The sequence below is a fragment of the Pseudomonas sp. BN414 genome (assembly GCF_029871275.1).
GTDB lineage: Bacteria > Pseudomonadota > Gammaproteobacteria > Pseudomonadales > Pseudomonadaceae > Metapseudomonas > Metapseudomonas resinovorans_C.
Genome location: NZ_SSOL01000073.1, coordinates 57,672 through 170,307, shown reverse-complemented (window position 1 = coordinate 170,307; position 112,636 = coordinate 57,672). Strand labels below are relative to the sequence as shown.

Sequence of the window (112,636 nt, the reverse complement as noted above, 5' to 3'; positions counted from 1 at the left end):
AGGTCTCGTTCCGTGAGTTTTCCAGCGTCCGGTATCTCTCTTTCAATGAGGAACTTGGGCATGGGGACCTCTGGTTTCTTGGCGTTTTGGGTGTTGCCGGCACGCCTTGGGTACAACGGGCAGCAAGGACGTGCTGGGCAAAACTATCCGCCTCAAAAGTGGCACCGTCCTATCCGAGCGTCGGCAAGGGTTGCTTGATCGTCCGTACGGAGCCATTTATCCGACGAAACGCTGCCTGTCCCCGCGACCGACCAGAATTTCAGAATTGCGCTGGAGGTTCGGGCTGATGGATGCACTGTCGGAAACCCTGCGCGTCGTCCACCTGGTCGGCGCCATCTTCATCAATGCACGCTTCAGCGCCCCCTGGTGCTACCAGTCACCCCGCGCCGATACGGTGGCGCCGCTGCTGGAACCGGGCGCCGAGCGCGTGGTGATCTTCCACCTGATCACCGAAGGCGAATGCTTCGTCGAAATCGGCCGGCAGGAGCCCGTGCGTCTGTCGGCCGGTGACGTGGTGCTGTTTCCCCAGGGTGACGCCCATCGCATGACCTCCCAGCCCGGCTTGCCGCCGGCCAAGGGAGGGCGGCTGGACCAAGTGCTGACGCGCCGACCCCGGCAACTGGCTTATGGCGGCGGTGGGGCGATCACGCGCCTGGTCTGTGGCTACCTGGCGTGCGATGCGCGATTGGCGGACATACTCCTGGCCGGCTTGCCTCCCCTGGTTCGGGTAAACGTACGGGGTTCGAGTGCCGGTCCCTGGCTGGAAGCGTCCGTGCGCTATGCCCTCACGGAAGCCAAGTCACCGCGACCGGGTGGCGAGGGGGTGCTGGCCAAGCTGGCGGAGGTGCTCTTTATCGAAGTGCTGCGCCTGTACATGAACGAGCAGGCCGATGGGCGCACTGGCTGGCTGGCGGGGCTGGGGGACCGGATCGTCGGCTCGGCGCTGACGGCTCTGCACAAATGCCCGGCCCAGGCCTGGACCCTCGAGGAGCTGGCGCGCACCGCAGGCACCTCGCGCTCGGTCCTCGCCGAACGCTTCCAGCTTCTGGTGGGCAGCTCGCCCATGCAGTACCTCACCCAGTGGCGCATGCTCCTGGCCGCCAATCTGCTCAGCCGCAGCAATGCCCCACTGGCGCGTATCGCCGAGGACGTCGGCTACCAGACCGACACGGCCTTCAGTCGTGCCTTCCGCCGCGAGTTCGGTGCGCCGCCGGCCGCCTGGCGACGAAGCCGGGCCAGGGGCGTGGCGGCCGGCTAGCTCAGTCCATCACCGCGTGGGTCTGCGGCGCGCCGGATGTTTTCGGCGGCCTGCGCAGGAGCAGCAGCAAGGGCAGCGAGGCGAGGGTGACGAACATCATCAGGCGGAAGTCCTGCAGGTACGCGAGGATGGTCGCCTGGCGCGTCACATCCAGGTTCAACGCCACCAATCCCGCCGGGCTGGACAAGTCGACTGCGCCACTTTCGGTCGCCTGGGTCAGGGCCTGGTTGAAAGGCGTCATGTAGTCGCTGAAGGCTGCGTGGTTGATCTGTGTGCGCTGGGCCAGGTAGCTGATCACCAGGGAGATGCCGATCCCGCTGCCGACGTTGCGCATCAGGCTGAACAGCGCGGTGCCCTCGTTGCGGTAGCGCGGCGCCAGGGTGGAGAAGGTCAGGGTCGACAGCGGCACGAAGATCAGCCCCAGTCCGAAGCCCTGGACCATGCCGCTGCGGACGATGGCGAAGCTGCTGACTTCATCGGTGAACTGGGTCATTTCCCACAGCGAGAAGGCGGTGAGCACCAGGCCCAGGCCGATCATTCCCCGCGGGTCGAAACGGTTGATCAAGCGGCCCACCAGCATCATCGCGGCCATGGTGCCCAGGCCGCGCGGCGCGATCAGGTTGCCCACATCCAGCACCGGGTAGCCCATCAGGTTCTGCATGAATGGCGGCAGCAGGGTCATGGTGGCGAACAGCATGATGCCGACGATGAAGATGAACATCAGGCCGATGCTGAGGTTGCGGTCGCGGAACATGGCCGGGTCGATGAAGGGTTCGCGATGGGTCAGCACGTGGACGATGAACAGATACAGACCAAGCCCCGCCAGCACCGCCTCGACGAGGATTTCAGGGCTGTGGAACCAGTCCTGGGATTCACCCCGGTCCAGCATCAGTTGCAGGGCGCCAATGGCCAGGGCGAGTAGCGCGAAGCCAAGCAGGTCGAAGCTGCGCTCCCGTTCGATGGGGGTTTCCTTGAGGAAGGCGGTCAGGCCGAACCAGGCCAGCAGGCCGAAGGGCAGGTTGATGTAGAACACCCAGCGCCAGTCGTAGTACTCGGTGAGCCAGCCACCGAGGCTGGGGCCGAGGATCGGGCCGACCATCACACCCACGCCCCAGATGGCCATGGCCGAACCGTGCTGCTCGGTCGGGTAGGTATCGAGTAGCACCGCCTGGGACAGCGGCACCAGACTGGCGCCAAACACGCCCTGGAGCAGGCGGAACAGGACGATCTGCTCCAGGCTCTGCGCCGCGCCACAGAGCATCGAAGCGATGGTGAAACCGACGATGGACCACATGAACAGCCGTTTGCGGCCAAAGCGCGCGGCGATGAATCCGGTCAGCGGCATGCAGATGGCGGCGGCGACTATATAGGACGTCAGCACCCAGCTGATCTGGTCCTGGGTGGTGCCCATGCTGCCCTGCATGTGCGGCAGGGCGACGTTGGCGATGGTGGTGTCCAGCGCTTGCATGATGGTGGCCAGCATCACCGATAAAGTGATCAGCCAGCGGTGCGAGGCGGCGTCGCGAGAGTGGGTCGCCTTCATGGTCAGGGCAGCAGGCTGGCTAGGCTGCGACGGTGCCCGGTATCGATCTCCACGACTGCACTGAGGCCGGCGCGCAGGGGCGGCAACTGGGCATCAGGCCGCAGGTGAATGCGTACCGGGACCCGCTGCGCCACCTTCACCCAGTTGCCGGTTGCGTTCTGTGCCGGCAGTACCGAGAACTCAGAGCCGGTGGCCGGGCTCAGGCTTTCCACTTCGCCGTGCCAGGTGGTGTCCGGGTAGATGTCGAAGCGTACGTCGACCGGTTGGCCGGGGCGCACGTAGGTCAGGTCCTTCTCGGGGAAATTGGCTTCCACCCAGAGCTTGTCATCCACCACCAGGGTCATGGCGGTGTTGCCGGCGCTGATGTACTGGCCGGGCTGCGGCACCTTGCTGATGCTACCGGGCAGCGACGCGCGGACTTCGGAGCGTTGCAGGTCGAGGCGGGCCTGCTCCAGTTCGGCCTGGGCGCTGAGGTAGCTCGGGTGTTGCTCCACCGGCACATCCGGGCTGCCGCCGAGGTTCTCCGCGATGCGCTTGAGGTCGTGCTCGCGGGCGTCGATTTCCTGTTCGGCGATCTGGGTGGCCTGGCGCGATTCATCGAGCGTGGCCGGGGAGAGATAGCCCCTCTGCGCGAGGTTGGCCTGGCGCTGCAGATCCTTCTCGGCATAAGCGTGACGAGTGCGGGCCAGGGCCAGCTCGGAAGACTTTTCCTGGTAGCTGGCTTTCAGGGCGGCGAGGTCGGTGCGTACCTGGGCCAATCGCGCCTCGGCCCTGGCAATGGCGATACGGAAACTCGCCGGGTCGATACGGAACAGCACCTGCCCGGCGTTCACCCGATCGTTCTCGCGAGTCAGCACCTCGGTGATGGTGCCGGATACATCGGCACTGATCGGCACTTTGTCCGCTTTGGCGTAGGCGTTGTCGGTCTCGACAAAGCGACCGCCATGGAGATAGGCGGCCAGCCCAAGGCCCACGGCAACAAGGGGAACGACGCCCATCAGCAGCAGGCGCTTGCTGCGGGGATTGCTGGCGGTCGCTGCGTCCTGTTCCGGAACGATGACCGTGTGGGTGTTCATGGCGTTGCGCTTCCTTTTTGGAATCAACGGGAAGAAAGGTTGCTGCGCATCTTGCGCAGGGCACTGGCGAGCGCGTCCGCTTCAGCCTCGCTGAAGCCTTGGAGCGCCACGGCGAGCATGGCGCCGCCAGCAGTGCGGATGTCGTCCAGCGCCTGGTCAGCTTGCGGGCGCAGGTAGAGCCGATAAGCGCGGCGGTCATCGGGATCGGGGCGGCGCTCCACCAGCTCGGCTTGCTCCAGTTGGTCCAGCAAGCGGGCGAGGGTGATGGGCTTCACCTCCAACTGGTCGGCCAGCTCGACCTGGCGGCAACCTTCGTTGCGCGCGACATGCGCCAACGCGCGGGCCTGGGCGAGCGTGAGGCTGCTGCCGGTGATGCGTTGCTCAAAGGAGCGGCGCATCAGGCGGGATGCATCGGCGAGGAGGAAGCCAATGCTCTCTTCGAGGCGGGGCATGGTATGGAGTCCATATAATAAGCGTTGCTTACTATATTGATGCAGCTGGTCACCCGTCAAAGACTTCAGGAAGCAGCTTTCTGTGGGGGCGATTTCAATCGCGAAAGGCAGCGTGCTGCCCCATTCAGGCTGCAGGGCGAACCTTCGGTCCGCATAGCGATTGAAATCGCCCCCACAGAGGTGGAGCCCGGCCCATGGTTGAAACGGTACGCGAGCTGCCGCTTTTCCTGTGGGGGCGAATTCATTCGCGAAGGGCAGCGTAGCTGCCCCATGCAGGACCGCAGGGCGAAGCTACGGTCCGCAAAGCGATTGAAATCGCCCCCACAGGATTTTGCCGCTTACCCGTGCCGGGCCCGGCTTGCCTGCACCACCCGGTGCGCGGGCACTTTCAGCTGTGTCAGCAGGTACTCGGCGAACTCCGGCGAGAAGGGCTGCAGGGCGATGGCCCGCTCCATGCAACCCAGCCAGGCGCCGCTGAGGGATTCGTCGACAGGCCACTGGGCGTGGAAGGAGGGTATGGAGATGGAGCCGTACTTCTCGCTGAACAGCTTCGGGCCGCCCAGCCAGCCGCTGAGGAAGCAGGCCAGCTTGTCGCGGGATTGCTCCAGGCTGTCCGGGTGCAGGCGACGCAGGTCGGCGGCTTCCGGCAGTTCGTCCATCAGCCGGTAGAAATCGTCCACCAGCCGTTGCAGGCCGTCTATGCCGCCAGCGGCCTGGTAGGAGGCATCGCCGGTGCCGAAGGGAAGAGTGTTGCTCATGGAAGCTGACCGTCAGGAAATCCGGGTCGACATCATACCCGCCGTGCCACCGGAAGTCCGTCCGGTTGGTCGTCTCGTTCCTCGAGGAACTCGGTGGGTTCGGCGCCATTGGCGTTGAGCTGGAAAATGCGCGCCGGGCGTCCTTCGATATCGAAGAACACCTGGCCGAGCCCGGCGGAGTTCCACAAGCGTTCACCGGCCTTGCTGTGTGCCGGCGTGCGCGGCACCACCTTCATCGGCCGCCGCTTGGTGAACCAGTTCAACGGCGAGCGCGGTGAGTAGAGCCAGCGGTTGAGGCGGTCGAACACATCCAGCAGGCGCCGTGGGAATTCGTTCTTGATGCCGCTGCTGGTGATCTGCCAGATCTTCGGGCCCTGCTGGCGATGGCGGATCAGCACTTCGTAGACGAAGGAGTAATGCACATCGCCGGAGAGGATCACGTAGGACCCCGGCGTGCGCGAGTGGCGGAAGATGTTCAGGATCACCTGGGCTGCCCCCCGGTGGGCCATCCAGTTCTCCGCGTCCACCAGCAGCGGCTGGCCGAAGGCGCTGAAGACCCGCTGGACGGTCTCGATCAGCTTGACCCCGAAGACCGGCGCCGGCGAGACAATGATCGCTGACGGATGATCCAGCAGCTCCTGTTGCAGTTCGCTCAGGGCTTCCCAATCCAGCAGGCCAGATGGCCGGGCGAGGTCGATCTCGCTACGCCAGCGGCGGGTCCGGGTATCCAGCACCACCATCGCTGGCGTGGTGGGGAGCACGTACTGCCAGTGATTGAAGGTGATCAGACGGTCGATCAACCCGTCCAGAACCGCGCTGTCGAGATGGTTGTCGTCGTCGGCGGTGGCTGCCAGCGCCTCGGCCTTGTCCAGGACTTCGCCGAACGCCGCGGGATCGTTGCCCCAGCCCTGGCAGAGCATGTAGGCGACCAGCGCATTGCCGATGATGCGCTTGGAGAACGGATGACCATAGGCGGTCAGTTCCCACTGCGCAGAGAGGTTCCAGTCGTCGGTGATGTCATGGTCGTCGAAGATCATCAGCGTCGGCAGGTGGGCGAACACCCGCGCGGCACTGGGCAGTCCGGCACGGAAGTCGGCCAGCCGGCCTTCTTCCAGGCGGTAGCGCTCGGTTTCCTTGGTGTCGAGCGCGGGCATCCGTGGTTCGATCAGCGTCCAGGGCACCGGCGACCAGACCAGCAGGTACATGGCCAGCACCTCGCCCAGGGTCACCAGATGGTTCTCCGCATTGGCGCTGGTAAAGATGGGTTTGCGGGCACCACCAAAGAAACGCTCGCGCAGGGTCTCGTTGCTTTCCAGCGCGGGGAGCAGGTCCGCCCGGTGGTAGTAGCAGGCGGCATGGCCGTACAGCGCCGCGCTGTCGCTGACGATCGCCCCCTCCAGCCGCTCGTCGAAGAGGCCGAGCCGCGAGATCAGCTGGTGAATGGCGCGCAGCATCGGGCCGGCCACATCATCGGTGTAGACCTGGTCGCCGCTGAGCATCAGCAGGGCCGGACGTTGCTCGGGCGCTGGATCGACAGCCAGTAGACGGTCGGCACAGAGCAGGCCGTCGTTGGCCGGAAAGTGTGGCTTGCGGCAGGAGCCGTGGAGTAACTGGTCGATGCGCGAGCGCAGGACGAAGCTCGGCTGCGTTGCGTGCTCATGCACCAGATGCGGCGCCCACTGGCCGATGCCCTCGCCGTCGATCAACAGGTCGTAGTCGATCTGCTGATCGAGGGGCAGGGAGGTTTCCAGTCGCAGGTCGATCAGATGCAGGAACGCGCGCCGGCCAAAAGGAATCACCCGGCAGCTGTCGTCGCCCAGCGGATACTCGACACCACCCTCCACGGACAACCGCAGCACCGGCGACAACCGGCGCGAGCCGACCAGCCAGAACACCAGGCGGCGCGCTTCGATGCGGCGCAGCATGGGGCCGGCGAGGACGGCGGGGAGATTTTCCGGGTGCGGGACTGCGGACATCGGGACGAAGGGCCTGTAAGAAAGGGCGCAACAGGATACCGCGAGAGGCGGCGGCTACCGAAACGGCTTGAAAAAAACTCAGTCGCGTAGGGCGTTTAAATCAATTGGCAGTTCCTGCCAGGACTCCTAGCATCCTCGAATCATTCCCGCTGGCGTCTCGGAGTCGCCAGCAGCCCAGCCCTGATGGAACGGCCTGCCCACGGAGGCAACCATGCTTCAGGTTCCGCTTGTTGGCCGGATGACATTCGAACCCCCAGGCACGCTACCCGAAGCCCATTCCGGCGCGCCCTGATCCATTCCTTTCCCTGCCTTTGCATCCGGGGCCGCCTTATCGCCCTGGCGAACCCTGCCACACCCGCGCAGACGGGTAACTGTCCTGATGAACACCAACGGGAGGCGATATGGCCCTCACCCTGAAGATCAATGGCACTGAGCACAGCGTCGATGTCGACCCCGACACGCCGCTGCTCTGGGTACTGCGTGACGTGCTGGGCATGACCGGTACCAAGTTCGGTTGCGGCATGGCCCTGTGCGGGGCCTGCACCGTGCACATGAACGGTGCGGCGGTGCGCTCCTGCGTGATGCCGGTCAGCAGCATGGTCGGTGCGGACATCACCACCATCGAAGGCGTCGGCGCAACCGATGTCGGCAAGCGCGTGCAAGAGGCCTGGCTGGCGAAGGAAGTGGTCCAGTGTGGCTACTGCCAGTCGGGACAGATCATGTCGGCCACGGCGCTGCTGGCGACCAATTCCAACCCCGGTGATGCGGAGATTGATGGCGCAATGTCCGGGAATATCTGTCGCTGCGGCACCTATCTGCGTATCCGCGAAGCGATCAAGGTTGCCGCCCAGGCGCAACCTGCCAAAGGGGAGGACGCAGCATGAACGACCTCTTCCTGCCCTGCCTCAGTCGCCGGGGCTTTCTCAAGGCCAGCGCTGCCGCAGGCGGCGGCCTGCTGATCAGTTTCACCTTGCCGGGATTGATGGGCACTGCCGAGGCCGCCGATGGGGACTTCAGCCCCAATGCCTACATCCGCATCGACCGCAGCGGCAAGGTGACCTTCATCATCCAGCCGGTGGAAATGGGGCAGGGCACCTACACCTCGATGCCGGCGCTGATCGCCGAGGAGCTGGAGGTGCCGCTCGAACAGGTGGTGATCGAACATGCCCCGGCCGACGACAAGCGCTACGCCAATCCCATGCTGGGCTTCCAGGTCACCGGCGGCTCCACCTCGGTGCCTGCCAACTGGACGCCCCTGCGCCAGGCCGGTGCCACCGCTCGCACCTGCTGGTGACGGCCGCGGCGCAGCAGTGGTCGGTGCCGGTGGAAAGCTGCAAGGCCGAGAACGGCGCTGTGGTGCATGCCGAAAGCGGTCGCAAGCTCGGCTACGGCGAACTGGTGGATGCCGCCGCGAAGCTGCCGGTTCCGGCTGAGGTGCCACTCAAGGACCCGGCCCAGTTCAAGTTGATCGGCACCCCGGCCAAGCGCACTGACGGCCCCGCCAAGGTCACGGGCAAGGCGATGTTCGGCATCGATGCCCGTCCCGAGGGGGTGAAGGTTGCCGCGATCACGATCTGCCCGATCATCGGCGGCACCCTGGCCGAGGTGGACGACGCCCCGGCCATGGCGGTCAAGGGCGTGCACAAGGTCGTGCGTACCGAGGATGCGGTGGCGGTGATCGCCGACCACATGGGGGCAGCACGCAAGGGCCTGGCGGCGCTTTCGATCAAGTGGAACGACGGCGACAACGGCAAGGTCTCCAGCGCCACCCTGCTGGAGAACATCGCCGAAGCATCCAAGGCAGAGGGCGTCCAGGCGCGCGCCGAAGGGGACGCGCCGGGCCCCATGGCCAAGGCGGCGAAGAAGGTCGAGGTGGTTTACCAGGTGCCGTTCCTCGCCCATGCCTGCATGGAGCCGGTCAACTGCACCGCCCATGTGCGCAAGGACGGTTGCGATCTCTGGCTCGGCATCCAGGTGCCGGCGCGGGCCAAGACACTCGCTGCCCAGCTCACCGGCCTGCCCGAAGACAAGGTGGTGGTGCACAACCAGCTGTTGGGCGGCGGCTTCGGGCGTCGGCTGGAAACAGATTTCGTCGGGCATGCCGTGGAAGTCGCCAAGCAGGTGGATTACCCGGTGAAGGTCATCTACTCCCGTGAAGAAGACACCCGCCACAGCTCGCTTCGCCCATTCCACTACAACCACCTGGCCGCCGGCTTGGACGAGCAGGGCAGGCCCATTGCCTGGACCCACAAGGTCACCGGCGGGTCCATCATCGCGCGCTGGGCGCCGGACCGATTCAAGAACGGGGTCGACGGCGATGCCGTGCGCGATGCCTGCGGACCTTACGGTTTTCCCAATCTCGCCGTGCACTACGTGCGCCACGAACCGCCCAAGGGCATTACCCCGGCGTTCTGGCGAGGCGTAGGCCATACCCAGAACGGCTTCATGGTGGAAGGCTTCCTGGATGAGCTGGCGGCGATGAGCAAGGTCGATCCGTTCACTTACCGCTACCCATTGCTGGAGAAACATCCACGTGCGGTGAAGGTGTTGGAAACCCTGCGGGAGAAATCCGCCTGGGATACACCGCTACCGGCCGGCCAGGGCCGTGGTGTCGCGCTGACCTACTGCTTCGGCACTTATGCCGCGCAGGTCGCGGAAGTGAGCGTGGATGCCGGCGGCATGGTGAAAGTGAACAAGGTCATCTGCGTGGTGGATTGCGGCATTCCCATCAACCCGGACACCGTGGTGGCGCAGATGCAGGGCGGCACCGTCTTCGGGCTGACGGCGGTGTTGTTCGGCAACATCACGTTCAAGGACGGACGCGTAGAACAGGCCAACTTCGACAGCTACCGCCTGCTGCGCCTCAACGAGGTACCGCCCATCGAGACCCACATCATCAACAGCGGCGAGTCGCCGGGCGGCCTGGGCGAGGTGTCCACCGTGGTCATCGCCCCGGCGGTGGTCAACGCCATCTTCGCCGCCACCGGCAAGCGCCTGCGTAGCCTGCCCATCGATCCAGCGGAGCTGAAACAGGCCTGAGGAAAAAGGCAAAGCGCCGGCTATTGGCCGGCGCTTTGCTGTCGGGAGGGTTCAGAGGATGGACGTTCTTCGTAGGGTGCGCCACGCGCACCACCCAGGGCGGTCATTGCTGCTGCCTCGCCGCCCGCGCGAACTCGATGAAGGCCTTGAGCACCGCCGGTACCTGGCGCCGGCTGGGGTAATAGAGGTGCAGGCCGGGGTAGTAGGGGCACCAGTCTTCCAGTACCTGCACAAGGCGCCCTTCAGCGATGTATTCGGCCACCATCTCCTCGAACACGTACGCCAGCCCAACGCCTTGCAATGCCGGGCCGACCATCAGGCCGACGTCGCCGAGGGTGAGGGGACCGTCCACTTCGATCTCCAGTTGCATGGCGCCGCGCTCGAATTCCCAGCGGTAGAAGTTGCCACTGGGGAAGCGATGGCGGATGCAGGGCAGACCGTGGAGGTCCTCGGGTTTGCGTGGCACGGGATGGTGTTCGAAGAAGTCCGGTGATGCCACCACCACCGAACGCATGTAGGGCCCGATGGGCAGGGACACCATATCGGCCTCCAGCCGCTCGCCGAAGCGCACGCCCGCGTCGTAGCCGGCAGACACTACATCCACCAGCGCATCATCGGCGGAGACCTCCAGGCTCACATCGGGGTAGGCCGCCAGAAAACGACTCGCCAGCGGCAGCAGTACCAGTTGCGCAGCAGCGCGGCCGGCACTGATGCGCAGGGTGCCGGACGGCGTGTCGCGGAACTGGTTGAGGTCTTCCAGGGCGTCGTCGATATCGCGGAAGGCCGGCTTGATGCGGGCGTACAGGCGTTCGCCGGCCTCGGTGAGGGCGACGCTGCGGGTGGTGCGGTTGAACAGGCGCACCCCCAGCCGCTCTTCCAGGGCGCGCAGGGCGTGGCTGAGGGCTGAAGGGGAAAGCCCGAGTTCGACAGCCGCGCGGCTGAAGCTGAGGTGGGCGGCAATGCTTAGAAAGATGTTCAGGTCCGCGGCGGAGACGGGTTTCATTGGTGAATCCTGCTCAATAGCTCAAGCGAGCTTATTGGGGTTTACACAGGAGTAAAGACGCCTCAGCCAATCAAACAGAAAAGCGGACCGACCCACTGTACGCAAGCCGGGCTTGGGCTAGAGTGGAACCCCACATCTCATCGGCAAGGAGGCCAGCATGCCCAGTCTTCCCCTGTATTTCCCCACGGCGTTTTCGCTGGCCCAGGCGCTGCAATGCGCCAACCTGGTGGAAGCTGCCTACGACCAGTACGAGCAATGGTTGCAGCAGGACAAACCGCGCAAGCCTTCCGATTTCAACTGGCAGGCGCCGAGCATGAATGGCTGGAGCTTTTCCGCGCCGGTCTGGAGCATCCTCAGCGAGCTGAAGTACATCAATGAGTCCGAGCCCTTCGGCTTTGCCGCCAGCGACCCCAGCGGTGCGGTGTACCTGGTGTTTCGCGGGACCGAGTCGGCCCAGGACTGGGTGGATGATCTGGAGGCCAAGCAGGTTGCGTACCCCTGGCAGTCGGGCATAGGCCAGGTCCACGCGGGCTTCCTGAAGCTCTACACCTCCCTGCGCGACCAGGCACTGCAAGCACTGGATGTCCTGCAGCCGGGTGGTGACCTCTGGGTCTGCGGCCACAGCCTGGGCAGCGCACTGTCCAGCCTGGCGGTGCTCGACCTGCATACCCAATGGCCGGACCAGCCGCTGCAGCATTACAACTTCGCCAGCCCGCGCGTGGTCGATCCGAACTTCGCCGCCTATTACAACGGCCTGAACATCCCCACCTACCGTGTCGTCAACGACAGCGACCTGGTACCCGAGGTCCCGCCGGGCGTGACCGATTCCTGGGTCTACCAGCACCTGGGCCAGGCCGTGACCTTCACCGCCAGCTACAGCAGCTTTGCCGGTGATCACAGCATGGCGGACTGTTACCTCTATGCGATCGACAATCCGAATGCGCCGATGAAGGGGTGAAACGCGGCTACAGCGATTTCACCGCTTCCTCGATCAACTCAAATATCTCCCTGGGCCGCGATGCCAGTGAGGCATGGCTGGCATCCAGGTTGATGGTCTTCCTGGCCTGGATGCGCTCGGCCATCCAGGCCTGGGTAGCAGGCGGGATCATGTGGTCACCCGATGACACCTGATACCAACTGGGCTTGCCGCGCCACGCCGGCGCTCCGGCCTTGTCCTCGAAGCAGCGCGCGGCAATGGGTTTCTGGGTGACCGCCATGACCTGGGCGTCTCGCTCGGGCAGGTCGGCGCAGAAATTGGCGTGGAAGCTGTCGCCCGCCAACCAGAGAAAGCCCTCCGGATCGGGACGGATGCCACCGGCACCTTGCGGCGGTTCGGCGCGGGCGAAGATGCCACCCAGGCTGTCCCCCTCATCTGGCGCGAAGGCGGCGACGAATACCAGGCCGACCACGTTAGCCGCGTGTCCAGCCCCTGAGATCACCGCACCGCCGTAGGAATGTCCCACCAGCAGCGTCGGTCCGCCGAGGGATTCGGCCAGCTTGCGGGTGCGCGCAACGTCGTCGGCCAGGGAGGTGAGCGGGTTCTGTACTGCCCTGACCGGATACCCGGCATCCAGCAGCAGCGGAATCAGTTCACGCCAGTGCGAGGCATCGCCCCAGGCACCGTGGACCAGCAGGATATTGGGAAGGTTGGCCATGAGCGGACTCCTCGCGTGCAGAGACGTCTGCCAAGACTAGCCAGCCATGGATCGGCTGCTTGCGTAGCCGTCACCGACCATCGGATAGCGGGCTCAGGTCAGCACGTAATCGACGGGCTCCAGCGGCGGCGGCAGGTCGCGCTGACCTAGCGCATCGAGGATTTCCCGCTCCAGGGCGCGCACCATCGAGTCCGTGGCGAGGTCGTTCTCGTCCCGTCCGAACGGGTCTTCGAGCTGGTCGCCGATGGCATCCAGGCCGAAGAAGGTATAGGCGACGATGATGGTGATGATCGGCGTCAGCCAGCCCAGGGTTCCGGCCATGGCGAAGGGCAGCAGCAGGCAGAAGATGTAGCTGGTGCGGTGGAGCAGCAGGGTATAGGGGAAGGGCAGTGGCGTGGTCTTGATCCGTTCGCAGGTCGCCTGGGCCGAGCTGAGGCCGGACAGGCGTGTTTCCAGCAGGGTGTAGCGCCACTCATTGAGCTCCCCCTGGCTGGCCAGGCGCGCGCATTGGCCGCCGATCTTCCGCAGGATGCCATCGCTGGTGTTGAGTCCATAGGCGCTTGGCTCCTCGCTGAGCCAGGGACGCGCCGCAGCCTGTTCATCTTCACCGCGCAGTCGTGCATTGAGCGCGTGGGCGAATCCGCACAACTCGCGCAGCACGGCCTCGCGCAGGGCCGTATCGCTGATCGCCACGCTTTGGCGGACGAAAGAGCGGACTTCGATGATGATCTGTCCCCAGGCCTTGCGACCTTCCCACCAGCGGTCGTAGCAGGCGTTGTTGCGAAAGCTCAGGAAGATCGATAGCGAGAGTCCGAGCAGGGTGAAGGGCATGGCATTGATGCGGGTGAACCAGCCCGGATGCAGGCGCTCGATGACCACGATGAGGCAGGCGAGCAGGGTGATCAGCAATGTGCGCAGGGCAATGTGCCGTGCGATGGAGCCCTTCAGCGCGGTGAGAATTATCAGCAGGTTGGGTTTGGGGCGGACGATCATCGGATAGGGACGCCGGGCTGTTCGAGAAGCGAAAGCTAAGGCTGCGGCGGGCGTTACGTCCAATCGCTAATGATGACCGGGCCATCGACGCCATTTATGAGACGTACGAGAAAACGCTGAATTCTGCGTGCCACGCATAGATGGCATCGATGATGAGACGCGGCACCGGAGGGGCGCCGCGTCGGTGGTGGTGAGATCAGAGACCGAGTTCGGACAGGCCCGGATGGTCGTCAGGGCGACGACCCAGGGGCCAGCGGAATTTGCGCTCGGTTTCCTTGATGGGCAGGTCGTTGATGCAGGCGTAGCGGTTGAACATCAGGCCGTTCTCGTCGAACTCCCAGTTCTCGTTGCCGTAGGAGCGGAACCAGTTGCCAGAGTCGTCATGCCATTCATAGGCATAACGCACGGCGATGCGGGTGTCGGAGTGGGCCCAGAGTTCCTTGATCAGCCGGTACTCGTGTTCCTTGGCCCATTTGCGGGTGAGGAAGGCCTTGGCTTCGGCGCGGTTGAAGGCGAACTCCGCGGGGTTGCGCCACTTGGTGTCCAGGGTATAGGCGAGCGAGACCTTCTCCGGATCGCGGCTGTTCCAGCCATCTTCGGCCAGGCGCACTTTCAGGATGGCCGAATCACGGGTGAAAGGGGGAAGCGGCGGACGAACTTCAGCGTTAGAGGACATGGATAGTCTCCAATACAAATAGAAGGTTCAAAGTTTGAAGTTGCCCGCTCGATAACTTCCTATTTGCCCAGCAGCGTTTGCGCTACTTGCCGCGCAGTATCTGCCGAGTTGTTATCACCGAGTACATGGGCAACGGTAATGGCTCCGTCGATCAGGACTAATAACTGCCTGGCCAGGGCGTCCGCATCGACGGCTCCATATTGCTGGCAAATCCCGAGAACGAAATCGAGCAGCTTTTCTTTGTGCTCCTTGGCAACCTGGCGAACGGGGTCCTGAGGGTCACCCGTTTCACCTGCGGTATTGATGAAGGCGCAGCCCCTGAAGCCATCCGACTCGAACCAGCCCTTGAGCACGCTGAACATCTGCAGCAACTGTGCTTCGGGCGTTTCGACCTTTTCGACTTCGTTTCTGAACCAGTTCATCCAGCGCTCGTCGCGCTGTCTCAATACCTCTACTACCAATTCGTCCTTGGTTCCGAAGTATTTATAGATGCTCTTGCGCGAAACCCCGGAAGTCTTCACCAGAAGGTCCATGCCTGTGGCATTGATACCGTTCCTGTAAATCAGGTCTTCGGCGGTTTCGAGAAGTTTATCTCTGACATCGGTAGTTGATTTGCTGTCCATGTGAAAGATGGTAGAACGATCGTTCTCCACGAGCAAGCCTCTTTTCTGAAAAAGGTATGAACGGTCTTCCGATGGATGAAAACCATGGGTTCACCGCGCCCATCCATCCTTGCCGAAGTGTAATCCCATGCCGCCTGGAAGCAGTGTGTGCAGCGGACCGGGCAGCCCGCCGCCAGCGACTATACTTCCCACGAAATCAGCCACTGGGGGAACAGAGGCCGAGCTTCCGGCCATACCGGGAGCCGGAAAGCGATTTGCTGCACCGATGACCGTCGCACACAGCCACCGTGCGCGAGCATCAGGAACGAGGCGACGGGCACATGGCGATAGCAATCATCCTGATCATCATCGTTGTCGCGTCCGTGCTGTTCCATCTCCTGGCGCCCTGGCACCTGACCCCGGCTGCTTCCAACTGGGGCTCCATCGACACCACGCTGCTCATCACGCTGATCATCTCCGGCGTGTTCTTCATCGCCATCGTCGGCTTCATGGCGGTGGCCATCATCCGTTTTCGTCATCGCGAGGGCCGCCGCGCCAAGTACGAGCCGGAGAGCCACAAGCTGGAGTGGTGGCTCATCATCGCCACCTCGATCGGCATCATCGGCATGCTGGCGCCGGGTCTGGTGGTCTACAGCGATTTCGTCCATGTGCCCAAGGATGCCTACCCGCTGGAGGTGGTCGCCCAGCAATGGCAGTGGGCTTATCGCTTTCCCGGAAAGGACGGCCAGCTCGGCCGTGCTGATGTGAAGTGGGTCGATGCGGCCAATCCGCTGGGCCTGGACCCGAAGGACCCCAACGGCCAGGACGATGTGCTGATCAGGAACAACGAGGTGCGCCTGCCGCTGGACCGCCCGGTGAAGGTGCTGCTGCGCTCGAAGGACGTGCTGCACAACTTCTACATCCCGCAGATACGCGGAAAGATGGACATGGTCCCGGGGATGGTGTCGCACTTCTGGTTCACCCCGACGGTACTCGGCAAGTACGAAATCCTCTGTGCGGAGTTCTGCGGCGTCGGGCATTTCAATATGCGCGGGATGCTGCTGGTCGAGCCGCCCGATATCTTCCAGCAATGGCTGGCGGGCCAGCCGACCTTTGCCGATACCCTGGCCGCTGCCAGCAAACCCAGCCAGGGAAATTTGATCGAAACCGGTCGCCAGCTGGCGGAAACCCACGGCTGCCGCGCCTGTCACAGCCAGGATGGCAGTACGAGCCTGGGGCCGGGGTGGAAGGAACTCTACGGCCGTGATGAAAAACTGGTGGACGGCAGCAGCGTGAAGGTGGACGAGGCTTATCTGAAGGAGTCCATCCTCGATCCCAAGGCCCGCCTGGTGCAGGGCTTTCCGCCTGTGATGGTGCCCTATACTTTCAGCCAGGATGAGCTGGCTGCCCTGGTGGCCTTCATCAAGTCACTGAGTGCGGCCGGACAGAAAGAGCAGGGCGGAGCCGGCGCCGCAGGCGAGGGTGGCGATGCCGCTGAACAGGGGCAGCGAGTGGCCCAGTCGCTCGGTTGCCTGGCCTGTCACAGCCTCGATGGCAGCAAGGGCATAGGCCCCACATGGCAGGGTCTGTACGGCAAGGAGCAGACGCTTGCCGACGACCGCAAGGTGAAAGCGGACGACGCTTATCTCAGGGAGTCCGTGCTCAAACCCGAAGCCTCGCTGGTCAAGGGCTACGCGCCGGTCATGCCGGTCTTCAAGCTCAGTGACCAGGAACTGAATGCAGTGATCGCCTTCATCAAGTCCAGGGCGAATCCCGACGCCGCAAGGCAGGAACAGGCGCCGTAGCTCCAGAAGGACTCCGACTCGTTACCGGAGGAGATCCGATGGCTTACGTCGAACATGCCGAAGCTGATGTGCTGCACGAGCCCAGCAGCTTTTTCTTCCGCTACATCTGGAGCCAGGACCACAAGGTCATTGCCGTCCAGTACTCCCTGACCGCGATTTTCGTTGGCGTGGTCGCGCTGGTGTTGTCCGGGCTGATGCGCCTGCAGATCGGCTTCCCCGGCAGCCTGGAATTCATGGACCCGAGCGCCTACTACCAGGCGATGACCATGCACGGAATGATCATGGTGATCTACCTGCTGACGGCGCTGTTCCTCGGTGGTTTCGGCAACTACCTGATCCCGCTGATGGTCGGCGCGCGGGACATGGTCTTCCCGTACGTCAACATGCTCAGTTTCTGGTTCTACCTGCTGGCGGTGCTGGTGCTGCTGGCCAGCTTCTTCGTCCCGGGCGGGCCCACCGGGGCGGGCTGGACGCTCTATCCACCGCAGGCGATTACCGGAGGCACGCCGGGCATGGAGTGGGGCATCGTGCTGATGCTGGTGTCCCTGGCGATCTTCATCGTCGCCGCCACCATGGGCGGCCTGAACTACGTGACCACGGTGCTGCAGGCACGTACCCACGGCATGACGCTGTTTCGCATGCCGCTCGCGGTGTGGGGCATCTTCATGGCCTCGATTCTCGCGCTGCTGGCCTTCCCGGCACTGTTCGTCAGTGCGGTGATGATGCTCTTCGACCGCTTGCTGGGTACCAGCTTCTTCATGCCAGCGGTGATTTCCATGGGCCAGCAACTGGATCACCAGGGCGGTAGCCCGATCCTCTTCCAGCACCTGTTCTGGTTCTTCGGCCACCCCGAGGTGTACATCGTCGCGCTGCCGGCCTTCGGCCTCGTTTCCGACCTGATCAGCACCCATGCGCGGAAGAACATCTTCGGCTACCGGATGATGGTCTGGGCCATCATCGCCATCGGCGTGCTGAGCTTCGTGGTCTGGGCGCACCACATGTACGTCAGTGGGATGAACCCGTATTTCGGCTTCTTCTTCGCGGTCACCACCCTGGTCATCGCCGTACCCACCGCCCTCAAGGTCTACAACTGGACGCTGACGCTCTGGCATGGCGACATCCACCTGACTGTGCCGATGCTCTTCGCCCTGGCGTTCATCGTGACCTTCCTGGTGGGCGGCCTGACCGGGCTCTTCCTCGGCAATGTGATCGTCGACATCCCGCTGTCGGACACCTACTTCGTGGTGGCGCACTTCCACATGGTGATGGGCGTGGCGCCAGTGCTGGTCGTCTTCGGCTCCATCTATCACTGGTTCCCGAAGATCACCGGCAGGATGCTGAACGACACGCTTGGCAAGCTGCACTTCTGGATCACCTTCCTCGGCACCTACGCCATTTTCTTCCCCATGCACTACCTGGGCTTCCTGGGGATGCCGCGGCGTTACTACGCCTACCCGGACTACGCCTTCATCCCTCAGTCCGCCCAGGACCTGAATGCCTTCATCACCGTGGTGGCGTTGTTCGTGGGCGTGTCGCAACTGCTGTTCCTGTTCAACCTGGGTTGGAGCACCTTCAAGGGCCGACCCGCCGGCGGAAACCCGTGGAAGGCCGCCAGCCTCGAATGGCAAACGCCGGACACGCCTCCGGTGCATGGCAACTGGCGGGAGAAACTGCCGGTGGTGCACCGCTGGGCCTATGACTACAGCGTGCCGGGTATCGAGCAGGACTTCGTGCCGCAGACCGTCTCGGAGGAAGAACTGCAGCGCATGCGCGAGGCGCAAGGCAAGCCGGCGCCCGTGGAGAAACGACCATGAGCACGCAACTCTGGAAACACGCAGGAGGTGCCGAACCCGGTGGTTGGAGTCCAGGCGATGCCCATGGACCCGACGCGTCGATCCAGGATCGCTACCGCACCGCGAAAGTCGGCCTGGCGGTGTTCCTGGGCGTGGTGACGGCGCTGTTCCTGCTGTTCCTGCTGGCCTTCATCATCCGCTCCCAGGTGTCGGACTGGCGTCCGCTGACCGATCCGCTGGCGCCGTTGGCCCACCCGTGGATGCTCTGGGTGAATACAGCGTTGCTGGCACTCGGCAGCGGCTGTTTGCAATGGGCCAAGGTGGCTGGGGAACGCAACCAGGCGAGCACGGCGGGTCTGGCGTTCCTTCTCGGTGGTGCCTTTGCCGTGGCGTTCCTGGCGGGCCAGCTCTGGGTCTGGCAGCAATTCGCCGCCTTTGGGTACTTCGTTTCGGGCAATCCGGCCAACAGTTTCTTCTATCTGTTGACCGGCCTGCATGGAGTGCACCTGGCTGGTGGCCTGGTGGCCTGGGCGATGGTCGGACTACGCATGCTGCGCCCCGGCCCGAGCGAACGGCTGCGGACCGGCATGGCGTTGTGTGCGTTCTACTGGCACTACCTGCTGGGGTTGTGGCTGGTGCTTTTCGCGCTGCTCACCAGCACCCCGGAAACCTACCAGGCCATCGCGGCCTTCTGCGGACTGAGGTGAGGCCATGGCCACTACACGGGAGAATGCGGCCCCCAGCACCTGGCGCACCGTAGCCAGCGATTGGTCCTCGGATCGCGACGCCTTCAAGCAGGTGCCTTGGGGCAAGGCGATGATGTGGATCTTCCTGCTCAGCGACACCTTCATCTTCACCTGCTTCCTCACCGGCTACATGTCGGTGCGCATCAGCACCACCGCCACCTGGCCCAATCCGAGCGAAGTCTTCGCCCTGACCATCGGCGGCGCGAGCATTCCCCTGATCCTCATCGCCATCATGACCTTCGTGCTGATCAGCAGCAGCGGCACCATGGCCATGGCGGTGAACTTCGCCTACCGCCGCGAACGGGTACGCTGCGCAGCCCTGATGCTGGCCACCGCAGCGTGTGGCGCCACCTTCGTCGGCATGCAGGCGTTCGAATGGAGCAAGCTCATTTCCGAAGGCGTGCGGCCGTGGGGCAACCCGATGGGTGCGGCGCAATTCGGCGCCTGCTTCTTCATGATCACCGGCTTCCACGGACTGCACGTGTCGGTTGGCGTCATCTATCTCTGCACCGTGGCCTTCAAGGTGCTACGTGGGGACTACGAGCAACGCGGGAACTACCAGATCGTCGAAATCGCCGGGCTCTACTGGCACTTCGTGGACCTGGTCTGGGTCTTCATCTTCGCGTTCTTCTACCTGTGGTAGAGCAGGGGAGAAATCAGATGGCGCATGCACAGGGTCAACAACATCCGATCAGCCTGTACCTGAAGATCTGGGGGCTGCTGTTCATCCTCAGCACCCTGTCCTACCTGGTGGACTATTTCCACTTCACCGGGTATTTCCGCTGGTCGATGATCATCGTCCTGATGCTGCTGAAGGCGGGGTTGATCGTCTCGATCTTCATGCACATGGCATGGGAGCGCCTGGCTCTGGTCTACGCGATCCTGGTGCCGCCGCTGTGCCTGCTGGTGCTGGTGGGGCTGATGGCCGCCGAGGCGGATTACGTGCTTTTCACCCGAGGAACGTTCCTGGGGCAGTAGGTTGCGGGTGTTTGAGTTCATTGCGTTCGGTTCGCGGCAGGACTGCGTCCTGCTTGGCGAATGAATTCGCCCCCACAGGAATGTGCCGATCCATTTGTGGGAGCGAATTCATTCGCGATTGGCCAGCGAAGCTGGCCCGTAGGGTGGATGGCGCTTTTTTCATCCACCAAGCGGCGTAACCAAACACGCGGTACCGCTATGTTGGGCCTCGTTCCTCGGACCAACCTACGGCAGGACTGCGTCCTGCTTCGCGAATGAAATCGCTCCTACAGAGGCTGCGTATGGGAATCCCTCTCCCAGAGCCTAGATGGTCCGCTTGAACTGATGCCACCGATGCAGCCAGGAAACGATCCAGTGCGGCGAGGCGGAGCCGGTGCCGGCGAGACGGAGCTGCGGGTGGTGATTGATGACCCGGTCGAGTACGGATTCCTGATCCGGGTCCACATCCACGAAGAAGATGTGCTCGCCTTCTTTGACCTTCTCCTTCAGGTTGCGGAAGTGCGCGTTGGGTACCTGGATGCCGAAGAAGCCGCCTTCCCAGATGCAGAAGCCCAGGATGACCACCGCAAGGAACACGAAAGGTACCCATCCCGCCGGTGTGTCGGTCCAGCCCGCCAGCCAGGCGCCCAGGAGCACCAGCGCGGCCAGTGGTACGCCGATCAGCGCGCCAATCTCGCCGGAGTGGACGACATCCTGCTTCATGAAGGAATTCACATCATGGAGATGGTGCTGTTCGACGTCGGCGTCCTTGTCGCTCAGCACATGGATCTGCTCGGTATTGATGCCATTGGCCTCGAGTTCGGACTCGAGGGTTTCCAGGTCATCGAGGTTGTTGCTGATGTAGTAGTGCCTATTCATGACTCACCTCCGGATACTGGTTCGAAGTGGTCGTTCGCCTCCCGCAATCGATGGCTTTATTCCCGATGGTTATCCTCGAGCCCTGGCTGAAAATCCAGGGTTCTTTCACTGGAAAATTATAGCATCCGGGATTTTTGTCGAAGGCCTGTAGCCCTTGAAGCACGCGGCCTTGGCCGATGACTTGCCCGCCCAGATGGTGGTCCTTGTCTAAACTGCTGATTGAACAGCTGGCGTGGCAACGCACGAGTCAGGAGGGTTGCTAGATGAATACATTGACCATCAAGAGCTGGTGCAAACCCCAGGGCGCGGAGAAGTCCGTTCCGATGGGGGATCTGCACTTCCACCTAAACAATGCCGATCATCTGCTACTCGAGGAAGCGGAAGAGCACCTGCAGCAAACCCATGAGCCGGACATGATGATCGATGCCGACATGGCGCACATGGAGCTGGTCACGCCCAGCGAGTGCGGTTCGCTTTCGGACCTGCAGTTCCGCGTCTTTCTCAGCAAGGACGATGACCGTGGGCTGTTCCACCTGGTGGGGCACCGCGAAAGCGACGGCAGCCTGGTGTACACCAACACGGTGATGATCGATCAGTTGGGCTGACGGCAACACGAGCAAGGGCGCGGATGAAGCCGAACGAACCACGCCCTTGTCATCCACCTCAGCAAGGCTCCAACTCGTCTGAGTCCGAGGGTGAGACACGTGGATCGACTGTCGTCCTTGCTGAGCAATTTCAGCCTGCATGCCTCGACCTTCTTCAGTGGCGGCTTCTGCGGCGTGGCTGCCTACCCCGGCGAAGTCCCTCGCGGCTATCTGCACCTGCTGCGCGCAGGACGTGTGACGCTGGCTTCGAGCCATGGCGAGGGAATTGTGGTCGATGCGCCGAGCCTGTGGCTGATGGGAAGGCCCGTGGCTCACCGCATGAGCGCCAGCGACGAGGACGGCGCTGAGCTGGTGTGCGCCACCCTCGAGTTCGACGGCGGCATCGACAACCCGTTATCGCGGGCACTTCCGGATTACCTGCTGCTGCCCCTGTCTTCCGTGCCGAGCATTGCTGGCGTCATCGATTGGCTGTTCAGCGAGGCCTTCGGCGACGATTGCGGGCGCGAAGCCGTGCTCGATCGCCTCTTCGAACTCACGGTCATCCAGCTCCTGCGCCATCTGATGGACAGCAACCAACTGTCCGGCGGCATGTTGGCAGGGTTGGCGAACCCGCGTCTGGCCAAGGCGATGACCCTGATGCACGAGGCCCCCGCGAAACCCTGGTCGGTGGCCGATCTCGCCCTGGCCGCCAACATGTCCCGCGCCAGCTTCGCCGCGCAGTTCCGCGAGATGGTGGGCATCACGCCGGCGGATTACCTGGTGAGCTGGCGCGTGAGCCTTGCGCAGAAGCGTCTGCGGGAAGGTCGGCCCATTGCGCTGATCGCCGACGAGGTGGGATACGAAAGCCCATCCGCCCTGGCCAGGGCCTTCCGCCGCAAGGTGGGCGCCAGCCCGAGGGAGTGGGTACAGCGGCTGGATTGAGCCACTTTGTATGTTCGTGTGTCCGTCCCGCTGCCATACACGTGCGCTTTCAGAAGCCGCCGAGTCCCGACACAACGTCGGCAGATGCCGTGGATAGGGTGAAGCCACCCAATCTTTCACCCGGAGGCACCTGCCATGTTGAACCTACGAACCCTCACTGTCGCTGCGGCACTGCTGGCGATCACCGGTCTTGCCCAGGCGCATGAGGAGAAGCCCCAGGCCAGCTGGCAGAACGGCATCCACCGCACGGACCTCACCCGCCATGACCTGGAAGTACCTGGATACGAAGCCATCCAGGTGCGCGTGGACTTCGAGCCGGGCGTCGCCTCACCCCGGCATTCCCACCCAGGCGCGGAAGTCGCCCACGTAATATCCGGCACCTTCGAGTACCAGCTGGAAGGGCGTCCAAACGTCATCCTCAAGGCTGGAGAGTCCCTGTTCATCCCCGCGGGCACCGCCCATGTCGCGACGAACGTCGGCAAGGACAAGGCATCGGAGCTGGCGACTTACATCGTGCAGAAAGGTAAGCCGTTGCTGAAGTTGGAGCAGTAGCCAGGACGAACTTCGGCGGCTCTTGTATTTGTAGGAGCGAGCTTGCTCGCGAAAGGTCGTGCTCGGCCTGTTCGCGAGCAAGCTCGCTCCTACACAAATGCGCCTCGGGTTCTGCAAGAATATGCGTCGAATATTTCCCTGCACCGAGATGCCATGTTGTCCTTTTCGTATTCCAATTCCTGCCACAGGGCGCAGCCATGACCGGCGCTATCGAGCTGGTCGAAACCGGCCCCGAGCACATGGAGCTGATCCGCAACCTGTATCAGTTCTACGCCTACGAGTCCTCGGACTGGGAACAGGAAGACGTCGAAGTCGACGGTCGCTTCTACATCCATGACGAGCATCTGGCGCGCTACTGGCAGGAGCCGCTCTGGAGCGCGCACCTGATCCTGGTGGACGGGTTCATCGCCGGGTTCCTGCTGATCGAGCGAAGCGAACTGCCCGGGATCGATGCCCTCGAACTGGCGGACCTGTTCATCCTCAAGAAGTACCGGCGCCAGGGTGTCGGCCGCGCCGTGGCCACGCAGGTGCTGACCAGCGGAACCAACGACTGGCTGGTGCGTTTCTACCCGCAGGACGAAATCGCCCTGGCGTTCTGGCGCACCGTGCTGGCCGAGCTTGAGCGACCGGTGCACGAGATCGCCCTGGATGATGATCCGCAATTGCTGAATTACCGGGTGACGCGCACGACTCACTGAGGGCGCGTTGCAAGTTGTACGGCCGGATCATAAGGCTGTCATTTTCGATCATTGAGCCAGGTATTTCCGGGTCGTATCGTCCTTCCAGCCCCCGACACGGGTGCGCCGATGCGCGCCTGACGGGCTTCCAGAAGAAGAACAATCGAGAGGAAGTGACGATGTCCGAACTGAACCTGCAACCCCAGGCCGCTGCCTCGCTGCAACGCTGGCACGAGATGGTCGAGCAGCAGGATCTTTCCGCGTTGCCGGAATTGCTGGCGGCGAATGTGGTGTTCCGCTCGCCCATGGCGCACACCCCTTATCCGGGGCCCATGGTGGTCTCGACCATCCTCAATACCGTGCTCAAGGTTTTCAACGACTTCACCTATCACCGCCAACTGGCGACCGCCGATGGCCTTGGCGTGGTGCTGGAGTTCAGCGCACACGTCGATGGGCGCGACCTGAAGGGCATCGACATGATCCACTTCGACGAGCAGGGCAAGATCGTCGATTTCGAGGTGATGGTTCGCCCCATGAGCGGCCTGCAGGCGCTCGGCGCAGAAATGGGACGACGCCTGGGCGCCTATCTGGCGGAAGCCAAGGCTGCCGTCTGAGGGCGTGGCACGGGCCATGAGATAGTCCATGGCCCGTGCGCGCCGTCAATTCCGCCCGGCGATCCAGCGGCGATAGCGTCGCGTCCGGGACGAGGTCGAAACCTGCTGCCCCAGCAGGGCGATCAGCGGCGAAACATTCGGTCGCGTGGCGCGCCCCTTGCTCAACCGTTGCAACTGGTACTTCACCACCGCCATGTTGGCCATGGCGCCGAGTGTCTTGTTCTTCCAGGTGATGGGGCGCAGGGCAGGGGCGCTGTCGCCACCGTTCGACCACTCCCGCGGCAGATTCGGATTGATTGAAAGCGCCGTGGCCATTCCGGCCAGGGCGATCCCGCTCTGGATGACTTTCTCCGCCACGGCCCGCCGCCGGATGCCGCCGGTGACCATCAATGGCATCCGCGCAACGGCTGCGATGCTTTCAGCGAATTCGAGGAAGTAGGCCTCGCGGGCGAGGGTGCGGCCATCGCGAGCCTGGCCTTGCATGGCCGGGGCTTCATAGCTGCCACCGGATAGCTCGACCAGGTCCACCCGATGCTCGTTGAGCATGGCGACCACGCTGCGCGCATCCTCCGGGCTGAAGCCGCCGCGTTGGAAGTCCGCCGAGTTCAGTTTCACCGACACCACGAACCCCGGCGACACCGCGTCACGAACGCCCTGGACGATGTCGATGAGCAGGCGTGCGCGATTCTCGATGGAACCGCCCCAGCGATCCTGGCGCTTGTTGCTGATCGGCGAGAGGAACTGGCTGAGCAGGTAGCCATGCGCGGCGTGAATCTGCACGCCGTTGAATCCGCTGCGTTCGGCCAGTTGCGCGGCAGTGACGAAGCGACTGCGCACTTCCTCGATATCCGCTTCGGACATTTCGCGGGGCACACGGAACTGGTTGGAGAACTTGCCCAGGTCCAGCGGCACGGCGGAGGGTGCCAGGGTCGGCTGGCCCAGGGCGGCCGGCGTCTGTCGGCCCGGATGGTTGATCTGCATCCAGACCTGGGCACCACGCGAGCGGGCGACCTCGGCCCAGCGCCGGAAGTGCTCGAGGTGGCTGTCCGTTTCCAGCACCACGCCACCGGGGCCGGTCATGGCGCGGCCATCCACCATCACATTGCCGGTGATGATCAGGCCGGCACCACCATCGGCCCAATGCTGGTAGAGGCGCAGCAGCTCTGCGGACGGCGCATGGTTGTCGTCGGCCATGTTTTCTTCCATGGCCGCCTTGGCCAGGCGGTTGGGTATCCGGGCGCCATTGGGCAATGCAAGTGGTTCGAACAGGCTCATCGGTAGCTCCTCTTCTGCGGAGCCAGAATCCTAAGTTTAAAGTTAACTTTAATGTCAATAGGTCAGGGCGAATGCTCGGGCAAGGGCTGGAATGACCCGCAACGGGTGCCGTGAAAGCCCGTAGACGCGCGGGCAGGTGCCGGACGTATCCCAATGTATCCAGGCCCCGATCTTCATCGAGTCGCTTACAAATGCTTTTTCCTCCAGATACGTCACGGATACACGGCTGAGGCGAAATGGCCACACCCGAACGAGGCCAGCCCAGGCGCCTCGCTCCAGGGTCCCAATAGCCCTTGTGGCAAGCCTCGCGCGCCTTGGTCGCGCAACGAATCCGGAGAAATGCCATGTCTCGCCCCCAGTTCTCGAACAAGACCCGTATTGGCCTGATCGCTGTCGCCCTGGCTGGCGGCATGCAGATGACTTCTGCCTTTGCCGTTGAGGCACTGCCCCAGGGCTACATGCTCGCCGCTGCCGACAAGTCCGCTGAAGGCAAGTGTGGCGAAGGCAAATGTGGTGCGGCGGAAGCCAGCGGTTCCAAGGCCGCCGAAGGCAAGTGCGGTGAAGGCAAGTGCGGTGCCGCCGAAGCAAGCAACACCAAGGCGGCCGAAGGCAAATGTGGCGAAGGCAAGTGCGGCGATGCCTCCTTCGCGCGCACCGATACCGATGACGACGGCCTGGTATCGCGCAAGGAACTCCTGACCGTGGCGCCGAAGGGCGAAGCGGAGTTCATTGCGATGGACACCAACAAGGACGGCTTCCTGTCCGAAGGCGAGGTTTACAAGTTCCGCAGCAACCAGTACCTGTCCAACGGCAAGAAAGTCCCCACCGAGCTGTTCACCAAGATGAGCCAGGCCAAGAACTGATCCTCGCGTCCTGATCCATCTCCCCGGTGTCGAGCGCCGGGGAGGTTCCTCACCTTCGGGAGAACACCCATGAACGCTGCTGCCTTCCCCCAGGGCGCAGGCCTTGGCTTGCGCCGTGCCTTGTTGCCCGAGCTACTGGCGATGGATGCCGGTGCCGTGGATTTCCTCGAGTGCGCCCCGGACAACTGGATCCATGTCGGTGGACACCACGGAGACGCCCTGGCGCGCCTGTCCGAGCGCTTCCCGCTGGCTTGCCATGGCCTCTCGCTTTCCCTCGGCGGCCCGGCACCACTGGATCGCGAGCTGCTGCGGCGCATCCGCGAGTTCCTCGACGGACACAAGGTCGCGTTCTTCAGTGAGCACCTGAGTTACTGCTCGGACGATGGCCAGCTCTACGATCTGCTGCCGCTGCCTTTTACCGACGAGTCGGTACGCCATGTCGCCGCGCGCATCCGCCAGACCCAGGACGCCCTGGAACGACGCATCGCCGTGGAGAACATTTCCTACTACGCCGCGCCCTACCAGGCCCTGCGGGAGATCGATTTCCTCCGCGCGGTGTTGGAGGAGGCCGACTGCGACTTGCTGTTGGACGTCAACAACCTCTACGTCAACTCGATCAACCACGGTTACGACGCCAGCGAGTACATGGCTGCTCTGCCGGCGGAGCGGGTCGTCTACCTGCATGTGGCGGGTCATTACGACGAAGCGCCGGACCTGAAGATCGACACCCATGGCGCCACAGTGAAGGGCGACGTCTGGTCGCTGCTGGAACAGGCCTACCAGCGCTTCGGTGCGCTGCCGACGCTGCTGGAGCGTGACTTCAATTTCCCGCCATTGGCGGAGCTGCTGCGCGAGGTCGAACAGATTCGCGTACGCCAACAGGCAGCCCTTTCGTGGCCGGAGGTGCGCCGTGCATGAAGTCCTGCATGAACAGCTGATGAGCATGGCGCGTCATGTGCGCGACCCGCAGAACAATGCCCCGCCTCCCGGTATCGAACCGCGCCGCCTGGCTGTGTACCGCCGGTTGTTCTTCGGCAATGTGGACTCGCTGCTCGCGGGCTGCTTTCCGGTCATCCGCGCCAGCCTCGGTGCGCAGCGCTGGCAGGCCCTGATCGAGGCCTTCTTTGCCGATTACCGCTGCCAGACGCCGCTGTTCACTGAAATCTCCGGTGAGTTCGTCAGCTATCTGGAGGAGGGCGGCGCCGACGCGCTCGAACTGCCGGCCTGGCTGCCGGAACTGGCCCATTACGAGTGGGTGGAAGCCGCGCTGCTCCTCAGCGACAGCAGCGAACCGGATCATGACCCCGAGGGCAGCCTGCTCGACGGTACTCCTGTGCTGTCCAGCCTGGCCTGGCCGCTGGCCTATCAGTGGCCGGTGAGCGAGATCGGTCCCGACTTCTTGCCGAACGACGTGCCTGATCAGCCGACCCTGGTGCTGGCACGGCGCGGTGTCTACAAGAACATCCACTTCTCGCGCCTGGCACCGCTTGCCCATGCGCTGCTCATGTCCCTGCAGGAGCGTGACTGCTCCGGCCATGAACATCTCCACGCCCTGGCCGAGGCCATAGGCGTGCACAGCGAGGACCTGCTGCCGCAAGGCCTGGCCCTGCTGGAAAACCTGCGCGCCCAGGGCGTGGTGCTTGGCACCCGTATCTGAGGCGCAGACAAATGCCGGCGTCCGCCGGCGCTACCTTCCCTGTACCCAGGAAACACATTGATGACCGCAATCCTGCAAAGCACCCTCTATACCGCCCAGACGCGCACCACCGGTGGCCGCGATGGTCGCGGTGAATCCTCCGACGGCGAGCTGAACGTGCTCCTGAGCCCGCCTAATTCGGGGCGACCGGGAACCAATCCGGAGCAACTGCTGGGCGTCGGCTGGTCGGCCTGCTTCATCGGTGCCCTGCGCCGCGCCGGTCAGAGCCTGCAAATCCGTCTGCCGGACGATGTGGCGGTGGTCGCTGACATCGCCCTGGGCAACACCGCCGACGGCGGCTTTGCCCTGGCGGCGAAGCTGCGGGTGGAACTGCCGGGCCTGGCGAGCGATGACAAAGCCCGCCTGGTCGAAATGGCACACCAGCTCTGCCCGTATTCCAAGGCAACCCGCGACAACATCGAGGTGACCTTCGACATTCCCTGATCGAATTCGGCCAGCCCAAAGCCCGCGTGCCGAGAGCACGCGGGCTTTTTTCATTGCGGTGGCAATGTTGGGCCTCGTTCCTCGGACCAACCTACGGCAGGACTACGTCCTGCATGGCGAATGAATTCGCCCCTACGAAGAGCCGCCGAATGGCAGGCTGTTCGCTGTAGGAGCGAATTCATTCGCGATTGGCCAGCGAAGCTGGCCCGTAGGGTGGATAGTGCTCTTCTATCCACCAATTCTTGCAGGCAGGTACCGCCTCAGTCTGCGGCACTTAGCTCCAGCCGTGCGCAGAGGCCGCCGCCGTCGCGGTTCGCCAAGGTCAGGCGTGCGCCCAGTGCCTGGCTCAGTTGCTGGGCGATGGCCAGGCCAAGGCCGGTGCCGCCGGTGGTGCGGTTGCGCGAGCTTTCCACGCGATAGAACGGCTTGAAGACCTCCTGCAGGTCCTCTTCGGCGATGCCCGGTCCATTGTCATTCACCAGCACCTGTACCTTGCCGTGCGCATCTCGTTGCACGGCCACCTGCGCGCTGCCGCCAAACTTCAGCGCGTTGTCGATCAGGTTGCTGAGCACTCTGCGGAAAGCATGGGGGCGGGTCTCCAGCAGCAGGCCGCTAAAGCCAGCGAGGGTCACTGCCTGTCCGCTGTCCTGGTAATCGCACACGAGGCTGTCGAGGAAGGCATCGAGGTCGACCCGGCACAGCGCTTCGCTGGCACCGTCCATGCTGCGGGCGTAGGCAACGCCTTCACGCACCAGATGCTGCATTTCGTTCAGGTCGCTCCACAGCTTCTCGCGCTCCGGGGAGGGGTCCATCTGCTCCACACGCAGTTTCATCCGCGTGATGGGGGTCTGCAGGTCGTGGGAGATGGCGGCCAGCAACTGCATGCGCTCTTTCAGGTACGCACCGATGCGTCCTTGCAACGCATTGAAAGCGCGGGCCGCGTAGGAGACTTCCTGAGGACCGCGCTCGTCGAGTTCGGGGCCGGGCGTGTCCGGGTCGAGATGGTCCACGGCCTCTGCGAGACGGGTAAGCGGACGGATCGCCATGCGGACTGCCAGCCAGGTGCAAAAAAGCAGTACCGCCAATTGCAGGATCAGCATCACCGGCAGCCACTGGGCCATCGGAATGGGGCCCGGAGTGACGTCCACCGTCAACGGGCGGCCGTCGCTCAATGTCAGGTGCGCCTGGAAATGCGGCCGCGGGCCGGGAATGTTTTCGAAACGCAGCGGATAACGCTGGCCGATCGCCTCTGCAATGGAACTGGCCGCCATGTGGGGCTGGGTCATGTCCATGGGCTCGCCCGGCGTACCCGCATCGAGCCGATAGCGGTAATTGCGCCGCTCCAACAGCGACAACCAGGTGGCACGCTCCTCCGCCGGCAAGCGGTCGATCAGCGCCACGGCAGTGCTCACGTCGTGTTCGAGGTTGCCGAGCATGACGTCGCGCCCGGTCTGGTAGCGCTCGTAGAACTGCGAGGCGAACGACATCCCGTAGGCCAGCACCAGCCCCGTGAGGAAAATCAGCGCCAGGCGGGCGGCCAGGGTGGTTGGCCAGCGGGGCAGGGCCATCACGTCGTGGGCTCGATCAGTTGCACGGGTAGCGAGAAGACATAGCCCTCGCTGCGCACCGTCTTGATGTAGGCGGATTCGCGCGCATCGTCCTGCAGGCGTTGACGCAGACGGCTCACCAGCAGGTCGATGGAGCGGTCGAACACGTCAGCCTCGCGGCCCTGGGTGAGGTTGAGCAATTGCTCGCGGCTGAGCACGCGCTGCGGGTGATCGAGGAATACCCGCAGCAGTCGATACTCCGCGCCGCTCAGGGCGACCAGCGTACCTTCGTCATCCAGCAGGTGGCGCGCGGTGGTGTCCAGGCGCCATTTGCCGAAGCCGATCAACCGGCTGCTTTCGCTGATCTGCAAGTTCGGCGGCAGCATGCGGGTGCGGCGGATCACGGCGTTGATCCGCGCCAGCAGTTCACGGGCCGAGAAGGGCTTGGTCAGGTAGTCGTCGGCGCCCATTTCCAGGCCGATGATGCGGTCGGTCTCTTCGTTGCGCGCTGTCAGCATCAGCACCGGGGTCGCCTTGTGCTTGCCCACGCGCAGTTCGCGGCACAGGCGCAGGCCGTCATCGCCGGGCATCATGATGTCGAGGACGATCAGGTCGACGGTATTGGCCTCGAGGAAGGCGCGCATCTGCCGGCCATCGGCCGCCAGACTGACGCGCAGGCCATTCTTCTTCAGGTAATTGCCGACGAGTTCGCGAATCTCCCGGTCGTCGTCAACGACCAGGATGTGATCGACATGGTCCATGGAAAAACCTCGTTAGTGGCTGTTCGACGCCCAGTGTATCGGGCATTCCCGCGCTTGCCCGCCACCCTTTGTATTTCACTGTATCCGCCGCGCTTGCTGATACCTGCCAGCGCAATCCCGGTCGGCACCGGACACATCGTCGATACCTCCCCGCAATGAAATGGGTACCCAGCGGATGCCCCCTTGCATCCGTCCCTTTACTCAATCGGTCGGGAGATCAGCATGAAACTCGCAACCCTGGGCACCGCCGTTTTGCTGGCAGCCACCTTCAATGCCATCAGCGTTACGGCGCAGGCCGCCGACAGCGTCAAGCCGGAGCCGTACCGTTACGGAACGCACCTGGATGTCAGCAAAGTAGTGTCGCTGCGCGAGGCACCCTCGGTTCTATGCCAGGTGGTCGATGCGCGCATGGATTACCTGGACTCCAAGGGCAAGCTGCACAGCCTGGAATACCGCAAGCATGCCAGCGTCTGCGGCAACGAAAACTGACACTCGACGCCTGACTCCGTCCCGGTGATTACCGGGCCACATCTGCCACCGAGGTGCCTATGCTGCTCGTTGCCTTTCTAGGCGGGGTGTTGACCCTGTTCAGCCCCTGCGTACTGCCTGTCCTGCCCTTGTTGTTCTCCCGTGCCGGCGGTCCCGCCTGGTTGCCACTGCTGACACTGACAGGGCTGGCCTCCGGTTTTGCCGTACTCGCCAGCCTCGCGGTGGTTTCCAGTGAATGGGTGATCAACGCCAGCCAGTGGGGGCGCTATCTCGCCCTGGTGTTGCTGGCCGCCTCGGCGGCGGCCCTGCTTTCTTCGCGAATTGGCACCTGGCTGTCGCGCCCCTGGGTGTGGTTGGGCGACCGCCTGCAAGGCGATGCCCGCAGCCTGCCGCCAGCGCTTTCGGCCTGGCTGATGGGTTTTGCCGCCGGCCTGCTCTGGGCGCCCTGTGCCGGCCCCATTCTGGGTTTGATCCTGTCCGGTGCCATGCTCAACGGCGCCAGTGCCTCCACCAGTCTGCTGCTGCTCAGCTATGGGCTCGGCGGTGCCGTGGCGATGGGAGGGCTGATCTTCCTCGGGCGTGGCGTGTTCGAGCGGGCGAAGCTGTCGTTGGGCGCGGTGGAATGGCTGCGTCGCGGCGCCGGTGCAGTGGCGTTGCTGGCGGTCGTCGGCATTGCCACGGGCACCACTGACCAGCTGTCCGGCGTGGGGTCTTCCCGGCTGGCGGCCGAACTTGAGCGCAAGGTGATCGAGGGTGTTCCTGCCGTGCTGGAGAGCGTGGTAGGCAGTGCCCGTGCGGACAGCATCGAACAACTGCCAGACCTGGGCGCCATGCCATCGCTGCAGGGAGCGACCCAGTGGCTCAACGGCCCGCCGCTCAGCAACGAACAACTGCTTGGCAAGGTGGTGCTGGTGGACTTCTGGACCTTCGACTGCATCAACTGCCGCAACAGCCTGCCGTACGTGAACCAGTGGGCCGCGCGTTACGCCGACAAGGGCCTGGTGGTGATCGGTGTGCACACGCCCGAATACCCCTTCGAACGGAAGATCGACAACGTGCGTGAGGCGATCGATCGCCTGGGCGTCAAGCACCCGGTGGCCGTCGACAATCAGTACCGCATCTGGAATGCCTTCACCAACCAGTACTGGCCGGCGCATTACTTCATCGATGCCAACGGGCGCGTCCGTCACCTGCATATCGGTGAAGGCGACTATGACGACCAGGAGGCGATCATCCAGAAGCTGCTGCAGGAACGAGCGGAAGCGGGGAAGACCGCAAGCTGATCTGATCCAGGTGCGCGGCTGCAGGAGGCGCCGCGCAATACCTGGTGGTAAAGGTGTTTTGGAGGGACTTGCCCGAGATGGTAGGTTCCTCCGCCCTTATCCATGATCGAAGGACGACCTCTATGCGCCCGACAGGAACGTGCCGCGCACAGATTTTCTTGTTGAGCCTTGCAGCATTGCTCGGCGGCCAGGCCATGGCGAAGGATGCGCCGGAAGCCATCGACGCCAGCGTCGATCAGGCCGCCCGCCAGGTGATGCAGCAGTACGGCATTCCGGGCCTGGCCATTGGCGTCATCGCCCAGGGCGAGCGACGCTTCTACAACTATGGCGTGGCATCGAAGGCCACCGGCGAGGCTGTCACCGGCGACACGCTGTTCGAAGTGGGCTCCATCAGCAAGACCCTGACCGTGACCTTGGCCACCTACGCAGCAGCCAGTGGCAAGTTGTCGCTCACCGACAGCCCGAGCAACTACCTGCCGGCGCTCAAGGGCAGCCGGATGGACCAGGTGACGCTGCTCAATCTCGCCACCCATACCGCTGGCGGCTTTCCTCTGCAATTGCCCGATGACGTCCGCAACGAACGCCAGTTGATGGACTACTTCAGCGCCTGGAAACCCCAGTTCGCTCCGGGCACCTACCGCACCTATGCCAACCCCAGCATCGGACTGCTGGGTGTGATTGCCGCCAAGAGCCTGGGCGTGCCCTATGCCCAGGCGATGGAACGCGACCTGCTGCCAAAGCTCGGCATGGGTAACACCTGGATCGACGTGCCAGCCAGTGCGATGCCGCATTACGCCCAAGGCTACGACAAGCAGGACGCGCCTGTACGGGTGAACCCGGCGATGCTGGCGGCAGAAGCTTATGGCGTGAAGACCAGCAGCAAGGACTTGCTGCATTTCGTCGAAGCCAACCTGGGCCTGGTTGTAATGGATGGCGCCTTGCAGAAGGCGATAGACGCCACGCGCACCGGCTACTACAGGCTGGGCGCCATGACCCAGGACCTGATCTGGGAGCAGTACGACTACCCGGTGGCGCTGCAAACGCTACTGGAAGGCAATGCCAGCCGGATGGCCCTTGAAAGTCATGCCGTCACGTCCCTTACGCCGCCCCTGGCGCCGCAACAGGCGGTCTGGGTCAACAAGACCGGCTCGACCAATGGCTTCGGGGCCTATGTGGCCTTCATTCCGGAGAAGAAGCTTGGCATCGTGCTGTTGGCGAACAAGAACTATCCGAACGAAGAGCGGGTGAAGCTGGCGTACCGCATTCTCGGGGAGTTGGACGCGAAGCCGTAGGTTGTAGGGGCTATTTCAATCGCCGAACGTGTAGGAGCGAGGGGGATGCCGAGTTCTTGCTCGCGAACAGTCCGGGCGCAAATCTTTCGCGAGCAAGCTCGCTCCTACAGGTCCCCATGAAAAAGGGAGGCCGAAGCCTCCCTTTTTTGCCTTCAGGCGATTACCACTTGCCGGTGCTCATGCCGCCATCCACGGCCAGGACGACGCCGGTGGTGAAGTCGGCCTTGGCCAGGTACAGCACGGCATCGGCGATCTCCTGGACGGTGCCGACGCGGCCGGACGGCGCCAGGTTGTTGAGGAAGTCGCGAGCGGCCGGGTCGTGCATCGGGGTGTCGATGATGCCGGGGGCCACCGCGTTCACCTGGATGTTGTGCGGCGACAGCTCCAGGGCCAGGGCACGGGTCAGCTGGTTGACGCCACCCTTGATCAGCACCGGCAGGGCTGCGGGTACATTGATGTTCGGCTGCAGGGCGACCGCCGCAGAGATATTGATGATGTGCCCACCGCCTTGCTGCTGCATGTGCGCCGCCGCTACCTGGGACGTGTAGACGACGCCCTTGAGGTTGGTATCCAGCAGGCCTTCCAGATCTTCCGGGGTGTAGTCGACAAAGGGTTTCGGGAGGAAGAAGCCGGCATTGTTGACCAGCACGTCCACGCTGCCGAAGGCTTCGATTGCCGCGGCGAAGGCGTTGCGGGCAGTGGCCGGATCGGCAACGTCACCGGCGACGCCAATGAAGCTGGCGGGATTGCCCAGGCTGGCGGCGGCTTCCTCGAGGCGCTCGCTGGAGCGGGCAGTACCGACGACGTTGTAGCCGTTGTCGATGAAGGCCTTGGCCAGGCCCAGGCCGATGCCGCTGGATGCGCCGGTGATGATTGCGGTTTTCTTGCTCATGGTGTGTTCCTCACAGAGATAGTCGGGGGCTTCTTCAGCGGGTCCGGTAAGTGGTTCGCTGTTGGGGAGGACTATATTCATGCGCTTGAAGTCTAAAAATCCGCTTTGCCTTGTTTTAGTTGATACGCGGTGTAACTAATCGCCTTGGCGCTGGCGAGCCGATTTGTACGCTTCTGTATCTGGGCGGCCGGGGCTTACACAGGTGTGCAAAGTAGCCACGGTGCGACACATCGAGGGCATCCGCGCCGTAGAGACTGATGCCCACGACCTCCGTGGGATGAAATCGATGAAAACCCTGAAAAGCTTCCTGACGTCCATAGCCTTTTCCCTGGCCGGTGTCGCCGTGCATACGAACGCCGCCACCGAGAATCAGCGCAATTCAAGCGGCGTGTGCTTCCAATCGACTCCGCTCGGCAGCCGGAAGGCGTTGCCAGAGGCGGGCAGGGATGGCATGGCAAGCGACTCGCTCGAAGCGCCGATCGAGCGCGCACAAGTCTGACGGCAGGCCGTGCGGGGGAGGGTAATCCTTTGAAGGGCGGGCATCGGCCGGGCGTGTTCCCCGGCCGCATCCCTTACTCGTAGGCCGAGCGGTAGGCGAAGATCCCCGGCAGGCCGCCGGTCATGACGAAGAGGAGGTTGCTGCCCGCCGGGAAATCACCCCGCCGGACCGCGGCCAGCAAGCCTGCGAATGCCTTGCCGCCGTATACCGGATCGACCAGTAATCCTTCGTGGGAGGCCAGCAGTCGGGTGGCTTCCAGCATCGCCTCGGTAGGTGCGCCATAGGCATCGCCACGCTGGCTCCCGTCGATCCGCACCAAGCTTTCATCCAGCGTGGATGACGAATCGAGGAGCTGCATGACTTGGCGGGTCTTGTCGACGGTAGCCGTCAGCGCCTGCTCCTCGGTGGCAAGTACGGTGTAGCCGGTGATACGCGTAGAAGCACCCGCCAGCGCAATGCCCGCCAAGAGCCCAGCGTGGGTTCCGCCGCTGCCGTTGGGAATGATGATCTGCGTGAACTCCAGGCCGAGGGCTGATGCCTGGCGGAGAATTTCGAGCGCACAGGCTGTATAGCCCAGGCTGCCTCTCGGGCTGGAGCCGCCCAGGGGCATGAAGAAGGGTTTTTGGCCTTGTTGCCTGAGCCTGTCCTGCAGCTCGGCCGCGTAGGCGTCGGGCGATGCGCCCTCCGGCAGGCGGTGGAGGGTCGCACCGAACAGGCCATCGAGAATCAGGTTGCCGCCATGGCGGAAATCGTCGTCGGAGCGCACGGCGGAGGGGGCCAGGATCAATTCGCAGGCCAGGCCGTGACGAGCCGCGACGGCTGCAGTGAGGCGCGCATGATTGGATTGCAGGCCGCCCCAGGTGACCAGGGTATCGGCACCTTCGGCCAGGGCTTCGCCGAGCAGGAACTCCAGCTTGCGTAGCTTGTTGCCGCCGCCACCCAGACCCGTCAGGTCATCGCGTTTCACATAAAGGTTGCAACCATTGAGGTCGGGAAGGGCGCTCAAGCGTGAAAGGCGCTGGATGGGCGTCGCGCCTTCCAGCAACGTCACCCTGGCGTAGCGTGCGAGCGACGCATCCAGGTGACCGAGATCGTTCGACATGCAGGCTGCTCCTGTGGTGTTGCGACGTCATGGATTGCCCACCCGGCGAATACCGGGTGGGGCAGGGCACGGGCGGGTCATCCGGGCTGGTTCTTGCGGTACTCCGTGGTGGTGATACCGGCGTAGCCCCAGTTATCGGTGTCCACTTCTTCGATGACGATATGGGTGAGGTCCGGGCGCTTGCCGAGCACGCGTTGCAGGGTGTCGGTGATTTCGGCGATGACCTGGGCTTTCTGCTCCCGGGTAACGCCGTCACGGGTGATACGAACGCTGACGAATGGCATGTTTTGGCTCCTACGGAGTTGCTTCAGTGAACACCGGGGCAACAGGACGACTGCGCCCACGGTACGGTTTCGCCACCAACAGAGGGTAGGCCTGGACGGCTTCGCTGAGCGGAAGCACCCGCACTATATTTGTGCCGCATGGGCGGATAAATGTAGCCTCGGATACTTCAGTTGATACTCGGTGTAATGAATCGTGAAACGGCATTTCGATGACATCCAGCTGGGCAGCATCGAGCTCTTCTGTCTCGCCGCGGAGGCGGGGAGTTTCACGGCTGCTGCGCTTTCGGCAGGGGTAACGCCGGCGGCCGTGAGCCGTTCGATTTCGCGGCTGGAGGAGCGCCTGGGTACGCGCCTGTTCGTGCGTACTACACGCAGCATCCGCCTCACGGAAGGCGGCCGTGCCTACTTCGAACAATGCCGGCAAGCCTTGACCCAGTTGGTCGAAGCCGAGCGCGAAGTGATGGGCAAGCAGCTCGAACCCGTCGGTGAATTGCGCATCAGCATTCCCACCACGTACGGGCATTACCGCATCCTGCCGTTGCTGTCCCGCTTTCGCGAACGCCACCCCGGCGTGAAGATCGACATCCACCTGAGCAACCGCAACATCGACTTCGTCGCGGAAGGCTATGACCTGGCGATCCGTGTGCGTGCCCAGCCGGACTCGACGCTGATCGCCCGGCACCTGGAAGATGCGCGACTGGTGGTGATCGCCACGCCGGACTACCTCGCCCGCGCCGGGACGCCCACCAGCCTCGGCGACCTCGAACAGCACGATTGCATCCAGTTCGAATTGCCCAGTAGCGGACGACGTATCTCCTGGCTGTTCACCGAGGACGGCAAGGAGCGGGAGATCTTCGCCAACGGCAACTACTGTTGCTCGGACGATGTGCTGGGCGGAGTGACCCTGGCCAGGCACGGCGCCGGGCTGTTCCAGACCTATCGCTTCATTGTCGAACGGGACCTGGAAGAGGGTTCACTGGTGGAGGTGCTTCCGGAATTCGGCGGTCGCTCTCGCCCTTACACCTTGCTGTATCCCCATGGACGCCACGTACCGTTACGCCTGCGCGCTTTCGTCGACTTCCTGATGGAGTGCCAGCGGGAGTGGAAGGTCTGATCGGTGGGAGGCTTTTACCGGCCCGGCGATTGAATTCGGCTATGGCTGAAAGATCGTTTCATCATCTTCCCGAACAGGCTCAGCACTCCCTGTGATAAGTCCCGGAAGCTCTTGATATCCCATGGGATATCACCGCTCCCCCAGCGCCGTAGGCCTTGCGCCGGCGGGCTGCGCCCGTATCGATTTCACATTCCTTGTCTACTATCAATGCCATTTCCAAAACCTATTGGCTGGGTCGGCGCCTGGATTCCAAGCTGAATAGACTGGTTGGCTGATGACAAAAGAGAGAGGAGATAAGCATGTCCAGTGAAGCAAAGTGCCCGTTCGCAGGGAAAAATGTGAGTGCGGGTGTTATGCCATCGAATGCGCAGTGGTGGCCCAACCAACTGAATCTCAAGATCCTTCATCAACACTCGCCTGCTTCCAATCCACAGGCGGCTGATTTCAACTATGCCGAAGCATTCAAGACCCTCGACCTCGACGCCGTCATCAAGGACCTGCATGCCCTGATGACCGACTCGCAGGAATGGTGGCCGGCTGACTATGGCCATTACGGCCCGCTGTTCATCCGCATGGCCTGGCACGCTGCCGGTACCTACCGCATCGCGGATGGCCGTGGCGGTGCGGGGACCGGTAACCAGCGTTTCGCGCCGCTCAACAGCTGGCCGGACAACGGTAACCTCGACAAGGCGCGCCGCCTGTTGTGGCCGATCAAGCAGAAGTACGGCAACAAGCTGTCCTGGGGCGACCTCCTGGTGCTGACCGGCAACGTCGCGCTGGAATCCATGGGCTTCAAGACCTTCGGCTTTGGCGGCGGCCGCGTGGATATCTGGGAACCGGAAGAAGACGTCTACTGGGGCGCCGAGAAGGAATGGCTGGCCACCAGCGACAAACCCAACAGCCGCTATAGCGGAGACCGTCAACTCGAGAACCCGCTGGCTGCCGTGCAGATGGGCCTGATCTACGTGAACCCGCAAGGCCCGGATGGCAATCCCGACCCCGTCGCTTCGGGGCGTGACGTCCGCGAGACCTTTGCCCGGATGGCCATGAACGACGAGGAAACCGTGGCCCTCACCGTCGGTGGCCATACCTTCGGCAAGTGCCATGGCGCCGGCGATGCAGCACAGGTAGGGGTTGAGCCCGAGGGCGGCGATATTGCCGACATGGGCTTCGGCTGGAAGAGCACCCACGGCAGCGGCATCGCGGGCGACGCCATCACCAGCGGTCTGGAAGGCGCGTGGACGCCGACGCCGACCAAATGGGACAACAGCTACCTGGAAACCCTCTACGGTTTCGAATGGGAACTGACCAAGAGCCCGGCTGGCGCCCATCAGTGGAAGCCCAAGGGGACGACGGGAGACGGCCTGGTGCCGGATGCCCACGACCCGTCCAAGCGCCACGCACCCATGATGACCACCGCCGACATGGCGATGCGCATGGACCCGGCCTACGAGAAGATCTCCCGTCGCTACAAGGACAACCCTGCGGAGCTGGCGGACGCCTTCGCCCGTGCCTGGTTCAAGCTGACCCACCGCGACATGGGCCCGCGCAGCCGTTATCTCGGCAAACTGGTGCCGAAGGAAGAACTGATCTGGCAAGACCCGGTTCCCGCCGTCGACCACCCGCTGGTGAATGACCAGGATGTAGCCGCCCTGAAAGCGAAGATCGCCGCGAGCGGACTGTCGGTTTCGCAACTGGTGAGTACCGCCTGGGCCGCCGCATCTTCCTTCCGTGGCAGCGACAAACGTGGCGGCGCCAACGGTGCGCGCCTGCGTCTGGCACCGCAAAACGCGTGGGAGGTGAACCAGCCGGCTGAAGTGGCCAAGGTGATTTCCGCCCTGGAAGGCATCCAGAAGGACTTCAACGCCTCCGGCAAGAAAGTCTCGCTCGCTGACCTGATCGTGCTGGCCGGCGGCGTGGGTGTCGAAACCGCAGCGAAGAAAGCCGGTGTGGATGTGGCCGTGCCGTTCGCGCCCGGCCGCACCGATGCTTCGCAAGAGCAGACCGATGTGGATTCCTTCGCACCCCTGGAGCCACTCGCCGATGGCTTCCGCAACTACGTGAAGAAGGGCTACGAGGATTCGGCGGCGGAAATGCTCGTGGACAAGGCCCAGCTGCTGAAACTGAGCGCGCCGGAAATGACGGCACTGCTGGGTGGCCTGCGTGTATTGGGCGCCAACTACGGCAAGTCCCAGCACGGCCTATTCACCACACGCCCGGAAACGCTGACTAACGACTTCTTCGTGAACCTGCTGGACATGCGGACCAAGTGGGAGCGGTCTGCGTCCGATCCGAATGTACTGGAAGGTCGCGACCGCAGCAGCGGCGCGCCTAAGTGGACCGCAACCGTAGTCGACCTGATCTTCGGTTCCAACGCCCAGCTCCGGGCCATCGCGGAGTACTACGGCAGTTCCGACTCGCCGCAGGCCTTCGTGCGCGACTTCGTAGCCGCCTGGACCAAGGTGATGAACGCGGACCGCTATGACCTGAAGTAAGGGTGAAAAGGCAGGTCCGGATGGGCCTGCCGCATTACTTGCCTGACCCACGCCGCCGACAGGACATTCCTGTCGGCGGCTTTCTTTTGGCCGAAGGGTGCTCAAGCGCTTCGGGCGGGCTCAAGCGCTTCGCGAGCAAGCTCGCTCCTACAGGTACAACTCCGCATTCTCAGTGGTTGGCGCAGAGCTCCGCCTGGTTTTGCACGGCAAGCCTGGGTTCTGCACGGACCGAATATGTAGGAGCGAGCTTGCTCGCGAAATGGGCGGGCTCAAGTGCTTCGCGAGCAAGCTCGCTCCTACAAATACAACTCCGGATGATCGGTCGTTGACACTCGATCAGTCGGGGCTAGCCTCAAGACGTGGGAAAAAATCCCACACCAAAATACAAACCGGCTTACAGGAGCATGCGAAATCTGAAATTGATTTCAAGCTTCGCATGCAAGAGTTGAGCGGGTTGGGCACTGGCTTTTCAGGATGCGGTAACCCATTTTCCAATGCTTGCGTTCGATAGGGAGATGACTACGCAACTCCGTTCGGAGGTTCATCATGCTGCTCAAGAAGTGTTTGCTGGCGCTGGCCATTGGCGGCGTTCTATCGGCTTCGACCGTTCTGGTCCCTGACTACATCGGCGGCTTCTCCAGTGTTTACGCAAAAGATGGAGGCAGCGGCGGAGGTGGCAGCGGTGGTGGTGGCGGAGGTAGCGGCGGCGGTGGCGGTAGTGGCGGCGGCAGCGGTGGCGGCGGCGGTGGGCATGGCGGTGGGCACGGCGGCGGCAGCGGAAGCGGCGGAGGACACGGCGGCGGCAGTGGTGGTGGGAGCGGTGGTGGCAGTGGAGGCGGCAGTGGAAGTGGCCACGGCGGTGATGGTGGTGGTGGCCACAGTGGGTCCGGTCACAGCGGCGACGGCGCCGCCAGTGGACACGGCGGCAATAGTGGACCGGGCAGTGCGCACAGCGGTCGCGGCAACGACGATGGTGCGGATCACGATGTCGGCGAAGCCCATGGCGTAGGCCATGGTGCCGATGACGGTGCGGACCATGACGTCGGTGAGGCACATGGCGTCGGACATGGCGCAGACGATGGTGCTGACCACGATGTCGGCGAAGCGCACGGTGTGGGACGGGGGGCGGACGACGGCCCCGATCACGATGTCGGCGAAGCACATGGCGTGGGCCAAGGCGCAGATGATGGGCCTGACCATGACGTCGGAGATGATCGGGGCGGAGTCTGAGCGGCCAGCCCGCGGCTGCACGGGACCCGGAGTGGCACCGGTGCCCGTGTGACCCGCCTGGCCATATAGGCGGTGCGATTGCCTGAAGGAACGGGGGCACAGTCAGCACCGTCGATAACAGCGGGTGACGTTCAGGGCAGGCTGCCGGGAACGTCTACCCGCGCAACATATGAGTATTGCTATCGACAGGAGCACCTTGAATGCAGTTGCCCGCTTTCCCGCCCTCGTTGTTGCCGGCGCTCCAGCACGTCATGCGGCCGCTGGTGAGGCTGATGCTGAGGAAAGGGGTCACCTACAACTGCTTCGCCGAGCTGCTCAAGGAAATCTTCGTCAACGTGGCCGAGCGTGAATTTCGGCTGGACGACAAACCGCCTACCGACAGCCGCATCAGCCTGCTCACGGGCGTCCATCGCAAGGACGTCAAGCGCTTGCGCAGTGGGGCGGCCGACGAGAAAAACCCTCTCCCGGAAAACATCTCCCTGGGCGCGCACCTGGTCAGCGTCTGGCTGAACAATGCACCGTTCTGCAAGCAACCCGGACGCCCGTTGCCTTTACCGCGCCTCGCCAGCAGCGGCAGGGAATGCTCCTTCGATGGGCTGGTGGCCACGGTCAGCAAGGACATCCGTGCCCGCGTGGTGCTGGACGAGTGGCAGCGCCTGGGCATTGTGCGGATCGACGAGCAGGATTGTGTGCACCTGGAGACCATGGCCTTCATTCCCCAGCGCGGATTCGACGAGAAGGCAGCGTATTTCCGCCACAACCTGCATGACCATGCGTGCGCGGCCGTGCACAACCTTACGGAGGAGGGCGAGCCCTTCTTCGAACGCAGCGTCCACTACGACAGCCTTTCGCCGTCTGCGGTCGAGCAGTTGCGCCAGGCGGTCAGCGCCGAAGGCATGCAGGTGCTGATCGGTTTCAACCAACTGGCCGCGGAACTGGAGGAGCGCGACGTGCCAAAACCGGAGGCGCGGCAACGCATCACTATCGGCCTTTATTTCTACACTGAAGGCAGTCCAGCCGACGCCTCCCGGCCTGAAGCAGCCCGCAAGCCATGAACATCGCCTCACGTTTCCTCTGCGCCCTGGCCCTGCTTGGCGGGACGCTGCTTTCCCTACCTGCAAGCGCCGCTCCGGTTTGCCTTGATCCGGGTGGCATGGGCGGCACCGGTGCGGTGGCTACCGGGGGCATAGGCGGTACCGGGGCGCCTGTCGCGCCTGCGGATCACGGAGGAATAGGCGGCACCGGTGCACCCGCTGACGAGGGTGGCATTGGGGGTACCGGCATCGTGGGCACCATCACCGGATTCGGCTCGATCTGCGTCAACGGCGTGGAAGTCCACTACGACAGCAAGGTGCCGCTCAGCGAAAACGGCGTGCCAGCCAGTACCGGGCAACTGGCCATCGGCCAAGTCGTGGCCGTCGAAGCCCACGCATCGGCAAGAGGACTGGTGGCACGGAACATCGCCATCCTCCATGCCTACGAAGGCCCGGTTACGGCGGTCGCCTCGGCGAACGCGCCGCTGCGAGTGATGGGGCAGCCCGTTCGCATTGCCGGCGACGCCCGCGTGACATCAGGGCTGCGCGTTGGGGATGCGGTGCGCGTCAGCGGTCTGCGCAACGCCACGGGTGAAGTCGTCGCCAGCCGGATCGACCGGGCACCGAAGCTCGCCCAGGCCAGCGCCATCGGCGCCATCGAGCGGCCAGGCGAACTCCAGGGGCTCGCCCTGACCAACAAGCGGCTGGCTCCCAACGTAGAGGTGCTGGTACGAGGCAACTGGAACGGCCGGCAACTGGATGTCGTCCAGAGCCGGGTCGATCCGGGCCTGCCGTTCGAGGGACGCGTACGCAATGTGGTCGTGGAAGGGCTGGTGCATAGGCAGCACGGCGATCGCGTCGAGTTGGGCGGATTCACCGTGCAACTGGGACATGGCACTGCATTCAGCGGTGGGCGGTCGACGGAGCTGGCGGTCGACCAACGCGTACGCGTTGCCGGGGTGATCGGGGCAGGGCGGAGCATCAAGGCCGAGCGGATCGAATTCGTCCGCGATAACCCCGCCGGCTCCATTCGGCAGGGCTCGGACCACAGTGGATCGGGTTCCGGTGAGACGGAGTCGGAGTCGGAACATCATGGAAGTGGGAATTCCGGCAGTGGCAGCCATGATTCGGTGGAGCGGGTGAGGACTGAATCCAGCGGACGCGACGACGCCGGCGAGACGCGAGAACGGATAGAGCGGGAGGTAGAGTCCGCATCCGGAGAGCTGGAACGCCGGGAACGAATAGAAACCCGAGAGTCCGCTGACCGTGTGGAAACCCGCGAACGCATCGAGATTTTCGAGAATGGCGTGCGCGTCGAGCGAATCGAACGGATCGAGAAGATCGAGCGGTCGGATCGTCCCGATAAGCCGGATCGCGTGGAAAAGATCGAGCGTGTGGAGCGCGTCGAGAAGCCGGAAAAGGTCGAGAAGCCTGAAAAGGTAGAGAAAGTAGAGCGGGTCGAGAAGGTCGAGCGTCCGGAGACGGTGGAACGCCCGGAAGAGGTGGAGCGGGTGGACCGGTCCGGCCCCCACTAGTCGCTGCGGCCGGAGCGTAATCCGGCGCGCCAGCTACTCTGGAGGAAACCCCGACCGAGCGGGGCGCCACCGTTCCTGGAGCGCAACGAGGTAAGCATGCCCGCCACGCGCGTTATTTCTCCAATCCTGTTGGCTTTCCTGGCGGCACCGGCCCTTGCGGATGAATTCACGCTGACTTCCGGGCTTGATTACTCACGAGGGAAGTACGGGACGCCGACCGTCAGCGAAACCTGGTACGTCCCGGTAGTCGGCAAATATGAAACCGGGCCGATGATCTACAAGCTGACCATTCCTTATCTGCGCATCACCAATCCTGCCGTGGGGCCGGACGGCGAACCCTTGGCGGGCGACGACTGCGGCAGCGACGAAAGCGGCCTTGGCGACACGGTGGGCAGCGCCGACTACGCACTGCTGGACGGCAGTGACGGGGGCAGCCTGCTGGTGGACCTGATAGGCAAAGTGAAGCTGCCGACAGCCGATGAGGATCACTGCCTCGGTACCGGCGAGACCGACTTTTCGGCCCAGGTGGACCTGACGCAGGGCTTCGGTGCATTCAGTGGCTTCGCCACCCTAGGTTGGAAGAAGTTCGGCGATCCGTCCGACACCGACTTCCGCGACCCGATTTTCGCCTCGCTGGGCCTGGTTACGCGCGTGGCACCGGCGACTTCCGTCGGCGCCGCGTATGACTGGCGACAGAAAGTGACCTCCGATGGCGACGAAATCCAGGAATTCACCCTGTTCCTGACACAAAGACTCGACGCCGAATGGAAGGTCCAGGTGTACGCACTGGCAGGCTTTTCCGATGCGAGTCCGGACGCCGGTGGCGGTGTGATGCTGAGCCACAGGTTCTGACGGGATGAAAATAACTGCTGAGCGTGATTCATTTTCGTATTTCTTTTGAAAGTCCTTCTCCATCCAGCCGCTGTTTGCGCCTGCACATCCCCGTCACACTCCGCGCCCATACCGTCACCGAAAACCGGAGTGCAACCATGAATCCCGCTTCCCTCGCCAGCCAGCGCTATACGACCAAGGCCTACGACCCGGCTCGGCGCATTGCCCAGCCGACTATCGACGAGCTGCTGGCGCTGCTCCGGCAGGCGCCCTCGTCGGTCAATTCCCAGCCCTGGCACTTCGTGGTCGCCGGCACTGACGAAGGCAAGGCCCGTCTCGCCAAAGGTACCCAAGGGCCTTTCGCCTACAACCAGCCCAAGGTCCTGGACGCGTCGCACGTGATCCTCATCTGCGCCCGTACGGACATGTCCGATGCCCATTTGGCGCAGGTTCTGGAGCAGGAGCAGGAAGACGGTCGCTTCCGTGACGAGGAAGCCCGTGCCGGACAACTGCGCACCCGGCAGACGTATGTGAATCTGCACCGCGAGCGTAAGGACCTGCAGCACTGGATGGAGAAACAGGCCTATCTCGCCCTGGGCACGCTGCTGCTCGGTGCCGCGGCTCTTGGCGTGGATGCCACGCCGATGGAGGGCTTCGATGCGCAATCGCTGGATGCCGAATTGGGCCTTCGCGAGCAGGGTTACACCAGCGTGGTCATGGTGGCCCTGGGGCACCGCAGCGAGACGGATTTCAACGCAGGCCTGCCCAAATCGCGCCTGCCTTCGGAACGCGTCATCACCACCCTCTGAGGCTAATGCGGGCTGTGGTAGGCCCGCTCGGAGTGGAGCCGTAGGTTGTGGCCGAGCTACGCGAAGCCCAACGATTGGCGGACCTGCGGCCCGCTTCGCGAATGAATTCGCCCCCACAGGGTTGGTGCCATGGCAGGGCGGTGCCGGCGCGAGTCACCCCTCGCCCTTGGGAGAGGGGTCGGGGGTGAGGGCTGTTGCGAGCCCGCTCGGATTTTGAAACCGTAGGTTGTGGCTGAGCTACGCGAAGCCCAACGATAGGCGGACCTGCGGCCCGCTTGGCGAATGAATNATTGGGAGAGGGGCCGGGGGTGAGGGCTGTTGCGAGCCTGCTCGGATTGTGAAACCGTAGGTTGTGGCTGAGCTATGCGAAGCCCAACGATAGGCGGACCTGCGGCCCGCTTGGCGAATGAATTCGCCCCTACAGGGTTGGTGCCATGGCAGGACATAGCTGGCGCGAGTCACCCCTCGCCCATTGGGAGAGGGGCCGGGGGTGAGGGCTGTTGCGAGCCCGCTCGGATTTTGAAACCGTAGGTTGTGGCTGAGCTATGCGAAGCCCAACGATTGGCGGACCTGCGGTTCGCTTCGCGAATGAATTCGCCCCTACAGGGTCGGTGTCATGGCAGACCGTCCATCCCGCACTTTTGCCACGAGTGAACTCAATCCACACGTACGCGGTCTGTCTGCTGTCGGCCCACTGGGTGGATTGCATGGCTTTTCGCTACCTGGGCGACTCGCTGCCTTCCGTTCCATCCTGATCGCTTACCGTTCCGGAACAATTTGCCTGGCCGGCTTTTTTCATGCCCGTTTGCCGGGTTTTGTCCCCATCGCCATGTGAAGATTGCCCATGACCCTGTCCCGTCGTTTCCACGCCCGTGTTTCCCCGCTCCAGTCCCGTGCCTTCGGCGCCCTCATGCTGGGTGGCCTGTTGATGTCCGGGGGATCGGCCCACGCCGAGGAACCCGCCGGCAACGAGCGCTGGGTGAGCGATAGTCTGACGACCTACGTTCGTAGCGGACCGACTGACGGATATCGCATCGTGGGTACGCTCTCTTCCGGGCAGAAAGTCGAGCTGCTCACGACCCAGGGCGACTACAGCCAGGTTCGCGGCCAGAACGGCAGCAGTGTGTGGATTCCCAGCCGTGACCTGCAGGAAGTGCCCGGCCAGGCCGAGCGACTGCCGCAGCTCGAGCAGAAAGTGACGGAGCTCAGTGCGCAGCTCGCCGGCATCGACGATTCGTGGAAATCCCGCGTTCAGGGCATGCAGGAGACGCTGGATGCACGCAAGAAGCTGATCGACGAGCTGCAGGCAGCGCGCTCGGCACTGGATGCCGAACTGACCCAGGCGCGCTCCGAACTGCGTGATGCGCAGGCACAGCTGGGCGACGAGAACAAGCAGGTGCTCATGCGCTACATGGTCTACGGCGGCAGCATCGCTGGCGCGGGACTGCTGGCCGGGTTGATCCTGCCGACTTTCCTGCGAGTGCGGCGCAAGCGTAACGATCAGTGGGTCTGATCGGCTGGCTCGCCGAGCAATCAGCGAGCCAGTCCCGATGAAGGGGCACTGCAGCGCGAGTGCCCCGGCTGGTGACCACTAGCCGGGGCGCTGCTTTGCCTGGGCTCAGTGCGGCCCGCGATGGCGGATGGTCTTCAGCAGGTCGTCCGGGGTGATCTGGCCCACGACATTGCTCTCCGCGCTGCCTGGTTGCGGCAGGTCGAGGATGTGGCCTTTCATCTTGCCCACCACGTGCATCTCACAGGGTTTGCAGTCGAACTTCAGGGTCAGCACTTCATCCCCGTGGACCAGTTGCATCGGCGCCACCTTGGTGCGCACGCCGGTCACGCCCTTGGCCTGTTTAGGGCACAGGTTGAACGAGAACCGCAGGCAGTGCTTGGTGATCATCACCGGGACTTCGCCAGCTTCCTCGTGCGCCTCGTAGGCTGCATCGATCAACTGCACGCCGTAGCGGTGGTAGAAGTCGCGAGCCTTCTGGTTGTAGACGTTGTAGAGGAACGACAGGTGCGCCTCCGGATACACCGGCGGGGGCACGCTGACGGCCTTGCGGCTGCCATGGGGGTGAGCAGTGACGCGGGCTGCGGTCAGCGCTTCGATCGCTTCGCGGCGCAGGGCCTTGAGCTGCGAAGCGGGGATGAAGTACGCCTGCGGCGCATCCAGCTCGATGTTCTGGGCGTGATAGCTGGTGGCTCCCAACTGGCCCAGCAGGTCATGCAACTGCTCCAGCGCCTGCTCGGGTTTGTTCGCCGCACCGAACGGACCGTCCAGCCTGACGCTGGCGGTCACGCCTTCTTCGCTGGTGGCGGTCAGCTCCAGGCCGTCTTCACGCAGGCTGGCTTTCCAGTTCACGCCAACCCGACGCTCCGCCGAAGTCTTCAGCAGCGCCTGTTGCCAGTTGTGGTCCAGGTTGCGGGACAGCGGGTGATTCGGGCGTAGCCGCGACAGGGCGGCGGGCATTTCGTTGGGCTCGACGCGGTAGCGCCAGCGCTTTTCACCTTCTTCCTCGAACTCGCCTTTCAACTCGGCGATGTTCGCGCGGAAGCCGACGACCTCGCGCTTGATCAGCACGTTGAGGCCGTCGCCGTTGGACAGCGGCTCATGGGTCACGGTAATCAGGTCGCGCTTGCCGACTTTCTCCACCTGGCCAACCAGCAGGCCGGTGAAGGTCGGCGTGTCGAAGGCGCCGATGTCGATCTTGCGCTCGGTGACGAAGTAGTCGGTGCTGCCACGGTGGAAGGTCTTGTCCGGGTCCGGCACGAAGAAGTGATCCGTGCGGCCGCTGGAGGCACGGGCGAGATCAGGGCGCTCGGCGAGGATGCCGTCCAGGCGCTGGCGGTAGTACGCGGTGATGTTCTTGACGTAGCTCGCATCCTTGTAGCGGCCTTCGATCTTGAAGGAGCGCACGCCGGCGTCCACCAGGGCGCTCAGGTTGGCGCTCTGGTTGTTGTCTTTCATCGACAGGAGGTGCTTCTCGAACGCCACTACGCGGCCCTGGTCATCCTTCAGGGTGTAGGGCAGGCGGCAAGCCTGGGAGCAGTCGCCCCGGTTGGCGCTGCGGCCGGTCTGGGCGTGGGAGATGTTGCACTGCCCGGAGAAGGCGACGCAGAGCGCGCCGTGGATGAAGAACTCGATGGCCGCATCGGTTTCATCGGCGATGGCACGGATCTGCTTGAGGTCCAGTTCGCGGGCGAGCACCAGTTGGGAGAAACCGGCCTGGTCGAGGAATTTTGCGCGCTCCAGGGTGCGGATGTCGGTCTGGGTGCTGGCGTGCAGCTCGATGGGCGGGATGTCCAGTTCGAGTACGCCCATGTCCTGCACGATCAGCGCGTCGACGCCGGCGTCGTAGAGCTCGTGGATAAGCTTGCGCGCCGGTTCCAGCTCGTCGTCGTGGAGGATGGTGTTGATGGTGACGAACACGCGCACATGGAAGTGGTGGGCGAACTCCACCAGTTTGGCGATATCCGCCACTTCGTTGCAGGCGTTGTGGCGGGCGCCGAAGCTGGGGCCGCCGATATACACGGCGTCGGCGCCATGCAGGATGGCCTCGCGGGCGATATTCACATCACGGGCGGGGCTGAGCAGTTCTAGTTGGTTTTTTGGCAAAGGCATGGCAATCACGTCCGGCACGGGGGCGGGTGGCGCATTGTAGCGGGCATGCGCCACCTGAGCATCCATGGGGTGCCGGATGGAGGTGCGGGAACTCTTGTCGCTGTCTTTCAGCGCATCGAAGCCGGCGGAATGGAGTAGGTGCCGACCACATGGGCCACCGGCTCCTCCAACCCTTCCGAAAAGAGCGAGACCTCGCCCACCGCCAGGGTCTTGCCGACCTTCATCAGGTGGCATTCGCCGATGATGCGTTTGCTCGCTTCGGGCTTGCGCAGGAAGTTGATGGTGAGGCTGGTGGTGACCGCCAGCGGAACGATGCCGATCTCACCCAGCAGGGCAACGTAGAGGGCCACGTCGGCGAGTGCCATCAGGGTGGGGCCGGAGACGGTACCGCCGGGCCGCAGGTCGGACTCATCGACCTCCTGCGACACGCGCGCGCTGCGCTCCCATACGGCGTCGACGACGACGCGGGTCTGGGGGAATTCCTCCTGGATGAATCGCGCTATCGCTTCCTTCTTGTCGCTCATGCCGAGCTCTCCTGGCTGCATTGTTGGCAGGACGCTGCCATAACCCAGACAATCCTGTCCATGTCGGAGGCGAATCGGCCCGCTGCAATACCATTCTCATGTTTGCCGGCTACGCTCCCCTCACCTTGCCGCGAAGAGTAGTCAGGATGTCATTCATCGATTCGGTAATCGCCCAGGTGCTGGGACTGGAAGTCGGACTTCACCACGCTTATGCACGACTCGCCTGCCGCACGGATGAAGAAGCGCTGCATGACCTGCGGATCAATCTGCGAAAACTGCGCAGCCTGCTGCGCCCGATGCGTCGCCTGGCGATACCGAAGGAGCTGGATGCGGCCGCTGCGGACGTCGGCCGGTTGACCACCCCGGTACGTGATCTGGAAGTGCTGGTCGTCGAGTTGCAGCGGCAAGGCTTCATGGATCAGGCCGAGCGTCGCCGGCACCTGCTGGACTCCCACTACGCGGTCATCGAGCGCAGCGCTACGTTGCAGCGCTTCATGGCGGTGCTGGACGCCTGGCCGGCACGGATGCGTGAGGCGGAGCGAAATGGCGAGCTCGACAATCTCCGCGAGCGCGTGCGGATTCGCCTGCAACGGCAACTGCAACACTTGCGTGAGTCCCTGGCCGACCCGGCATTCGATCGTCATGCCTTGCGCCTCCTGGTCAAACGCATGCGCTACGCCCACGAAACCTACCCGAGGCTATCGTCCATCGGGCAGGACGCCGTTTCGGCGCTGAAGGCCGTGCAGTCCGCACTGGGGGATTGGCACGACCATTTCCAGTGGTGCCTGCGGGCTGAACAGGATGCAGACCTGTTGGTGCTCAAGGATCGTTGGGAAATTGCCGGCGCTGCCGAGTTGAGTGCAGCCGAAGTCGAACTTTCCATCCTGGCCGAATGCCTGGAAGAAAAATCGACTTCGGTCGCGTAGGGCGCTCACCGTTTCAGATCGCTTCGACCGCCTCGGGCTTCGCAACGGCCTCGAACATGTCCACGCCGATGGCGCGAGCTGCGTCCAGGTAAGGCGCGACGTCGCTGGACTCCGACTCGAAGTACAAGGAAGAGGACAGTACCGTCGCGCCGCAGTAATCGAAGATGCCGTGGTCGATCTGCGCCTTGATGGCTTTGTCATAGCCGTGGCGTTCGAAAGTACCTGCATCGACACCCGCCACACCGATCAGATGGACCTTGAGGTGACGCAGCTTCTTCCTGAGGCCACCTTCCTGGCTGTACTCGAATGCCCAGCCGTTGGCGAAGACCCGATCGATCCAGCCCTTGAGCATCCCGGGCATCGACCACCAGTAGACGGGGAAGGTGAGCACCAGGGCATCGGCGCGGTCGATCCGTGCCTGCTCGGCGGCGACGTCGGCCGGGGGTGCCACCTGGTGGCGGTGGACGACATGGTCGGCGAAGCTGAACCTCGGATCGAAGCCCTCTGCGGCAAGGTTGGCGATTTCCGCGTCATGGCCGGAAAGCTTCAATCCTTCGGCAACCTGTGCGGCCAGGCTGTGGGTGAGCGAGCGGGGATCATGGTGGGCGACGACAATCAGGGCGTGCATGGCAGGGCTTCCTGTGACTGGATTGCGGATGGACCTGGCGCCGGATATCCTGTGCGCCAAGTTACTTTTAGTAAGTTACGGTTGGTAACTTACGTTTGGTAGGTTAGCCATGTCAACACTCGATGAAGAGGCGCGCCCGCGCCGTCGTTTATCCCGGGAAGAGCGGCAACGGCAGTTGCTGGATGTCGCTTGGCAAATGGTCCGCGAGGAGGGCACGGATGTGCTGTCGCTGGGCCGGTTGGCCGAGCAGGCGGGCGTTACCAAGCCCGTGGTCTATGACCATTTCAAGACCCGCGCGGGGTTGCTTGCAGCGCTGTACGTGGACTTCGACACCCGCCAGACGGTATTGATGGATGCCGCCCTGGAAGCCAGCGAGCCGACCCTGGAGGGCAGGGCGGGGGTGATCGCCGCTTCCTATGTCCAGTGCGTGCTGTCGCAGGGGCGGGAGATACCGGGTGTGATTGCGTCCCTGGATGCTTCGCCCGAACTGACCTCCATCAAGTGCGAGTACGAGTCCGCATTCCTGGCGAAGTGTCGGACTGCGCTGGCGCCCTTCGCGGGGAAGGACGGCGTGACCCCAGCCGGGCTGCGCGTCATGTTGGGCGCAGCGGAGGCGCTGTCCCATGCAGCAGTCACCGGAGAGATCACGCCGGAGGAGGCGCGGGACGAACTCCGTGCAACCATCGTGGCGATGGTCGAACGCAACGCCCGGCGCAATTGAGCCTGGGCGTCACCGAGCCCGAAACCAGTCCTCCTGGCGTGCCAGAACCGCGCTCGCGGGCTCGCCCACCAGTTCGGCATAGAGCGCTGGCGCGGTGGCTCCTTCAGTGCTGATCAGCAGGACGCGTGAGTGGCGGTCGAGGCCGAGTTCAGCGGCCTGGGGCGTGCCCATCAGTTGCCTGAGCCCGGCAAGCCCCGCTACTGCGGACTCGCCAGCCACCAGCGGCAGGTCCCGTCCGCTGCCCTTGGCCAGCAGACGCATCGCAACCACCGCCTCGGCGTCTTCGACTGTCATGAAATAGTCGATGCAGCCTTCCAGGAACTGCCAGGCCAAGGGTGAGGTTTCGCCGCACGCCAGGCCGGCCATGACCGAGTCCACGGTGCCGCTGGCCCGGGTCGCCTGTCCGGCCAGGGCGCTCTGGTAGAGGCAGTCGGCCTGCCTCGGTTCGACGACGATCATCGTGGGCCGCTCGGCGCCGTAACGTTCCCAGAGGTAGCTGGCAATACCAGCCGCCAGGCCGCCAACGCCGCCCTGCAGGAAGACGTGACTGAAAGGGCATTCGGCGGTTGTCGGCTCCAGTGCTTCCAGTGCCTCCGCGGCAATGATTCCGTAGCCCTGCATCACGTCACGGGGAATTTCGGTGTAGCCCTCGTAGGAGGTGTCGGACACCACAGTCCAGCCGTTTGCCACTGCGAGCCTGGCGGCTTCGTGCACCGAGTCGTCGTAGTTGCCGTCAATGCGGATGATGCGTGCGCCGTACGCCGCGATGGCCTGCTCGCGTTCGCGGCTGACGTGGGCGTGGAGGACGATCACGCACTGGCAACCGACGCTTTGCGCCGCGGCCGCGAGGGCTCGGCCATGGTTCCCGTCGGTGGCGCTGATCACCGTGAAGTCGGCCAGAGCCGCTGCATGCGTGCCTGCGAGCAAGGCGCGGGGCTCCAAGGCCAACTCGGGGAAACGCGAAAGGATGAGGCGCACCAGCGCGATGGGCGCGCCCAGCACCTTGAAGCTGCCCAGCGCCGAGCGCACGGCCTCGTCCTTGAGCAACACCTGGCCGACGCCCAGGTCATCGGCAAGGTCAGGCAATTGCCACAGCGGCGTGATTGCGCACTCGAAGCGGCTCCAACTGGACAGCCAGGCGCGGCTCTCGGCGGCCCGGGCGACGCTCATGATGGCGCGCAAGTCGTCTGGATAAGGGCGGCGAATCGCATTGGGGTTGGCGGTCAGCATCGTGAACTCCGGAAAGGAAGGCGGGGAAGGGCGGTCAGGATTGGGCGAGCCGCTGTTGCACCACATCGAGCAGCACCTGAGCGCCGGCCAGCAGCAGGTCGTCAGGGGTGTGCTCACGCGGGTTGTGGCTGATACCGCCGTGGCTGGGCACGAAGATCATCGCCGCCGGCGCGATGCGCGCGATCATCTGCGCATCATGGCCGGCGCCGGAGGTCATGCGCCTGTGGCTGAATCCAAGGCGTCCAGCCGAGGCTTCGATGGCGGCAGCCAGCGCCGGATTGAAGGTCACGGGCTCGAACCGCACCAATTGCTCGCTATGGACCTCGACACCTTCCTCGCCAGCCAGGCGCGCCAGCAAGGCGGCCAGCTTTTGTTCGGCCACTTGCAGCCGGCCTTCATCGGGGTGACGCAGATCCACGCTGAAGGTCGCCCTGCGCGGAATGACGTTGATCAGATTCGGCTCGAAGCGCATGCAGCCAGCCGTTGCCAGCGTCCCGTCGACTGCAATTTCGCGTAGCGCGCTGACAACGGAGCTGGCTACCCAACCTGCGTCCCGGCGCAGGTGCATGGGTGTCGTGCCCGCATGGTTGGCGCTGCCCTTGATGGTGACCTGCTGCCAGGAAATGCCCTGCAGGTTTTCGACCACCCCGATCTGGATGCCTTCGGCTTCCAGGATCGGCCCCTGTTCTATGTGCAGCTCCAAGTATTCGTGGGGTATCAGCGTGCCGGGTTCGAGATCACCGGCGTAGCCGATGCGGGCCAGTTCATCGCCCAGGCGGGTGCCGTCGGTGTCCAGGGTGTTCAGGGCAGCATCGATGTCCAGGCCGCCCGCGTGCACCAGCGAGCCCATCATGTCCGGCTGGTAACGCACGCCTTCTTCATTGGTGAAGGCGGCAACCGTGATCGGGCGGGCAGGTGACGTGCCGGCTTCGCGAAACGCCCGCACCACAGCGAGCCCCGCGAGCACGCCGTAGCAGCCATCCAGCGCACCGGCGTCGGCGACGCTGTCGATGTGTGAGCCGATCATCAATGGCGCCTGCTGATCGTCATCCGCACGCAGGGTGCCGAAAATGTTGCCGATACGGTCTACCCGCACGTCCAGGGCCAGTGCATCCATCCATTGGCGCAGTCGGTCACGGCCGGCCTTGTCGGCATCGGTCAGCGCGATGCGCGTGCGACCCTCCCAGCCGGGCTCCATGCCGATCTCGCCCAGGTCACGGATCTGCGTCAGCAAGGTTTCAGCGTCGAGCTGCAAGGGGCGTTGTTCGGGAAGAGGTCTCATCGGGCCGGCTCCGGGGAAGCAAATCAGTCAATGGCGTAATAATATTTCTCCGGCGCGTACTCTTTTCTCTGATTGCGCGCCTTATGCGCATTTCCATTCCGCGAATGCCACGCTTCGATCAATTTTCAATCGAGCCCTACCCATGACTCTGGATGTTTTCGATCTCAAGCTGCTCAAGGAAGTCCAGCAGGACGCCGGACGGTCGCAGGCGGAGCTGGGAGAGCGCGTCAACCTCTCGGCAGCGGCCGTCAACCGCCGGCTCAAGCGCCTCAACGAGGACGGCGTGATTCGCCGGACGGTCGCCCTGGTGGACCCGCAGCAACTGGGCCATCAGCTGACCGTGATTGCAGAGGTGGAGGTCGAGAGCGAGCGGCTGGACCTGCTGGACGCGATGAAACGCAGCTTCCTCGCCTGCCCGCAGGTGCAGCAGTGCTACTACGTGGCCGGCGAGTTCGACTTCGTGCTGGTGCTCGCGGTGAAGAGCATGGAGCAATACACCGACCTGACGCGGCAGCTCTTTTTCGAGAGCAACAACGTCAGGCGCTTCCGAACGCTGGTATCCATGAGCAATGTGAAGGTGGGACTGGAAGTTCCGCTCGACCTCGACGCGGATTCCTGAGCCTTGTAGGAGCTAGCTGGCTTGCTAGCGAAACGGGGTCATTCGCTGGCAAGCCAGCTCCTACGGGCGCTGAAGCTACACAGCCATTCCTGACGCGCCGTCGATATTGCCGTTCAGTCGTAAACGAAGGCAGCGATGTGCCTGGCGCTGGCCCTCGGGTACTGCAGGTGCGGCCCGTGGCCTGTGCTGGGCATCGTGACCAGATGCAGGGTCGGCAGGCTGCGACTCAGGGCATGCCAGTTCTCCACCGGGAACACGATGTCGTGGTCGCCGCCGAGATGGAGCACGGGCGTATGGGTGTTGCGCAGTGCATCCAGTGCAGGCTGCAGCGGGAACATCGGATTGCGCGGACCGTCCCCCAACTGCTGCCCGGCCCATTCGTGGGGAACTTCAGGGCAGCGACCTTCCTGACGCGCAGCGATGCGCTCGGCAGAACGCAGCGCGGCTTCGCGGCTGGCGGGCGAAGTCGGTTCGAAGAACAGGTGAACAAAATCTTCGAAGTCGTTCTCGCGACGCGCCAGTTCGTAGAACAGCGCTTCGCCGGTCTTCACCAGTTGACCGGGCGGCGTGGTGCCGAGCAGCACAAGGTGGCTGACCAGCTGCGGCGCTTGCAGCATGGCGATCTGTGCGGCGATGCCGCCGAGTGACCAACCGCCGAGTACGACCTTGCCCAGTCCTAATGCGGTGATCAGTTCGAGCGTGTCGCGTGCCAGCGATGCGGGGTCGTAGGTCGGTGTACCGCCAGACAGGCCCAGGCCGCTGTAGTCGAACACATGCACCTTGAAGCCCTGTGCCGCAAGTTCATCGAGAAAGGCCGGGTCCCAGGAATCCATGACCCCGCGGAAACGCAGGCACAGCACCATGGGCATGCCATCGCCTATCACTCGGTAGGCCAGGCGACGGCCACTGCATTCGATGAACTGGTTGGGTACCTGGCTGGCGGACAGAACATTCGGCATGGCGTCGCTCCCTCGCGGCGTTGGGCGGCAGGATGATGGTTGGCTGTACCGTCATCGCGGTCCGCAACTGCAGCGCGAAGGAGGAGGGGGCCTGGCCCCGTGCACGCGAAGCAATGATGGCATCCACGCAGGGTAGCTCAGGCAGGTGGATACTGCGGCCAAGGCACCGGCCGCCAATCGGTTTGGCGACCAGCGCTGTTTCAGTGCAGTCAGCTCCGCTGGGAGCGTTTCACCAGCACGCGGCCGTAGATGAGCCCGCTCACCCCGGCGACGACCGAAGCCATCAGCACGCCCAGCTTGGCGGCGCCCAGCAGGTCTGGCTGGTTGAAGGCGAGATTGGCGATGAAGATGGACATGGTGAAGCCGATGCCGGCCAGGCAGCCGATCAGCCCCATCCACGCCCAGGTCATGCCCGGTGGCAAGGTGCACCAGCCCATGCGTACCATCAGCCAGCTGCTGCACAGAACCCCCAGGGGCTTGCCCAGCACCAGCGCCAGCGCAACGCCCGAAAGCACTGCCAGCGACCCGCCCTGGTCAAGGTCAACACCCGCGAGGCTCACACCGGCGTTGGCGAGTGCGAATAGCGGCATGATCAGGAAAGCAACCCAGGGATGCAGGGCCATCTGCACGCGCGTCACCGGCGGCAGGAGTTCCCGTTGTGCCTGGCGAAGTTGCTTGATCGGTTCGATGAGCTCGGAGGCACCGTTGGCCGCCTGCTCGCGCTCGGCGTAGTCATTGATGGCGCGCGAGGCCAGCTGTAATGGCGGGTCCATGACCTTCACCGGGCGTACCGGCGTCATCAGGCCGAGCACCACACCTGCCAGCGTGGGGTGGGCGCCGGTCTTCAGCAGACCGAACCAGAGCAGTGCGCCGGGCAGCAGGTATGCGTAGGCCGAACCGATGCCGATACGTTGCAGGCCGAGCACCAGCAGGATGCCGGCAGCGGCGATGGCGAAGCCCAGCGGATCGAGGCCACCGGAATAGAACAGCGCGATGATCACCACGGCGACGATGTCGTCGATGATCGCCAACGCCAGCAGGAAGACGCGCACCGACGCTGGTACTGAACGGCCCACCAGCGCCAGGACGCCGACTGCGAAGGCAATGTCCGTGGCGGTCGGCACGGCCCATCCCTGGCGTAGGCCATCGGTGCTGTTGAGCGTGAGGTAGAGCAGGGCCGGTACTAGGACGCCACCGAACGCGGCCACTATGGGCAGGGCGGCAAGCTTGACGTTGGCCAGTGCGCCTTCATGGATCTCCCGGCGGATTTCCATGCCCACGACGAGGAAGAACACCGTCATCAACGCATCGTTGATCCAGAAGTGCAGTGAATTCGAGATGACGAAATCACCGATGCCGAACGACAGCGGCATGTGCCACAGGTGCTCGTAACTGCTGGCGTACGGGGAGTTGGCCCAGATCAACGCCGCCGCGGCGGCGATCAGCAGGACGATGCCGCTGACGGCTTCGATGTGAATGAATTTTTCGAACGCGGAGAATGCCTTGTCGGCAATGCGCTGCACAGCCGGCAGCGCCTTTCGGGAAGGGGCTTGGTTCATGGTCTTGATACTCAGCAGCTTGTGCGGCGGCCCGACCAACACATGAAACCTGTCTGGCGCATATGCGCTGCCAGACACCCGGCGCGTAAATTACCCTGCCTTTTTCAATTTGGCCAGCACCTGTTTCGCGGGCCATGACGTTCCGGCTATCCCGAAAGACGTGAAAACCATCGCTCAGAGCGCGAGGCTGTGGATCAGCTGCGAGGCATCTTGCGGGTCGCGTTTGCAAATGAAGCCCAGTGCCCGGGAAAGACGCTGCATACGGACATTCGCCACAGTATCGATCGAGAACATCCGCTTGAAACCGTTATCGCGAGCGGTGTCGATGAGGTGGCGCATCAGGATCTCGTCCAGGCCGAGGCCCTGCCAGGCGTCGGCGATGGTCACCGCGCACTCGCACTGGGTGGCGTCATCGGAAGCGGCGTAACGACTGATCCCGACTTCGACCGGTTTGCCGGCCCGATGCACTAATGCGACGTAAGCCATCTTGCGCCGGTAATCGACCTCCATCAGGTGGTCGAGCAGGCTGTCGCTGACTTCCTTGATCGCGCACAGGAAGCGGAAGTGGCGTGTTTGCGGGGAAAGGTCGCGGATGAACTCGGCTTCGCGCTCCCGATCTTCCGGACGCAACGGGCGGATGACGACATGGCTGCCATCCTTAAGGGTTTCGACCCAATGCTCCTCCTGGACAGGGCCGCCGACACGGGCGGCGTGAGAATGCGCGCACTGTAGCTGGGACATGGCTGCGTACTCCGTAGTGAGAACCTGTCCTTTTTTCTACGCCGAATCGGCTGCGGCGGATTGATGGAGATCAAGCGAGTCGGGATGGCGAAAAATCAACCGACGAGCTGCGCGTCCCGAGCCCTGGCGGCCGCTGTCATGGGGCAGGGGAGTTGGGCGTGCGTCGGCTCGGAAGCGAGCGAAGGAGGGAAGTCGCGCCGGATGACCGGCGCGACCCGACGCATCAGAGGATGCTGATGGGGTACTCGATGAATGCGCGGACTTCGTTGAGGTCCGGGCCTACCTGATTGTCGGCGCGGTAGATGGAGTTACGCAGCTTGAACGACAGGTCCTTGGCCGGACCGTCCTGCACCACGTACTTGAACTGGTTGAACAGCTCGCGCTCGGTACCGTCGTTCTCGCCACCGGCAACGATGTCGGTACCGCGAACATAGGCGAACTTGTAGCTCAGGCCGGGGATGCCATAGCCACCGAAGTCCAGCTCGTAACTGACCTGCCAGGACTGCTCGTCTTCCAGGTTGAAGTCCGAGTAGTAGGAGTTGGCCACATAGATGGTGCTGCCACCGTCGCCGAAGTCGTAGGCGTAGCCGGCATCGCCGGTGTTGCGCTGGTGGGCGACGATGAACGCGTGGGCGCCGATGCTGTACTTGGCGGCCAGGCTCCACAGGGTGTTCTTGTCGTCCTGACCGTCGCCACCGAAGGCCAGCGCCGCGTCGGAGCCGTCGTCGTACTTGGTGCGGTAGATGTTGAAGTCGAAGTTCAACGCCTGCTGCTCAGTGAACGGAATGTTGTAGTTCACGTTGGCGTAGTACTTCTTGAACTGGTCCTCCACGTCGGAGTGGTAGAGGCTCACGCTCAGGTCGTCGGTGACGGTGTAGCTGCCGCCGACCACGTCGATGCTCTTCAGATGGTTGGGGTCGCGCGCCGGGTCACCCATAGGGCTGTCACCGGTGAAGCGGCCGACGTTCAGTTCGAGGCCGTCGATTTCCTTGCTGGTCAGCAGGGTGCCGGTGAAGGCCTGGGGCAGCAGGCGGCTGTCGTCATAGGCCAGCACCGGCAGGGACGGGAACTGGTTGCCGTACTTGAGCACGGTGTTGGAGAAACGCAGTTTCACCGCCGCACCAGCCTCGGAAAGATCGTCCACCGGGTGGCCATCGCTGTCGGTGTCGAAGAAAGCGGCATAGTTGCGACCACGGCCGCTGTCCAGCTTCACGCCCAGCAGGCCATAGGCGTCGACGCCGAAACCGATGGTGCCCTGGGTGAAGCCCGACTCGAAGGTGCCGATGAAGCCCTGGCCCCAGGTCTTGGCGTCGTTGGTGTGGTCCTTGTAGTCACGGTTGAAGTAGGCGTTGCGCAGCAGCAAGGTTGCGCTGGCGTCTTCGACGAATCCCTTTGATTCGGATTGCTCACTGGCCACGGCGGGAACGGCGAGGGCGGTGGAAACCGCCAGCGCCAGAGCGTTCAGGGGATTGAGTTGCATCACGGATGCTCCTGATGGTCTTTGTTGGTTTTGATAAGGCAGGAATTCAAGAAGCTATCAACCACCGGAAGGCAGTGAGGCCCGCCGGTGGGCTGATAGGTAAAAATCCATTGGTTCTCGTTGTGATTGCCGGCTTTGCCGACGCGAAGCGCGCAAACAACTACCACGTGCGGAACTAATCAAAAAACTGTAATCATCAATTACACATATTGATGAGATTAATATTTATCAAATTTGCAGCTGGGTATCCTGTGCGCGAGGGAACAGGGAATAGCCGATTCTCCTCGTGAATCGACTAGGGTTCCATCAACTTACTCTCTGATTCGGCCACCTCTTCGGAGGTGGCCTTTTTTTGTTGCGCGCGGCTAATCGCTTCGGCTGCTCCATGAAGATACTTATGGATAATTGACAGATTCACTGTGGGTGCCGTAATAGACCCTTCTCGTGAAATGCATCTGCACTTTAATGTGCATGTCAATAGTTTTGGATGGCTGGCGACTAACAATTGAAAGAATCAAACCCCATAAATCCATATCAATAGTTCCTATCAACGTATTTGATTTTGGATACAGGGAGAAATGCGTACACTTGCCCTCGATGAAGACTTTAGCCAAGTGCACTTTCTGGTCTCCCCCGGGATTGCGGTTGGCTTCCTCCACTTCATCAATCCTTTGGTTTTGTTTAATGGCCGCCTTGCCCAAGGCGGCCTTTTTTTATTGCCCGCATGAACGCCGCGAACACGACTTTTCTGCCAAAGAAGGGTGAGGACGTGGCGAGCGCTCTCCACAGGGTTCGAGCCCGATTATGATGACGGCGAGACTGAACTCTTCGGGGAGCACCGAATCATGGATGCAGATACCGCCGACAATCATCTTGCCGCGCTGGCCGGCGCCATTGCCGATCCCGCGCGCTCACGCATGCTCTGCAGCCTGCTCGACGGCCATGCCCGTACGGCGACCGAGTTGGCCGCTGTCGCCGACATAGGTGCTTCCACCGCCAGCGGTCATTTCGCCCGCCTGTTGGAGCAGGGGCTGGTCGTGCTGCACGTGCAGGGCCGTCACCGCTACTACCAGTTGGCGAGCCGCCAGGTCGCGCAGACGCTGGAGAGCCTGCTGTCGCTGGCAGGCGCGCCTGCAGTGGCCTTCCGTCCCTCGACACCCTCGGTGCTGCGCCAGGCGCGCACCTGCTACGACCACTGTGCGGGTGAAGTCGCCGTGCAATTGCACGATGCGTTGCTGGCGGCGAACTGGATCGAAAGCCATGACAAGGATTACCGCATCACCGACGCCGGCAGCCAGGGGCTCGGGCAACTGGGTATCGACCTGGCCGACGTGCAACGTCAGCGCAGGCGCTTGGCCTATCCGTGCATGGACTGGAGCGAGCGCACGCCGCATGTCGGCGGTGCACTGGGTGCGGCGTTGCTGGACCTGATGCTCAAGCGCGGCTGGGTAACCCGTCACCTTGACTCCCGCGCCTTGAGCGTGACGCCAAAGGGCGCTTCCAGCCTGTCGAAAAGCTTCGGCATGGCGCTCGTCCGGCGCTGATGCCGCGGCTATCCAACTCCACGAACCATTCACCATTCCATGCAGGGGAAGTACGCCAATGTCGGTTGCCGAATTGCTGAGAAAACGCATATCTGTCCGCGCCTTCACCGCCGAGCCGGTCGAGGCGCAAACCGTGCTGGACCTGCTCGAGGACGCGCGCTGGTCCCCGTCGGGCGGCAACCTCCAGCCGTGGAAAGTCATAGCGGTCAGCGGGGAAGAAAAGCTCGCTCTGGAACGACTTGCGGTTGAAACCTTGTTGAAGAACCCACGGGGCGAGGCGGGTGATCATCCCATCTACCCGGAAGGGCTCATCGATCCGTATCGCTCACGCCGCTACAAGGTGGGCGAGGACATGTACGCGCTGCTCGGCATTCCTCGTGAAGACAAGGCTGTGCGGCTGCGCAATCTCTCGCGCAACTACCAGTTCTTCGGCGCTCCGGTCGGCATTTTCTTCGTCATCGACCGTTCCATGGGACATGGCCAGTGGGCGCATGTCGGCATGTTCATGCAGTCGTTGGCCCTGCTGGCCGAAGAACGCGGCCTGGCGACCTGCATGCAGGAAGCCTGGGGCATGGTGCGCGAGAGCCTGCACCGGCATTTCGAGCTGCCCGAACACGAACTGGTCTATTGCGGCATGGCGTTGGGTCATGCGGATCGCTCGGCACCGGTCAACAGCCTGCGCTCGGATCGCGCGCCGGTGGAAGAATTTGCCCAGCTGAGAGGTTTTGCCTGATTCGTGCTCGCTGGATCTGCCGGTCACCCGGATGAGCCATCTCTCTCATTCACTTCCTGGTCCATCGGTACCAGGGCGAGGAACGCAGGGGTGTCCACGTGGATGCTTTGTAGTTTGTCGCCCAACTGTCCGGATTCGGGATTGCGGCTGAATACGTCGACGCTGTTGTCCCCCTGATTGGCGACCAGGACGAACCGCCCACCGGGTGCGAGCACGAACTCGCGAGCCATGCGTCCCACCGGTGAGCGATCGGCGAAGGTGAGGAGGCCGTTGTCAGGGGTTACAGAAAAGACGATCAGGTGATTGTCATCGCCACGATTGAGTACCAGCAGGAAACGGCCATCCTCGGAAAGATGCAGCGTCCCGGCAGCCACCTGGCCGGAGAAGCCGGCGGGTACAAGCGGGAGCGTCTGCAATTCCGTAAGCCTGCCTCCGCTGTGCGAAAGGCTCATCACGACGCCTGAGAGCTCCAGCGTCAGATAGGCGAACCGGCCATCCTCGGAGAACACGATGTGCCGGGGGCCGCTACCGGGCGGCGCAGGGAAGTAGGGCGGGTCGGCGGGTTCCAGCGGCCGGTCCGGATTGTCTGGCCGGTAGTGGTAGGCCATGACCTTGTCCGCTCCCAGGTCCGCTGCGAACAGGTATTCCCCTGAAGGCTCCATCACTGCCGAGTGCATATGGCCGGTCGCCTGCCGGTCCCGGTTGACGCCGCTTCCGGGGTACGCCTCGCACTGCCTTACCGCGCCGAGCGCGCCACTGGAACCTGCCCGGATCACGGCCAATGAGCCGCCGGATAAAGACGCGTAATTGGCGACGAACAGATAGCGTCCATCAGGGCTGATGCTGGCGTAAGCAGGTTCGTCGCCCTGTGTTTCCCGCGAATCCACCTCATGCATTTCGCCCGTGCGGGGATTGAAACGGAAGGAACTGATCCGCCCGCCAGTGCGGTCATCCGCATCACTGGCTTCTTCATTGACGACGAAGAACAGCTGTCGATTACGGCTCAGGACGATGAAAGAAGGATTCGCGCTGCGGATCAGGCCAACGGGCCCATGAAGGCTGCCGGGTTGGGCATTGAAGCGATAGAGATAGATGCCTTCGCTGCGACCTTGGGTATAGGTTCCCACCAGCAGATGGAAGCTGGCTGTGGGGGAGGGCGTGGCACCAGCGCTCTGGTCGATGGGGGCGAGCAGCAGATCAGGCATGCCGAGGGGCCTCTTCATGGTCGCGAGCTCCGGGTGGATGTCCGGTTGACTGTTATCCGGTGGGCTGGGTTCAGGAGGACGCAAGATCTATGTCCATCGAATGGCCGTCACCGCCTCGATGAATGCCTGTCCGCAAAACGAAATCAGGGATTGTCGCTGGTTCGGTAAACGGAACTCGCAGACGAAGCGGTCAAGGATTCAAGCCAGGAGCGTCTTATTCTCTACTGCCAGTTGGCCTAGCGATTGGCACACGAGAAAGCCCGCCACGTCTTTTAGGGGAGGGGGACGTGGCGGCAGTCTTCTTTTGATTTGCTATGACGCGGCTGTGCCCAAGGGTGCTTCTCGCGGAAGCTGCACAACCTCAATCCCTCTTTGGGGACGCTTTCAGAATACTCCCGTGCACAGCCAGGCGTTAGAATGTTCCGGCCTTGCGTGCCGTGACTTGCCAAAAAAGCCGGGAATTATCGCAAGCCGTCCCAGGTCTCAGACCGACGTGTGTGCACCTTCAAGGCTGCATGGGATAACCTTGCGCCACGACTCAACCATGAAGCTGTGAACTGAATAATGGGTTTTGAACAACTAGCTGAACTACGTGACCGCCTGCGGGCTGAAGCAAAGCAAGAAAAGACTGCCAGCCCCAAGCCTCCCAAACGTAAGCCCTCTCCCCAGGCAAAGCCGCGTGAGCAGGATCCTGCAGTGGAAGCGATCTGGCGCTTGCAGAAGCACTTCCCCTTGGCGTTTCCGGTCAATCCGGCCCCCAAGGTTCCGCTGAAAGAGGGCATTTTCAAAGATGCTGAGCAGCATCTGGAATTGCTCGGAATTACCAGCGAACAGCTCAAATTGGGGATCGCTACCTGGTGTCGCGGAACCCGTTATTGGGCGAGCATGGTCGAGAATGCGGAGCGTCTTGACCTGAACGGTCAAGCTGCTGGCACGGTGACGGCAAGTCAGGCGCTGCATGCGAAGCAGCAGGCTTCGCGGCACCGCGGGCAAGAACGACGTAACCGTTCGAAGCCCAAAAAAGCTATCCAGGACCCTGCCGTCGATACCGTAGCGGAATGATTGGAAGCATCTGAGCCCGGAGTCGAGTCGCCTAAGTTAACCAGCGCCCGTAGGGGCATGTGGTGCTCTGAAGGCGATTCGACGGGCCGCTTCTTGTCGAAAACGGACGTTCAACGCAAAGAAGCAGCCGTCCCTTTGGTCGTTAGTGGATCGTAGGGAAACGCTCTTTCACCAATGCCTGAGCCTGATGGGCCATTTGGTCGAGCAGGCGGTCGCGTTTGTTCTCGGCCTCGCTCATGGCCTTCTTGCCCTGTTGCTGCACCAGGTAGGCATGAATCTGCCGTACTTCCTTGGATTGGAATATCGGAGCCAGATCCTGCACCGCCACCAGGCCGTCCGAGCGGTGATCGCGGGTGTTTAGCAGCACGTGCGGCCCTTGCGCAGCCAGTATCTGAAATCCCATCGACTCAAAGGTCGGCACCTTGTTCGCCGCGCAGGCCAGTTCAGCGTGGGGCCGATGCTTGACCATCTGCTGCAACAATGCCCGGGCAATACCGCGTCGGCGGTGGCTGGCCTTGACGGCCATATAGGCTAGGGTGCAGGCCTCGGCATCATCCGGGCTCGGCAGGTACAGGGCAAAACCCAGCACCTGGGAGGGATCTTCATCATCCAGGGCCAGGATCAACCGCGCGGTACTCTCCGAGGCGTTGTTCATGGCTTGCAGATACAGGTGCACCTCGTAGCCAATCACGTACTGATACAGCTGATAGAGCGGATTGCTGGGCGTCAGCGGAACCGGGCTGATGTCGCTGAAGTAATCCACCACCATTTGTAGAACCTGACTCTTCAGGGATTCGGGCGGCGATGTATCCAAGTTTACAAGGGTGAACATCTGAAACTGGCTCCGGGCGTGCCCGATTCGAGGAATCGGCGCGGGCGCCATTGTAACGCCCGAGAGCATCGCGCGTTCTCAGGAGAGCGAGGGCCGCTGAAATGTCTAGCGGCAAGGGTCCAGGGAGGGATCGATTCGCAGGATCAAAGATTTGAAGGGTGTCGATTTACTGAGATCGACACCAGTTCAGCCGCGGAGTCGGCGCGGGCCTTGACCCTAGCGCAGCAGCTGACTCCACCGGTGCGCACCCGGCACGGTAGCGCCAAGCCCGCCAAGTCAACGAAACGCCCGACAAAGTCGGAGAGCAGGGGTGCTCGGGAGCTGTTTGTCGACCGGATGTGGATGGGGTGAGCGCGGCAATGTTGGTGGGCGGATTCAAGGTGTGAACTGGAGGCGAAGCGGGGCGACCAATTTCTTCTCGTTTCTGAATGTCCGCATGTGGCCGGTGGCTAGCGTTCACCATGGGCCGCGTCCGGCCTATGGCAGGCATCGGTTTACGTCTATCCAGCTCGGGAGAGTCCACTCAGAGCATTCGCGTCGAGGCCGACGCTACTCCTGCCATTGAACAAGAGTGGCCGAGACAACCAGAGTCAGACTACGCGAGAGCTGGACAACCGAGCGAGGAGGGGGCGCGGTGGCAACTGAATAGAGATCATCCCGCGCGGTTTATGGCGAATTCAAAGCAACTGATTGGGCGCTACTGGGAACGAGTCGAGAACTGATCGTTACTGCCAATAGCCGCTTCGATGCTTACGGCAGTACGTTGAAGTGCCGGCAGAAAGCGTTGGACCGCTTGTGCAATGGTCATTGCCTTCGCCACATAGACCACGTTCAAGCAGCCCAGGACCTGCTCCTTATGGCGTACAGGAATGGCGATGGCGGCGATCTTCTCCTCTCGATTCCAGTTCATGAAGTTCTCCGCATATCCATTGTGACGAATCTTTCTCAGTAGATTGTCCAGTGCCACGGGCTCGCGTGCCAGGCGGGTCTCCTCGTCATTGCGACTGGCCAGCAGCGCGATGATTTGTTCGCGTTCCACTTCCGGACAGAATGCCAAGTAAGCCAATCCCGTAGCGGTAAGCAGCAATGGCAAGCGGCGGCCCACCATGTTCCGGTGGAATGACAGCCGACTGAAGCGGTGAGTGGTTTCCCGGACGACCATGGCATCCACATCGAGGGAACAGAGGTCGGTGGGCCAGACGACTTCCTGCAGCAGCTCGGCGAGCAGCGGTGCGGCGATGGCCGAAATCCACTGCTCGTCGCGGAAGCCCTCGCTCAGCTCGCGCACTTTCAGGCAGAGCCGATAGCTGTCGTCGGATTCGCTACGGCGTACATAACCTTCGTCCTGCAGGGTTTCCAGCAGCCGACGCACTGTGGTCCGGTGCAAGCCGGTGAGCTCCGACAGACGCCCCGTACTGGCGCCACCGTCCAGCCGGTTGAGGGTGTTGAGCAAGGCCAATCCGCGTGTCAGGCCGCGTACCGTCTTGTAGTCAGAGCCCTGATCGCTTGCCATGAACTCACCATAAATTCGTTTTAAATCAACGATGTGCACTAGGTGCGCATCAAGGCGGTTTTTCATTGTAGGACAAGTAAGGCGATTCCTATACTCGCCGCAACAACTAAAAACCCTGACCCAAGCGGGGACGAATCATGAAACCAGCGCACCTGACTGCCTTGCCTGCCCAGCCGCTCCGCGGACGTTTCGCCGTTCCCTGCGAGACGGCTCCTGCTGTCGAGTCTGCCTGCGACTTTCATCGCGTTCCGAGTTCTCCTGATCTGCTCGTCGGTGTCCGACGAAGACACCCGTCAGCCATCCCGGTCTGACGCCCGACACCTCAAGCACTCCTGATTTTTCTTTCCCGCGGCCTCCTGCCAGGCCGTGGGCTGGGACCGGCTTGCCCGCTTTCCGGGATGCCGGGCTTCGCAACTCTGATCCACGCGGTGAGAACCATGAAAACAATGAACGCCAATCGACCCGACAACGCTCAACCTGCCGAGCATCACGCCGACGTGGTGGTGGTGGGCGCGGGCCCCGTGGGATTGACCATTGCCAACTACCTGGGCCAGGCCGGCGTCGAGGTCCTGGTGATCGAGAAGCTCGACAAGCTGATCGACTACCCGCGTGCCATCGGTATCGATGACGAATCCCTGCGCACTGTCCAGGCCATCGGCCTGGTGGACAAGGTCCTGCCGCACACCACGCCATGGCACGCGATGCGTTTCCTTACACCCAAGGGCCGCTGCTTCGCCGATATTCAGCCGATGACCGACGAGTTCGGCTGGTCCCGCCGCAACGCCTTCATCCAGCCTCAGGTCGATGCGGTGCTGCACCAGGGCCTGTCGCGCTTTTCCAACGTGAAGGTGCTGTTCTCCCGCGACCTGGTCGGCTTCAGCCAGGACGCCGATGGCGTCGGCGTCGAGATTGACGGACCGCAGGGCCGCGAGAGTGTGCGTGCCGGCTACCTGGTGGCGTGCGACGGCGGCAACAGCCACGTGCGCCGCACCCTTGGCGTTTCCTTCGAAGGCAAGACCGCGCCCAACCAGTGGATCGTCATCGACATCGCCAACGACCCGCTGGCCACCCCCAACGTCTACCTCTGTTGCGACCCGGTGCGTCCTTACGTTTCGGCGGCGTTGCCCCATGGCGTGCGCCGTTTCGAATTCATGGTGATGCCGGGTGAGACCGAAGAGGAGCTGGGCAAGCCGGAGAACATGCGCAAGCTGCTGGCCAAGGTGCTGCCGGACCCGGACCGCGTCGAGCTGATCCGCAAGCGCGTCTATACCCACAACGCCCGCCTGGCGGGCGAGTTCCGCGTCAAACGTATTGTCCTCGCCGGGGATGCTGCGCACATCATGCCGGTGTGGCAGGGGCAGGGTTACAACAGCGGCATGCGTGACGCCTGCAACCTGGCTTGGAAGCTAGCCCTGGTGGTCAAGGGCCTGGCGAGTGAGGAACTGCTGGACAGCTACCAGCAGGAGCGCCGCGACCACGCCAAGGCGATGATCGATCTGTCGGTACTGGCCGGGCACGTCCTGGCGCCGCCAAAGCGCTGGCAGGGTACGTTGCGTGACGGCATTTCCTGGCTGCTGAACTACCTGCCGCCGATCAAGCGTTACTTCCTGGAAATGCGCTTCAAGCCGATGCCGCAGTACCACCAGGGCGCGCTGGTGGCTGCAGGTTCCGAGGTGAAGGACTCCCCTGTGGGGCGGATGTTCATCCAACCCCGCGTAGTGACTGACAGCGGCGAAGAGAAGCTGCTGGACGACGTGATCGGCAGCCACTTCGCGATCATTGCCTGGGGCGTGGACCCGACCTGGGGCCTGTCTGCCGAGCAGGTTGCGTTCTGGCGAAATCTCGGCACTCGCTTCATCCAGGTGCTCCCGGAAACCCAGCTCAAGGCAGATCGCGAGTTGGCGGAAGGGGTGATCCGCGTTGGCGATCGCACGGGCCGCCTGAAGACCTGGTTCGGCCGCTACCCGGCTTCCATCGTGATCCTGCGCCCGGACCGCTTCGTCGCCGGCCTGGCCATTCCGCAGACCGTCGGCCGCACCTGCGACGCCCTGTCCCGCGCGCTCTCGGCACTGCCCCAGATCAGCCAGCAGCCGCTGGCCAGCAAGGTGGCCTGAGATGAGTGCCCTGGTGCAATGCCTGTCCCACACGCCGCTGCTGGGCCATGTCGACCCGACGCCGGAGGTACTCGCCGAAGTCGATGCCGTCGTGGCCGAAGCCCGTGCCCGCATCGCTGAGTTCGGCCCGGAGTTGGTGGTGCTGTTCGCCCCGGACCACTACAACGGCTTCTTCTACGACGTGATGCCGTCCTTCTGCATCGGCATGGCCGCCGAGGCCATCGGCGACTTCGGCACTGCCGCAGGCACCCTGAGCGTGCCGAAGGACATCGCCGAGGCCTGCGCCGACGCAGTGCTGGAGGCCGGCGTGGACGCCGCGGTGTCCTACCGCATGCAGGTGGACCACGGCTTTGCACAACCGCTGGAGCTGCTGCTCGGCGGACTCGATCGTTGCCCGGTGATCCCAGTCTTCGTCAACTCGGTCGCCATCCCGCTGCCGAGTTTCCAGCGTGCCCGCCTGCTCGGCGAAGCTATTGGGCGGTTCGCCCGGACGCTGGACAAAAAGGTCCTGTTCCTCGGTTCCGGTGGGCTGTCGCACCAGCCGCCGGTGCCGGAATTGGCCAAAGTCGACGCCCGCATGGCCGACCGGCTGATGGGCAGCGGTCGAAACCTGCCGGCCGATGAGCGAGAAGCCCGGCAACAGCGGGTGATCACCGCTGCCGAGCGCTTCGTGGAAGATCAGAACAGCCTGCACCCACTGAACCCCGTCTGGGACCAGCAGTTCCTCGACACCCTCGCCGACGCCCGGCTGCCTGAACTGGATGGTCTGGGCAACGCCGAACTCTCGACTATCGCCGGCAAGTCCACCCACGAGGTGAAAACCTGGGTGGCCGCCTTCGCCGCACTGTCCGCCTTCGGCCCTTATCAGGCCGAAGGCCATTACTACCGCCCAATCCCTGAATGGATCGCCGGCTTCGGCGCCCTTGGCGCCCGCCCGTTGGCGCGTTCCTGAACTCTTCCGGAGAATCCGACATGACTGCCATTACCGAATCATCCACCAGCCAGTTCATCCGCATCCAGGAAGGTGAACTGGAGCTGAACATCCACTACAACGACTGCGGCCAGGGCGGCGAAACCGTGGTCATGCTCCACGGCTCTGGCCCCGGTGCCAGCGGCTGGGCAAACTTCAATCGCAACATCGAGCCACTGGTGGACGCCGGTTTCCGCGTGATCCTGCTGGATTGCCCGGGCTGGAGCAAAAGCGATTCCATCGTGTGCACTGGCTCTCGCTCGGACCTCAACGCGCGCATCCTCAAGGGCCTGGTGGATCAGCTCGACCTGGACCGGGTGCATATCCTCGGCAACTCCATGGGCGGTCACAGCGCCGTGGCGTTCGCCCTGAACTGGCCGGAGCGGGTTGGCAAGTTGGTACTCATGGGCGGCGGCACCGGTGGCGCCAGCCCCTTCATGCCGATGCCCACCGAGGGCATCAAGCTGCTCCAAGGCCTGTACCGCGAGCCGACCATAGACAACCTGAAGAAGATGATGAACGTCTTCGTCTATGACCCCAGCGACCTGACCGAGGCGCTGTTCCAGACCCGTCTGGACAACATGCTGTCGCGCCGCGACCACCTGGAAAACTTCGTCGCCAGCCTCAAGGCCAATCCCAAGCAGTTCCCCGATTTCGGCCCGCGCCTGGCGGAGATCAAGGCCGAAACCCTGGTGATCTGGGGCCGCAACGACCGTTTCGTGCCCATGGACACCGGCCTGCGCCTGGTAGCCGGCATCCCCAACTCCGAACTCCACGTGTTCAACAACTGCGGCCACTGGGCCCAGTGGGAGCACGCGGACAAGTTCAACCGCATGGTGCTGGACTTCCTCACCCACTGAGTCCCGAGGTGCGAGATGACTTTCTCCCAAGATTCCCTGGAACAACTGGCCGCCGGCCTTCGTAACGCTGAAGCCAGCGGCGAGGCCATCGGCCCGCTGCGCGAGTGCATCGGCGAAGACAACGGTGAGGCGGCCTACGCGATCCAGCGCCTGAACGTCGCCCACGGCATTGCGGCCGGGCGTCGCGTAGTCGGCCGCAAGATCGGCCTGACCAATCCCAAGGTGCAGGCCCAGCTGGGCGTGGACCAGCCGGACTTCGGCACCCTGTTCGCCGACATGAGCTACGGCGACAACGAAGTGGTGCCTTTCGGTCGCGTGTTGCAGCCGAAAATCGAGGCGGAGATCGCCCTGATCCTCGAGCGCGACCTGCCGCGCGCCGACACCGGTTTTGCCGATGTCCTGGCCGCGACTGGCTGGGTATTGCCGGCCCTGGAGATCGTCGGCAGCCGCGTGGCGGGTTGGAACATCCGTTTCGTCGACACCGTGGCGGACAACGCCTCCAGCGGCTGCTTCGTGCTCGGTGGTCCGGCGCGCCGACTCGACTCCCTCGACCTGCGCCAGGCCGCCATGCGCATGACCCGCAATGGCGAGCTGGTGTCCAGCGGCAGCGGTGCCGAATGCCTCGGCCACCCATTGAATGCCGCCGTGTGGTTGGCCCGCACCATGGCCCGCCTGGGCGAACCACTGAAGGCCGGCGACCTGATCCTGACCGGCGCGTTGGGCCCGATGTCCGCCGTGGCGGCTGGTGACCGCTTCGAAGCGATGATCGAAGGCATCGGCCAAGTGGCCGTCCAGTTCAGCGCCGACTGATAGCAGAGAGACCTTTCCCATGAGCAAGAAACTCAAAGTCGCCATCGTCGGCTCCGGCAACATCGGTACCGACCTGATGATCAAGGTGATGCGCTATGCGCAGCACTTGGAGATGGGTGCCATGGTCGGCATCGACCCGGCGTCCGACGGCCTGGCTCGTGCCGCGCGCCTGGGCGTCGCCACCACACATGAAGGCGTCGAAGGCCTGACCCGTCTGCGGGAGTTCGCCGAGATCGATTTCGTCTTCGATGCCACCAGCGCGGGCGCCCACGTGAAGAACGACGCCTTTCTGCGCAGCGTGAAACCGGGGATTCGCCTGATCGACCTGACCCCGGCGGCCATCGGCCCCTACTGCGTGCCGGTGGTGAACCTGGAGCAGAACCTCCAGCAGCTGAACGTGAACATGGTCACCTGCGGCGGCCAAGCGACCATCCCGATGGTGGCGGCGGTATCCCGCGTGGCCAAGGTGCACTACGCCGAGATCATCGCTTCCATCGCGTCGAAGTCGGCTGGCCCCGGCACCCGCGCCAATATCGACGAGTTCACCGAGACCACCTCGAAAGCCATCGAAGTGATCGGCGGGGCGGCCAAGGGCAAGGCCATCATCGTCATGAACCCGGCCGAGCCGCCGCTGATGATGCGCGACACGGTGTTCGTGCTCAGCGAGACGGCAGATCAGGCCAAGGTCGAGGCGAGCATCGAAGAAATGGCCGCCGCCGTTCAGGCCTATGTGCCGGGCTATCGCCTCAAGCAGAAGGTGCAGTTCGACGAAGTCCACGACCTGAACATACCCGGGCACGGTCGCTTCTCTGGGCTGAAGACCTCGGTCTTCCTCGAAGTCGAAGGCGCCGCCCACTACCTGCCGGCCTACGCCGGCAACCTCGACATCATGACTTCTGCCGCGCTGGCCACCGCCGAGCGCATGGCCCAGTCGATGCTGAAAGGCTGAGGAGACCGACTATGAACGGCAAGAAGCTCTACATCTCCGACGTGACCCTGCGCGACGGCAGCCACGCTATCCGCCACCAGTATTCGATTGAGCAGGTGCAGGCCATAGCCCGCGCCCTCGACCAAGCCAAGGTGGATGCCATCGAAGTCACTCACGGCGACGGCCTGCAAGGCTCGTCCTTCAACTACGGCTTCGGCGCCCACACCGACCTGGAGTGGATCGCGGCGGCGGCCGACGTGGTCGAGCATGCCCGTCTCACCGTGTTGCTGTTGCCGGGTATCGGCACTGTGCATGACCTGAAAGCGGCCTATGACGCCGGTGCCCGTAGCGTGCGCGTGGCGACCCACTGCACTGAGGCGGACGTGTCGAAGCAGCACATCGAGTATGCCCGCAGCCTCGGCATGGACACCGTTGGTTTCCTGATGATGAGCCACATGATTCCGGCCGAGCAGTTGGCCGCCCAGGGCACGTTGATGGAAAGTTACGGCGCCCAGTGCATCTACATGGCCGACTCCGGGGGCGCGATGAACATGCAGGACATTCGTGACCGCATGCGCGCCTTCAAGGCGGTGCTCAAGCCGGAGACCCAGACCGGCATGCACGCCCACCACAACCTGTCCCTCGGCGTGGCCAACTCCATCGTCGCAGTGGAGGAGGGCTGTGACCGCATCGACGCGAGCCTCGCCGGCATGGGTGCCGGGGCCGGCAATGCGCCGTTGGAAGTCTTTATCGCCGCCGCCGAACGCCTGGGCTGGAACCACGGCACCGACCTCTACCGGCTGATGGACGCCGCCGACGACCTGGTGCGACCGCTGCAGGACCGCCCGGTGCGGGTCGACCGCGAGACCCTCGGCCTCGGCTATGCCGGGGTGTATTCGAGCTTCCTGCGCCATGCCGAAGTGGCGGCGGCCAAGTACGGCCTGAAGACCCTCGACATCCTTGTCGAACTGGGCAAACGCCGGATGGTCGGTGGTCAGGAGGATATGATCGTCGACGTGGCGCTGGACCTACTGGCGCGCCGGGCCTGAGGGCGGCAGCAACCTGTGGGGGCGAATTCATTCGCTAAGCAGGCCGCAGGTCTGCCTGTCGAGGGGGTAGCTGCGCTGCCCTCAGCGATTGAAATCGCCCCCACAAAAACAACACCGCGACTCCCTACAAAAACAAATACGGGTGCCTTGAATCATGATCGAAACCACTGCCCACGACTCCCGTCGTGTCTACACCACCATTGGCCTCTGCTTCCTGGTAGCCCTGATGGAAGGCCTCGACCTGCAGGCCGCTGGCATCGCCGCGCAAGGCATGGCGGCCGCATTCGAACTGTCGAAGATGCAGATGGGCTGGGTCTTCAGCGCCGGCATCCTCGGACTGTTGCCCGGCGCCTTCGTCGGCGGCTGGCTGGCCGACCGTGTCGGCCGAAAGGCGGTGCTGATGGGCTCGGTGGCCCTGTTCGGATTGTTCTCTCTCATCACCGCCCAGGCGTGGAATCTTGAGAGTCTGGTGTTGGCGCGTCTACTCACTGGCGTGGGCCTGGGGGCAGCCTTGCCCAACCTGATCGCCCTGACGTCCGAAGTGGCCGGCGAACGACTGCGTGGCTCAGCAGTGAGCATGATGTACTGCGGTGTGCCCTTGGGTGCGGCCCTGGCCGCCTGCATTGGCATCGCTGGCTTCAATGGCGGCTGGCAATTGGTGTTTTACGTCGGTGGCGTGGTGCCGCTGTTGATTGTGCCGCTGCTGGGCTTCTACCTGCCCGAGTCTAGCCAGTTCCACCAGCGCAAGCTCGAGCAGGTGCACAGTGGCGTCTGGCATGGCCTGTTCCGCGCGGGCGCGGCCCGTTCGACCCTGCTGCTCTGGGTCAGCTACTTCTTCACCCTGATGGTGGTCTACATCCTGATCAACTGGTTGCCCAGCCTACTGGTGGGGCAGGGCTACAGCCCTAGCCAGGCCAGTTGGGTGATGCTCGCGCTGCAACTTGGCGCAGCGGTCGGCACCCTGGCACTGGGTGCCTTGCTTGACCGACTGCCGGCCTGGGCCATGGCCGCGCTGATCTACCTGGGCATCCTCACTTCCCTCGCCGCCCTGGGCCTGTCCCAGAGCTTTGGCGGCATGCTGGTTGCCGGTTTCGTGGCAGGGCTCTTTGCCACAGGAGGGCAGGGTGTGCTCTACGCAATGGCGCCGCAATTCTACGGTACCGAAGTACGAGCCACCGGCGTCGGCAGTGCCGTGGCCGTCGGACGCCTCGGCGCCATGAGCGGTCCGCTGGTGGCCGGAAAGATGCTGGCTCTGGGCACAGGGACAACCGGTGTGATGCTGGCGGCCGCTCCCGGAATCGTCATCGCAGGAGGGGTGGTTTTCTACCTCCTGAAGCGCAGTCAGACCACCCCGACACCAGCCTGACGCTCAGGCTTCAGGTTGAACGTGTATCACCTCGGTACAACAGGACAACAACAATGAACCGCAGAAACTTCATTTCTACAGCAGGTGTAATTCTCGGCGGATCGGCCGTATTGGGTGCGCTTCCAGTCTCGGCAGCCGGCGGTCCAGACGCCGGATCGTCACCATTCCGCTCGGGAGGTATCAATGCGAAGGCACGTCGAGTGGATGTCCATCATCATTTCGTTCCCACGTTCTGGGCGGAAGATCTTGCCAAAAACGGTGGTGATCCATCGGGATGGAAGATGCCGAAGTGGAGCCCGGAAACGGATATCGAGTTCATGGATGCGTTGGGTATCGACGTTGCCATGCTGTCCCTCACGGCCCCAGGAGTGGCCGGCTGGAAAGGGCAGGCGGCGAGAGACATGGCAAGGCGTGTCAACGAGTACGCTGCAGGATTGGGCCAGGACTATCAGGGGCGTTTCGGCAGCTTCGTGACGCTGCCGATGCAAGATATCGACGGAGCTATCAAGGAACTCGACTACTGCCTTGGGCGTTTGAAAGCTGACGGTGTGATCCTGCTTTCCAATTACGAGGGCAAACTGGTCGAAACATCGTTTCCACCGGTTCTACGACCGGCAGTTTCCAGACTCCAGCGGGTGAAACTGCTTATTTCGGCCAGGATCATGTTGACGAGCACACGGCCGGCAATCGCTTTAATTCTGGCGATAATCCTTCGGGTGCCTCTTCAACGGCTAAACAGAAAGTTTCTGTTATGCCTGTCGCGACCGTTTCTAAAGCCAAGTCGGCTAAGAAGGCTGTTCAGGTGCTTCGCAGTGGTGTCGCCGGGGCGGCTGTAATGGCTGCTCAGGCGGCTGTCATTTGGGCTGTTGATCAGATCCCGGATGCTGATTGGGACGGTTATCAGTTGACCAAGCAGACTCCGGGAACTGAGCCGAAACACCTCTGGGGTGTTCAGGGCTTTGTCGGGACCTGCTCGCGTCAAACTAGCGCGCAGGGCGCCCTTGACTGCTACGTGGCGTTTCAGAATGCCCAGCCTGGGAACAACTCAACCGGCTTCTTCTGGCGCAGCAATCACGTTGTGACGCATAGCCAGACCTCGGCGACGGGGTTTTACGATACCAAGACGCCTTCTACTGGCAGCTCTTGGAATACCCCTGCGGGTAGCATCGTCATTAACGGTTACGACGCTTGCACGGATAGCGCAGGTGTTGTCATCGCGTGTACTCCACCAGGTGCGAAGACGCCGTTCAACGATGCTGATTATCAGCAGTTAGAAAATGCGCTGGCCCAGGTGAATAACAGTGAGTGGCTCAGGGATCTTGTGAAGGCTTCGTGTGATGGCTCGACAAATCCAGAGGGCTGCTACAACGACTTGATTGCTCAGCGCAAGTTGCTTGGCCCTGGAATGCAAATGGGCCCCAAGTATTCGACCACTACCACTACGACTAATCCTGATGGCAGTACGTCTACCACGACGACGACTAGTCAGAATCGTTATGACTATTCGTATGGTGATGACTACTACGATTTCTCGACTACGACTAAGACTGATACCACCAAGGATGGTCAAACAAGCTCTACGGAAACCTCAGACGCTCAGCCGGAAGGCGAGGAACCTTCCGAAGAGCAGCAGCCGGAAGAGCAGGAGCCGGAATACACGTTCCAAGATTCTGAGCTTCCCGAAATAACCCCATTCTATGAGCAGAAGTATCCGGACGGTTTTGATGGCGTTTGGAATGATGCCAAGGCTGATTTCGAGAACAGCGAGTTCGTTTCCTTTATGCAGTCATTCGTGCCCAGCTTCTCGGGCACTTGCCCGAGCTGGTCGATGAACTTTGCAATAGGGGCGCTGGCGAACTTCGGAACCATTCCGTTTCAGAGCCTGTGTTACATCTTCGACTTCATCAAAGTCATCATGTTGGTAACAGCGGTATTCACCTGCCGCGCAATTATGTTTGGAGGCTGATATGGGCGGGATATTCCAGTTCTTTACGGCGGTGCTGGCGAAGATTTCCGCTGTCGCCAGTTGGCTTCTGGCCCTGGTGAAGCGCGTTTTCGACGATCTCTGGAACATCGTCACCGATGTCGCCTGCTGGGTGCTGGAAGGCGCTCTAGGCCTTGCCTCGTCGGCGCTATCGGCCATTGATGCGCCATTCAACCCGCAGACCTACTACGGACTGATTCCGCCCGAGGTCGGCAACATGCTCGGCGTGATCGGGGTTTCTCAGGCGCTGGCGATGATTATCGCGGCCTTGCTGGTCCGCTTCCTGCTGCAAACCATCCCGTTCGTGCGCTGGGGTTCCTGATCATGATTAACCTGTTGCTTGGCCAGCCTGGTGGCGGCAAGTCGTACGAATCGGTGGCGTTCCATGTCATGCCTGCGGTGGTGGAGCAGGGGAGGAAGGTCATCACCAACCTGCCCCTGCGCCTAGACATGTGGGAGCACTTCTTCCCGGGCTCGACCAAGCTCATCGAGATCCGCGGGAACTACCAGTTCGAGGGCAAGCTTTATCGTCCATTCAGCCGGCCTGATGACTACGGCGACACCTGGCGTAAGGATCTGGGCGACGGCAACGAGCTCGGTCCGCTCTACATCATTGACGAGTGCCACAAGTCGATTCCTCGCGTCGGTACGCCTGTCGCGGTTGAGGAGTGGTATGCCGAGCATCGTCATGAGGGCTGTGACGTCCTGCTGATCACTCAGTCCTACGGCAAGGTCAATCAGGCTATTCGCGACGCTGTACAGGTGGTCTATCGCTGCAAGAAGGCCACCGCGTTCGGCAGTAATGAGAAGTACATCAGGAAGGTTCAGGACGGCTTACGCGGTGAGGTCGTGAACACCTCGATTCGTGAATACGAGTCCAAGTATTTCCCGCTGTACAAGTCGCACACCAAAACCAATGGCGCGGTGCTCGAAGCAATGGCGAACGATATCGTTCCGCTGTGGAAGCGTTGGCCGTTCAAGGGCGCTGCTATCTGCGTCGTGCTTTTTCTTTCCATCGTGGCTTATCAGTTGCTCAAGGATGACAAGAAGAAACTGCCTCCAGCACCGGCGAAGCCGGTTCAGGTCGAGCATCACGAACAGTCTGTAACGCAACCGATGATGCCTTCCGCTGCGCCTGAGGACGTTGCCCAGCCTCGCGGCCCTGATCAGAAGATGCACCCGTACCAGGGCCTGTCGATGCACCTGCAGGCGCTGCTCAAGGGCAAGCGTTCGCGTAACGGCGTTGATGAGGATTTCCTGGGCGGCTACGTGACCATTGCTCAGAACGGCCAAGCCATCCGCCGTGTTTCCTTCGATGACCTGCGTACCGCTGGCTACGAAATCTCTTATGAGTCCGATACGGTGATTAGCTTGACGTACAAGGGCGTTGACGTCGGATTCGTCGTTGCCGATCTGCCGACTACTGGCCTTGCTTCGAAAGTGGCCACAGCCGGCGTGACGAACTGATCGGATCGGGAGGGCTCCCGCTTGCGGGAGGGACCCGATCCGGGAAGGCAGTCCGCCACCTGGAACAACTCAACGAACAACCCAATCGGTCGCCAGCTCGCCAACGCCGGTGCCAGATTTGCCCTGGTGGTCGTTACTGATAACCTCTGGCCATCATCAAGCGAGGGGTTTTCTCATGGGCATGCAGGACAGGGATTGGTATCGGCAGGAGCGCAGGGAGCAGCGCTATGAGGAACATCAGCGCAAGGTGGTCCAGCACTTGGACTCATCGGAGCTGTCGTAGATTTTAAAAAGATGGACCTTGCTAACTATCGGTAAAATAAAGAAGTATTCTTTAAAAAACGGACCTTCCTGACAGTAAACGAAGCAGAGTCCGATTTTTAAAAGTGAAAAAGGTGTTGAGCGACTAGGCATTTGGGTAGGGCGCAGCAGCCCTGCCTTGGTACCTCCACTTTCCTTCAGCCGCTCAGCAAGGCCAGTCAGGGGCACTTCGGCGGTCCCGTATAAGTACGGCCTTTAGATGGAAATCGGTGCGCGGACGATGGATTTGAAAGGATTCCGTTCTGCGAATGCGCATCGCTGCCCGGTGGCTCGGCTACGGCAATTGCCGCAGCCTCCTGTTACTGTCCAGCAGAGGAGGGGGGCTTCTGGCCGTTCATACGGCCGAGGTTGAGGGGGCCGGAAGCGTCGTCAGTCTTGGGCGGCGTTCGCAAGGGAAGACTCGAGGTCGAGGCTGCCGACCTCAAGTGGCGCGAATTTATTGCAACCAGGAGTTTACGGTTTCGGCGCCGTGCTCAGCCTTCCAAGCGTTCAAAATTTTGTGATTTCCGCCCTTGGTTTCGACGACTTCGTTCGTGTGCGGATTCCTATAGCGTTTGAGCACACGTTGACGGCGTTTGTCTTGACGTGGGGTCAGCATCCGCGGCGTTTGAGGATCCAGGATGCTGATCACCGTCTTCAGGTTGAATCCATACTCTTCCAATAGTGAGTTGAGTTTTTGCTCGAACTCTATTTCTCTCTTCAGTTCTTTATCGTCTTTAAGGGTGTTCAGGGCCGCAAGTTGTTCTGCGAGTTGCGCTTCCAAACGTTTGAATTCTGCCAGCTTGCTCATGGATTGACCTATTGGTTGGTGCTCGAGAGAACTATTGGTTCCACGGATAATGTACAAGATAGCGGCGGCGACTGGAACTTAATCAATCAGGGTCCTGCTGACAGCCAACCTAATTAGCTGTGGAAAATCGACTGCTCAGGGTAGGTTTGGCCACGGAACCCAGCACAGCGCCGCCTTCGAGTTTCATTAGACGCGTTGCGAGAGGTGATCCAGGGCACGGGCGCCTGAGGGTCTCCATTCAGTTTCAGTTTCGCAGGTAAGTAGTGCCAAGGAAGATATCTCCTTGTAATTACAAAATAATAAATTATCGCAAAAATGAATAGCGTTGAGCACGACCTGCACTAGAGTGCAAAAATGGAGGCGACGTAATAAGGAGGGCGTAATGCGCACAGTATACGTAAAAAAGGTCTAGTCGTAGTCGCGCGTGGAGGAGTTTGCATTATAGAGGAGGTGTTTGCAGACATGACCTGTTTGGTTGTGTCAGAAAAAAACAAAGAAAGAATTAGAGTGTCAGTGGACGAGATGGAGTTCATTCCGGCTAGAAATGAGGATGGACATGCCGCAATACCGCTTGACGTTGAGGAGTTTGTCAATAACGCCTCCATCGAAGATTTGGAGGTGGCCCAGGAACGCTTTAGGGTTCTGCGTGATTATCTGGCGAAAGAATGCACGTTGAGCGAGGCCATGGCGGTGCTTCAAGTCTCTCGATCCCATTTTCATGCGCTGCGCCGGCGATACGATGAGACAGCGGGATATTATGCTTTTATAAGATTCAAGAGAGGGATTAAAAAGTCGTCACGGCGCTTGTCAGAAACGCTTGAAGGGTACATACAAAGCAGTATAGACAAGGTTTATTCGGGTAAGGCCGCCACGATTAAAGAGGTGTGGCGCGATGTCGAAAAAAAATGCATAAAAAGTGGCTATCCAATCCCCTCGTACACTGTCGTGCGGTCGAGGGTGAAGTCGCGCAGTGAGAAGGAGATTTTCCAAAAGAAACATGGTGCAGAGGCAGCGTCACAAACTTATGGGGCCAAGCCGGGACACCAGGTGGTCAATTATCCTTTAGAAAAAGTCCAAATGGACCATACCATGGTGGATGTCATTTTGGTCGATGACCAACGAAGGCTGCCACTAGGAAGGCCATGGTTGACGGTGATCATCGACCTGTATACGAGAGTTATACTTGGCTATTATTTAAGTCTGCATCATCCGTCAACACTATCGGTCGCCTGCGCTGTAGCCAATGCAGCGTTGCCCAAGCATATATTTCTCAAATCGCTAGGCATCGATTCCTCAAAGTATCCTTTTTATGGCGTGCCAGAAATCATCCAAATGGATAATGCGAAGGAATTCAAAACTCCAAAATTTCAGCGTGCCTGCAAAAAGAATCGGATAAAACCTGAATGGCGGCCGTATGGGAGAAAGCACTATGGTGGCCATGTTGAACGATTAATCGGCACGTTGATGACGACAAAGGTGCATTTTTTGCCGGGTGCGACATTTTCCAATGTGCTTGCGCGCCGAGGGTATGATAGTGAGAAAAAATCGGCCCTGACATTTAAGGAATTTACGAAATGGTTTGCGCGAGAAGTATGCATCTATCATGGTCGACATCATGCGGCTCTTGGGTGTTCACCGGCTAGCCAGTGGAAGTCGTATTTCGACAAGGACAGCGGGAGGCCTGTGTGTCCGCCAATTGTCTCGAACAGCTTTGCATTTAAGCTGGACTTTATGCCCGAGGAAAACAGGGTAATTGGGCCGCAAGGCATAAAATTGCACGGCAGCGTCTATTGGGATAGTTCGATTGCTCCTTACGTAGGTCGAAAGAATGTTCCCATCAAATATGACCCTTTTTCGATGGGGAAGATTTGGGCGTGGGTAGATGACCAGTATATTCCAGTCCACTTTTCCAATGTCACCAGGCCGGATTTTACGTATGAGGAATACCGGGCTGGAAAACTGCAGCGCCGGGGGCGAAAAATTACAAAGCCTGGCGGGCTTGAGGATGAAAGTCTAATCGCCCTGGACGAGGACAATGTGGCGCTTGTAAACGATAGCATCAAGCTTACGAAACGTGCGCGTAAGAAGCTCGCGGCGCAGGCCGAATATCGAAACTCGCAGATCTGTGAGGAGCAGGAAGTTTTTGACAGGCGTGGGGTAGATGACTCCCAGCGGCCAGACTATTCAAAAAGGGCGGTTCCCATCCGGCGAGGTTCTGCAAATGGCTAATGGATGTCATCTGTTACCCGAAGCTCGAAAAGTGATTGATTTGACGGCAAGCCGGCGAATCGCTTTTATACAAGATGATAGTTTATGGATCGAATACCCGCAGTCACAAAAGGTGCTCCGAATCGTCGAGAATATGCTGGCGGTGCCAGACCGCAGACAAGCTCCTTGCCTGTTGGTCAAGGGTGAAGGAGGGACCGGGAAGTCGAGTATTATTCGACAAATAAAGTCGAATCATGCGCTGCGCGCCAAGTTGGTTTTTTTGGATCTTAATGTAAATCCGTTCGGTTTGAAATTTACGGAATTAATTGCCGAGGCACTTGGCGTCCCGCTGGACGTCTTCCGCAATTCGCGGCGTAAGCCTTCTGACCTGCCGGTCGAATTAGTGCAGGTTCTTAAGATTAGAGGCATAAAAGGGTTTGTGATAGACGAGTTGCATGATGCGATGTTGGTGGGGCGTGTCGATCAGATGCGGCATTTGTCGCTCTTGAAAGGGCTGACCAATGATCCACTTGGCTTGTCGATAATTGGATTCGGGACTTCCGCAGTGAGCAATGCCATTGGCGTAGATCCGCAATTCAAGCGCAGGTTCTTGGAAGTCGAGTTGGAAGACTGGGCAGAAACGGAAGATTTCCGTTCTTTTTTGGCCGGCTTTGAAGAGTTGCTGCCGTTGAAGCACCCCTCCCAGATAGATGATGAAGAGACTGTCGGTTTCCTCTTGGAAACGACCGGTGGAAGGATGGATGAAGTGGTGAAGCTTCTTCGTGCTGCTGCTTGTTACGCCGTTGTGGGTGGTGAGGAGAAGATCACCAAGAAGCTGTTGAGCAAGGCATTCGCCGACCCCTGGGGCTACTAGCGCCACTGTGCGCGGCAGGAGTGAGGGAGATGAAATTTAGGAACTTCCTCCGTGTCCAACAAGACGAGTGCCTATCGTCGTGGGTGTACCGGTGCAGTCAGTCTAAAAAGGGACAAAAATTTAAGATTTTGAGCGATGCATATATCGGCTCGGATCCTGACTTTGATCTGGTTGCGCCATTCTTTACGCCTGATATCGCTTCGTTGGGTTTGGATGTGGCCCTCTTCCAACGGTGTTTTCAAGCGCGCTCCGAATGGGTCTTGCCCTGGGCTGAGCGCGTAGTCTATTGCCCGGCCTGCTTTCATGAAGATATTGCCGCTGGTTGGTTGCCTTATTGGCGAAAAGGCTGGTGCTATCTCCATGCACCGATATGCATAAAACACCGAAGACTATTGGCCGTTGCCGAGCGCTACAATCCTTTTGTCGACAAGGCCTGGATTGCTTTTGCTGAGGACTGTGTGTCGCCCCATGACCCGGATACCCGGTGCCGGCTGCCGTGGAGGCATCCTCCCGTTTCGAAGGAGGTTGTTTATTTGGCAGCCAAAGCTCAGCGTTTTTTGCATGCTGCGCATGCGTACGCAACGGTCCGGTTAATCGACGGCGTTACGCTCAGTAGCGCAGAGGTTCTCAAGGTCAGTAGATTTCTGTTGGAGTATTTTCTCTTTCCCAGACTTCGCCCACCGAAAGGCGATGGTGTTGCCCGAGGCATGCAGCACAGTGTGGGGCGGATAGGTGAGCGGATGACACGTGAGCAGGCGAAAGCTGTTGGCTGCTCAGACTCTGATGTTTTCTCTCGGATGACGGCGCTGATTCTCGTGGGTTGTGTCTTCGGGATAGTTTCGGCGGCGCTCTTCCAGTCGGTAGCCCGATCGCTGGCACTCACCATCTACTTGGAACGAGGGGGTGCCTATGAAATTGGCTGTCATGGCTTTACGTTTCTGACCATGAAAGAGCATCGGGAGGCCGTGCAGTTCTTTGAGAACTTGTCTGATGTAATGAAATCGCGATTGTCGTGTTTCATGCGCGGACTAAAAGATTATCGATACAAAATGGGTTCTTATTAGGGGGTTCCGACCCGGCTGGACTGAGGCTGGAAAACTTACAGTTCAAGCTACCCGCGGCCCAATCGTGGACTACCCAGGCGACGTTTTCCGGGGTTGCCTGTAGACGTGGGCAAGCCGAGATAAGGGGAAAATTAGGACATTCGTTCTGGAAGACAATGAATTATAAGGACATTTATTGAGCCGATTGGCTGGGCGTCCGCATTCTCGCCCAGCGTCTCTGCTTTGGGCATTGCCTCGCATGCTGACCACCTGGTGCACCTCGCAGCGAGAGGATTGAAGACCTCGGACTGCGCCGCTGCGAACTGGATGGATCACTCCGGATTGACTGCAATCCCAACACCCAACAACGTTCCGAGAGACGCTGTGTGTCACGTCTTCGTTTGAAGTTCATAGATCTAGTTTTCCCCGCCCGCCTTAGCCTCGCTGCCCCGACCTCTGGCGGCCCCAATTCAGGGGATGAGGGATGCTGGTTTAAGAAGACACGCATTGGGATCTGGATTGGAAATCGATGGCGGAGGGTAACGGAATACAGTGGGCCCACGAACAATCCATCGGTTAAGTGTCTACCCCCTACCCGATGCCTCTGGTAGTGAAATTAGGGGTGGTAACTCCACATCCCTTGAATCCTGTGATGTCTGCAGCCTTGGGAGCCGCCTTGCGTTGCCAACTTGGTGTCAATGATGGAGAGCTAACTATGTCGATCATGTGCTTAAGCTTCGAAGTGCACCGCACCCAAGTGCAGGCTGGAGCTGGACTTAAAGGCCGGCCTCGGCCTGCTTGCTATGTCTATTTTGGAACAGCTGAGTGATGTCTTGCGTGGTTGGCGGGGCAGCCACCGTCATAGGTTTCAACTTGGACGTAATGGGGGCGCCCATGACGATGTGATTGACGAACATTCGACGCTCATTGCAGGGCTCGTCAGCTTTCTCCCAAGCGTGGTTGAAGGCGGTAAGCACGATATAGCTATAGCCCACTTTGCAAGATGCTCGGTAGGTGCGCTCCTGCTCCTTCCAAAAGTCGGATTTCTGAAGGCTGCGGACGTCCGATGGCGTCCAACCTTCCTGGGTCGTCCGATCAGCCCAGTATTCGCTGACGCAATTTTGGATGTTGCTTTCGCTGGCCTGCATGGCCGACTGAAATGCTGACTGCCAGTCGGCATATGCCGGTGTAGGGCATCTCAGGTCTTCAGCATATTTGGCCAACCCTTCTTGGTAGTTTCGCGCCAGTAACGCATCCAGGGCGGCGCTGGGTGCCCGGGCTTGCTTGGTGGCCTCAGCCTGCAATTGGGATAGCGTGGTCTTTGCCAGGTCGACCGGTTGCAGCTCTAAGGACTTCAGCTTTTGTGCAATGGAGTTTGCTTCAGCTTCTTCGAAGACATTCAGGGTGTAGGTGCTACCCGACCTATTCAGGATCTGAACGACGCTGCTGGGCAATGCCAGATCGCCCAGTAGGCTCTGTAGCTTCAGTCCATAGTGCTGAGTTTGAAGCATGGAGAGGGCGGACTCAGCCGTTTTGGCCTCGGCAACTGCCTTCCCGGCTCGACGCGTCGCATCACGCGCTGACTTCTCAGCAACTACCACCTTCTGGTTAAGCGTCGCGACTTGACCTTCGATGGCAGATCTCTGATCGGCCAACTCTTTGTTTCTTGCTTCCCCCGCCGCCAAGGTTTCGGTCTGCTTATCCATCTGCTGTTGAAGTTTCCGTTGCTCGATCTGCAGGCGGGCGAGATCCTCGGAGACAAGCTCCTTCTGGAAGACTGGGCGGACGGTATAGATGTACCCATAAACCACGACCACCAACATGAACACCTGGGATACGTTTGCGACAATCCCTGCATACGACATCGCCTTCTCAAGTCGTGAGGAACTGCCAGTGGGCTTCGCAGGCTGCCTCACGTTTGCGCTGGAGCGCTGTTTTCCGAGAAATCGTACGTATCGATTACGAGCTGCCACTGTGTTTCCTAATGGGTGAACATGACTGATGGTTGACGTTTACGCGCGGCGGGCGAATGGTACGAAAATTCGCGGCCGTAAACTGATGTTTCGGTATGGCACAGTGATATCGGTCTGCGCTCCGCATCGCCTGGTCAGTCCGGCGGGTCTGAAGTGATTGCTGCATTTGCCGTGAGGGGCTTCTGGTCAAACAATGGTTATGGTGTTGATGCAGCCAAAGTTTTTGGTGGGCTGCATCGGCGCATCGGACTGGATCACGAAGGGGTGATGTTACGCCGAGGTACCGCTTTCCCATTTTGGCAATGAAACGAAGTGAATCGTTTTGCCCCCGTCTGACCTCAGATCTGCGCTGGCCCGGCGCGAAAACCAGTACACCCAGTGAGCCTGGAGAGGGCCTACGGTAGGTTGCCAGGTATCTGCAACAGGGCTTGGTGCAGGCTCTTCCCTCATCATCAGTGGGAACCAAAGCTGCGGCGGCAGTGGAAGCCGACTATAACGGCAGGCCATCACAAATACCGGCCAATGGCCTAGGCGTACAGTAGACAGGCCAGTGTAGTGCCCCTCCTCAGAACATTCCCTCACCAGAATATTTCTGGCTGCAGCGCCGTCAGCTGTGATGGGTATGTCACACAGCGCTAAGCCGTGCGAGGGATCACCGCGATACAGGACAGCCTCAGTGTCAGGCCCGGGCATCCAGAGCTGGTGATTGCAATGTTTCATTTCGCTTCGTACGAATCGAGCGAAGTGTTCGCTAGCCTCGGTTTCGCCACCCAAGGTGGCCCAAAGCAGCATGATCGGAATGAGAGCGCTGCCCTTTGTATGCTGCACCCGATACTCTTCAGTCCTGGCCTGGGGATGCCTTATCAGCTCCTGGTAGCTGCTGTGGATGGTAGGATACCGATGGTGCTTGGTGAAGTTGAAGTGGTAATAGCTCAGAAGCTCACCGCAGTATTCCTGCACAGCCAGTTTCACCAGTGATGGTTTCTGCCGCTGGGGAAGACCTCGACATGGGCAGTAGGTCAATGCGATCCGATCGCCATTTTGTCTACCGTTCGAGGACTGAAGACTACGCCTCAGCGGTCTAGCGCTTGCGGGGTATACCTGCATAGCTATCGTAAATACGGCGCTGGGCGATGGAGCGGAACGCCGGCGAAGGTGACCTCGGGAGGACTCCATATGCTCACGATTGACAGTCCTACGCTGCGTGCTCTCGCATCTCTCGGTGTTCCAGGAATCGCCGTTGGCCTCTTCTACTACGCACTAACCCCATGGGTAGAACCAGGATCAATCAAAGTCTCTCCTGAGTGGGGTGGTCCAATCGTCCTTCTCATTGTGCTGTTCGCGGGAGCAATTACTTTCCGTGCGTTGTCACCCCGTCCAGAACCGCCGCCCCTAGCGCACGGGCCTGTATCGATCAGTGTCGCGCAACCCATGCGTTTCCAGACTGTCGCCGAGATTGTCGCTGGCGCGGACGTGGTGCAGTTCCTCGGCTTCAGCCAGGCCGAGCTCGATTTTGTAGTGCCACAGCGTCAATACAAAGGAGAGGACGCAGCGAAATTGCTGGCAAGAATTGGCGAGGCATGCCGAGGCGGTGTTCGTCTGTACTCAGTCGATGCGTCAACGCCTGGCTCTATCGTCCTGACCATCCGCTGAGGGAATAGCGATGTCCAAGCACACCCTTGTCTGTCCGCCACCCTCCACAGGCAGTATCACCTGTGACCTTGATCAGTTGGCCATCTGCAGATTGATCAATGGCCAGTCCCACGCTGAGTGTATTTCTGTACCTCCCGCCATTCGAAGGGCATCGCGAGCAGCCCTCGAGGCATGGTGCATAGACGAAATAACAGGAATGGGGATGTATCCGGTTCCGCCGGCTCACCTGCACCAGAGGATTTTGCAGTCCGGCCAGTACAACGTTCCATCACTAGGTATTTCCGTTACCTTTCGCATGCCGCGGTTTACTGCGTCAGGCCGCACAGATGATTCGAGTAGTAGCAGCGGCGGTGGAGGGGGAGGTGGAATCAGACCCCAGAGGCCGGAGCCACCCGAGCAACAGCAGGTGATTGAGCACCAATAGAGCTGGCCAAAAAGTCTCGGGGGTGACGACGGCTTTTCATGAGCGACCTGGAGTTTAAGCGCATAGGGTTGAGGTTCGAATAAACATCGGTTGGCGGAGGGGCAGAGCGGACACGTGCTTAGACCCTGCGTCGCGCCACGCGAAGGCAAAAACGGGCCCATGCTGGTCCCACGCCTCGCCTGAGTGGTGTCTACCCCCTTCTTGGTGCTGCTCCCTCCGCGGAAATTAATGTCACCACAATCAAGGATCGCGAAATAAAATATCGTGCAGCAACAAGATATTGGCTGATTATTTCGACTTGCATGAATTATGCGTAATTATGCAAAAATCCATAATTTCCAACACAGGAGGATGAGCGCATTGCCGTTAGCATGCCCGCCCTCGTTTCCCGCGACGTATGCGCATGTGACATGCGCGCGAATTGACGGTGCAGCTACCGTCCAATACCCTAAGTTCAAGACCATAACCCCCACGCCTCGGACGGGATTCATCCCGGACTGCGCACCAGGGGGTTTGTTGTTTATAGGAGGCGTAGATTGCTCCCTTCTTCCAGATGTTCAACGGATGCATCTAATACACGCTCCCAATTGCGGACGCTAAGGTCCCGGCAGGCCTGTTCCGCCCCGCCAAAGCAGCGCTTCGACACCATGGCCATAGCGTCTTCGGTTCGGTAACTGATTGGTTGCCCATGCTCGTCCAACAGCACACCCCCACTGGCCCGCAACAGCGCGTGGCCGGCCACCACGTCATGGGCTGATACTGGGTACAGCGACACCGCGCATACCGCATCGCCGGCAGCGACCCGTGCCAGACGATATGCGATGCTTGGCATGCTGTGAAATCGAGCAGGTGCGCAGAGTTCGGCATTCAACTGCGGCTTGGTCGCCGCGGCCGCACTGACCATGACGGCCGTCTGCGTGTCCAGGCGTTGCTGACTCAAATCGATCGAGACGGGATCGCCGTTCCGCAAGATGTGCGCCATCCCTTCAGTCCATGCGATGCAATCGCCGCCACGGTCCTCGGTGACTGGCGCATATACGATACCGAGCACTGGGAGTGCATCGCGCAGTAGGCCAACCGAGATTGCCGAGCCTTTCCGGCCTTTCAAGAAATCGCTGGTCCCGTCGTTGGGGTCGACCACCCAGCACCACCGGTGTCCAGTGAGGGTATGCCCGGTTTCTTCGCCCCAGTAGTCGCAATCCAGCAAATCCAGCAGTGCCTTGCGCAGGCGCTGCTCAATCTCCACGTCTACAGCAGCCTCGTCACCCTGACCGCGCGGACCGTCAGGACGGAGCCATTCTTCGACCAACAGTTGCCCCGCCAGAAGTACCTGACTCATAGCCTGGCGGAGTAGGGCGGGAAGGTTGAGTTGGCGTGTCATCAGCACCTCTGTACAGAGCTGAGTTAGCTCATTGGGGGGCGGTATCCTCTGAAGAATGACCTAGGATCTTCAGCTGCGTGAGGGCTTCGACCAGGCGTTCTTGGAGGCTCTGTACCTGCTGACCGTGGGCGTCCTTGGCTTCCCTCAGGCGAGCTACTTCACCTTGCAGCGTATCGCAGCGCTCCCGCAAGGCACTGTTCTCCTGCTCAACCTGGGTCCGGGTCTGCATCTCGCTGGCCAGGGTCTGTTCGCGCTGCTCCAGTTGCCGCTGCAGCGAGTGCAGGTCTTTCTGTTGCTGACGGGCCTCCGCCAGCACGCGTGCGTTATCGCGGTTCAGCTGGGTTAGTTCGTCCTGCTTGATCATTAGCGTTTGTTGCAGCTGCCGCAGTTCCAATTGCAGCTGCTGCACCTGCGTTTCGTGACGGCGCTGGTCTTGCTCACGCTGCTCTTTGGCGGCTTGACGGTAGTGCTCCAAAGCATCGCGCGCATGCTGATGCTTCTCCTCAAGCGACCGGATTTGCCCGCCACGATCCTGCAGGTGTGTTTCCAGATCGCGGTTGGCCTGGAGTAAGCGAGCGTTCTCGACCTCGGCCTGCTGGCGGACCTGCCGGTCCTGCTGAAGTGCCTGCTGCGCAACCTGCAACTGCTCGGTGAGACCTGCGCATTGGGCTTCGGACTGGTGGCAACGCTCCTCTGCTTGGCTGATGCGATCTTGGTAGCCTCGACGCTCGCTGGCCAACTGTTCGCGCTCTGCGGCTACCGCCGCCTGTGCTTCTTCCTGCAACTGCTCCGCCAGCTGCGCCACCAAATTGGCCAACTGACCACTGAACGGTATGGGGGCGGTGCTGCGTCCCTGATCAGCAGCCTCCAGTTCCTTCAGATAACGGTGAATGGTGGTCTTTGAACCGGTATTCCCCAGCTCAATCCGCACCGCATCGATGCTCGGGTGTTCGCCACGGGCAAGGAGGGCAGTGCGCGCTTTTTGCACCACCGCCTTGTTAATACCACCACGCGCCATGTCGATCTCCTACGATTTCATACCGTTATACATACCATGTAGTTACATTCTATTTTCTGTATGTCTTCCTCGCCAGATGGCATCTGCATTAAGATTAGATAATCACGAATTATCCAACGTCATACCTTTTTTGGGCCGGACTTACGTCGAAAGGCAGTACACGGGGCGGGGAGGGGCGGTGAGTCAGGAAATCGAGCGCTACTTGCAGGCGGGCACGCGGGCCAACACCCGGCGCAGCTACCAGCAGGCGATCGAGCACTTCGAGGTGAGCTGGGGCGGCTTTCTGCCGGCCACCAGCGACGCCATCGTGCGCTACCTGGTGGATCACGCCGGCACTCTGGCCAGCAGCACGCTGAAACTTCGCCTGGCCGCCTTGGCGCAATGGCATGTCAGCCAGGGCTTTCCCGATCCGACCAAGACGCCGCTGGTGCGCCAGGTGCTCAAAGGCATCCGCACTCTCCATCCAAAGCCCGAGAAACAGGCCGAACCTTTGCAACTGCGCGAATTGGAGCAGTGCGTGGTCTGGCTGGAGAAGCGAGGGGAGCAAGCGCGCGTGGAGGGCGATCTGGCGCGGCTATTGCGCTGTTGGCGCGACCGCGCGTTGTTGCTGATCGGGTTCTGGCGGGCCTTCCGCAGCGACGAGTTGTGCCGACTGCAGATCGAGCACATCCAGGTGCGGCCGGGGGAGGGCATGCAGCTATTTCTGCCGTGGAGCAAGAGTGATCGCGACAACCAGGGGCAGAGCTATCGCGCGCCGGCGCTAGCCCGACTCTGCCCAGTGCAGGCTTACAGCGACTGGATCAGCCTGGCCGGCATCGCCCGCGGGCCGGTGTTGCGCGGCATCGATCGCTGGGGCCATCTGAGCAATCAGGGGCTGCACCCACACAGTGTCATCCCGTTGCTAAGGGCGATATTGCAAGGGGCCGGACTGTCGCCCGAGCTGTACAGCAGCCATTCCTTGCGCCGTGGTTTTGCAACGTGGGCCACGCGCAGTGGCTGGGACCAGAAGGCGCTGATGGGCTATGTCGGCTGGCAAGATGCCAAGTCGGCGCTGCGCTACGTGGACAGCGCCGGCTTTTTTCCCGGCCAGTTGCGGCCGCTCTCGCCGAGCCTGGTGGCCGACGAGGTTCCGAAGCTGCCTAGTCCAAGTGCGCCGCCAAGTAGTTGACCAGCTTGAGCGGCTCGGCACTGTCGACAATGGCAAACATCAGGTCGCGCTTGCTGCGCGGTAGCAATTTGGTGCAGCGCTTGGCCGTAGCTTTGATGGCAGCGTTGTTGCCGTGAGTACGTCCCGCAAGGAAGAGGGCGAGGGTGGCGTCCTGAATGTTCACGGTGGTGCTCTATCGATGGTTGCCTCTTCTATCCATATCTCGAGAGACGAGATGCTCCGGTGCCTTGGCGATGCGTCGAGCTACGTCGCGAGTAGCCTCATGGATGTTGCGAACGATCTTTCGGTTCGGCGTGTTGGGCAGCACATTGATTTCAGCGGGCAGGTGGCGCAGGCGACTCGGCTAGAGCGGTAGATCATGGCGTTGGCCTTGGTTACCTGCGACCTCTGTTGGGTGAAGGCGCGCTATTCGCTGCGGAGCGGTTTGCCGGTTGGGCAGCGGCACTCATTGGCCTCCTGACTCCGACTGGACGGCAGAGTGGTACAGCATTGCTTCTTGAGTAGGTTGGCAGCGCCCGTAGAATGGACTCTCAAACAAGTATTGTGTGCTTTGGACAAATCGAGGGTTCGAATCCCTCCTTTACTGCCACTTTCCGTTTCAAGCAAACCCCTGATATTCCTAGTGAAGTCGGTTTTTTTCATTCTGCGATTACTGCCTGCTGCGCTACGATCGGAAAAATTCAACCAGGCCGCATCATGTCGCTCGTCGGCCACGCAATAGACGAGGTTGCCGTTTGGTGCTCTGTTGCCGTTGCCACTCCAGTGGCGTCGCGTTGAACCAGCGATGGAAAGCGCGGCTGAAGCCGCTGGGGTTGGAGTAGCCGAGTAAGCCAGCCAGCTGCGCCATGCTGATAGTGGGGTCCTGCAGGTAGTGGCGTGCCATGTCCTGGCGGGTGCCGTCCAGCAGATTCTGGAAGGATGTACCTTCCTGCGTCAGGCGTCTCTGCAGCACGCGAGGATGGAGGGCCAGGCAGTCGGCGACTTTCTCCACAGTGGCCCGGCCGCTTGGAAGGAGATCGCGGAGCAATTGCCTGATGTATTGGGGGAGCTCATCGGCCGCAAGGCGCTCGATTCTGCCCAGGTGATCCGCAATCATTTGGCGCAATCCTTCATCTCCCGTACTGAGCGGCAAAGCGAGCGTCGCCGCGTCGAAGGCAAGGCCGGTGCAGTAGGAGGAGAAAGTTGGCCGGCACCTCAGGGCTTCCATGTAAGCGGGCGCCTGGTCGAGTGGGGAATGTCCCAGAAGTATCTTGTCAGGTTGCCAGGCGCCGCCCACCAACTTGCGCATCAGTTGCACGGCAACGCCGCATGCAAGCTCCTCAGCCTGGTACCGGCCGGGGGTATTGGCATCGTTGACTCTGAAGCTGAGGACGGCCTGTTTGCCTTGCACATCCAGGTCAATATTTGCCGCGCCGTTGTACAGGGAGAAGTTCGCGCGCAGTTCGGTAAGGGCATCACCGACACTTCCCGTATTGCGGATCAGGTACAGCAGATCACCGAACACCGTGATGCCCTGATGAAGGCCATAGTGCAGCCCGAACAGCGATTTGCCCGACTGTCGGGCGCATAGTTCGAGCAGATCGCAGTAGCGGCGGTAGGAGATGATGCCATCTTGCCGCCTGAGGATATCTGCGGGGAGGGACGCCCTGCGCAGCATTTCCGCTGAGTTGAGCCCCAGGCTCGTAGCAAACTCATCGAAACCAGTCAGGCTAAGGGCTCGCACGAAGGGGGACAGCGAAATGCCGGCGTTATTCATCGGCGGCTCCGTCCGTTGTTTGTGTCAGACGCCTTTGCTGTTGCTTCCACTTCTGTGGGCTGGTCCCGGTCCAGCGGCTGAACGCGCGGGAGAAAGCGCCGAGGCTGTTGTATCCAAGTAGCCCGGAGAGCTGGGTCAGACTGATGGACGAGTCTCGCAGGTAACGGATGGCCATGGACTGCCGGGTGCTGTCGAGCAGTTGTTGAAATCCGGTACCTTCGGCCTGGAGGTAGCGCTGCAGCGTTCTGGGACTGAGCATCATCAATTCGGCGACCTGTTCGACGGTGACATTGCCGCCTGGGAGCCGGTTGCGCAAAAGCTTCTGCACGTAGTGCGGTAGCTCCTGCAAGTTGAGCTTCGCGAGCTCATCGAAGTGTCTCCGGATGAGCCGCTGGAAGCGATCATCGCTAGCGCTGAGTCTGGTAGCCAGCAGCGTGGCGTCGAAGACCAATGCGTTCACTGAGTTGTCAAACCGAGGGGCGATGCCTAGCAGTGAGCGGTATACCCCCGCTTTTTCAACAGGGGAATGACGCATGAGCAGTTCATTGGGCTTCCAGTCCCTGCCGATTAGCGTCTGTATGAGGCGCAATGCTACCGCCATGGCCAGCTCCACGGTTTGACGGACCGAGGCCGCATCAGCGTCCGTTACATCAAAGCGCAGGCGCACTTCGTTACCGTGTCGTTCGAGGCGGAGTTCCGCGCCGCTGCTGTGGACGTGGTAATAGCGGATCAGCGCTTCTAGTGCTTCGCCCAGGCAGCAGGAGCTGTTGATCAGGTAGAACAGGTCACCCACAGCGTGGGTGCCCTGGTGAAGTCCAAACTGCAAGCCAAAAAGCGGGTTATCTGTGCGTGCTGCGCAGAGCTCCAGTAGAGCAGCGAACCTTTCCCCCGAAATGGGCCCATCCAAGTCGTCTACGGGCAGTCCGATTTCGGCGAGGAGCGAGTGTGGGTCCAGTGCCTGGCTGCGGGCGAAATCGTCGAAGCCCAACAGGGCAATGCCCCGGACGAAGGAGGTCATTTCGAATCGCCTGGCGAGGGGACTGCTAAAGCCATGGGGCGCTCCCGCTGGGTGGTAGGTTGGATGCCCGCGACTGCTATCCGGCGATATGGCTGCTTTGGACGTCAATCATGATTTGAACATTTTGTGGCGTGATCTGTGAAGCTTTGCCGTTCGGCCAGACGCAAACTCAGGCCCGTGAGTCCAATAACAACAAGGTTCTGCATTCGGCCAATAGCTGAATGACGGAGGTCTCCATGCGCCAACTGCTGCTTGCTTGCCTGGTCGTGACCCTGATAACGGCGGTCATCTGTTACTCCAAAAAAGCGCCGGTTGAGGCTAGCGCCTCTTATCCCCAGCCTGCTCGCATGATCTCCAGCATCGACGACGTGTTCAGGCATCTCTGAGAGCGGTGAACGGCACCTAGGCCACGACTCAATGCAAGCCTGGCTGGGTCTGCCTGCAGGGAACGGACTCCAAGATTTGTTCAACGTACAAAGATCCAGTCCGATCTCCCCTGACGCTGTTAACAGGATGCCCAATGAGTGAGCTGATTCATTTCCGCCTTGAACAGGGCCTGGCCTTGATCAGCCTGGACCGCGCGCCGGTCAATGCGCTTGACCAGTCGCTCCGTGCGGCCTTGTCCGAAGCCTGTGAGCGTGCTGCGGTCGACCCTAGGGTTCAGGCCATCATTCTCCACGGCGAGCAAGGGCTGTTTAGTGCTGGTGCCGACATCAAAGAGTTTGGTACCGAAGCGTCATTCGCCGAGCCGGACTTGCCCAGCATGCTGATGCGCCTGGCTGCCATTCACAAACCGATAATCGCTGCTCTGGGTAAGGTCGCGCTGGGCGGTGGACTGGAACTGGCCCTGGCCTGCGGCTACCGCATCGGCGAACCGAACCTGCGTGTCGGTCTGTCGGAGATCAACCTTGGGCTGTTGCCGGGGGCTGGTGGCACCCAGCGTCTACCGCGCCTTATTGGTGTCGAGTCCGCGCTTAACCTGATTCTCTCGGGCAAGCAGATCGATGCCGAGAACGCCCGCCTATTGGGCATCCTCGACCGCATCGCCCCCAATGCCGAGCGATTGCTGGATGAAGCCCGCGAATACGCCTACGAACTGATCGCCTGCCGCGCTCCGGCGCGGCCCGCGGAGGCCTGGCCGGAACCAGCGGAGGGCCTGCCGGATGACTTCCTCGCCCGCTATCGCGCTGAGCACGAGCCGAGCTGGAAAAGCCGCCTTGCGCCGCGCTTGGTGCTGTCGGCCCTGGAGGCGGCCTCTCTGTTGCCGCTCGATGAGGGGCTTCTGAGGGAGTTGGCGCTGTTCAAACAGGCAGAGTCGTCTCGTCAGTCGAAGGCGCTTCGCCATGTGTTCTTTGCCGAGCGCGAGGCGGCCCGGATTCCGGGCGTGCCGGCCGACCTACCTCTGCGCAAAATCGCGCGAATCGCTGTGATAGGCGCCGGCACCATGGGCGGCGGGATTGCCATGAGCTTCGCCAATGCCGGTATACCGGTCGCCCTGCTGGAGGCCGATGGCAAGGCCCTGGACCGAGGCCTGACACAGATTCGGGGTAATTACGAGATCAGCGTTCGACGTGGCAGGCTGCAAGCCGAGCAGGTGGAGTCGCGCATGAACCTGATCTTCGGCACGCTCGACTACGCCGACTTGTCCGAGGCCGACCTGGTGATCGAGGCTGTCTTCGAGAAGCTGGAGGTCAAGCAGCAGGTGTTCCGCACCCTGGAAAAGGTGTGCAAGCCGGGCGCGATCCTGGCGACCAACACCTCGTCGTTGGATGTAGACGCCATCGCGGCAAGCGTGGCTCGCCCTCAAGATGTAGTAGGGCTGCACTTTTTCAGCCCAGCCAATGCCATGCGCTTGCTCGAGGTCGTGCGCGGCAGGGCCACCGCGCCCGACGTGCTGGCCACTACCCTGGACATCGCCAGGCGCATCGGCAAGTTGCCGGTGATTTCCGGCGTTTGTTTCGGTTTCATTGGCAACCGCATGCTCGAACCATATGCCCGCGAAGCCCATCGCCTGGTGCTGGAAGGCGCGACGCCGGCCCAGGTGGATCGCGTGCTTACTGACTTGGACCTGAACATGGGCGTATTCAGCATGCTCGACCTGGCCGGTATCGATGTGAATTTCCTGGTGCGCGATTCCAACCGGGACGCCATCGCCCACGACGAGAGCTACTGCCGCCTGGGCGACGAGCTGTACGCCATGGGGCGGTATGGCCAGAAGACCGGGCGAGGCTTCTACCTCTATGAGGGGCGGAATCGAAAAGACGACGCGGAGGTGATCGCCCTGGCCGAGCGTCTGGCGGACGAGCTGCAAATAGCCCGGCGCCCGATTGACGACCAGGAAATTCTGGAGCGCTGCCTGTTCATGCTGATCAACGAAGGCATTCAACTGTTGGATGAGGGCATTGCCCTGCGCACAAGTGATATCGACCTGGTGTGGATCAACGGATACGGCTTCCCCGCCCACCTGGGCGGCCCTATGCACTACGCCGAGCAGCTGGGTCTCGATACTGTATTGCTTGGTCTTCAGCGCTACCGGCAGGGCCTGGGTGAGTACGGCGAGATGTGGTTCAAACCGGCACCGCTGCTGAAGCGCCTGGTGGCCGCTGGCCGGAAGCGCATAGAGCGGTTCTAAGAGTCCCCCCTGCTCCGGAAGTGGGTTAGTTCAAGGGTGACCACGCCAGCCCTTGCACAGCAGCGCTTCCGGAGAAGGCGGGGAGCCAGGCAGCGCATGCTTGATGGGCTCTTCCTGGTTCCTCGCTTTCTGCACGCCGGGATACGAGGTGTCCCGTACTCGCATCAACTTTGCTCCGGCATTTCGCCTGGCTTGTTCGCCGGCTGGGAGGATTGCCAGTCCTATCTCTTCGAGGTTCTCCCATGACTTCCAGTTACGTTCAAAACTTTTCCCTTGCCAATCGCGTGGTACTGATCACCGGTGCGTCCAGTGGCATCGGCGCGCATCTCGCTCGACTGGCTGCACGTGCGGGCGCGCGCGTGGTACTGGCGGCTCGGCGTATCGAGCGGTTGCAGCAACTGGCCTCTGATATCGAGTGGGAGGATGGCCATGCGCTGCCGGTTACCCTGGACGTCACCAACCGGGCTAGCGTCGAGGCTGCCTTCGATGCGGCCGAAGCCCACTTCGGTGTGGTCGATGTGGTGCTCAACAACGCTGGTATTGGAAATGGTCAGCGACCGCTGGAGATCAGTGAAGAGGATTGGCGGGCCATGCTCTCCACCAATCTCGATGGTGTCTGGCGCGTGGCTCAGGTCGCCGGCCAACGCATGGCCCGCAGCGGTCGCGGCGGCAGCATCGTCAATGTCGCCTCCATCCTCGGACTGCGCGTGGCGACGGGCTACAGTCACTACTGCGCCGCCAAGGCTGGGGTGGTGCAACTGACCAAGTCACTGGCCCTGGAACTTGCGCGCTACGGTATCCGCGTCAACGCCATTGCCCCTGGCTACTTCAAGACCGAAATGAATGAGACCTTCTTCGAGGGCGACAAGGGCAGCGATTACATCCGCGCCATGGTGCCCATGCGTCGCCTAGGTGAGCTTCAGGAGCTGGAAGGGCCATTCCTGCTGCTGGCCAGTGCTGCGGGCTCCTTCATGACTGGCAGCGTCCTAGCGGTAGATGGCGGCCATCTGGTTAGCAGTTTGTAGTCGGGGCGGAAAGGCGCCGATCAGACTCCGGCGCCGTGCAGGAACATCTGCTTGAGGGTCGCGGCCGATGCACTGGCCGCTTCCGATACCTTGCGCCGCGAAGAAGCGGCCCAACGACTTCTACTATACCTACGGCCTGTTCCGCCTAGCCGGCATCGTCCAGCAGATCTACTACCGCTACTTCCGTGGCCAGAGCCAGGACAAGCACTTGGCCCAGTTCACCCACATGAACAAGCTGCTGGAGCATATGGCCCTAGCGGTTACTGGCGAGTCGCGGCTGTATTTGGATAGAGGAACCATCCGGCACCTGCGAACAGGTGGGCACTGACGCTGTCGTCCTATGGGGAACCTGCGAGGATTCCCATGCTTTCACGCTGGTAGCAGCCCCCGAGTGCTGCAGACTCAGTGACTACCTACCAGCAAGGCCAGCGCTTGGCAGGCCGTTTCGGTTTCCGCCTTCAGGCGTTCGAGGTCGCTGTGGGCGGTCCAAGCTACGAGCAGGCCGTCGAACAGCAGGATGAGTGTACGGCTGGTGGCCTTGAGCGCCGCTTGGTCGAGGCGGTTGCCAATGGTGCGCTCAAGGGCCAGTTCAGTTGCCTCGACACCCACGGAGTAGATCTTGCTGGCCATCTCAGGCTGGTTGCGCATGGTCCAGAAGAACAGTTCGGACTGCGCCCGGGCCAGTTCTGGATTGGTTGAGAACCAGTTGACCAATTGGCGCAGCATCTCCGCCGCCGTCTCTGACGGGGTCGTTCCGGCAGGTACTTGGTCGAGGGTCTGCTGGGGCAGGGTGAAGAGCGATTCGTAGACGGCATAGAAAAGCTCGTCCTTGGTCCGGAATACATAGTGCAACGAGGCAAGGGGGCAACCGGCTTCAGCGGCGATTCGCCGTGTGGTGGCATTGGCCACGCCATGCTCGGCGATCACCTTGACCGTCGCCTTCACGAAATCCTGCCTGCGAAGTTCAGCGCCCACTCTGGCCATGAAAGTCTCTCCGTTCCTGTCGCTATGCCGCCAATGCCCGGGTTGGGGCAGCGCCGGCGGATGCTACCCCATGCCACTTCGCGGCGTCATGGAGCGATATGTATCTGTTAATGGCGCCTATGCTTTAGCAAAGCCATTCGGCGTGGAATGCGTACCCGGTGTCTGTCTTCTTCTGCATAGTTGAATTAGGTAACACTCGTTTCGTAAATTCCCAGGTTGGTGCATGCGCTTGACGCAAATTGGTGCGTGGTGGGTGTTCAAGTACCACATCACAGTTGTTATAAAAAATTAAGTTATTGATATATAAAGAAAAAAATCATTTCTTCTGATTGGCACATGGTTTGCTGTTGATCGATTGACTTGGTCAAGTGATCAAGTCGAATGACCAGAAGTCTGGCACAGCCCGATTCTTCCTTCCAGGAAGCCCCGGTCGCCGGTTAAAGCCCCATGAGGAACTCCCAATGAAAGACGTGATTCAGCGCCCCGATGTCGGCCACTCCATCGCAGGTGGAGTCAGGCAACTGCTGGTAGCGCTGGCGGCATCGGCCGCCTTCTGTTCGGTTCAGGCTGCGGAGAGCGATGCATCCCTGCTGGGCACCACGCTAACGCCGTTGGGAGGGGAGGTTGCCGCGAGTGCTGATGGGGTGATTCCAGCCTGGGCGCCGCCGGGTCAGCAGGATTCGGGGTGGAGCTACGGCCAGGTGCGTGGCCAGCACTGGAAGTTCAAGGATGACAAGCCGCTCTTCAGCATCGACTCCAACAACGTTGCGAAATACGCGAGCAAGCTTTCGCCTGGGCAGTTGGAGTTGTTCAAGAAGATCCCAGGCTATCGCATGGACGTGTACCCGACCCGTCGCAGCTGCGGTGTGCCTGATTTCGTCGCCGAAAACACCAGGAAGAACGTAGGCTTCGCCAAGCTCGACGCAAGCGGTCTTGCCCTGGAAGAGGCCCACGTCCCCGGCATCCCCTTCCCGCAGCCCACTACTGGTGCGGAAGTGATGTGGAACATGAAGATGCACTACCGTGGCGTCGGCTTTCACATGACCAAGACCATCTCCGGTATTTCCCCGCGCAAGGCCGGAGGCGACTGGCTGAACACCTCACTGGACTGGACAATGTTCACGCCTTGGGGCGAGAAGGGCAGCAAGCTGTTTTCCTCGACCGATGGTCTGGAGACAGCGACCTACTTCTCCTATTTCGATCCGGTTTCGCTGGCCGGTCAGGCCGGCGTGCTCACCACCAAGGCGGGTGAGCAGACCACTACCTTCTATTACTTCCCAGGCCAGCGTCGGGTGCGTCGCATGCCGGCTTATTCCTATGACGCACCGCAAATCGGTCTGGACAATCAGTACACCATTGATGAGTCCAACATCTTCTACGGCCCGATGGATCGCTTCGACTGGAAGCTGGTCGGCAAGCAGGAGCTGATCGTGCCCTACAACTCCTTCGGCGCCTATGACACCTCTGCAAAGGTCGAGAGCTTCGCCAAGGACGACGCCATCGCGCCCGAGTTCCGTCGCTACGAGCAGCACCGCGTTTGGGTGGTCGAGGCCACCGTGCGCCAGGGTATGCGTCACCAGGCGCCGAAGCGCGTGTTCTACATCGACGAGGACAGCTGGAACGGCCTGATGGCGGTCGACTACGACAAGCAGGGGCAGATCTGGAAGGTGCGTGAGGGCTTCACCATCCCAGTGTACGAGACCGGCAGCTGCGATATGGAGGCCCAGGTTCAGTACAACCTGGTCGATGGTCGTTATCTGTATGACATGACCTCGGTTGGCGCGGGCAAGGATGACCATCGCTGGATCACCGAGGGCGGCAACAACCCGCGCATGAAGCGCGACTTCTATACCTCCGACAACCTGCGCTCCATCAGCGAGCGATAACCGCGAATTAGGGTGCCGACATGAAAAGAATAATTTCCCAAGCATCGGGCCTGGCCATTGCGTGTGCCGCACCGCTGGCCGTGGGGTTTACCTTCGAGACGGACAATATCCGTGGCTCTTTTGACTCAACTATCTCGGCGGGCATGGGTGTGCGTACCCAGTCTCCAGGGTGTGACCTGATCAATGCTGGTGCCGGTGGCCACAATCCGCCCGCCGGCTGCCTGGACCCGACCGTTTCCGGTATCGGCGATCAGGGCAACATGAACTATGGCAAGGGCGATCTGTTCACCAACTACGTCAAGGGTGTCCACGAGTTGGTGTTGAAGTTCCCCGAGGACTTCACCTTCATGGCGCGCGGTAGCTGGAAACGTGACTTCGCTGCTACCGATACGACGGGGGCGTTGGGAGCCGAAACTCAGTTCCGGCAGGCCTTGGGGTCAGATATTGGCAGCGATGGGTTGACCGATGATGCGCGTGACGAACTGAAATTCAAGGCGCGCCTACTCGACCTGTGGGTAAGCAAGAGCTTTGATGTGGCCGACCAGCGGGTTCGCGCGCGCCTGGGCAATCAGGTCATCAACTGGGGTGAGAGCCTGTTCGCAATTGGTGGCATCAATGCCACCAACTCCTATGACTTCCAGGCGCTTTCAAGTCCAGGGGTTCAGCTCAAGGAAGCCGTGCTGCCGGCACCTATGCTCAGCGTCGCCACGGGGCTGGGCTACGGCGTGAACGTCGAGGCGTATTACCAGTTCGGCTGGAACAAGAGCGAATTGCCGCCAGTGGGCAGCTATTGGTCGACTTACAACGTGATCGGCGAGGGCATGGAAGCTTATGGATACGACGACAAGGATGCCCGCGACAGTGGTCAATGGGGGCTCTCCGTGCGCTGGCAGCCTGAGGATAGCGACGTTAACTACGGCTTCTACGTGATGCGCTATCACGACAAACTGCCGCAGGTTAACTACAACCAGGCGACTTTCGCGCCCACATGGGTCTACCCGGAAGACCGCATGCTTTACGGCATCAGCGCCAACGGGCCGATCGGCGACTGGGCCGTGGGCACCGAGCTGTCCTATCGCCCCAAGGAGGCAGTACCGCTCAATCCCTTGCCCGGCCTCGCATTTGGCCCTGCTCCTTGTTCGGGACGGGGAGGGGAGTGCTGGAAGGACACCAAGAAGTTCCAGTGGCACCTGACGGGCATCTACAGCCTGACCAATGCCAACTCCCCGGACTTCCTCGAGTTCACCGGGGCCAGTACGGGTACCTTCCTGTCGGAACTGGTGCTGGTGAAATACCCGGGGCTGCATGACAGCTACGACGGGGAGCTGGTTGCTGCGGGGGGCAACACCTGGGTTGCAGATCTGTCGCAGTTTCCGCCTAGAGCCCACGGCGACAAGAGTTCCTCTGGGATGCATGTCGACTTCAGCCTGACCTATGACGGCACGGTCATCCCAGGCTGGACGGTGACGCCGGGAGTCTATTACCAGCGCTCCCTGGGCAATGGCCGCACGCCATCGATCTATTCGACCTATACCCGAGACGCCAGCGCGATGAATTTCTATGTGAACTTCGTGCGCAACCCGGGTAACTGGCAAGTCAGCCTGAACTACGCGAAGTTCAACGATGGCGATACCCCATACGACCAGTTGCTGCGTGATCGGGATTACGTTGGCCTGTCGGTTTCGCACTCTCTGTGAGGCATGCTGTGAACACTCCTGTTGTAGAAATAAGCGAAGTGAAGAGGCGTGGCGTGCTGCCACGCCTGGAGGATTGGCTATTCAAGCAGCGCTGGGCAGTACTGGCGCTGCTGGCCGCCTTCACTCTAGGCATGGCCTGGTTTGCCGTGCAGCTGCGCATGGACGCTGGCTTTGAGAAGCAGTTGCCGATCGGTCATGAGTACGTCGAGACCTTTCGGGCCTACCGTAATGACCTGATCGGGGCGAATCGCCTGACCATAGTCGTCAAGGCGCGCGAGGGGGATATCTGGAGCGTGGAGGGGCTCAAGCGCCTGTATGACGTAACCCAGGCGGTGACCTTCCTGCCCAGCGTTTCGCGCAGTAGCGTGCAGTCATTGTGGACGCCCAACTCTTTCGTCAACGAGATCACCGAGGAGGGCTTCCGCGCCGACCCGTTGATTCCCGGCACGGTGACACCGGAGCGCCTCGACAAAGAGATCATCGGCAAGATTGCCAGCTCCACGGCTCAGGGAGGCTTCATTGGCACCCTGGTTTCGCGTGACCAGAGCAGTGCGATGATCACCGCCGAACTCAACGAGGTCGATGCTTCTGGCGCCCACTTGGATTACGTGGCCTACAACCGGGTCCTGGAGCAGCAGATTCGCGCGAAGTTCGAGGACGCCAAGTTCGAGATCCAGATAATCGGCTTCGCCAAGCAGATCGGCGACATCGCCGATGGTGCTTCCGCAGTACTGGAGTTCTGCCTGTTGGCGCTGTTGCTGACCGCCGCCGCGGTGTACTGGTACTGCCATTCCGTGCGCTTCACCCTGCTCGCGCTGGGCTGCTCGTTGACCTCGCTGGTCTGGCAGTTCGGCAGCCTGCGTCTGCTCGGCTACGGCCTCGATCCGCTAGCTGTGCTGGTGCCTTTTCTGGTGTTCGCCATCGGTGTTTCCCATGGCGTGCAGCAGATCAATTACATAGTGCGCGAAATCGCCTGTGGCAAGAGTGCTGAGCAGGCCGCGCGCTCCAGCTTCAGCGGCCTGCTGATTCCTGGCACCCTGGCGTTGGTGACTGCCTTCGTGTCTTTCGTGACGCTGTTGCTGATCCCGATTCCCATGGTGCGCGAGCTGGCCATCACCGCCTCCCTTGGCGTGGCCTACAAGATCATCACCAACCTGGTGATGCTGCCGTTGGTGGCCTCGATGCTGAAGATCGACGGCCGCTACGCCGCTGCCGAGGAAATTTCCCGTGAGCGCCGCAGCCGCTGGTTGCACGGCCTGGCCCGCCTCGCCGATTGGCGCAATGCCCGGTTGGTGCTGGTTGCGGCAGGGGTGGTGTTCGCCGTGGCGGTCTGGCAAAGCCATGATCGGGTGGTTGGTACGCTACAGGCCGGTGCGCCGGAACTGCGCGAGGACTCCCGCTTCAATCTCGATGCGGTGTCCATCGCCAGTAACTACGACATCGGCCTGGACTGGCTGAGCGTGGTCTTCGAGGTCCAGTCGGATGAGTCCGGCGAGGTCGTCGGCGCCTGCGAGAATGTGGCCTTGGGGCAATACCAGGACCGCTTCGTGTGGGCCATGCAAGGCGTTCCCGGGGTCCTGTCGGTTGCCTCGTTCTCGACCGGCATGCGCCAGTTCAACGAGGGCTACAACGAGGGGAATCCGAAGATGAGCACGGTCCCCATTGACTCGATGAACTACTCCTCGCTGGCCACCGAGGTCGCTCGTATCTCGGGAATCATGCGCGCCGATTGCAGCATGACCGCCGTACATCTGTACTTGGCAGACCATAAGGCCACCACCATCAAGCGGGTGATCGAAGCCGCCAAGACCTTCCGTGCCGAGTTCCCTATGCAAGGCGTTTCGGTGCGCCTGGCCTCGGGCAACGCTGGGGTGCTCGCGGCCATCAACGAGGAGGTGGAGAAGAGCGAGACGCCAATGCTGCTGTACGTCTACGCGGCCATCGCCTTGCTGGTGTTCGTGGTATACCGCGACTTGCGTGCCGTGCTGGTGTGCTGCCTGCCGCTGACCATCGGCACCTTCATCGGCTACTGGTTCATGAAGGAGCTGCAGATCGGCCTGACAATCGCCACGCTTCCTGTGATGGTGCTGGCGGTGGGCATTGGTGTCGATTACGCCTTCTACATCTACAACCGCCTGCAACTGCACCAAGCCAACGGCCAGCCGATCACCAAGGCCGTCGAGCATGCGCTGCTCGAGGTCGGTGTGGCGACCATCTTCACCGCCATCACCCTGGCCATTGGTGTCGCCACCTGGTCCTTCTCCGAGCTCAAGTTCCAGGCCGACATGGGCAAGCTGCTGGCCTTCATGTTCATGGTCAACATGGTCATGGCCATGACTGTGCTACCGGCCTTCGCCGTTTGGCTGGAGCGAGTGTTCCCGCGCAAGCGCCCGGTACGCATGATTGGCGCGCTGGCGCACTGAGGAGAGAATGATGAGATTCGTTAAATCACTCGCCGGGGCCGCGCTTACCGCTCTGCTGCCGTTGGCTTCTCTGCAGGCCGCGCCCTTGGACGCCGTGCCGGCGGCCCCGTCGAGCTATGCCACCCAGGCCACTGTGCTGAGTGCTACGTGGGCCAATGGACGCTTGGTCGCCGTGGGTGATCACGGCATCGTACTGCTGTCCGACGATCGCGGGAGAAGTTTCCGTCAGGCCCGCTCAGTTCCGCTTTCTTCACCGCTTACCGGGGTGAGTTTCGTTGATGAAAAGCTAGGCTGGGCAGTCGGCCATTGGGGAGCGATCTTGAATAGCAGCGATGGCGGCGACACCTGGCAAGTCCAGCGCCTGTCCAGTGAAGAAGATCGCCCGCTGTTCGCTGTGCATTTCTTCAATGCCCGGCAGGGCGTGGCCGTAGGCCTCTGGTCGCTGGTTCTGACCACCGACGATGGCGGTACAACCTGGACTGAGCAGTCGCTGCAAGCGCCGGAGGGATACAGCCGCGCCGACCTTAATCTGATGGGGCTTTTCGCGGACGACCACGGCAACCTGTTTGCCACTGCCGAACGTGGCCAGGTGTTGCGCTCCGATGACCAGGGGAAAAGTTGGCGCTATCTGGACACTGGCTACGAAGGCACCCTGTGGTCCGGCGCCGTGCTGGCCGATGGGACCCTTTTGGTTGGTGGCCAGCGCGGCACGCTGCTGCATGGATCAGCGGATGGGCAGCAATGGCAGCGGGTTTCCCTTAAAAGCAAGAGCTCCATCACTGACATGGCGGTAGCCGGCCGGCAAGTGGTTGTGGTCGGCCTGGATGGGTTGATGGTGCGCAGCGGCGACGGCGGGCTGAGCTTCATGGAGCAGCGTACGGCCGATGGGGTTTCGCTGACGGCTGCGCTGCTTGATGCCAATGACAATCCCGTCCTGTTCTCGCGGCGTGGCGTGGTCCCCGTGCAGGCCCAGTGATGTAGAAATTGCTCGCCTTGCCAGTGGAACCTGCCGCTGCGCGAGGCGCCGCAAGGTGTGAGCGTGACCCTTTGGGGCCCCGTCGTGACCCGGCGTTCGGCCCCTTCTTTTTTGCGCGCGAGCCAATGATGGAATCCACTGTATTTGCGGAGGGCCCATGTTTTCCGGAAGAAAGCTGAAGCGTCTGGCTGAAGAAGTCAGCTCGCGAATTTCGTCTTTGTTGAATGGTTCGCCCATCCCCGACTTCCAGGGTGGGCTGATTGAGCAGTATCCCTGGCTGAGTGACAGCTTCGATGTGCTGGAACGGCGGCTCAGTCTCCAGGAGGCGTCTGGAGGTGAGCCGCTACAGGGAGAGATTGAAAGCGCCCTGGTTTGCGACCTGAAGGCGTGCCTGCAGACGGCCCGGGACGAATTTCAGGAGCTGCAGCGCGAGATCGAGGCGCGCAACCTGACGCTATCCGAACTGAACGAACAGTTGGCGCTGTACAGAGAGAAGGAACGGGTCTGGGAAGTCACCCGGAATGCACTGACCGAGGTGTGCTGGGAGCTGCTGATCGTCGACGGCGATCCGGAACATCCGGGAAATCAGCTGCGTTGGTCAAAGCAGTTCCGCGAACTTGTGGGCTATTCGGAGCGGGATTTCAACGACGACTGGGAGGGCTACTTCTCAATCGTGAATCAGGATGACCTGAAGCAGGTCGTGAAGGTGGTCACCGAATACCTGCGTGTGGGAGACCTTTCCCTTCCCTATACGGTCGAGTACCGAATGAGGCACAAATCCAGGGGGGAGGTCTGGTACCGGGAAAGGGGGCAGGGTGTCATGGACTGCAATGGCACGCTTTCTCGCATCATTGGAGCCGTACGGGACATCTCGGACGAGAAGCTGGCCGAGACCATCCATGCACGGGAAGTGTCTGGAATGCAGGCAACCTACGATCAAATCTCGCAGGTCGTGGGCGTGATCAAGGGTATTGCCGACCAGACCAACATGCTTGCCCTCAATGCTGCTATCGAAGCAGCACGAGCCGGTGATGTGGGACGTGGATTCTCAGTGGTGGCTGACGAGGTGAAGAAGCTCGCGGCACGGACCCGTGAGGCCACCCAGAAGATCCAGGAAATGCTGTCCTCAAGAGCGATCTAGCAGCCCGACAAGGTCGTTGTGGGCCGCTATTCACACAAAGACCTTGTTCCATGCCAGGAAGTCATGCCCGGATATCGGTTTGCTGATGCAGTAGCCTTGAGCTTCCTCGCAACCCCAGCTCGATAGCATCTGCATCGTCGAAACCGACTCGACACCTTCAGCGACCACTTCGATGCCCAGGCTATGGGCAAGTTTGATGATGGTTTCCACGATGGCCGCTGAGTCGCTGTCGCTGTCGAGGTCCTTCACGAATGACTGGTCAATCTTTATATAGTCGACCGGAAGATTTCGGAGGTAGGCGAGGGACGAGTATCCGGTTCCGAAGTCATCGATGAACAGCTTGAAGCCTGCTTCGCGGAGCTGCGTGAGGACGTGCCGCGCAATGGACAAGTCTTCCATGATGCAGCTCTCGGTCAGCTCGAACTGGATCCAGTCCGGTGTGCCGCCCCAGGTCTCCAGGGCCCTCGAGATCTGCTCGAGTAACTGCCGGTCTCGAATGTCATAGGGCGAAAGATTGATCGCAATTGGCACGGCATGGCCGGAGCCATGCCAGACATGACTTTCGCGAACGGCAGCCGCCAGTACCCAATGTGTGAGCCGGGTGATCAGTCCAGCGCTCTCAGCAAAACCGATGAATTGGCCTGGGCCCATCAGACCATGCTCAGGGTGCTGCCAGCGCACCAGTGCTTCCACGCCGCTCACCCGCCTTGAATGCATTCGCAGCTTGGGTTGGAACATCAGACGTAGCTCGTCGCCGTCGATGGCGCGACGCAGGTCGGTCATCAGGATCAGCCGCTGAGCGTTATCACTGTCGAGTGCGCCGGCATATACGGCAACCTTTTCCGCACTGTGCCTGGCGCCATAACGCGCAACATTCGCGCGACGCAACAGCGAATCGGGGTCACTGCCATGCCCCGGAAACATAGTGATTCCGATGCTGCAGTCAGCGGGCACCAGCAGGGTGTCCAGCTCGAACGGCGAGCTCAACGATTCCAGTACCTTTCGCGCGGCTTGCACCGCATGGCTGGCATCCATTCCTGGAAGCAATACCGAGAAAGCGGATTCGGCAATACGGGCGACCATTTCGCTGGCGACTACAGCCTCGCGCAGCCTTGTCGCAACCTCCTGCAGCAGCCGGTCACTTTCGCGGTAGCCCAATGTCTCGTTGATCTCACGGAAGTTGTCGACTTCGATATGAAGCAGGGCGACAGGATCGTGCGAGTCGCCTGAGGTGGAGATTGCTGCATTAAGTGTATCCCTCATGGATAGGCGATTGGGCAGGCCTGTCAGTTCATCGAAATAGGCCATTCTGCGGATACATTCTTCGGCGTGCTTCTGCTCGGTGATGTCGGTGATGAAGCCTTCCAGCGCGAGCACTGTTCCGTCCGCGGAGTAGACGCCGCACCCTTTGTCCCAGACCCACTTGGTCTGCCCCGTCGCGGTCCTGATTCTGTAGGTGGATTGGTAGGGTGTCCTGGCCTTCAAGGATCTGGAAACCTTGCGCCTGAGCGAGGGAATATCGTCAGGGTGAATGATGTCCACCATCCTGACCGTCCCCTTGATGAGTTCGGCGGCGGAATAGCCGATGAGCTTCTGGCAGCCCTCGCTGACGACTTCAAGACGCCAGGAAATATCATTCAGACTCCGATACGCCACACCAGGGAGATTGCTGACCAGGGTCTGTAAAGTGCGCTGGCTCTCCTTCAGGCCATCGAGCTCATCAGCCTCCTTGCTGGCTGCCTCCAGCCGGCTTCGTAGGGAGGCCCTGTGCTGAAGCAGGTTCGAGATCTGGCCAGCCAGCAAGCAGAGGGCTTCGACCTGCGACTCATCGAGGCTGCGCTTTGCGGTATCCGCTACCGAAAGCACGCCGATCACGCCTCGTTCCGCCACGGCGAGCGGAACGCCGGCGAAGAGCCTGATACCGGTTGGCCCTGTCACCAGAGTGCAGTGCTGGAGAAGCTCATTCGTGGAGGCATCCTCCACATGAACCAGTTCGTTGGACGCCACGACCACCGCGTTCAACGAGGCCGCACGGGGCATCTCCCCGAGTTCTAGCCCCAGCTTCGCGCCAAACCACTCTCGCTCCCTGTCGAGGAACGTCAGCATGGCAATGGGTACCTGGCACGCGATAGCGGCCAACCTGACGTATGCGTCGAGTTCGGGATCGGGTAACGGGTCGCGGATGTCGCGAAGCTGAAGAGCTGTCATCTCCAGGGTCCTCTACCGGAAAACTCGGCGCGATGGCTAGGGCGCCAGCCGTACGGCTGCCCGGCGTCCATTCGTGAGGGAGGAGAGCGGGTGGCGCTTCGCTGTAATTGTAGCTTTGCTGCGACGCGTGGCCGCCCGTGGAAGTGCGGTGCCGACAAGAGGGAAGGGAGTCGGCACCCACTGGGATGCCGACCCTGGAACTTGAGCTGAGGGCGTTAGAACTGTGCTTCGGCCAGTTCGTAGAGGCTGTCAGCTCCCCCGCGCACGCAGGCCGCCAGGCCCTCGATGCGGGGTAGGATGCGGTTGAAGAAGAAGCCTGCAGTGGCCAGCTTCGCCGAATAGAACTCCGGGTCTGCGTCCATCCTGGTCTTGGCCATGCTGGCCATTTTCGACCAGAGGTAGGCGTAGGTGACGTATCCGAACAGGTGCAGGTATTCCACCGAGGCGGCGCCCACTTGGCGGCTGTCCTGGCCAGCCTGGTCACGCACCCAGAAGCTGGTTTCCTCCAGCTTCTGGACGGCATCGAGCAGGACAGCGCGATGCTCGACGCTGGGCTCTTCGGCGTAGCGGCGAATCTCCGCGAGGAACTCGTCGAGTGCCTTGCCACCATCAGCGAGTACCTTGCGGCCCAGCAGGTCGAGGGCCTGAATGCCGTTGGTGCCCTCGTAGATCTGCGCGATGCGTACGTCCCGCACCAGTTGTTCCTGGCCCCATTCGCGGATGTAGCCGTGGCCACCGAACACCTGCTGGCCGTGCACACAGCTTTCCAGACCCGTGTCGGTGAAGAAGGCTTTGGCCACCGGGGTGAGCAGGGCGACTCGGGTCTGCGCCGTTTCGCGCGTCTCGGCATCTGTGCCGTGCTTGGCGATGTCCAGCTGGGCGCCTACGTAGGTGGCCAGGGCGCGGCCGCCCTCGTTCAGCGCCTTCATGGTCAGCAGCATGCGGCGTACGTCGGGGTGGTGGATGATCGGATCGGCCGCCTTGTTCTTTGCCACTGGACCGCCGGGCGCGCGGCTCTGCAGCCGGTCGCGGGCATAGGCTACCGCGGCCTGGTAGGACGCTTCGGCGCAACCGATGCCCTGGATGCCGATGGACAGGCGCTCATAGTTCATCATGGTGAACATCGCCGCCAGGCCTTTGTTGGGCTCGCCGACGAGCCAGCCGGTGGCGCCATCGAAGTTCATCACGCAGGTGGCTGAGGCCTTGATGCCCATCTTGTGCTCGATGGAGCCACAGGACAGTGCATTGCGCTCGCCCAGGCTGCCGTCGGCATTAACCCGTACCTTGGGTACGAGGAACAGCGAAATACCCTTGGGGCCGGCCGGGGCGTCAGGCAGCTTGCCCAACACCAGGTGGATGATGTTTTCGGTCAGGTCCTGCTCGCCTCCGGTGATGAAAATCTTGCTGCCGGTGATAGCGTAGCTGCCGTCGGCCTGCGGTTCGGCTCGGGTGCGGATGAGGCCGAGGTCGGTGCCGGCGTGCGCTTCGGTCAGGCACATGGAGCCCGCCCAGCGGCCCTCATACATGGGTGGCAGGTAGGTTTGCTTGAGCTCGGCGCTGGCGTGAGTGTCGATGGCCAGGCAGGCGCCGCTACTCAGGACCGAATACAGGGTGAAGCTGGAGTTCGCGGCGTAGAGCATTTCTTCGACGTGCACGGCAAGCATCTTGGGCATGCCCATGCCGCCAAGAACCGGGTTGCCGGAAAGGCCGACCCAGCCACCTTCGGCGTAAGTGGCGTAGGCCTCCTTGAATCCGGTTGGAGTGGTCACCACGCCGTCGCTCCAGCGCGCGCCTTCCTCATCGCCACTGCGGTTCAGCGGCGCCAGGGATTCGCTGGCGAACTTGCCGGCTTCTTCCAGGATGGCGCCGGCGGTGTCCATGTCGAGGCTGTCGGCGAAGTTGGGCAGGGCCGACCATTGTGCCCCGGCATCGAAGACATCGCCCAGGAGGAAGTGGATATCGCGCAGGGGCGCCTTGTAACCGGTCATGGTCGGATCTCCGAAGTGGGAATGGGATGGGCAGCCATCAGCAGACGCATGAGGATCTCGCTGCGTTGCCGTTCGTCCAGCGAGTAGCTCGACAGCCACAGCGGCAAGTGCTCGAACAGCTCCAGGGCCGGCACGCTGCTTTGCCCGGGGCCGACCAGACCTGCGGCGCACAGCAGCGAGTCGAGCTGCCGGCGCAACTGCTGGCGCAGGCGGTCGATGAACAGCCGCTGGCTCGGCTTGAGGCAGACAGCGTCGCGGGCCGCCAACTGGAAGTGCAAGGGATGGGACTCATGCAGCGCGATCAGCCCCTGGATCACGACCTGCAGGGTCGCCTTGGGGGACTCCCGGCGGTGGCGGCGGTCGAACAGCGACAGCAGCGCCATGTAGTGCTCTTCGATGAATTCCAGTAGCAGCTCTTCCTTGCTGGTGCAGTGGTTGTAGAGCGAACCGGCGGTGAGCTCGAGATGGCTGGCCAGTTCCCGCAGGCTGACCTGGGCGAAACCGCGCTGGGCGAAGAGTTCCAGGGCCCTGGGGCGGTTGCGTTCGAAGCGCGAGCCAGCGCGGGCGGCCGGCGAGACGGGCTCGATGCACTTGGCTGTATTCATGTTTCAAACCCTTTTGTTTGGACAGGTCGAGGCCAGGATGTCACCGCCGCGAAGGCGGAACGCGCCGAAGGAACCGGTCGGGATACTGCTGGAGTCGTGTCTCGGGCGAAGTCCGGCTGACGTGCCCCGACCGGCCCCCTTCAGACGCGTTCGAAGATGACGGCGATGCCTTGGCCGCCGCCAATACACATGGTGGCCAAGGCGTAGCGGCCCTTGATCCGCTGCAGCTCGTGGATGGCCTTGGTGGCGATGATCGCACCGGAGGCACCGATCGGATGTCCCAGGGAGATACCGGAACCATTGGGGTTCACCTTCTCCGGGTCGAATCCAAGCTCGCGCGCCACCGCGCAGGCCTGGGCGGCGAAGGCTTCGTTGGACTCGATCACGTCGAGGTCGGCCACGGTCAGGCCCGCGCGTTGCAGGGCCAGGCGAGTCGCCGGAATCGGCCCCAGGCCCATGACGGTTGGCTCGACGCCAGCGTGGGCATAGGCCACCACCCGAGCCATGGGGTGCAGGCCCTGGTCCTTCACCGCATCGCCAGTGGCCAGCAGCAAAGCGCTGGCGCCGTCGTTGAGACCGGAGGCATTGCCTGCGGTAACGGTGCCACCTTCGGTGAAGGCCGGCTTCATCTTCGCCAGTTGCTCCAGGGTCACCTCAGATC

104 protein-coding genes and 2 pseudogenes (2 of these 106 only partly in view) are annotated in these 112,636 nt (G+C 61.8%); 63 read left to right on the top strand and 43 right to left on the bottom strand.

Annotated elements, in window-relative coordinates:
• Positions 1-62, bottom strand: the start of a protein-coding gene (locus E8E95_RS20800; RefSeq protein ID WP_077526628.1) for a DUF4242 domain-containing protein. It extends 211 nt beyond the left edge of the window; 62 of the gene's 273 nt are visible here — the first part of the coding sequence; the start codon lies at positions 60-62; its stop codon lies off the left edge, out of view.
• Positions 63-286: 224 nt separating this feature from the next.
• On the opposite strand from E8E95_RS20800, the gene E8E95_RS20795 reads away from it, so the two are divergent.
• Positions 287-1,258 (top strand): AraC family transcriptional regulator, encoded by a 972-nt coding sequence (locus tag E8E95_RS20795; RefSeq protein WP_280353575.1) that lies wholly within the window; start codon positions 287-289, stop codon positions 1,256-1,258.
• Between the two features lies 1 nt (position 1,259).
• On the opposite strand, the gene E8E95_RS20790 is transcribed toward E8E95_RS20795, so the two are convergent.
• The 5 genes from E8E95_RS20790 to E8E95_RS20770 all read right to left on the bottom strand — a co-directional run bounded on the left by E8E95_RS20790 (position 1,260) and on the right by E8E95_RS20770 (position 7,063).
• A complete protein-coding gene (locus E8E95_RS20790) occupies positions 1,260-2,801 on the bottom strand; it encodes a DHA2 family efflux MFS transporter permease subunit (protein ID WP_280353573.1) in 1,542 nt (513 codons plus the stop codon).
• 2 nt (positions 2,802-2,803) lie between these two features.
• Entirely contained in the window at positions 2,804-3,877 is a 1,074-nt protein-coding gene (locus E8E95_RS20785) for an HlyD family secretion protein (protein ID WP_280353572.1), read from the bottom strand.
• Positions 3,878-3,900: 23 nt separating this feature from the next.
• Complete coding sequence (locus E8E95_RS20780; RefSeq protein ID WP_280353570.1) at positions 3,901-4,329, bottom strand: MarR family transcriptional regulator; 429 nt, start codon at positions 4,327-4,329, stop codon at positions 3,901-3,903.
• Between the two features lie 338 nt (positions 4,330-4,667).
• Positions 4,668-5,087, bottom strand: a complete 420-nt coding sequence (locus tag E8E95_RS20775; protein ID WP_280353569.1) for a group II truncated hemoglobin — start codon at positions 5,085-5,087, stop codon at positions 4,668-4,670.
• A 32-nt stretch (positions 5,088-5,119) separates the two neighbouring features.
• The gene (locus tag E8E95_RS20770) at positions 5,120-7,063 is read right to left on the bottom strand and encodes an alkaline phosphatase D family protein (protein WP_280353567.1); all 1,944 of its coding nucleotides are present in this window, start codon (positions 7,061-7,063) and stop codon (positions 5,120-5,122) included.
• Between the two features lie 401 nt (positions 7,064-7,464).
• Here E8E95_RS20770 and E8E95_RS20765 point away from each other — a divergent pair, with 401 nt between their 5' ends.
• From E8E95_RS20765 to E8E95_RS20755, 3 genes are read left to right on the top strand one after another with little or no spacing between them, the layout of a single operon-like run.
• A complete protein-coding gene (locus E8E95_RS20765) occupies positions 7,465-7,947 on the top strand; it encodes a 2Fe-2S iron-sulfur cluster-binding protein (RefSeq protein WP_280353566.1) in 483 nt (160 codons plus the stop codon).
• Complete coding sequence (locus E8E95_RS20760; RefSeq protein ID WP_280353563.1) at positions 7,944-8,357, top strand: molybdopterin cofactor-binding domain-containing protein; 414 nt, start codon at positions 7,944-7,946, stop codon at positions 8,355-8,357. The genes E8E95_RS20765 and E8E95_RS20760 overlap by 4 nt, the downstream gene beginning before the upstream one ends.
• Positions 8,354-10,102 carry a molybdopterin cofactor-binding domain-containing protein gene (locus tag E8E95_RS20755; RefSeq protein WP_280353560.1) on the top strand — a complete coding sequence of 583 codons (1,749 nt, stop codon included), beginning with the start codon at positions 8,354-8,356 and terminating at the stop codon, positions 10,100-10,102. The genes E8E95_RS20760 and E8E95_RS20755 overlap by 4 nt, the downstream gene beginning before the upstream one ends.
• Before the next feature lie 103 nt (positions 10,103-10,205).
• Here E8E95_RS20755 and E8E95_RS20750 read toward each other — a convergent pair whose 3' ends face one another.
• Entirely contained in the window at positions 10,206-11,105 is a 900-nt protein-coding gene (locus E8E95_RS20750; RefSeq protein ID WP_280353556.1) for a LysR family transcriptional regulator, read from the bottom strand.
• Between the two features lie 157 nt (positions 11,106-11,262).
• Between E8E95_RS20750 and E8E95_RS20745 the strand changes: the two genes are divergently transcribed.
• Complete coding sequence (locus E8E95_RS20745; RefSeq protein WP_280353554.1) at positions 11,263-12,063, top strand: lipase family protein; 801 nt, start codon at positions 11,263-11,265, stop codon at positions 12,061-12,063.
• A gap of 7 nt (positions 12,064-12,070) precedes the next feature.
• Here E8E95_RS20745 and E8E95_RS20740 read toward each other — a convergent pair whose 3' ends face one another.
• The 4 genes from E8E95_RS20740 to E8E95_RS20725 all read right to left on the bottom strand — a co-directional run bounded on the left by E8E95_RS20740 (position 12,071) and on the right by E8E95_RS20725 (position 15,052).
• Entirely contained in the window at positions 12,071-12,760 is a 690-nt protein-coding gene (locus tag E8E95_RS20740) for an alpha/beta hydrolase (protein ID WP_280353551.1), read from the bottom strand.
• Positions 12,761-12,853: 93 nt separating this feature from the next.
• Positions 12,854-13,753: a bestrophin family protein gene (locus E8E95_RS20735; protein ID WP_280353548.1), complete on the bottom strand. Its 900-nt coding sequence runs from the start codon at positions 13,751-13,753 to the stop codon at positions 12,854-12,856.
• 196 nt (positions 13,754-13,949) lie between these two features.
• Positions 13,950-14,429 (bottom strand): nuclear transport factor 2 family protein, encoded by a 480-nt coding sequence (locus tag E8E95_RS20730; protein WP_280353545.1) that lies wholly within the window; start codon positions 14,427-14,429, stop codon positions 13,950-13,952.
• A 59-nt stretch (positions 14,430-14,488) separates the two neighbouring features.
• On the bottom strand, positions 14,489-15,052 hold the full coding sequence (locus tag E8E95_RS20725; protein WP_280353702.1) for a TetR/AcrR family transcriptional regulator: 564 nt from the start codon (positions 15,050-15,052) through the stop codon (positions 14,489-14,491).
• 320 nt (positions 15,053-15,372) lie between these two features.
• On the opposite strand from E8E95_RS20725, the gene E8E95_RS20720 reads away from it, so the two are divergent.
• From E8E95_RS20720 to E8E95_RS20700, 5 genes are read left to right on the top strand one after another with little or no spacing between them, the layout of a single operon-like run.
• Positions 15,373-16,836 (top strand): cytochrome c oxidase subunit II, encoded by a 1,464-nt coding sequence (locus E8E95_RS20720; protein ID WP_280353543.1) that lies wholly within the window; start codon positions 15,373-15,375, stop codon positions 16,834-16,836.
• A gap of 38 nt (positions 16,837-16,874) precedes the next feature.
• Positions 16,875-18,650: a cytochrome c oxidase subunit I gene (gene ctaD / locus E8E95_RS20715; RefSeq protein ID WP_280353539.1), complete on the top strand. Its 1,776-nt coding sequence runs from the start codon at positions 16,875-16,877 to the stop codon at positions 18,648-18,650.
• A complete protein-coding gene (locus E8E95_RS20710; RefSeq protein ID WP_280353537.1) occupies positions 18,647-19,336 on the top strand; it encodes a cytochrome c oxidase subunit 3 in 690 nt (229 codons plus the stop codon). Before ctaD ends, E8E95_RS20710 begins: the two co-directional genes overlap by 4 nt.
• A gap of 4 nt (positions 19,337-19,340) precedes the next feature.
• Positions 19,341-20,018: a heme-copper oxidase subunit III family protein gene (locus E8E95_RS20705; RefSeq protein ID WP_280353534.1), complete on the top strand. Its 678-nt coding sequence runs from the start codon at positions 19,341-19,343 to the stop codon at positions 20,016-20,018.
• A 17-nt stretch (positions 20,019-20,035) separates the two neighbouring features.
• Positions 20,036-20,353 carry a cytochrome C oxidase subunit IV family protein gene (locus E8E95_RS20700; protein ID WP_280353532.1) on the top strand — a complete coding sequence of 106 codons (318 nt, stop codon included), beginning with the start codon at positions 20,036-20,038 and terminating at the stop codon, positions 20,351-20,353.
• Positions 20,354-20,656: 303 nt separating this feature from the next.
• Here E8E95_RS20700 and E8E95_RS20695 read toward each other — a convergent pair whose 3' ends face one another.
• Positions 20,657-21,211, bottom strand: coding sequence for a magnesium transporter (locus tag E8E95_RS20695; RefSeq protein WP_179058841.1), 555 nt, complete (start codon positions 21,209-21,211; stop codon positions 20,657-20,659).
• 263 nt (positions 21,212-21,474) lie between these two features.
• On the opposite strand from E8E95_RS20695, the gene E8E95_RS20690 reads away from it, so the two are divergent.
• From E8E95_RS20690 to E8E95_RS20670, 5 genes are all read left to right on the top strand, one after another.
• Positions 21,475-21,816, top strand: coding sequence for a hypothetical protein (locus E8E95_RS20690; protein WP_280353525.1), 342 nt, complete (start codon positions 21,475-21,477; stop codon positions 21,814-21,816).
• 99 nt (positions 21,817-21,915) lie between these two features.
• Entirely contained in the window at positions 21,916-22,737 is an 822-nt protein-coding gene (locus tag E8E95_RS20685) for an AraC family transcriptional regulator (RefSeq protein ID WP_280353524.1), read from the top strand.
• 135 nt (positions 22,738-22,872) lie between these two features.
• Complete coding sequence (locus E8E95_RS20680) at positions 22,873-23,289, top strand: cupin domain-containing protein (protein ID WP_280353522.1); 417 nt, start codon at positions 22,873-22,875, stop codon at positions 23,287-23,289.
• Positions 23,290-23,486: 197 nt separating this feature from the next.
• Positions 23,487-23,987, top strand: coding sequence for a GNAT family N-acetyltransferase (locus tag E8E95_RS20675; protein WP_280353520.1), 501 nt, complete (start codon positions 23,487-23,489; stop codon positions 23,985-23,987).
• Positions 23,988-24,145: 158 nt separating this feature from the next.
• Entirely contained in the window at positions 24,146-24,580 is a 435-nt protein-coding gene (locus E8E95_RS20670; protein ID WP_280353518.1) for a nuclear transport factor 2 family protein, read from the top strand.
• A 45-nt stretch (positions 24,581-24,625) separates the two neighbouring features.
• Here E8E95_RS20670 and E8E95_RS20665 read toward each other — a convergent pair whose 3' ends face one another.
• Positions 24,626-25,855 (bottom strand): NADH:flavin oxidoreductase/NADH oxidase family protein, encoded by a 1,230-nt coding sequence (locus E8E95_RS20665; RefSeq protein ID WP_280353516.1) that lies wholly within the window; start codon positions 25,853-25,855, stop codon positions 24,626-24,628.
• A gap of 344 nt (positions 25,856-26,199) precedes the next feature.
• On the opposite strand from E8E95_RS20665, the gene E8E95_RS20660 reads away from it, so the two are divergent.
• The 4 genes from E8E95_RS20660 to E8E95_RS20645 all read left to right on the top strand — a co-directional run bounded on the left by E8E95_RS20660 (position 26,200) and on the right by E8E95_RS20645 (position 28,858).
• A complete protein-coding gene (locus tag E8E95_RS20660; protein ID WP_280353513.1) occupies positions 26,200-26,718 on the top strand; it encodes a hypothetical protein in 519 nt (172 codons plus the stop codon).
• Between the two features lie 69 nt (positions 26,719-26,787).
• On the top strand, positions 26,788-27,636 hold the full coding sequence (locus tag E8E95_RS20655) for a DUF692 domain-containing protein (RefSeq protein ID WP_280353511.1): 849 nt from the start codon (positions 26,788-26,790) through the stop codon (positions 27,634-27,636).
• Complete coding sequence (locus E8E95_RS20650) at positions 27,629-28,375, top strand: putative DNA-binding domain-containing protein (protein WP_280353509.1); 747 nt, start codon at positions 27,629-27,631, stop codon at positions 28,373-28,375. The genes E8E95_RS20655 and E8E95_RS20650 overlap by 8 nt, the downstream gene beginning before the upstream one ends.
• Positions 28,376-28,435: 60 nt before the next feature.
• On the top strand, positions 28,436-28,858 hold the full coding sequence (locus tag E8E95_RS20645; RefSeq protein ID WP_280353507.1) for an organic hydroperoxide resistance protein: 423 nt from the start codon (positions 28,436-28,438) through the stop codon (positions 28,856-28,858).
• A 260-nt stretch (positions 28,859-29,118) separates the two neighbouring features.
• On the opposite strand, the gene E8E95_RS20640 is transcribed toward E8E95_RS20645, so the two are convergent.
• Together E8E95_RS20640 and E8E95_RS20635 are read right to left on the bottom strand one after the other, a co-directional pair.
• Entirely contained in the window at positions 29,119-30,426 is a 1,308-nt protein-coding gene (locus E8E95_RS20640; protein WP_280353700.1) for a HAMP domain-containing sensor histidine kinase, read from the bottom strand.
• Positions 30,426-31,166: a response regulator gene (locus E8E95_RS20635; protein WP_120651170.1), complete on the bottom strand. Its 741-nt coding sequence runs from the start codon at positions 31,164-31,166 to the stop codon at positions 30,426-30,428. The genes E8E95_RS20640 and E8E95_RS20635 overlap by 1 nt, the downstream gene beginning before the upstream one ends.
• Positions 31,167-31,388: 222 nt before the next feature.
• Here E8E95_RS20635 and E8E95_RS20630 point away from each other — a divergent pair, with 222 nt between their 5' ends.
• The 3 genes from E8E95_RS20630 (at position 31,389) to ampC (ending at position 34,230) form a co-directional block, all read left to right on the top strand.
• The gene (locus E8E95_RS20630; protein WP_280353503.1) at positions 31,389-31,655 is read left to right on the top strand and encodes a DUF2790 domain-containing protein; all 267 of its coding nucleotides are present in this window, start codon (positions 31,389-31,391) and stop codon (positions 31,653-31,655) included.
• A 59-nt stretch (positions 31,656-31,714) separates the two neighbouring features.
• Positions 31,715-32,938, top strand: a complete 1,224-nt coding sequence (locus E8E95_RS20625) for a redoxin family protein (protein ID WP_280353501.1) — start codon at positions 31,715-31,717, stop codon at positions 32,936-32,938.
• A 194-nt stretch (positions 32,939-33,132) separates the two neighbouring features.
• Positions 33,133-34,230 carry a class C beta-lactamase gene (ampC, locus tag E8E95_RS20620; protein WP_280353698.1) on the top strand — a complete coding sequence of 366 codons (1,098 nt, stop codon included), beginning with the start codon at positions 33,133-33,135 and terminating at the stop codon, positions 34,228-34,230.
• 160 nt (positions 34,231-34,390) lie between these two features.
• Here the strand turns inward: ampC and E8E95_RS20615 are convergent, their stop codons facing one another.
• The gene (locus tag E8E95_RS20615; RefSeq protein WP_280353499.1) at positions 34,391-35,122 is read right to left on the bottom strand and encodes an SDR family oxidoreductase; all 732 of its coding nucleotides are present in this window, start codon (positions 35,120-35,122) and stop codon (positions 34,391-34,393) included.
• 286 nt (positions 35,123-35,408) lie between these two features.
• Here E8E95_RS20615 and E8E95_RS20610 point away from each other — a divergent pair, with 286 nt between their 5' ends.
• On the top strand, positions 35,409-35,621 hold the full coding sequence (locus E8E95_RS20610; protein ID WP_280353496.1) for a hypothetical protein: 213 nt from the start codon (positions 35,409-35,411) through the stop codon (positions 35,619-35,621).
• 73 nt (positions 35,622-35,694) lie between these two features.
• Here E8E95_RS20610 and E8E95_RS20605 read toward each other — a convergent pair whose 3' ends face one another.
• Both E8E95_RS20605 and E8E95_RS20600 read right to left on the bottom strand, forming a co-directional pair.
• On the bottom strand, positions 35,695-36,723 hold the full coding sequence (locus tag E8E95_RS20605; RefSeq protein ID WP_280353493.1) for a D-cysteine desulfhydrase family protein: 1,029 nt from the start codon (positions 36,721-36,723) through the stop codon (positions 35,695-35,697).
• A 77-nt stretch (positions 36,724-36,800) separates the two neighbouring features.
• On the bottom strand, positions 36,801-37,007 hold the full coding sequence (locus tag E8E95_RS20600) for a 4-oxalocrotonate tautomerase family protein (protein ID WP_077521251.1): 207 nt from the start codon (positions 37,005-37,007) through the stop codon (positions 36,801-36,803).
• A gap of 193 nt (positions 37,008-37,200) precedes the next feature.
• Between E8E95_RS20600 and E8E95_RS20595 the strand changes: the two genes are divergently transcribed.
• From E8E95_RS20595 to E8E95_RS20560, 8 genes are all read left to right on the top strand, one after another.
• Positions 37,201-38,121, top strand: coding sequence for a LysR family transcriptional regulator (locus E8E95_RS20595; RefSeq protein ID WP_280353490.1), 921 nt, complete (start codon positions 37,201-37,203; stop codon positions 38,119-38,121).
• A 299-nt stretch (positions 38,122-38,420) separates the two neighbouring features.
• A complete protein-coding gene (gene katG, locus E8E95_RS20590) occupies positions 38,421-40,616 on the top strand; it encodes a catalase/peroxidase HPI (protein WP_280353488.1) in 2,196 nt (731 codons plus the stop codon).
• A 546-nt stretch (positions 40,617-41,162) separates the two neighbouring features.
• On the top strand, positions 41,163-41,846 hold the full coding sequence (locus tag E8E95_RS20585; RefSeq protein ID WP_280353486.1) for a hypothetical protein: 684 nt from the start codon (positions 41,163-41,165) through the stop codon (positions 41,844-41,846).
• 200 nt (positions 41,847-42,046) lie between these two features.
• Positions 42,047-42,901, top strand: a complete 855-nt coding sequence (locus E8E95_RS20580; RefSeq protein ID WP_280353483.1) for a DUF6502 family protein — start codon at positions 42,047-42,049, stop codon at positions 42,899-42,901.
• Positions 42,898-44,415: a DUF5666 domain-containing protein gene (locus tag E8E95_RS20575; protein WP_280353480.1), complete on the top strand. Its 1,518-nt coding sequence runs from the start codon at positions 42,898-42,900 to the stop codon at positions 44,413-44,415. The genes E8E95_RS20580 and E8E95_RS20575 overlap by 4 nt, the downstream gene beginning before the upstream one ends.
• 96 nt (positions 44,416-44,511) lie before the next feature.
• Complete coding sequence (locus E8E95_RS20570) at positions 44,512-45,267, top strand: hypothetical protein (protein WP_280353478.1); 756 nt, start codon at positions 44,512-44,514, stop codon at positions 45,265-45,267.
• 137 nt (positions 45,268-45,404) lie between these two features.
• A complete protein-coding gene (nfsB, locus tag E8E95_RS20565) occupies positions 45,405-46,055 on the top strand; it encodes an oxygen-insensitive NAD(P)H nitroreductase (protein WP_280353475.1) in 651 nt (216 codons plus the stop codon).
• Positions 46,056-46,899: 844 nt separating this feature from the next.
• Positions 46,900-47,568: a TIGR04211 family SH3 domain-containing protein gene (locus E8E95_RS20560; protein ID WP_280353472.1), complete on the top strand. Its 669-nt coding sequence runs from the start codon at positions 46,900-46,902 to the stop codon at positions 47,566-47,568.
• Positions 47,569-47,673: 105 nt separating this feature from the next.
• Here E8E95_RS20560 and E8E95_RS20555 read toward each other — a convergent pair whose 3' ends face one another.
• Entirely contained in the window at positions 47,674-49,677 is a 2,004-nt protein-coding gene (locus E8E95_RS20555; protein ID WP_280353469.1) for a U32 family peptidase, read from the bottom strand.
• Positions 49,678-49,784: 107 nt separating this feature from the next.
• A complete protein-coding gene (locus E8E95_RS20550; RefSeq protein WP_280353467.1) occupies positions 49,785-50,201 on the bottom strand; it encodes a PaaI family thioesterase in 417 nt (138 codons plus the stop codon).
• A 146-nt stretch (positions 50,202-50,347) separates the two neighbouring features.
• Between E8E95_RS20550 and E8E95_RS20545 the strand changes: the two genes are divergently transcribed.
• The gene (locus tag E8E95_RS20545; RefSeq protein WP_280353464.1) at positions 50,348-51,127 is read left to right on the top strand and encodes a CHAD domain-containing protein; all 780 of its coding nucleotides are present in this window, start codon (positions 50,348-50,350) and stop codon (positions 51,125-51,127) included.
• Positions 51,128-51,140: 13 nt separating this feature from the next.
• On the opposite strand, the gene E8E95_RS20540 is transcribed toward E8E95_RS20545, so the two are convergent.
• Positions 51,141-51,755 carry an NAD(P)H-dependent oxidoreductase gene (locus E8E95_RS20540; protein WP_280353461.1) on the bottom strand — a complete coding sequence of 205 codons (615 nt, stop codon included), beginning with the start codon at positions 51,753-51,755 and terminating at the stop codon, positions 51,141-51,143.
• Between the two features lie 109 nt (positions 51,756-51,864).
• Between E8E95_RS20540 and E8E95_RS20535 the strand changes: the two genes are divergently transcribed.
• A complete protein-coding gene (locus E8E95_RS20535) occupies positions 51,865-52,476 on the top strand; it encodes a TetR/AcrR family transcriptional regulator (RefSeq protein WP_280353459.1) in 612 nt (203 codons plus the stop codon).
• Positions 52,477-52,485: 9 nt separating this feature from the next.
• On the opposite strand, the gene E8E95_RS20530 is transcribed toward E8E95_RS20535, so the two are convergent.
• The gene (locus E8E95_RS20530; RefSeq protein ID WP_280353457.1) at positions 52,486-53,706 is read right to left on the bottom strand and encodes a diaminopropionate ammonia-lyase; all 1,221 of its coding nucleotides are present in this window, start codon (positions 53,704-53,706) and stop codon (positions 52,486-52,488) included.
• Between the two features lie 34 nt (positions 53,707-53,740).
• On the bottom strand, positions 53,741-54,988 hold the full coding sequence (locus tag E8E95_RS20525; protein WP_280353456.1) for a Zn-dependent hydrolase: 1,248 nt from the start codon (positions 54,986-54,988) through the stop codon (positions 53,741-53,743).
• A 142-nt stretch (positions 54,989-55,130) separates the two neighbouring features.
• Here E8E95_RS20525 and E8E95_RS20520 point away from each other — a divergent pair, with 142 nt between their 5' ends.
• A complete protein-coding gene (locus E8E95_RS20520; RefSeq protein ID WP_280353453.1) occupies positions 55,131-55,607 on the top strand; it encodes an Lrp/AsnC family transcriptional regulator in 477 nt (158 codons plus the stop codon).
• A gap of 113 nt (positions 55,608-55,720) precedes the next feature.
• Here E8E95_RS20520 and E8E95_RS20515 read toward each other — a convergent pair whose 3' ends face one another.
• The 4 genes from E8E95_RS20515 to E8E95_RS20500 all read right to left on the bottom strand — a co-directional run bounded on the left by E8E95_RS20515 (position 55,721) and on the right by E8E95_RS20500 (position 60,346).
• A complete protein-coding gene (locus tag E8E95_RS20515; RefSeq protein WP_280353450.1) occupies positions 55,721-56,566 on the bottom strand; it encodes an alpha/beta hydrolase in 846 nt (281 codons plus the stop codon).
• Between the two features lie 209 nt (positions 56,567-56,775).
• On the bottom strand, positions 56,776-58,125 hold the full coding sequence (gene nhaA / locus E8E95_RS20510) for a Na+/H+ antiporter NhaA (protein ID WP_280353448.1): 1,350 nt from the start codon (positions 58,123-58,125) through the stop codon (positions 56,776-56,778).
• 174 nt (positions 58,126-58,299) lie between these two features.
• Positions 58,300-58,866, bottom strand: coding sequence for a GNAT family N-acetyltransferase (locus E8E95_RS20505; protein ID WP_280353445.1), 567 nt, complete (start codon positions 58,864-58,866; stop codon positions 58,300-58,302).
• Positions 58,867-59,089: 223 nt separating this feature from the next.
• Complete coding sequence (locus E8E95_RS20500; protein ID WP_280353442.1) at positions 59,090-60,346, bottom strand: OprD family porin; 1,257 nt, start codon at positions 60,344-60,346, stop codon at positions 59,090-59,092.
• 578 nt (positions 60,347-60,924) lie between these two features.
• Here E8E95_RS20500 and E8E95_RS20495 point away from each other — a divergent pair.
• The 3 genes from E8E95_RS20495 to E8E95_RS20485 all read left to right on the top strand — a co-directional run bounded on the left by E8E95_RS20495 (position 60,925) and on the right by E8E95_RS20485 (position 62,623).
• A complete protein-coding gene (locus tag E8E95_RS20495) occupies positions 60,925-61,074 on the top strand; it encodes a hypothetical protein (RefSeq protein WP_280353440.1) in 150 nt (49 codons plus the stop codon).
• 117 nt (positions 61,075-61,191) lie between these two features.
• Positions 61,192-61,890, top strand: coding sequence for a winged helix-turn-helix domain-containing protein (locus tag E8E95_RS20490; RefSeq protein WP_179058799.1), 699 nt, complete (start codon positions 61,192-61,194; stop codon positions 61,888-61,890).
• A gap of 58 nt (positions 61,891-61,948) precedes the next feature.
• On the top strand, positions 61,949-62,623 hold the full coding sequence (locus E8E95_RS20485) for a nitroreductase (protein ID WP_280353436.1): 675 nt from the start codon (positions 61,949-61,951) through the stop codon (positions 62,621-62,623).
• Positions 62,624-62,646: 23 nt separating this feature from the next.
• Here E8E95_RS20485 and E8E95_RS20480 read toward each other — a convergent pair whose 3' ends face one another.
• Positions 62,647-63,828 (bottom strand): lactonase family protein, encoded by a 1,182-nt coding sequence (locus E8E95_RS20480; protein WP_280353433.1) that lies wholly within the window; start codon positions 63,826-63,828, stop codon positions 62,647-62,649.
• 564 nt (positions 63,829-64,392) lie between these two features.
• Between E8E95_RS20480 and E8E95_RS20475 the strand changes: the two genes are divergently transcribed.
• Complete coding sequence (locus E8E95_RS20475) at positions 64,393-64,890, top strand: ProQ/FinO family protein (protein WP_280353430.1); 498 nt, start codon at positions 64,393-64,395, stop codon at positions 64,888-64,890.
• Between the two features lie 142 nt (positions 64,891-65,032).
• Here the strand turns inward: E8E95_RS20475 and E8E95_RS20470 are convergent, their stop codons facing one another.
• Together E8E95_RS20470 and E8E95_RS20465 are read right to left on the bottom strand one after the other, a co-directional pair.
• Positions 65,033-65,722 (bottom strand): GNAT family N-acetyltransferase, encoded by a 690-nt coding sequence (locus tag E8E95_RS20470; RefSeq protein ID WP_280353428.1) that lies wholly within the window; start codon positions 65,720-65,722, stop codon positions 65,033-65,035.
• A gap of 697 nt (positions 65,723-66,419) precedes the next feature.
• Positions 66,420-67,235 carry a DNA-binding transcriptional regulator gene (locus E8E95_RS20465; RefSeq protein ID WP_280353426.1) on the bottom strand — a complete coding sequence of 272 codons (816 nt, stop codon included), beginning with the start codon at positions 67,233-67,235 and terminating at the stop codon, positions 66,420-66,422.
• 332 nt (positions 67,236-67,567) lie between these two features.
• Here E8E95_RS20465 and E8E95_RS20460 point away from each other — a divergent pair, with 332 nt between their 5' ends.
• The 11 genes from E8E95_RS20460 (at position 67,568) to E8E95_RS20410 (ending at position 78,783) form a co-directional block, all read left to right on the top strand.
• Positions 67,568-69,349: a bifunctional 3-(3-hydroxy-phenyl)propionate/3-hydroxycinnamic acid hydroxylase gene (locus E8E95_RS20460; RefSeq protein WP_348532586.1), complete on the top strand. Its 1,782-nt coding sequence runs from the start codon at positions 67,568-67,570 to the stop codon at positions 69,347-69,349.
• A gap of 1 nt (position 69,350) precedes the next feature.
• Positions 69,351-70,301 carry a 3-carboxyethylcatechol 2,3-dioxygenase gene (gene mhpB, locus E8E95_RS20455; RefSeq protein ID WP_280353424.1) on the top strand — a complete coding sequence of 317 codons (951 nt, stop codon included), beginning with the start codon at positions 69,351-69,353 and terminating at the stop codon, positions 70,299-70,301.
• 20 nt (positions 70,302-70,321) lie between these two features.
• Entirely contained in the window at positions 70,322-71,179 is an 858-nt protein-coding gene (locus E8E95_RS20450; RefSeq protein ID WP_280353421.1) for an alpha/beta fold hydrolase, read from the top strand.
• Positions 71,180-71,194: 15 nt separating this feature from the next.
• Entirely contained in the window at positions 71,195-71,989 is a 795-nt protein-coding gene (mhpD, locus tag E8E95_RS20445; RefSeq protein WP_280353417.1) for a 2-keto-4-pentenoate hydratase, read from the top strand.
• 19 nt (positions 71,990-72,008) lie between these two features.
• Positions 72,009-72,938, top strand: coding sequence for an acetaldehyde dehydrogenase (acetylating) (locus tag E8E95_RS20440; protein ID WP_280353416.1), 930 nt, complete (start codon positions 72,009-72,011; stop codon positions 72,936-72,938).
• Positions 72,939-72,949: 11 nt separating this feature from the next.
• The gene (dmpG, locus tag E8E95_RS20435; RefSeq protein ID WP_280353414.1) at positions 72,950-73,966 is read left to right on the top strand and encodes a 4-hydroxy-2-oxovalerate aldolase; all 1,017 of its coding nucleotides are present in this window, start codon (positions 72,950-72,952) and stop codon (positions 73,964-73,966) included.
• Between the two features lie 154 nt (positions 73,967-74,120).
• Positions 74,121-75,332, top strand: coding sequence for a 3-(3-hydroxy-phenyl)propionate transporter MhpT (gene mhpT, locus E8E95_RS20430; RefSeq protein WP_280353411.1), 1,212 nt, complete (start codon positions 74,121-74,123; stop codon positions 75,330-75,332).
• A gap of 53 nt (positions 75,333-75,385) precedes the next feature.
• Complete coding sequence (locus E8E95_RS20425) at positions 75,386-76,168, top strand: amidohydrolase family protein (RefSeq protein ID WP_280353409.1); 783 nt, start codon at positions 75,386-75,388, stop codon at positions 76,166-76,168.
• The gene (locus tag E8E95_RS20420) at positions 76,084-77,298 is read left to right on the top strand and encodes a hypothetical protein (protein WP_280353407.1); all 1,215 of its coding nucleotides are present in this window, start codon (positions 76,084-76,086) and stop codon (positions 77,296-77,298) included. Before E8E95_RS20425 ends, E8E95_RS20420 begins: the two co-directional genes overlap by 85 nt.
• A 1-nt stretch (position 77,299) precedes the next feature.
• Positions 77,300-77,638 (top strand): DUF2523 family protein, encoded by a 339-nt coding sequence (locus tag E8E95_RS20415; protein ID WP_280353404.1) that lies wholly within the window; start codon positions 77,300-77,302, stop codon positions 77,636-77,638.
• Positions 77,639-77,640: 2 nt separating this feature from the next.
• Positions 77,641-78,783, top strand: a complete 1,143-nt coding sequence (locus tag E8E95_RS20410) for a zonular occludens toxin domain-containing protein (RefSeq protein WP_280353400.1) — start codon at positions 77,641-77,643, stop codon at positions 78,781-78,783.
• 757 nt (positions 78,784-79,540) lie between these two features.
• On the opposite strand, the gene E8E95_RS20405 is transcribed toward E8E95_RS20410, so the two are convergent.
• Positions 79,541-79,894 (bottom strand): histone-like nucleoid-structuring protein, MvaT/MvaU family, encoded by a 354-nt coding sequence (locus E8E95_RS20405; protein WP_280353398.1) that lies wholly within the window; start codon positions 79,892-79,894, stop codon positions 79,541-79,543.
• A gap of 462 nt (positions 79,895-80,356) precedes the next feature.
• Between E8E95_RS20405 and E8E95_RS20400 the strand changes: the two genes are divergently transcribed.
• The 3 genes from E8E95_RS20400 to E8E95_RS20390 are packed head-to-tail and all read left to right on the top strand — an operon-like array spanning position 80,357 to position 84,040.
• Complete coding sequence (locus tag E8E95_RS20400) at positions 80,357-82,123, top strand: Mu transposase C-terminal domain-containing protein (RefSeq protein WP_280353395.1); 1,767 nt, start codon at positions 80,357-80,359, stop codon at positions 82,121-82,123.
• A complete protein-coding gene (locus E8E95_RS20395; protein ID WP_280353392.1) occupies positions 82,116-82,976 on the top strand; it encodes a TniB family NTP-binding protein in 861 nt (286 codons plus the stop codon). The genes E8E95_RS20400 and E8E95_RS20395 overlap by 8 nt, the downstream gene beginning before the upstream one ends.
• A 29-nt stretch (positions 82,977-83,005) precedes the next feature.
• On the top strand, positions 83,006-84,040 hold the full coding sequence (locus E8E95_RS20390) for a hypothetical protein (RefSeq protein WP_280353390.1): 1,035 nt from the start codon (positions 83,006-83,008) through the stop codon (positions 84,038-84,040).
• Between the two features lie 755 nt (positions 84,041-84,795).
• On the opposite strand, the gene E8E95_RS20385 is transcribed toward E8E95_RS20390, so the two are convergent.
• Positions 84,796-85,884 (bottom strand): hypothetical protein, encoded by a 1,089-nt coding sequence (locus E8E95_RS20385; protein WP_280353387.1) that lies wholly within the window; start codon positions 85,882-85,884, stop codon positions 84,796-84,798.
• A gap of 1,539 nt (positions 85,885-87,423) precedes the next feature.
• On the opposite strand from E8E95_RS20385, the gene E8E95_RS20380 reads away from it, so the two are divergent.
• Positions 87,424-87,645, top strand: a complete 222-nt coding sequence (locus E8E95_RS20380; protein WP_280353385.1) for a hypothetical protein — start codon at positions 87,424-87,426, stop codon at positions 87,643-87,645.
• A gap of 944 nt (positions 87,646-88,589) precedes the next feature.
• Here E8E95_RS20380 and E8E95_RS20375 read toward each other — a convergent pair.
• Together E8E95_RS20375 and E8E95_RS20370 are read right to left on the bottom strand one after the other, a co-directional pair.
• Positions 88,590-89,450, bottom strand: a complete 861-nt coding sequence (locus tag E8E95_RS20375) for an inositol monophosphatase family protein (RefSeq protein ID WP_280353383.1) — start codon at positions 89,448-89,450, stop codon at positions 88,590-88,592.
• Positions 89,451-89,478: 28 nt separating this feature from the next.
• Entirely contained in the window at positions 89,479-90,468 is a 990-nt protein-coding gene (locus E8E95_RS20370; RefSeq protein WP_280353381.1) for a DNA-binding protein, read from the bottom strand.
• 178 nt (positions 90,469-90,646) lie between these two features.
• Here E8E95_RS20370 and E8E95_RS20365 point away from each other — a divergent pair, with 178 nt between their 5' ends.
• Positions 90,647-91,636 carry a site-specific integrase gene (locus tag E8E95_RS20365; protein ID WP_280353379.1) on the top strand — a complete coding sequence of 330 codons (990 nt, stop codon included), beginning with the start codon at positions 90,647-90,649 and terminating at the stop codon, positions 91,634-91,636.
• Here the strand turns inward: E8E95_RS20365 and E8E95_RS20360 are convergent.
• The 4 genes and pseudogenes from E8E95_RS20360 to E8E95_RS20345 all read right to left on the bottom strand — a co-directional run bounded on the left by E8E95_RS20360 (position 91,608) and on the right by E8E95_RS20345 (position 94,410).
• Positions 91,608-91,799: a hypothetical protein gene (locus E8E95_RS20360; protein WP_280353376.1), complete on the bottom strand. Its 192-nt coding sequence runs from the start codon at positions 91,797-91,799 to the stop codon at positions 91,608-91,610. The two genes, E8E95_RS20365 and E8E95_RS20360, sit on opposite strands and share 29 nt — an antisense overlap.
• A 39-nt stretch (positions 91,800-91,838) precedes the next feature.
• Positions 91,839-92,098, bottom strand: a pseudogene (locus E8E95_RS20355) (IS5/IS1182 family transposase); the annotation flags it as partial.
• A 232-nt stretch (positions 92,099-92,330) separates the two neighbouring features.
• A complete protein-coding gene (locus E8E95_RS20350; RefSeq protein WP_280353374.1) occupies positions 92,331-93,392 on the bottom strand; it encodes an AraC family transcriptional regulator in 1,062 nt (353 codons plus the stop codon).
• Positions 93,385-94,410 carry an AraC family transcriptional regulator gene (locus tag E8E95_RS20345; RefSeq protein WP_179058766.1) on the bottom strand — a complete coding sequence of 342 codons (1,026 nt, stop codon included), beginning with the start codon at positions 94,408-94,410 and terminating at the stop codon, positions 93,385-93,387. Before E8E95_RS20345 ends, E8E95_RS20350 begins: the two co-directional genes overlap by 8 nt.
• Before the next feature lie 236 nt (positions 94,411-94,646).
• Between E8E95_RS20345 and E8E95_RS20340 the strand changes: the two genes are divergently transcribed.
• From E8E95_RS20340 to E8E95_RS20325, 4 genes and pseudogenes are all read left to right on the top strand, one after another.
• A complete protein-coding gene (locus E8E95_RS20340) occupies positions 94,647-94,796 on the top strand; it encodes a hypothetical protein (protein WP_179058765.1) in 150 nt (49 codons plus the stop codon).
• Between the two features lie 134 nt (positions 94,797-94,930).
• Positions 94,931-97,042, top strand: coding sequence for a 3-hydroxyacyl-CoA dehydrogenase NAD-binding domain-containing protein (locus E8E95_RS20335; protein ID WP_280353369.1), 2,112 nt, complete (start codon positions 94,931-94,933; stop codon positions 97,040-97,042).
• A gap of 242 nt (positions 97,043-97,284) precedes the next feature.
• The gene (locus tag E8E95_RS20330; protein ID WP_280353367.1) at positions 97,285-98,067 is read left to right on the top strand and encodes an SDR family NAD(P)-dependent oxidoreductase; all 783 of its coding nucleotides are present in this window, start codon (positions 97,285-97,287) and stop codon (positions 98,065-98,067) included.
• A 115-nt stretch (positions 98,068-98,182) separates the two neighbouring features.
• A pseudogene (locus E8E95_RS20325) lies at positions 98,183-98,395 on the top strand (hypothetical protein); the annotation flags it as partial.
• 74 nt (positions 98,396-98,469) lie between these two features.
• Here E8E95_RS20325 and E8E95_RS20320 read toward each other — a convergent pair.
• Entirely contained in the window at positions 98,470-99,051 is a 582-nt protein-coding gene (locus E8E95_RS20320; protein WP_179058762.1) for a TetR/AcrR family transcriptional regulator, read from the bottom strand.
• 461 nt (positions 99,052-99,512) lie between these two features.
• On the opposite strand from E8E95_RS20320, the gene E8E95_RS20315 reads away from it, so the two are divergent.
• The 5 genes from E8E95_RS20315 to E8E95_RS20295 all read left to right on the top strand — a co-directional run bounded on the left by E8E95_RS20315 (position 99,513) and on the right by E8E95_RS20295 (position 107,174).
• Positions 99,513-100,937 (top strand): DUF1329 domain-containing protein, encoded by a 1,425-nt coding sequence (locus E8E95_RS20315; protein WP_280353359.1) that lies wholly within the window; start codon positions 99,513-99,515, stop codon positions 100,935-100,937.
• Positions 100,938-100,957: 20 nt separating this feature from the next.
• Positions 100,958-102,634 carry a DUF1302 domain-containing protein gene (locus tag E8E95_RS20310; protein WP_280353356.1) on the top strand — a complete coding sequence of 559 codons (1,677 nt, stop codon included), beginning with the start codon at positions 100,958-100,960 and terminating at the stop codon, positions 102,632-102,634.
• A 131-nt stretch (positions 102,635-102,765) separates the two neighbouring features.
• Positions 102,766-105,057: an efflux RND transporter permease subunit gene (locus E8E95_RS20305; RefSeq protein ID WP_280353695.1), complete on the top strand. Its 2,292-nt coding sequence runs from the start codon at positions 102,766-102,768 to the stop codon at positions 105,055-105,057.
• A gap of 10 nt (positions 105,058-105,067) precedes the next feature.
• A complete protein-coding gene (locus E8E95_RS20300; RefSeq protein ID WP_179058759.1) occupies positions 105,068-106,033 on the top strand; it encodes a YCF48-related protein in 966 nt (321 codons plus the stop codon).
• Between the two features lie 157 nt (positions 106,034-106,190).
• Entirely contained in the window at positions 106,191-107,174 is a 984-nt protein-coding gene (locus tag E8E95_RS20295; RefSeq protein ID WP_179058758.1) for a methyl-accepting chemotaxis protein, read from the top strand.
• Positions 107,175-107,204: 30 nt separating this feature from the next.
• Here E8E95_RS20295 and E8E95_RS20290 read toward each other — a convergent pair whose 3' ends face one another.
• The 4 genes from E8E95_RS20290 to E8E95_RS20275 form a co-directional block, all read right to left on the bottom strand.
• Complete coding sequence (locus E8E95_RS20290) at positions 107,205-109,382, bottom strand: EAL domain-containing protein (protein WP_280353352.1); 2,178 nt, start codon at positions 109,380-109,382, stop codon at positions 107,205-107,207.
• 215 nt (positions 109,383-109,597) lie between these two features.
• Positions 109,598-111,370: an acyl-CoA dehydrogenase C-terminal domain-containing protein gene (locus tag E8E95_RS20285; protein WP_280353349.1), complete on the bottom strand. Its 1,773-nt coding sequence runs from the start codon at positions 111,368-111,370 to the stop codon at positions 109,598-109,600.
• Positions 111,367-111,975 carry a helix-turn-helix domain-containing protein gene (locus E8E95_RS20280; RefSeq protein ID WP_280353346.1) on the bottom strand — a complete coding sequence of 203 codons (609 nt, stop codon included), beginning with the start codon at positions 111,973-111,975 and terminating at the stop codon, positions 111,367-111,369. Before E8E95_RS20280 ends, E8E95_RS20285 begins: the two co-directional genes overlap by 4 nt.
• Before the next feature lie 140 nt (positions 111,976-112,115).
• Positions 112,116-112,636 carry the 3' end of an acetyl-CoA C-acyltransferase family protein gene (locus E8E95_RS20275; RefSeq protein ID WP_280353343.1) on the bottom strand. It continues 664 nt past the right edge of the window, so 521 of the gene's 1,185 nt are visible here — the last part of the coding sequence; its start codon lies off the right edge, out of view — the gene reads right to left on this strand; it ends in the stop codon at positions 112,116-112,118.

Excerpts from the sequence above, each read along its gene's own strand:
- E8E95_RS20795 (WP_280353575.1), top strand. The coding sequence starts at position 287 with ATGGATGCACTGTCGGAAACCCTGCGCGTCGTCCACCTGGTCGGCGCC.
- E8E95_RS20790 (WP_280353573.1), bottom strand. The coding sequence starts at position 2,801 with ATGAAGGCGACCCACTCTCGCGACGCCGCCTCGCACCGCTGGCTGATC.
- E8E95_RS20785 (WP_280353572.1), bottom strand. The coding sequence starts at position 3,877 with ATGAACACCCACACGGTCATCGTTCCGGAACAGGACGCAGCGACCGCC.
- E8E95_RS20780 (WP_280353570.1), bottom strand. The coding sequence starts at position 4,329 with ATGCCCCGCCTCGAAGAGAGCATTGGCTTCCTCCTCGCCGATGCATCC.
- E8E95_RS20775 (WP_280353569.1), bottom strand. The coding sequence starts at position 5,087 with ATGAGCAACACTCTTCCCTTCGGCACCGGCGATGCCTCCTACCAGGCC.
- E8E95_RS20770 (WP_280353567.1), bottom strand. The coding sequence starts at position 7,063 with ATGTCCGCAGTCCCGCACCCGGAAAATCTCCCCGCCGTCCTCGCCGGC.
- E8E95_RS20765 (WP_280353566.1), top strand. The coding sequence starts at position 7,465 with ATGGCCCTCACCCTGAAGATCAATGGCACTGAGCACAGCGTCGATGTC.
- E8E95_RS20760 (WP_280353563.1), top strand. The coding sequence starts at position 7,944 with ATGAACGACCTCTTCCTGCCCTGCCTCAGTCGCCGGGGCTTTCTCAAG.
- E8E95_RS20750 (WP_280353556.1), bottom strand. The coding sequence starts at position 11,105 with ATGAAACCCGTCTCCGCCGCGGACCTGAACATCTTTCTAAGCATTGCC.
- E8E95_RS20745 (WP_280353554.1), top strand. The coding sequence starts at position 11,263 with ATGCCCAGTCTTCCCCTGTATTTCCCCACGGCGTTTTCGCTGGCCCAG.
- E8E95_RS20740 (WP_280353551.1), bottom strand. The coding sequence starts at position 12,760 with ATGGCCAACCTTCCCAATATCCTGCTGGTCCACGGTGCCTGGGGCGAT.
- E8E95_RS20735 (WP_280353548.1), bottom strand. The coding sequence starts at position 13,753 with ATGATCGTCCGCCCCAAACCCAACCTGCTGATAATTCTCACCGCGCTG.
- E8E95_RS20730 (WP_280353545.1), bottom strand. The coding sequence starts at position 14,429 with ATGTCCTCTAACGCTGAAGTTCGTCCGCCGCTTCCCCCTTTCACCCGT.
- E8E95_RS20725 (WP_280353702.1), bottom strand. The coding sequence starts at position 15,052 with ATGGACAGCAAATCAACTACCGATGTCAGAGATAAACTTCTCGAAACC.
- E8E95_RS20720 (WP_280353543.1), top strand. The coding sequence starts at position 15,373 with ATGGCGATAGCAATCATCCTGATCATCATCGTTGTCGCGTCCGTGCTG.
- ctaD (WP_280353539.1), top strand. The coding sequence starts at position 16,875 with ATGGCTTACGTCGAACATGCCGAAGCTGATGTGCTGCACGAGCCCAGC.
- E8E95_RS20710 (WP_280353537.1), top strand. The coding sequence starts at position 18,647 with ATGAGCACGCAACTCTGGAAACACGCAGGAGGTGCCGAACCCGGTGGT.
- E8E95_RS20705 (WP_280353534.1), top strand. The coding sequence starts at position 19,341 with ATGGCCACTACACGGGAGAATGCGGCCCCCAGCACCTGGCGCACCGTA.
- E8E95_RS20700 (WP_280353532.1), top strand. The coding sequence starts at position 20,036 with ATGGCGCATGCACAGGGTCAACAACATCCGATCAGCCTGTACCTGAAG.
- E8E95_RS20695 (WP_179058841.1), bottom strand. The coding sequence starts at position 21,211 with ATGAATAGGCACTACTACATCAGCAACAACCTCGATGACCTGGAAACC.
- E8E95_RS20690 (WP_280353525.1), top strand. The coding sequence starts at position 21,475 with ATGAATACATTGACCATCAAGAGCTGGTGCAAACCCCAGGGCGCGGAG.
- E8E95_RS20680 (WP_280353522.1), top strand. The coding sequence starts at position 22,873 with ATGTTGAACCTACGAACCCTCACTGTCGCTGCGGCACTGCTGGCGATC.
- E8E95_RS20675 (WP_280353520.1), top strand. The coding sequence starts at position 23,487 with ATGACCGGCGCTATCGAGCTGGTCGAAACCGGCCCCGAGCACATGGAG.
- E8E95_RS20670 (WP_280353518.1), top strand. The coding sequence starts at position 24,146 with ATGTCCGAACTGAACCTGCAACCCCAGGCCGCTGCCTCGCTGCAACGC.
- E8E95_RS20665 (WP_280353516.1), bottom strand. The coding sequence starts at position 25,855 with ATGAGCCTGTTCGAACCACTTGCATTGCCCAATGGCGCCCGGATACCC.
- E8E95_RS20660 (WP_280353513.1), top strand. The coding sequence starts at position 26,200 with ATGTCTCGCCCCCAGTTCTCGAACAAGACCCGTATTGGCCTGATCGCT.
- E8E95_RS20655 (WP_280353511.1), top strand. The coding sequence starts at position 26,788 with ATGAACGCTGCTGCCTTCCCCCAGGGCGCAGGCCTTGGCTTGCGCCGT.
- E8E95_RS20645 (WP_280353507.1), top strand. The coding sequence starts at position 28,436 with ATGACCGCAATCCTGCAAAGCACCCTCTATACCGCCCAGACGCGCACC.
- E8E95_RS20640 (WP_280353700.1), bottom strand. The coding sequence starts at position 30,426 with ATGGCCCTGCCCCGCTGGCCAACCACCCTGGCCGCCCGCCTGGCGCTG.
- E8E95_RS20635 (WP_120651170.1), bottom strand. The coding sequence starts at position 31,166 with ATGGACCATGTCGATCACATCCTGGTCGTTGACGACGACCGGGAGATT.
- E8E95_RS20630 (WP_280353503.1), top strand. The coding sequence starts at position 31,389 with ATGAAACTCGCAACCCTGGGCACCGCCGTTTTGCTGGCAGCCACCTTC.
- E8E95_RS20625 (WP_280353501.1), top strand. The coding sequence starts at position 31,715 with ATGCTGCTCGTTGCCTTTCTAGGCGGGGTGTTGACCCTGTTCAGCCCC.
- ampC (WP_280353698.1), top strand. The coding sequence starts at position 33,133 with ATGGCGAAGGATGCGCCGGAAGCCATCGACGCCAGCGTCGATCAGGCC.
- E8E95_RS20615 (WP_280353499.1), bottom strand. The coding sequence starts at position 35,122 with ATGAGCAAGAAAACCGCAATCATCACCGGCGCATCCAGCGGCATCGGC.
- E8E95_RS20610 (WP_280353496.1), top strand. The coding sequence starts at position 35,409 with ATGAAAACCCTGAAAAGCTTCCTGACGTCCATAGCCTTTTCCCTGGCC.
- E8E95_RS20605 (WP_280353493.1), bottom strand. The coding sequence starts at position 36,723 with ATGTCGAACGATCTCGGTCACCTGGATGCGTCGCTCGCACGCTACGCC.
- E8E95_RS20600 (WP_077521251.1), bottom strand. The coding sequence starts at position 37,007 with ATGCCATTCGTCAGCGTTCGTATCACCCGTGACGGCGTTACCCGGGAG.
- katG (WP_280353488.1), top strand. The coding sequence starts at position 38,421 with ATGTCCAGTGAAGCAAAGTGCCCGTTCGCAGGGAAAAATGTGAGTGCG.
- E8E95_RS20585 (WP_280353486.1), top strand. The coding sequence starts at position 41,163 with ATGCTGCTCAAGAAGTGTTTGCTGGCGCTGGCCATTGGCGGCGTTCTA.
- E8E95_RS20580 (WP_280353483.1), top strand. The coding sequence starts at position 42,047 with ATGCAGTTGCCCGCTTTCCCGCCCTCGTTGTTGCCGGCGCTCCAGCAC.
- E8E95_RS20575 (WP_280353480.1), top strand. The coding sequence starts at position 42,898 with ATGAACATCGCCTCACGTTTCCTCTGCGCCCTGGCCCTGCTTGGCGGG.
- E8E95_RS20570 (WP_280353478.1), top strand. The coding sequence starts at position 44,512 with ATGCCCGCCACGCGCGTTATTTCTCCAATCCTGTTGGCTTTCCTGGCG.
- nfsB (WP_280353475.1), top strand. The coding sequence starts at position 45,405 with ATGAATCCCGCTTCCCTCGCCAGCCAGCGCTATACGACCAAGGCCTAC.
- E8E95_RS20560 (WP_280353472.1), top strand. The coding sequence starts at position 46,900 with ATGACCCTGTCCCGTCGTTTCCACGCCCGTGTTTCCCCGCTCCAGTCC.
- E8E95_RS20555 (WP_280353469.1), bottom strand. The coding sequence starts at position 49,677 with ATGCCTTTGCCAAAAAACCAACTAGAACTGCTCAGCCCCGCCCGTGAT.
- E8E95_RS20550 (WP_280353467.1), bottom strand. The coding sequence starts at position 50,201 with ATGAGCGACAAGAAGGAAGCGATAGCGCGATTCATCCAGGAGGAATTC.
- E8E95_RS20545 (WP_280353464.1), top strand. The coding sequence starts at position 50,348 with ATGTCATTCATCGATTCGGTAATCGCCCAGGTGCTGGGACTGGAAGTC.
- E8E95_RS20540 (WP_280353461.1), bottom strand. The coding sequence starts at position 51,755 with ATGCACGCCCTGATTGTCGTCGCCCACCATGATCCCCGCTCGCTCACC.
- E8E95_RS20535 (WP_280353459.1), top strand. The coding sequence starts at position 51,865 with ATGTCAACACTCGATGAAGAGGCGCGCCCGCGCCGTCGTTTATCCCGG.
- E8E95_RS20530 (WP_280353457.1), bottom strand. The coding sequence starts at position 53,706 with ATGCTGACCGCCAACCCCAATGCGATTCGCCGCCCTTATCCAGACGAC.
- E8E95_RS20525 (WP_280353456.1), bottom strand. The coding sequence starts at position 54,988 with ATGAGACCTCTTCCCGAACAACGCCCCTTGCAGCTCGACGCTGAAACC.
- E8E95_RS20520 (WP_280353453.1), top strand. The coding sequence starts at position 55,131 with ATGACTCTGGATGTTTTCGATCTCAAGCTGCTCAAGGAAGTCCAGCAG.
- E8E95_RS20515 (WP_280353450.1), bottom strand. The coding sequence starts at position 56,566 with ATGCCGAATGTTCTGTCCGCCAGCCAGGTACCCAACCAGTTCATCGAA.
- nhaA (WP_280353448.1), bottom strand. The coding sequence starts at position 58,125 with ATGAACCAAGCCCCTTCCCGAAAGGCGCTGCCGGCTGTGCAGCGCATT.
- E8E95_RS20505 (WP_280353445.1), bottom strand. The coding sequence starts at position 58,866 with ATGTCCCAGCTACAGTGCGCGCATTCTCACGCCGCCCGTGTCGGCGGC.
- E8E95_RS20500 (WP_280353442.1), bottom strand. The coding sequence starts at position 60,346 with ATGCAACTCAATCCCCTGAACGCTCTGGCGCTGGCGGTTTCCACCGCC.
- E8E95_RS20495 (WP_280353440.1), top strand. The coding sequence starts at position 60,925 with ATGCGTACACTTGCCCTCGATGAAGACTTTAGCCAAGTGCACTTTCTG.
- E8E95_RS20490 (WP_179058799.1), top strand. The coding sequence starts at position 61,192 with ATGGATGCAGATACCGCCGACAATCATCTTGCCGCGCTGGCCGGCGCC.
- E8E95_RS20485 (WP_280353436.1), top strand. The coding sequence starts at position 61,949 with ATGTCGGTTGCCGAATTGCTGAGAAAACGCATATCTGTCCGCGCCTTC.
- E8E95_RS20480 (WP_280353433.1), bottom strand. The coding sequence starts at position 63,828 with ATGCCTGATCTGCTGCTCGCCCCCATCGACCAGAGCGCTGGTGCCACG.
- E8E95_RS20475 (WP_280353430.1), top strand. The coding sequence starts at position 64,393 with ATGGGTTTTGAACAACTAGCTGAACTACGTGACCGCCTGCGGGCTGAA.
- E8E95_RS20470 (WP_280353428.1), bottom strand. The coding sequence starts at position 65,722 with ATGTTCACCCTTGTAAACTTGGATACATCGCCGCCCGAATCCCTGAAG.
- E8E95_RS20465 (WP_280353426.1), bottom strand. The coding sequence starts at position 67,235 with ATGGCAAGCGATCAGGGCTCTGACTACAAGACGGTACGCGGCCTGACA.
- mhpB (WP_280353424.1), top strand. The coding sequence starts at position 69,351 with ATGAGTGCCCTGGTGCAATGCCTGTCCCACACGCCGCTGCTGGGCCAT.
- E8E95_RS20450 (WP_280353421.1), top strand. The coding sequence starts at position 70,322 with ATGACTGCCATTACCGAATCATCCACCAGCCAGTTCATCCGCATCCAG.
- mhpD (WP_280353417.1), top strand. The coding sequence starts at position 71,195 with ATGACTTTCTCCCAAGATTCCCTGGAACAACTGGCCGCCGGCCTTCGT.
- E8E95_RS20440 (WP_280353416.1), top strand. The coding sequence starts at position 72,009 with ATGAGCAAGAAACTCAAAGTCGCCATCGTCGGCTCCGGCAACATCGGT.
- dmpG (WP_280353414.1), top strand. The coding sequence starts at position 72,950 with ATGAACGGCAAGAAGCTCTACATCTCCGACGTGACCCTGCGCGACGGC.
- mhpT (WP_280353411.1), top strand. The coding sequence starts at position 74,121 with ATGATCGAAACCACTGCCCACGACTCCCGTCGTGTCTACACCACCATT.
- E8E95_RS20425 (WP_280353409.1), top strand. The coding sequence starts at position 75,386 with ATGAACCGCAGAAACTTCATTTCTACAGCAGGTGTAATTCTCGGCGGA.
- E8E95_RS20420 (WP_280353407.1), top strand. The coding sequence starts at position 76,084 with ATGCCTGTCGCGACCGTTTCTAAAGCCAAGTCGGCTAAGAAGGCTGTT.
- E8E95_RS20415 (WP_280353404.1), top strand. The coding sequence starts at position 77,300 with ATGGGCGGGATATTCCAGTTCTTTACGGCGGTGCTGGCGAAGATTTCC.
- E8E95_RS20410 (WP_280353400.1), top strand. The coding sequence starts at position 77,641 with ATGATTAACCTGTTGCTTGGCCAGCCTGGTGGCGGCAAGTCGTACGAA.
- E8E95_RS20405 (WP_280353398.1), bottom strand. The coding sequence starts at position 79,894 with ATGAGCAAGCTGGCAGAATTCAAACGTTTGGAAGCGCAACTCGCAGAA.
- E8E95_RS20400 (WP_280353395.1), top strand. The coding sequence starts at position 80,357 with ATGACCTGTTTGGTTGTGTCAGAAAAAAACAAAGAAAGAATTAGAGTG.
- E8E95_RS20395 (WP_280353392.1), top strand. The coding sequence starts at position 82,116 with ATGGCTAATGGATGTCATCTGTTACCCGAAGCTCGAAAAGTGATTGAT.
- E8E95_RS20390 (WP_280353390.1), top strand. The coding sequence starts at position 83,006 with ATGAAATTTAGGAACTTCCTCCGTGTCCAACAAGACGAGTGCCTATCG.
- E8E95_RS20385 (WP_280353387.1), bottom strand. The coding sequence starts at position 85,884 with ATGTCGTATGCAGGGATTGTCGCAAACGTATCCCAGGTGTTCATGTTG.
- E8E95_RS20380 (WP_280353385.1), top strand. The coding sequence starts at position 87,424 with ATGCGTTTCCAGACTGTCGCCGAGATTGTCGCTGGCGCGGACGTGGTG.
- E8E95_RS20375 (WP_280353383.1), bottom strand. The coding sequence starts at position 89,450 with ATGACACGCCAACTCAACCTTCCCGCCCTACTCCGCCAGGCTATGAGT.
- E8E95_RS20370 (WP_280353381.1), bottom strand. The coding sequence starts at position 90,468 with ATGGCGCGTGGTGGTATTAACAAGGCGGTGGTGCAAAAAGCGCGCACT.
- E8E95_RS20350 (WP_280353374.1), bottom strand. The coding sequence starts at position 93,392 with ATGAATAACGCCGGCATTTCGCTGTCCCCCTTCGTGCGAGCCCTTAGC.
- E8E95_RS20345 (WP_179058766.1), bottom strand. The coding sequence starts at position 94,410 with ATGACCTCCTTCGTCCGGGGCATTGCCCTGTTGGGCTTCGACGATTTC.
- E8E95_RS20340 (WP_179058765.1), top strand. The coding sequence starts at position 94,647 with ATGCGCCAACTGCTGCTTGCTTGCCTGGTCGTGACCCTGATAACGGCG.
- E8E95_RS20335 (WP_280353369.1), top strand. The coding sequence starts at position 94,931 with ATGAGTGAGCTGATTCATTTCCGCCTTGAACAGGGCCTGGCCTTGATC.
- E8E95_RS20330 (WP_280353367.1), top strand. The coding sequence starts at position 97,285 with ATGACTTCCAGTTACGTTCAAAACTTTTCCCTTGCCAATCGCGTGGTA.
- E8E95_RS20320 (WP_179058762.1), bottom strand. The coding sequence starts at position 99,051 with ATGGCCAGAGTGGGCGCTGAACTTCGCAGGCAGGATTTCGTGAAGGCG.
- E8E95_RS20315 (WP_280353359.1), top strand. The coding sequence starts at position 99,513 with ATGAAAGACGTGATTCAGCGCCCCGATGTCGGCCACTCCATCGCAGGT.
- E8E95_RS20310 (WP_280353356.1), top strand. The coding sequence starts at position 100,958 with ATGAAAAGAATAATTTCCCAAGCATCGGGCCTGGCCATTGCGTGTGCC.
- E8E95_RS20305 (WP_280353695.1), top strand. The coding sequence starts at position 102,766 with ATGGCCTGGTTTGCCGTGCAGCTGCGCATGGACGCTGGCTTTGAGAAG.
- E8E95_RS20300 (WP_179058759.1), top strand. The coding sequence starts at position 105,068 with ATGAGATTCGTTAAATCACTCGCCGGGGCCGCGCTTACCGCTCTGCTG.
- E8E95_RS20295 (WP_179058758.1), top strand. The coding sequence starts at position 106,191 with ATGTTTTCCGGAAGAAAGCTGAAGCGTCTGGCTGAAGAAGTCAGCTCG.
- E8E95_RS20290 (WP_280353352.1), bottom strand. The coding sequence starts at position 109,382 with ATGACAGCTCTTCAGCTTCGCGACATCCGCGACCCGTTACCCGATCCC.
- E8E95_RS20285 (WP_280353349.1), bottom strand. The coding sequence starts at position 111,370 with ATGACCGGTTACAAGGCGCCCCTGCGCGATATCCACTTCCTCCTGGGC.
- E8E95_RS20280 (WP_280353346.1), bottom strand. The coding sequence starts at position 111,975 with ATGAATACAGCCAAGTGCATCGAGCCCGTCTCGCCGGCCGCCCGCGCT.